The sequence below is a fragment of the Pseudodesulfovibrio pelocollis genome (assembly GCF_030282845.1).
GTDB lineage: Bacteria > Desulfobacterota > Desulfovibrionia > Desulfovibrionales > Desulfovibrionaceae > Pseudodesulfovibrio > Pseudodesulfovibrio pelocollis.
The window spans coordinates 1-112,179 of the sequence record NZ_JASTWE010000001.1; the positions used below are offsets into that span (position 1 = coordinate 1).

The following is a 112,179-nucleotide window of genomic DNA, read 5'->3' on the forward strand; positions in this document are numbered from 1 at the left end:
GGGGCTCCACAGAATGAAAAAAAGGACTTCGGGCTGTTGCCGGAAGTCCTTTTTCTTTCCTTGGCGGAGAGGGTGGGATTCAAGGATCGAACCCTGTACACACTGAAATCATTGGTATTATCTACTTGCTATTCTTACTCCAGTGTAGCAGTTGGCAAGCTCTATCCTTTGCGTCCCTCTTCGTAGGGGCCAAGGAAGCGTCCACCATTAAAGTGGATCATGTGATCAGGGTTGTCTGCTACCCAAACTTCTGTCTCCCAGCTTATTTGTTTCGAATATTGAGCAAATTTTGCCATGGTTAAAAAGGCAGTAACATATACACACCCAGCGGTGCTGCCACTAGTAAACCGTCTAAGGTTAAGATGGCGTAGTTTGTCGATAGGGCCAGAAGAGTGGACTGCTTCAATGAGATAAAGCCAATTTGTTTCTGAGTCATAAGCAATAATATCAGGCAAGGCATTACGTGAGATGCCTTCTAAACCCAGTTTGTTTAGTTCTTCCTCTTCGTGAAGAAGTATTTTTTTGGCTGTATCACCAACATAAAGCACATTCGGCTTCTTGGCATATCTAGTAAGAAATTCTTCAATGATCGCACATTGAAGTTTGTTATGTGGACCTGGGGACAATGAGAATTTGCGGCCATCTGGAAGCGTTACTGGAACTCTTTTAAACTCCCTTGCACTGCTTATACGATCATTAAATTTTCCGACACTGTCACGAAATGTAATCAAGGAATCTTCCCAAGATTCAGTCCCATAGGTCTTAACTAGGCTGTATGCATTCTCAGTGAGAGAATATCCTCTTGTCCCATCGTTGGTATCTGCTGAGGGGTTTGCTGCACTTTTCGCAACCAGCCCACCTTCAACAAGCCAAATCAAATCCTTACGTCTGACGTCATCATAAGAAGAATCCGCGATGTTCTCATCGTAATGCTTGTTCCAGAATCGAATGATTTCACGTGTAGTGATTGGTGGAGTTTTGTCAACAAACAGGCATCCAGCATCATTCCAAGATTGGTCAGCGGAGAGTCTCGCAACAGCCAAAAAAGCTTTTGCCACACGCTCTTGCCTTCGTTTTGTCATCTCTCTAGCCGGTATTCCAACACTTCGAATGATTGTTAACGCTTGATCAACTTTAATTTTTGCTGGCGTCGAATGATGAAGAGATGTCATTCTGAAGGTCTCCTTGTCTGGCTGTGAACTAGCTGGGTTTTCTAAATAAAATTTAACCTGTCCGGCTACAGCATAGGCAAGTAACGGAGGCACAGCATTGCCGATTTGTTCGAACTGTTCGTATTCGTTGCCTACGAATTTATACCAATCTGGAAAACTCTGTAACCTTGCACCCTCACTTACTGAGAGCATTCGACGTCTACCGTCAGGGAGCTTGATGCGAAGCATATCTGATGTTGCCCCGCCGAGGTTTCTACAAGTAACCGTTCGACTCGGTTGATCAAAATATAAATCACGGGGATTTTTACAGTGGCTTTTTCGTTCATATTCAGCAATGTAGCGGTCCATGTTGGGGGTTAAGAATTTTGATTCGTCATTCCCAGAAACCGCCGCAAGAGGGCCAAGGGCTATGCCGACAGAAATCGGAGTGCGTACTACAGGATTAGGCCAGCTCCACCCAACCGTTGACGCTACTATAACTACTCGTTCACGCTTTTGAGGAACACCAAAATCTACAGCCTTTAAAAGCCTTGCATCCACGTTGTAACCAAAATTCTCAAGTTCATTTGCTACAAGCCTAAGGTAGTCTTTGTTGCGGAATAGAAGACCCCTCACGTTTTCAATAATAGCAATCTTGGGGCGTATTCTACGTACTGCATCAAGAAGAATTGGGAAGCCATCTCGAGAATCTCTATTCCCTCGTTGGTAGCCTATTTGACTGAATGGCTGACAAGGCGGGCCACCGATGATGACATCAGCGATGCACGTTTCCGGCATTCCAATATCTAAAGTGGTTTTAATGCATTGCCCTGATAGATTGTTGTTATAGGTCTCAACGGCGGCAGGCTTCATTTCATATCCAACAGTATGAAATCCTTGAGCTTCAAATCCTAATGCAAGCCCTCCGCAACCTGCAAACAGGTCAAGTACGACCAGAGACCCTTTGGGGACGGGGCGGTTAGGAAGAGTGTCGTGAAGCCAGCGATGCCAGCTTTCATGATCTGAAAACCACATCTTATCGAGAAGATTCAACTGATGGGCCATGGATGAATTTGTAGTTGGCCTCACTGAAAGGTTCAAGCGTTTTCTATTAAATCTATCTTGGCTGTTAAAAATGACATATATACCCAAGAAAGAAACACGCAAAGACAAAGCCCGTCCAGCAAGGTAGGCAGGACGGTTCTGGATTCAACGAAAAAAGCCCTGAGCGCAAAACTCAGGGCTTTCATACTTCCAATGGCGGAGAGGGTGGGATTCGAACCCACGTACGGGCTGTTAACCCGTAACTCGATTTCGAGTCGAGCGCGTTACGGCCGGACTTCGCTACCTCTCCGTTTGGGACGGCGCGGGTGCGCCGACGTGGAAACGGGTTATAAACAGACTCGGCGCGACTGGCAAGAGGTTTTGCCAATCGCGCCGAACCGCTTGGGAATGCTGCCGCCGGGATCGAGGGGTATGGCGGCGTGGTCGTGGCCCGCCCCTATCAGGGGTGAGGCGGACACACTGGGGTTCAACACCCCTTGCATAGCATGATTGGAATAAATGTAAAGAAAATCAAGAATTTCAGAGCGTCGTGGTAGGAAATGCACGAAGCGGGTCACGCTGGCAGGGTCAAGGCTTTCTTCTTTCAAGGAAAAATCGTTTGAGCAGGGCGGAGCATTCCTCGGCCATGACCCCATGGACGGTCCACAGGCGATGGTTGGCAAAGGGCAGGGCGCGGCCATCGAGGTTGGAGAGTACGGCCCCGGCGCGCGGGTCCAGCGCACCCATGACCACGCCCGCCACCCGGGCGTGGAGGAGGGCACCGGTACACATCAGGCACGGCTCCAGGGTCACGGCCAGGATGCAGCCGGGCAGACGGTAATTGCCCAGCCGGGCCGCGGCCTGGCGCAGGCAGAGGATTTCCGCGTGGGCCGTGGGGTCGCTCAGGGCGATGGGCTGGTTGTGGGCCTTGGCCAGCAGTGCGCCGTCCGGGGCGAACAGGGCGGCCCCGACGGGTGATTCGCCCTCGCGGGTCGCCACGCACGCCTCGGCAAAGGCCACGTCCATGAGCGAGCGCCACGTGGTCCCGGCGGGCGGATCGGGCACGTTCAGGACCATGGCCTACCTGTCTTGAAGGTAGCGCACACCCGCTTCGAGCATGGCCAGCCCCAGCGGGATGGCGGGGTCGGTGCCACGCGTCCAGGAGGGGTGGTTGGTGGGGTGGTTGTATGCCTCGGGGTGGGGCATCAGGCCGAGGATGCGGCCCGACGGGTCTGTCAGCCCGGCCACGCCCAGGGGGGAGCCGTTGGGATTGGCGGGATACTCCTGGGTCGGCTCGCCGGTGGCCGGGTCAACGTACTGCACGGCCACGAGGTTGCTGTCGAGAATGGCCTGGAAGGTGGCATCGTCCATGGGGATGATCTTGCCCTCGCCGTGGCGCACGGGCATGTCGATGAGGTCGATGCCCTTGGTGAAGACGCAGGGCGAGGCCGGGTTGGCCTTGAGGCGCACCCAGCGGTCCTCGAAGCGGCCGGAATCGTTGTGGGAGAGGGAAATTTGGCGCTCGAAGTAGCGGCCGCCCACGGCTGGCAGCAGGCCGAGCTTGCACAGAAGCTGGAAACCGTTGCAGATGCCGAGGATGATGCCGCCGGAATTGAAGAAGGCCTTGAGCTGGTCGAGCACCGGCGAGCCATCGGCCGCGTTGGCCCAGCGCCAGCGCAAGGCGGCCGCCTGGGCCGCGCCCAGGTCGTCGCCGTCGAGAAACCCGCCGGGGCAGAGGAGATAGTTGTAGCTGTCCATGCGCACATGTCCGGCCACGAGATCGGAGAAATAGACGATGTCGGCGCTCTGCGCGCCAGCGGCTTTCAGTGCGTAAGCGGACTCGTTTTCGCAGTTTGTGCCGTATCCCGTGATAACGAGGGCGTTGACGCGAGCCATGAAAATCTCCTCTTGCTGTTGACTTTGTTGCGCTACCCTGCAAAATTTGCGAAGCAGTTTTTGCTGGGCAGGAACATACGTGTCCGGGACTTGTCAGTCAACATGGACGGCACATGGGGTTACCCATTCAATTTCCTTACAATTCAAGCATAATCAAGGGGCTTGCTGGCATATGAAAACCAAGTTCATATTTATCACTGGTGGTGTTCTCTCTTCCCTGGGCAAGGGGCTGGCCGCCGCCTCAATCGGTGCGTTGCTCCAGGCCAGGGGACTCAAGGCCACCATCCAGAAGCTCGACCCCTACATCAACGTGGACCCCGGGACCATGAATCCCTTCCAGCACGGCGAGGTCTACGTCACCGACGACGGCGCCGAGACCGACCTCGACCTCGGACACTACGAGCGCTATCTGGGCAAGGCGCTCACCCAGCAGAACAACTACACCTCCGGCTCCATCTATTACTCCGTGATCCAGAAGGAGCGGCGCGGCGACTACCTGGGCGGCACGGTCCAGGTCATCCCGCACATCACCGACGCCATCAAGGAGGCCGTGGTGGGCCTGCCCACCGACGAGGACGTGGCCCTCATCGAGATAGGCGGCACCGTGGGCGACATCGAGGGCCAGCCCTTTCTGGAGGCCATCCGCCAACTCAAGAACGACCTGGGCAAGGAGAATGTCCTCTACATCCACCTGACCCTGGTGCCCTACATCAAGGCCGCTGGCGAGCTGAAGACCAAGCCCACCCAGCACTCGGTCAAGGAACTGCGTAGCGTGGGCATCCAGCCGGACATCATCATCTGCCGCTCCGAGGTGGAGCTTGATGACGACCTGAAGCGCAAGATCGCCCTGTTCTGCGACGTGGACCGCGACGCGGTCTTCACCGGCGTGGACGTGTCGAGCATCTACGAGGTGCCGCTCAAATTCTACGAAGAGGGGGTGGACCAGAAGATCGCCATCCTGCTCAAGCTGCCCGCCAAGAACGCCGAGCTTGGCCCCTGGGAGCGGCTGGTGGACAAGCTCAAGAACCCCGGCGGCTCGGTACGCATCGGCGTCATCGGCAAGTACGTGGACCTGACCGAGGCCTACAAGAGCCTGCACGAGGCCCTCATCCACGGCGGCGTGGCCAACGACGTTCGGGTGGAGCTTGAATACGTCAACTCCGAGAAGGTGACGCCCAAGAACGTGGAGAAGAAGCTCAAGGGATTGGACGGCATCCTGGTGCCCGGCGGATTCGGCTCGCGCGGGGTGGAGGGCAAGATTCTGGCCATCCGCTACGCCCGCGAGAACAAGGTGCCGTTTTTCGGCATCTGTCTTGGCATGCAGTGCGCGTGCATCGAGTTCGCCCGCAACGTCATCGGCCTTGAGGGGGCCAACTCCGAGGAGTTCGACCCGCAGACCCCGCACAACGTCATCTATCTCATGAAGGAGTGGTTCGACTTCCGCACCAAGAAGACCGAGACCCGGTGCGAGGAATCGGACAAGGGCGGCACCATGCGCCTTGGCTCCTACCCCTGCAAGCTCAAGAAGGACACCGTGGCCCACGCCGCCTATCAGACGGTCAACATTGACGAGCGCCACCGCCACCGTTTCGAGTTCAACAACAAGTTCATAGACCAGTTCGTGGAGCACGGCATGGTCCTCTCGGGCACCGCGCCGGACGAATCCCTGGTGGAGATCGTGGAGCTGCCCGGCCATCCGTGGTTCCTGGGCTGCCAGTTCCACCCTGAGTTCAAGTCCAATCCCATGAATCCCCATCCCCTGTTCCGCGAGTTCATCAAGGCCTCCAAGAACGAAAAAGCCAAGAAGGGGAAGTAGTTGGAAATTAGTGAACTCTACAAGGCCAGCCGATCCGGTCCCTTTGTCCTCGCCGGGCCGTGCGTCATCGAGAGCCGGGATATCACCCTGAAGACAGCGGCCGCCCTGGCCGATGTGGCCGCGCGCTTGGGCCTGCCCCTGGTCTTCAAAAGCTCCTTTGACAAGGCCAACCGCACGGCTGTGACGAGTTTTCGCGGGCCGGGCATGGAAGAAGGGCTGGCCATCCTCGCGGAAGTCAAGCGCGAGACCGGCCTGCCCATCGTCACCGACATCCACAGCCCCGAGCAGGCGGCCCGGGTGGCCGAGGTGGCGGACGTGCTCCAGATTCCCGCCTTTCTGTGCCGTCAGACCGATCTGCTGGTGGCCGCAGCCAAGACAGGACGCATCGTCAACATTAAGAAGGGCCAGTTCCTCGCCCCGTGGGACATGAAAAATGTCGTGGACAAGGTCCGCGCCTCGGGCAATGACCAGGTCTGGCTGACCGAGCGCGGCTCCACCTATGGCTACAACAACCTGGTGGTGGACATGCGCGCCATCCCCGAGATGCGCAAATTCGACGTGCCCGTGGTCTTCGACGCCACTCATTCGGTGCAACTGCCCGGCGGATTGGGCGGGGCGTCTGGCGGGCAGCGCGAATATGTGCCCGTGCTGGCGGCCGCGGCCGTGGCCGCCGGTGCCAACGGCATTTTCCTCGAAACCCATCCCGACCCGGACACCGCCCTGTGCGACGGCCCCAACAGCCTGCCCCTTGATCGGGTGGAATCCCTGCTGCGTCGGCTCAAGGCCATCTGGGAGCTGACCGATGCGTGAGGACGTCATGGAACGTGCCAGCCGCATCCGGCTGCTGGTGCTCGACGTGGACGGCGTGCTGACCGACGGCGGCCTCTACTACGATGCCGATGGAATGGCCATGAAGCGGTTCAACGTCCAGGACGGGTTCGGCATCAAGCTGGCCCAGTCCGTGGGCCTTGAGGTGGGGGTCATCACCGGCCTGGACCAGCCGCCCGTGGCCAGCCGGATCAAGGAACTGGGCATTGTTCACTACTACCCCGGCAATCACGACAAGCTTCCCCATTTCCTTGAGATATGCGAGAAGGCCGGTGTCGAGGCGTCCGAGGCGGCCTTCATGGGCGACGACTGGATAGACCTCTCGGTCATGCGCGAGGCCGGGCTGGCCATGAGCGTGCCCAACGCCCTGCCCGAGGTGATCGAGGCGGCCCACTGGGTGTCCAGCCGCCCCGGCGGCCACGGCGCGGTGCGCGAGGCGGTGGCGCTGATCATGCGGGCCAGGGGGCTTGAGGACGGCGCGCTGAAACAGTGGGCCGGATAGATGAAAGGGCGTCCCGGGCTGCTGCTCGTTACGATTTTTCTGGTCGGTCTGCTGGCTGGCATAGTCATCAAGGCCGCCTTCTTCACCGAGGAGATCGTCGAGCCCACGGCCGTGCAGCCTGTGTCCGGAAAATCCCGTACCCAGTTGCTCGACGAGGCCGACATCACGGCCGAGGACATCGAGCTGGTCCAGGGCCGGCTGGGCGCCATGACCTGGAAGCTGCTGGCCACCGAGGCCAGGTACAACCAGGAACGCAAGCTGGTGGGCGTGACCCGGCCGCAGCTCTCGGCCTATTTCGGCGAGGAGCGGCAGGAGGTCTACGTCAAGGCCGATAGGGGAGAGGTGGACCAGCCCAACGACAACCTGACGCTGTACGACAACGTCACCGGTCGTTTCGGGGTCATGGCCCTTGATGCCGGGCACCTCGACTATGTCGGGGCCATCGACAAGGTGTATCTCAAGGGCGGTGTCACCGTGCGCCGCCCGGACATGACGCTCACGGCCGTGGCCGTGGAAATAGACTTGGTCAGTCTTGAACTCAAGGCGGCCGGGGGTGTTGAGGCGCTGTTCGCGCCCAAGGGATTTGACGCAAGCCCGTTCCAGGGCCAGGGCAGGGAGTAAGCTTTTGATGAACATGACACGATGGCTCACGGCGGCGATCTGCCTGCTCGTACTCGCATCCCCGGCGCTTGGCGCGGACTGGGGCGAGGTGCGCGAGGCCGCGAGCAACCTCAACGTGCGCGAGGCCCGTTCGCCGCGCAGCGAGCATGTGCTCACCCTGACCACGGGGCAGCGCGTCAGGGTCGATTTTCTCAAGGACGGCTGGTACGCGGTCTTTGATCTCACCGTGACCGAACGCAGCGAGAAGCGCGCCCTGGGCTATGCCAACGCCAGGTTCCTGGTTCCTGTGGCCGACACGGACACGGCTCCCTCTTCGGCGGCTGGCGAGCCCTCGCCCGGCATCGTCGAAGAACCGGCGCAGGCGACAGGTCCCGCCCGGGGCGAGGGCGGGGTCAAGGCCCCGGCCGCGCCGACGCCGCCCGAATCTGTCAGGGTGGGCGTCGATCCCAGCCAGGTGCCGGTCAAGATCACCTCGGACCGCATGACCTACGACGAGAACGGCAAGGTCGTCTCCTTCGTGGGCAATGTGGTGGCCGTGCATGGCGAGCTGACCCTGTGGGCCAACCGGCTTTCGGCCTTTCTCTCGTCGAGCACCGGCAGACAGTTCGCGGTGGACGGCATCGAGCGCATCGTGGCCGAGGGGGCCGTGCGCGCCAAAAAGGGCAACACCGAGGGGACCTGCGGCAAGCTGACCTATTTCGTGGAGGAGCAATTGCTGCGCATGGAGGATGACCCCATGCTTCAGGACGGCCCCAACAGCCTGACCGGCGAGGTGATCAACTTCCATGTGCGCGAGAACCGCAGCGAGGTGGTGGGCGGCAAGGGCAAGCGTGTCCAGGCCATCTTCCTGACTCCTGAAAAGATCAAGGTGCAATAGATGCCGGGCGGACTCGTCGCAGCCAATCTCTCCAAGCGCTACGGCCAAAAAGAGGTGGTGCACGGCATCAACCTTGAGGTGCACCGCCGCGAGGTGGTGGGCCTGCTCGGTCCCAACGGCGCGGGCAAGACCACCACGTTCTACATGCTGGTGGGCATCGTCAAGCCCAACACCGGCCATGTGTCGCTGGACGGCGCACCCCTGACCGACAAGCCCCTGCACGAACGCGCCCGCATGGGCGTGAGCTACCTGCCCCAGGAAAGCTCCATCTTCAAGAAACTCTCCGTGCGCGAGAATCTCCAGATCATCCTGGAGCAGACGGACCTGACCCCGGCCGCCCAGCACAAGCGGGCCGACGAACTGCTGGAGATGTTCACCATCACCAAGTTGGCGGATCAGGCGGCCATGTTTCTCTCCGGCGGCGAGCGGCGCAGGCTCGAAATAGCCCGCGCCCTGATCATGGACCCCAAGTTCATCCTCCTTGACGAGCCCTTCGCGGGCATCGACCCCATCGCGGTCATCGATATCCAGGAGATCATCTCGGTGCTCAAGAGCATGGATATAGGCATCCTCATCTCCGATCACAACGTCAGGGAAACGCTGAATATCTGCGACCGAGCCTACCTCGTGTACGAGGGCACGGTGATCCTCGAAGGCAGTCCCGAGGAGATCGTGCAGGACAGCCGCGCCCGCCAGATATATCTGGGCGAGGACTTCCGCCTCTGACCCTCTTTTTCCCATGCATCCACTCTTGGCGATTTACAGCGGGGTGAATCGTTGGTACACTTTTTTCATGCGAATGGTTTTCGTCGAATAGTCGAAGTGTGTCAGATGGTTATCTGCACGGTGTTGCTTCCTGGCGCAATGTGTGGCAGGGTTGGATGCAGGAATTGAACGAACCGTTGAAAAAAACTGTTGCGAACCCCCGGGGCGGACCGCTGTGGAGCCCGACCCGAGAGGTCTAGAATATGGGATTGGAACTCAGGCAGCAACTCAAGCTCTCCCAGCAGCTGGTCATGACACCGCAGCTGCAGCAGGCCATCAAGCTCCTGCAGCTCTCTCGCCTGGAACTGCTCGAAACCGTGCAGCAGGAACTCATGGAGAACCCGTTTCTCGATGAGGCCGAGGTGGAGACCGAGATTCGCGAGCCCGAGAAGCTGACCGAATCCCAGGCCGAGGAGGAGCTTGTCCGCACTGCGGACTGGGAAAATTACCTCGGCGAGTTTTCGAGCACATCCAAGCAGTCCACGGCCCGGGACTCGGAGATCCCGGAAGAGGGGCTCTCCCTTGAGGCCCGGCTGGCCTCCAAGCCGTCGCTGGACGGCCACATCGGCTGGCAGATGCGTCTCTCGAACTTCACCGAGCGCGAACTGGCCATCGCCGAAGTGATCGTGGGCAACCTCGACCACAATGGCTATCTCCAGGCATCTTCGGAAGAGATGGCGACCATGGTCAATGTCGCGCCCGAGGAGGTGGAATCGCTCATTCTGCGGATGCAGCGGCTCGATCCGGTGGGCATTGCTGCGCGGACCCCGCAGGAATGTCTGCTGGTGCAGATGGAGGTGCTCGGCTACGACGACCCCATCCTCGTCTCCCTGGTCCGCGACCATCTGGAAGACCTGGAGAAGAACCGGTTCAAGCCCCTGGCCCGCAAGTTCAAGATTTCCATGGACGACCTCAAGTCCTACATTGAGCTTCTCCAGACCCTCGACCCCATGCCCGGGTCCCATTTTTCAAGCATTGAGCCCCATTATGTGAGCCCGGACGTCTTCGTCTACAAGTACGGGGACGATTTCGTCATCATTCTCAACGAGGACGGGCTGCCCAGGCTGCAAATGAACTCCTACTACATGGAGACCATGCAGGGGGCCAAGAACAAGGAAAAGGACTACTTTCAGGAAAAGATGCGCGCGGCCGCCTGGCTCATGAAAAGCCTGTACCAGCGGCAGAGAACATTGTACAAGGTAGTTGAGAGTATTGTCCGCTTTCAGCGTGAATTCTTTGAGGAAGGCGTGACAAAGCTCAAACCCCTGATCCTCAAGGAGGTGGCCGAAGACATCGAGATGCACGAGTCCACCGTCAGCCGCATCACCACCAGCAAGTACGTGTCCACGCCGCACGGCATCTTCGAGTTGAAGTTCTTCTTCAACAGCGCGCTGGATCTCAACGACGGCTCCCAGGTAGGCTCCGAGAGCGTCAAGGCGCTCATCAAGCAGATGATTGCCGGAGAGGACCAGAAGAAGCCCTTGAGCGACGAGCGCATCGGCGAGATTCTCCAGGAAAAGCTGGAGGTGAACATCGCCAGGCGCACGGTTGCCAAATACCGCTCCGCCATGGGCATCGCCTCGTCCTCCAAGAGAAAGCAGTATTTCTAAGGCAGGCTTTCAGCACATTCAACCAGGAGGAATGTATGAACATAAGCTTCACTTTCAAGAACTTTGAGCCGTCCGATCATCTCAAGGGCTATGCGCAGAAGCGCTTTGAAAAGGTGGGCAAGTATGTTTCCGACGCGGAGGCCGACCTCCAGGTCAACCTGCTGGTGGACAAGTTTCGCCACAAGGCGGATATCATCCTGAACGCCGACGGCATCCATATCTCCGCCTATGAGGATTCCGAGGACATGTACTCGACCATCGACATGGTCCTCGACAAGCTGGAGGCCCAGCTGCGCCGCATGCGCGAGAAGATCAAGGACCGCAGCAAGCAGGCACGCGGCAACAAGGTCCAGATGAACTTCATTTCCTATGAGAGCAAGGGCGGTGAGCCCGGCCCGACCATCGTGGGGACCGACACCTACGAACCCAAGCCCATGTCCGTTGACGAGGCGGCCCTGCAACTGGATTCCCTCGACAACGAGTTCCTCGTGTTTCGCAACGCGGAGACCGAGGGCGTGAACGTAATCTACAAGCGCAAGAACGGCGACTTCGGTCTGATCGATCCTGGAAACTAAGCATGAAACTCGGTGATTACCTGGACAAGGATCTTGTCCTGTACGACCTCGCCTCCGGCTCCAAGCCGGAGGTGCTTGCAGAACTCCTCGTCCCGGTGGGCGTGAAGTATCCCGAAATGGACACGGACCACGCGGTCCGTGTCCTTCTTGATCGTGAAAACCTCGGCACCACGGGTATTGGCGATGGCATCGCCATCCCCCACGGCAAGCTCGAAGACCTGGAGCAGGTCATCGTGGTGGTGGGCCGAAGCGTTTCCGGGGTCGAGTTCGCGGCCCTGGACCACAAGCCGTGCACCATCTTCTTCCTCGTGCTTGCACCGGAGAAGGTGGCCGGAATGCATCTGCGCATCCTGGCCCAGGTCTCGCGCGTGCTCAAGGACGAGGCGTTTCGGCGCGAATTCATGGAAACCGAGAGCTTCGAGGCGCTGTGGAAGCTCCTCGAAGAGGTCTAGGCCAGCCGGAGCCATGCCGTGACGCCTGCCAACACCTTCCCCGTGGTCGTGGTGACCGGCATCTCGGGCTCGGGCAAGAGCACCGCCCTCAAGGTGTTCGAGGATCTCGGCTTCTTCTGCATCGACGGCCTGCCGTCGGGCATGTCGGCCAAGATCGCTGGGCTGATCCTCAAGCAGGACACCAAGTATCGCGGTCTGGCCCTGGGCATGGACATGCGCCAGCCGGAATTCCTCGAAGGCTGGGACACCGCCTTTGAGGAAATGGCTGGCATGGGCATCGTCCCCCAGGTGCTCTTTCTCGAAGCGAGGCTGGGCGAGCTGATGCGGCGCTACGCCACCACCCGCAGGCCGCACCCCCTGGAGAGTCAGTCCCTGGGCCTGGAGCAGGCGCTGGAGCAGGAAAAGGCGCTGCTCGAATCCATTCGCGCCAGCGCCGACCTCGTGCTCGACACTTCGGACTACTCAGTCCACGACCTGCGCCGCGTCATCCAGACCAAGTGGTCGGCCATCGAGGAACTGGGCCGGGGCATGCGGGTGCACATCATCACCTTCGGGTTCAAATACGGGGTGCCCAGCGAGGCGGACTTCGTCTTTGACCTGCGCTTCTTGCCAAATCCCTATTTCAACGAGGCCCTCAGGCCCCTCTCCGGCCTGGACCCGACCATCTCCGACTTCGTACTGGGCAGCCCGGTGGGGGCGGAGTTCAACGACAAGTTTCTGGATTTTCTGATGTATATCCTGCCGCTCTATGCGGACGAGGGCCGCTATCGGATTACCCTGGCCCTGGGCTGCACCGGCGGACGGCACCGCTCGGTGGCCGTGGCCGAATCGGTACTGGCGACGCTGAAGAAAAAAGGATATGCAGTCACCATCGAACACAGACACATGGAACTGGGATAGACATGGTGGGATAGACATGGCCGCGAAGAATGAGAACACCGCCATGGTGGGCGTGGTGCTGGTCACGCACGGCTCCTTTGGCGAGACCCTGCTTGAGGCTGCCGAGATGGTGCTGGGGCCGCAGCAGCACTGCTTGGCCGTGGGCGTGGACGTGGGCCGGGGCGTGGATGAATCCATGGAGGCCATCCGCAAGGCCATCAAGTCGGTGGAGAAGGGCAGGGGGGTCGTGGCCCTGACCGACCTCTTCGGCGGATCGCCCACCACCATGAGCCTCTCGCTGATGAAATCCGAGCGGCTGGAGGTCATTACCGGCGTCAATCTGCCCATGCTGGTGGCCACGCTCCAGTCCCGGCTCATGGACCTGGACGCCCTGGCTGACAAGGCCATGGACGCCGGGATGCAGGGCATCAAGGTGGCCGGAGCCATGCTGCGCAAGCGGGCCGCGGCCAAGGACAAGGCGTCATGACCCTGGTGCGCATCGACAACCGCCTCATCCACGGCCAGATCATCGAGACATGGCTGCCCTATACGGGCGCGACCATGGTCGTCGTGGCCAACGACCATCTGGCCGACGACATCCTCCAGCAGGAGATCATGTCCCTGGCCATTCCCCAGACCATCACCAGCACCTTCGTCGAGGTGGAGGCGGTGGTGGAGACCCTGGCGGACCTTGGTGCGAGCCGCGACAGGGTGTCCATCTTGGTCCTCTTCTCAAACTGCGCAGACGCCAGACGCGCCTATGACTGCGGCTTCGCCTTCGAGGTGCTGAACATCGGCAACGTCCACTACAGTCCGGGCAAGCGGCAGATATCGCCGAGCGTGGCCCTGTCCATTGATGACGAGGGATGCCTCAGGCACCTGTCGCGCAAGGGCGTGACGCTGGATTTCCGCTGCGTGCCCAATGATCCCGTGCAGGTGAGGTTCTAGTCATGGCCCTGTCCAATCCCTTCCTCTGGTTCGCCGTGGTCGCTTTTTTTTTGCCCTGTTTTCCCTGTTCCGATTCTCGCTGACCATCGGGTTGCTTGAGCGTCCTCTGGTCATCGGCCTGTTCTGGGGGCTGGCCACGGGCGATGTGGAGACGAGCCTGTGTATCGCCATCTTCTTCGAGCTGTTCTGGCTCGACCTCATCCCGGTGGGCACCTACATTCCCCCACACCTGACCGTGGCCACCTTCGCGGCCCTGTCGCTGACGACCTTCTTCGGTCTCGATCACCCCGGGCGCATCCTTTTCGTCCTCTTCGCCTCCATGCCCCTGGCGTGGCTGGGCACCAGGCTTGAGGCCCTGCTGCGGGAGCGGGATCAGGTCAACTACAACAAGCTGCTCACCTGGGTGCGTAACCCGGATTCGCCGCGCCTGCCATCCCTCATCGTCATGCGCTCGGTGGGCCGGACCTTTGTCTATTCGGGCCTCGCCTTCTACGCTGCCATGCTTGTGCTCGTGTACTTTTTCGAGATATTTTTCTCCCTCAATCCCTCTCTCTTCACCAAATTGGGCGTGACCTGGCCCTATCTTTGGGTGGCGGCCACCCTTGGCGGGCTCATGGCGCTTCGTGTCAGGCGCGCCTATGCCCTTCTCGCTGCCGGAATAATCCTTTTCATGTTTTTCACCCTGTGGTCTCGCTTTTAGCTTGGCAGCCGGAGTTGATTGTGATATTCCTCACATTCTATTTTGAGTGCGTACCATCCTGAGTTCAGGACAAAACAGATTAGGAGGACTTGATATGGCAATTTTGGTTGTAGGACACAAGAACCCCGATACCGACACCGTCGCTTCCGCGATCGCTGTCGCCGACCTGTTCACCAAGCGCGGCATGGAGTCCAAGGCGATCACCCAGGGCGCCATCGCTCCCGAGAGCGAGTTCGTGCTGAAGAAGTTCGGCCTCTCCGCTCCTGCCATCGTGACCGACGCCACCGATCAGAAGATCATCCTCGTCGACCACACCGACATCTCCCAGACCATCGACAACCTGGACAAGGGCGAGCTGGTCGCCGTTGTCGATCACCACAAGCTGGGCGACGTCACCACCCCCAACCCGCTTGAGATGTGGGTCTGGCCCGTGGGCTGTACCGCCACCGTCATCAAGAGCATGTACGACTTCTACAATGTCGAGGTTCCGGCCAATATCGCCGGTATCATGCTGTGCGCCATCCTGAGCGACACCGTCATGTTCAAGTCCGTGACCACCACCGACGCCGACAAGGTCGCCGTGGACGCCCTGGCCAAGATCGCCGGTGTCAAGGATGTCATGGCTCTGGGCATGGAAATGTTCAAGGTCAAGTCCGCCGTTGACGGTGCTTCTCCCGAGTCCCTGGTCTTCCGCGACTACAAGGACTTCGACATGTCCGGCAAGAAGGTCGGCATCGGCCAGCTGGAAGTGGTTGACCTGTCCATGCTCGACGCCCACAAGGCCGCCCTGCAGGCCGAGATCGAGAAGGTCAAGGCCGATGGCCGCCACTCCGTCTTCCTGCTGCTGACCGACATCATGAAGGAAGGCACCGAGATGCTCATCGCGTCCGACGATCCTTCCGTGGTCGAGAAGTCCTTTGGCGTCAAGGCCACGGGCAAGTCCGTGTGGCTCGACGGCGTCATGAGCCGCAAGAAGCAGGTCGTTCCCTGCTTCGAGAAGGGTTTCAAGGCCTAAGGGCCGACAAATCCTGTTGGGTATTGCGCAAAGTCAGGCCCGCCAGCGTTGTGCTGGCGGGCTTTTTCGTGCGCGTCCGGCCGGTTGTCGACAGGGGATTGTGATATTGGGCACAAGTCCGTGGCGTGCAGCGCAGGAGGGGGCATTTTCGACAATGGGCTAGGCAAAAAAACGGGCGGGGCCGGTGCGCACCGGCCCCGCCCGAAGCGGCGTCGTGTGGCTGGGAATCAGATCAGCCCGGCATCCTTGAGCACGGCTTCGAGCCTGGGCAGGTTCTCGTCGCGAAGGGGCACGATGGGCAGCCGGAACTCAGCCGTGGGGAAGATGCCCATGAGCTTGAGCGAGGTCTTGACCGGAATGGGGTTGGTCTCGACGAACATGGCGCGGTTGACCGGGGCCATCTTCAGGCTCAGGTTGAGGGCGCCGTCATGGTCCTTTTCCATGAACAGGCGGCACATGTCGCTCATGGTCTTGGGCATGATGTTGGAGACTACGGAGATGACGCCCTGGCCACCCACGGCGAGCAGGGGCAGCACGGTGAAGTCGTCGCCGGAAAGCAGCTGGAAGCTCTTGCCGCAGCATTCGATGACCTCGGCGGCCTGGCACATGTTGCCCGTGGCCTCCTTGACCGCGATGGCCTGGGGCACCGCGTCCACGATGCGCTTGAGGTCCGGCGGCAGCAGATTCAACCCGGTACGGCCTGGTACGTTGTAGATGACCATGGGGATGGACACCTCGGCGGCAATGGCCTTGAAGTGGGCGATCAGTCCTTCCGGGGTCGGCTTGTTGTAGTAGGGCGTGATTTGCAGGGTGGCGTCCGCGCCGGCTTCCTTGGCCAGCCGGGTCAGCTCGATGGCCTCCCGGGTGCTGTTGGAACCCGCACCGGCGATGACCGGCACGCGCCGCCGGACCTGATCGACGCAGATGCGGATGATGCGGCCCTGCTCCTCGTGGCTCAGGGTGGCGGCTTCGCCGGTGGTGCCGCAGGGGACCAGGCCGTCGATGCCCTGGTCGATCTGCCACTCGATGAAGTCCCGGTAGGTGGCCTCGTCAACGGCCCCGTCCCGGAACGGCGTAGAGAGAGCTGTGAACGCTCCTCTGAGTATCATAAAACATCTCCTCCTGGGTATCTGTCCCGGCTGGCGCGGCTACTGAAGCACTGCGCCCACTTCCGGATTGTCGAAATAATCATCGCCAAGCCCCACGGTCACGGGAACGATGCTGCCCGGCTCCGTCCACCGGAAATCGCCCGAGCGATCAGGCCATGCGAGGACGCGCACCTCGCTCACGGTCTGTCCCTTGTCATAGGGACGAACCCAGACGCAGCGCCCCTTTGCCTCGATGCGGCCGTTCACGCCCGATCCGCGCCCGCTCCCGAGCAGGATGTCCGGCACGAACCGCGGCCGTTGGGCCAGATATTCCCGCTCGCCAATCCAGCCCCAGTCGGACAGGGCCACCAGCAGGCGCACCGATTCGCGCTCGCGCTCGATTTTGCGGGATATGGCCTCTATCATGTCCTTGGACGGGATGTCCTTGCCCATGGGCAGGGAAGGGAGGCGAAGGAATCCGATCCTGTCTCCGGCCGTAGTCTCAAGCACGATGTAGGGTGCGGCCTCGGCTGTCTGCCTGAAGGGCTCGGACTCAAGGCCCATGCGGGCCAGATTTTCCGCCTCGAAGCGGCCGATCAGCCCGATGTCGTAGGGCATCATGCCAAAGGCCGTGATAAGCCGCTCGACAATGCGGGGATCGGGCATGGAGCCGTCGGGGTTCATGAATTCCCATCCGCCCGCGACCAGGAGCCTGGGCGATTCCGTTGATTGCAGGTCAAAAAAATATGTAGCCCGCCGGGCCACGCCTCCCAGGGTTCGCCCGCCTCAGGATGGACATGGCCGCACCGTGCCGTAGGTGTTGGCCGTGTAGAATATGGTCAAAACGGGTTGCGCCTGCGCGGCGGTGCCCTGAAGCAGCCCGGCCAACAGCAGCAGGCAGAGGAAAAATCGCCGCATCTAGTTGTTGATGTATTCCTTCAGCTCCTTGCCAGGACGGAAGAAGGGCAGTTTCTTGGAGCGGACCTGCACCACGCTGCCGGTCTTGGGATTGCGCCCGGTGTATCCTTCGTAGTCCTTGATCTTGAAGCTGCCAAAGCCCCTGATCTCGACCCGGTCGCCTCGCAAGAGCGCTTCCTTGATCGAATCGACGAAGGCGCCGACCACCTTGGTGGCGTCGTCCACATGCATTTTCTTCTGTTCGGAAAGAGCCTTGATCAATTCGCTCTTGTTCATGGTTTCCCCCTGAAACATTGGGTTTGCCTTGGGCCGACAATTCGGCCCGGACGGAATCAAAAACTCATTCTCCTGGATAATCCCAACTAACTATGCCAAAAAATGACTCTTTTCGTCAACCCCTTATTTCATTTGTCACAACGATGGAAAGTCCTTGAGGATGGGGCGGCCCGAGATGCGCTCACGATTGTCCTCGCGGTAGCGCATGATCTTCTTGGCAATAGCAGAAATATCTTTGCCTGCCGGGGAGTTCGGGGCGAATTTCATGAGCGGTGTCTGCCGCCGAACCGCCTCGACCAGGGTCCGGTCCTGATGGATGAAGCCGAGGTTGCGCAGTTCGATGCCGAGGAAATTCCGGCAGGCAGCAGCCAGTCTCTCGAAGGTCTGGGCAGCCTCGGCCGATGAGGTGGCTTGGTTGACGATGACCAGGAAATCCTTGATGCCGCGTTGAGTGGCCAGGACCTTGATCATGGCGTAGCTGTCGGTCAGCGACGTGGGCTCGGGCGTGACCACCACGATGCGCAGCTGGGGCAGGGTGGCGAAGGAGAGCACCGTATTGCTGATGCCCGCGCCCAGATCAAGCATGAGATAGTCGTATTCTCCGGCCAGATTGATCAGCTTGCGGAACAGGATGTCCTGGAGATCCTCGTCCATTTCCACCAATTCGGGAATGCCGCTGGTGGCGGGCAGCATGTCGAACCCCTCCTCGATGCAGACCAGCACGTCCTCGGTGTCCACGCCGCTTTGGAGCAGGTCGTGCAGGTTGCGCTCGGGCGAGATGCCGAGCAGCACGTCGAGGTTGGCCAGCCCCAGGTCGCAGTCCATGAGCATGACCTTCATGCGCTCCATGTTCAGGGCATAGCCGAGATTGAGGATGATGTTGGTCTTGCCGACACCACCCTTGCCGCTCATGACGGAAAGACTCAGCGTGTTGTTGCGGTTCATGTCCTGTCTCCGTTATTTCCCGCCGAACAGGAATTGCTTTTCGTTTGCGTGGACCAGCGTGTCGCTTGGGACGTTGTCGGCAAAGGGGAGTCTGGAGACCCTGACCTGATCCTTGCCCGCGTTTTTGGCCTCGTAGAGTGCCTCGTCCGCCAGACGCACCAGCTCCGCAGGCTCCATGTCCACGGCTCCCTTGAAGCAGGTCAGGCCCACGGAGCAGGTGACGTGGAAGGGGGGGCCTCCGGCGGGATCGCAAAAGGGCACGGCCCGGAACTCGGCCAGCAGCCGCTCCAGCAGCCGCTGGGCCTTGACCACGCCCGAACCGGCCATGACCAGGGCGAACTCCTCGCCCCCGAAGCGCGCGGCGAGGTCGTAGCGGCGCGTGGTCTGCTTGAGTCTGTCGGCAAAGGTGATCAGGACTTCGTCGCCAGCCTGATGGCCGTAAGTGTCGTTGATGCGCTTGAAGTCATCGAGGTCGAAAATGGCCAGGGAGAGAGGGGTGCGGGCGCGTTTGGTGCGCTCCATCTCGCTGTCCATTACCCGGTCGAAGGCACGGCGGTTGGCCAGCCCCGTGAGGGGGTCGTGCTCGGTCTGGTGGGCCAGTCGTTCCAGTGTCGCCTGGAACCACTTCAGGTGGGGAAAGGAGTCGCCGTCAAGGGGCAGGGTGAGCCATTGGCGCAGGTGGTGCTTGTCGGCCAGGGCCTGCCACTGGTCATGGGTCAGTCCCTCGATGAGGCGGAACACCCACACCGCGTCCGACGGGTTTCCATCGGGATTCTGGGCGCAGCGCAGTTCGGCCTGAAGTTCTGCCAGTTCGGCGATGATCGCCTCTTCGGGTATGTTAGTCATGCTTTCCCTGGGAGTGGACAAAGAGAAGGTGATTCCTGATCATGGCGTCGAGATCGCCGTCCAGAAAGGCGTCCACGTTGCCGGTCTCGCTGTTGGACCGGTGGTCCTTGACCAGCCGATAGGGCTGGAGGGTGTAGGTGCGGATCTGGCTGCCCCAGGCGATGGCACCCTTGGCCTGATAGTCCTGCCTGCGGCTCTCCTCGATTTTCTTGAGTTCCTGCTCGTAGAGCCGGGCCTTGACCAGCCGCAGGGCCGTGGCCTTGTTGCGGTGCTGGGATTTCTCGTTCTGGCACTGGGCCACGATGCCGGTGGGAATGTGGGTGATGCGTACGGCCGAACTGGTCTTGTTGACGCTCTGGCCACCCGGGCCGCTGGAGCGGAAGATATCGATGCGCAGGTCCTCGTCGCGCACCTCGATCTCGATGTCATCGTCCAGGTCCGGGTAGACATCCACCGAGGCGAACGAGGTGTGCCGCCTGCCCGAGGAGTCAAAGGGCGATATCCTGATGAGGCGGTGAACGCCGGTTTCGCCCTTGAGCAGGCCGTAGGCGTAGAGCCCTTCCACCTGAAGGGTCACGCTCTTGACGCCCGCTTCCTCGCCCGGCTGGTAATCGAGCTGGGTGACCTGGAACCCCTTGCGCTCGGCATAGCGATTGTACATCCGTAGCAGCATCTCGGCCCAGTCCTGGGACTCGACTCCGCCAGCACCGGGGTGGATTTCCAGGATGGCGTTGTTCTTGTCATGCTCGAAGGCGAACATGGTGGCCATCTCGATGGTCACCAGCCGCTCCTCGAACACGTCGATCTGGGCGTCGAGGCCGCTCAGGGCCTCTTCCTCGCGCGACTCATTGGCCAGTTCGATCCACTCTTCCATGTCGGCCCTGGCCTGGACGAGGCTGTCGTACAGGGCGAGCTTGTCGGCGAGCTGGGTTTTTTCGCGCAGCAGGGGGGTCAGGGTGCCGGGCTTGTCCCAGGCACCGGGCAGGGAGAGCTGCCTTTCTATGTCGTCGAGGCGGGATTTGGTCTGGGCATAGTCAAAGCCGCCCCCAAAGCGTCTCGAACTTGTCGATGAGCCCTGCGGAGACGGTCTTGAGTTCATGGTATTCAAGCATGAGTCGCGTTATCCTTTCCTTTGTTTTCTCGCACGCAGGCCGACCAGGACAAAGCCGAGCATGGTCAGCGCATGGATGCCCGGGCCGATCCAGGGGTATGCCTTGTGGAAGAGGGTGGTCCCCTTCATCGGCGCGATGGCGTGGCTCAGGGTCTCGGCCTCGAACTGGGCTCCCCTGGCCGCGATGCGCCCCACCGGGTCGATGAAGGCGGAGATGCCGGTGTTGGTGCAGCGGACCAGCCAGCGGCCCTGCTCCACGGCCCTGAGCACGGTCAGGTTCAGGTGCTGCCTGGGGGCCGATGTGTCGCCGAACCATGCGTCGTTGCTCAGGTTGAGGAGCGCCGTGGCTCCCCTCGCCACCTGTTTCTGGGCAAGCTCCGGGAAGATGCCTTCATAACAGATGAGCACCCCCAGGGCAACGGTGTCCACCATCAGGGGACGATTTCCTGTTCCCGGTACAAAGTCGCCCACGGCCTGGACCAGCTTCTCGAAGGGCACCCATTCCTCCAGGGGCATGTATTCCCCGAAGGGCACGAGGTGCTCCTTGTCGTAGGAGCTGAGTATGCGGCCCGCGTCGTCCACCAGCCAGGCCCGGTTGTAGAGCACATAGGTGCCGCGCTCCATGTCGGTGACGCGGTAGGCGGGCGAGCCGGTGATGATGGGGGTGCGCGTGTCGCGGGCCAGGGAGCGCACCGCGTCGCTCAGGGGGCCGGGCTCCTGGAGATAGAAGGGCGCGGCCGTCTCGGGCCAGACCACCAGCGTGGGCGCGTGGTCGCGGATGGCACGCAGGGTCAGGTCTGCGTATTTTTCGATGGTCTCCCGTTGCAGGTCGGGTTCCCACTTGTGGCTTTGGTCCACATTGCCCTGGACCATGGAGACTGTGAATTCGGCTGGCCCGGTTTCGTGGGTGGACACCCGGTGCAGGCCGAAGCCGGTCAGCCCGAGGGTCAGGGCCACGGCCAGGATCAGGGCGGAGCGATAGGTGGAGTACAACAGCCAGGCCACGGCCAGGGCGGCCAGCAGGCCGGAGAGGCCGTAGGCGCCGATGACGGCCGCCCCCTGCACGGCAAAGGGCCAGGGCGCGAAGGCTGCGGCGAGGTTCATCCAGGGAAACCCAGACAGGACCACGCCCGTGAGCATTTCCATAGATGCCCAGGAAAGCCCGGCCAGCAGGCACAGGGGAACGCCGGTCACGAACCGTCCAGCGTGGTGCATGGCCAGGGAGAAGAGCCCGTAATATATGGCGATGACCGCAGCCAGCAGCGCGGGACAGGGTAGGGCCACATACCAGGGCAGGCCACCGTAGAGCTGAACGGGGATGACCATCCAGTAGAAGCAGCCCGTGGCGGCCAGGGTTCCGGCCAGCCAGCCGGTGCGGAAGGCGCGGCGGCCCGAGGTGGCGCGCAGGCCTATCCAGGCGAGCCCCAGCGGAAAGGCCAGGGCCGCCAGGGGCAGGTGCAACAGGGGATTGGCAAAGCCGAGCCAGGCCCCCAGGGTGGCTAGCAGGACGAGGGTGGGCACGTCAGCCTTCCGCGGGCTCTATGCGGATGGACCAGATCTGCCTGTCGTCTGACCTGATGATGGTGAACTTCCTGCTGTCAAATGTGAATATCTCGCCCTCGTGCGGGATGCGTCCGGCCATGGCCGCGATGAATCCGCCGATGGAGTCCACCTCCATGCTTTCAAGGGGCAGGGCACATTTTTCGCTGACCTCGTCGAGCAGGGCGCGGCCTGAGACCACGAACACGCCGGGCTCGATCTCCAGCACCTCGTCGGGCCGCTCCTGGTCGTACTCGTCGGAGATTTCGCCCACGATCTCCTCCAGCACGTCCTCCATGGTGACCATGCCCGAGGTGCCGCCGTATTCGTCCTGGACGATGGCCATGTGCAGCTTCTCGTGCTTGAAGGTGGCCAGTACCTGATCCAGGCGCATTTCCTCGGGGATGAAGAAAGGCGCGCGCATCAGGCTGGTTACGGGCATGTCGCCGCGCCCCTTGAGCAGCGGCTTGAGCAGGTCCTTGGCATGCACGACGCCGAGGATGTGGTCCCGGGTGTCCTTGTAGATGGGTATCCGGGAGTGCGCGCCCTGATTGATGATGATGTCGGCGATGTCGCTGACAGTGCTGGTCGCGTCGGCACAGGCCATGTCTGTGCGCGGGACCATGATTTCAGAGACAGATTTCTCGTCGAAATCCAGAATGTTCAAGAGCATGGAGACTTCATCGCTCTCCAGCTCGCCTTCGGCTTTGGCATCGAGGATGTGCTCTTCGAGCTGTTGCCCGTTGGAGCCGAAAATTTTTTTGAAAAGGTTGGATATTCGACTGTCAGACCCTTCGTCCAAGACCAGACTCCTTAGAAATAAGTTTCGGTTACGGTCTCCCTGCGGCAGGATGAAGTCCTGCATGCGGGAATGATTGCACAATCAGAATTAGTCTGCCCGGTGCTCCCTGTCAATACTTGCGGGAGCAAGTCGCGTTACAGGAGGCCGCGTTTTTTCAGGGCGATTTCGAGACAGGCCAGGGCCGCCGGGGTGACGCCGGAGATGCGTCCAGCCTGTCCGAGGGTCAGTGGCCGGATGGCGGTCAGTTTTTCCACCACCTCGCGGGTCAGCCCGGCCACGGCGGCGTAGTCCATGTCAACGGGCAGGGCCACGTCCTCAAGCAGCCTGGAGCGGGCCACCAGTTCCTCCTGCCTGACCAGGTATCCCTCGTAGCGGATGCGCGTCTCGGCCTCGGTCAGGACATCGTCTTCCATGTTGGCCAGCTCCGGGTGAAAGGGGGTCAGGCTTCGGATGTCCACCTGGGGCTGGCGAAGCAGGGCGGCCAGTTCCACGGCCTTGCCCGGCACGGCCGCGCCGATGCGCTCCATGATCCCGCGATTGGTCGCGTCGGGCCGCACCCGGATGGTCCGCAGGGCGTCGAGCACGCTGCGCAGCCTGTCCCGCTTTGCGGTGAAAAGCCGCCAGTGATTGTCGTCCACCAGTCCGATCTCGCGGCCCGTCGGGGTGAGGCGCTCATCCGCGTTGCCCTCGCGCAGCAGCAGCCGATGCTCGGCCCGGGAGGTGAACATGCGATACGGCTCCAGGGTGCCCCGAGTCACCAGATCATCCACCAGCACGGCCATGTAGGCCTGATCGCGCCGCAGCAGGAACGGTGCGCGCCCTGTAGCCCGGCAGACCACGTTGAGGGCGGCCCACAGCCCTTGGGCGGCGGCTTCCTCGTAGCCCGAGGTGCCGTTGATCTGCCCGGCCAGATAGAGACCGGGCAGGAGCTTGGTCTCCAGGGTGGGGTCGAGCTGGGTGGGGGGCGCGTAGTCGTACTCGATGGCGTAGCCGGGGCGCACGATCTGCGCCTTTTCCAGCCCGGCTATGGCCGCGATCATCCGCTTCTGGATATCGAACGGCAGGCTGGTGGGGATGCCGCTGGGGTACACTTCGGGATGGTCCAGTCCCTCGGGCTCGATAAATATCTGGTGGCGATCCTTGTCCGGGAATCGGGCCACCTTGTCCTCGATGGATGGGCAGTAGCGTGCGCCCGTGCCCTCGATGACCCCGGTGAACATGGGCGAGCGGTCGAAGCCGGAACGGATGGCCTCGTGGGCCTCGGGGTTGGTATAGGTCAGGTGACACGGAATCTGAGGCAGCGGCACGCTGGTATTGCGGAAGCTGAAGGGCTGTGGAGGGTCATCGCCCGGCTGGATCTCCATGCGGTCGAAATCCACGGATGCCCGGAGCAGCCTCGGGGTGGTCCCTGTCTTCAGGCGGCCCAGCTCAAGGCCGATGGCGCGCAGGTTGTCCGAGAGCGGGCCGGACGCCGGGTCGCCCATGCGGCCGCCGCTGAAATGTTCGAGCCCAACGTGAATGAGGCCGCGCAGGAAGGTGCCGGTGGTCAGGAGCACGGCCCGGGAGCGGATGGTCTCGCCAAGGTGGGTGCGCACGCCGCAGGCCCGGCCGTTTTCCACCAGCACGGCATCGGCCGTGTCCTGGAAGACCCAGAGCCTGTCCTGGCCGAAGATTGAGCGTTGGACCACGCGCATGTACTCGGCGCGGTCGATCTGGGCCCGGGTGGAGCGCACGGCCGGGCCCTTGCGGGTATTGAGGATGCGGAACTGGATGCCTGCGGCGTCGGCCCACAAGCCCATCATGCCCCCCAGGGCGTCGATCTCCTTGACCATGTGCCCCTTGGCCAGTCCGCCGATGGCCGGATTGCAGGAGAGATGCCCGATACGGTCGAGGTTGATGGTCAAAAGCAGGGTGGACAGGCCAAGGCGCGAGGCAGCCATGGCCGCCTCGCATCCGGCGTGGCCCGCGCCCACGACCACCATGTCGAAATTGTCCGGAAACGGCTCTTTTCGCTGCATGCGCTCCGCGCTCACTCCCTGGCGAGGAGCATGTCCACGATGACTTTTGCATCGCCGATGGTGTTCTTGATGGAGGACCACTCGTTGGGCTGATGCGCGTTGTGGTTCAGGGTGGCCCAGACCACGGCGTTGAAGCCCCGGCGGCGCAGAAAGGCTGCCACGGTGCCGCCGCCCACGCCCACCAGGCGCGGCGTGGAGCCGTACACCTTGACCACGCTGGCCAGGGTCCGCTGGACGATCTCGCTGTCCACCGGAGTGGCCGGGGCGGCCTGTTCGTACATGGTCCGCTCGTAGGAGACGGTCACACCGTGAACATTTTCCACCTCGCGGCCGAACTCCTTGATGGTCTCGAGCACGTCGTCCAGGTCGTAGATCGGCAGCACCCGGGAATCCACATAAAAGACATCGCGACCTGGGATGGTATTGACGTTCTCCACGTTGGCCTCCTTCTTGGTGGGCTGGAAGGTGGAGCGGGGCGGATCGTAGATGGGGTCCTCGGCGTCGTAGATGCGCTCAAGCTCCCTGATGCGCAGGATGAAGTCTGCGGCGGCAACCAGGGTGTTGATGCCCTGGCCCGGGGTGGAGGCGTGGCACTGTCTGCCCTCGATGATGATCTTGAGCCAGAACATGGACTTCTCGGCCACCTCGATCATGCCCGAGTCCGGCTCGCCGAAGTCGGGCACCAGGAACAGGTCGTTGGGGGAGAAGATGTCGGTGTGCTCGCGCACCAGATAATCGAGCCCCTTGATGCTGCCTGTCTCCTCGTCGGCCACGAAGAGCATGCCGAAGTTGATCTCCGGCGTCACACCCTGATCAAGCAGCACCCGGGCCGCGATGAGGGAGGAGACGATGCCCTGCTGGTTGTCCTCCACGCCGCGCCCGATGAGGGTGTCGCCGTCGCGCTCGAGGATGTAGGGATCGGTCTTCCAGAGAGCGAGGTCACCCGGGGGCACGATGTCGGTGTGGGAAATGACCCAGAGGGTGCGGGACGTGTCTTTGCCGGGAATAACGGCGGCCACGCTCGGCCGGTAGCCGCAGGTCACGGAGTCGTCCGGGGCGCGGAACTCGCGGACATCGCCGATGCCCATGGATTTGACATACTCCATGAGGAATTCGGCCTTCTGCTTTTCGCCATCGCCGCCGTTCTTGGGTCCGAGGGCCGGGATGGCGGTCAGGCGGCGCTGGAGATCGTACACGGTCTCGGTCTGTCCATCGAGGGCTGCGAAGAGGGCGTCCATGATTCCTCCGTGATCGGCGCGCGGGGCGGCTGGCCCGGAATACCGGCAGGCGGTCTGGCCGGGAACCGGCACAAACAAAAAAGGGCGGGGACAAGCCCCGCCCTGACGAATACCTGTCTCGCCTAGCGGCCGCGGGCGGCGCGCTTGGAGGCCTTGAGCGGGTTGACCTTGGCCTTGCCGCCCTTGCCCGCCTCGTTGCGGGTGTGGGTGGCGAAGTTGCAGGCACCCTTGGCCCACTTGGCGGAGGGTTTGGCGTAGCTGGGGCAGTAGTTGCTGCTCTCAAAGGGAACGATGCGCTCACATCCTTCGCACTTTTCGATGACGGGCTCCATGATGACGCCTTTGTAGTTCAGACCGGCGTCGGTCATGACGGCACCTTCCAGGGAAATCGGGGTCTTCTTGGCCATGGTGTGGCTTCCTCCTAATAATGATGCGGCTTGGAATATGCCGGTGGCATAAAAATCTAGTGTTGGTGCAAGAGCAGCATTCGATATGCACCCGGGGCGGGTGTTGTCAAGTTTTTTGCCGTTCTTTTTCGTTTTCGCGCCCGGATGAGGGGCACGGAATCAGTCCATGGACGCGATGGTTTCCGTCAGGACCGAGGTGACCTTTTCCACATTGCCGCGGAACACCTCGATGATGTCATCCCAGGAGACCGGCGGTTCGTCGGTCTTCCAGCAGTCGTAGTCCGTGCTCATGGCCACCGCGGCGTAGGGGATGCCCGCCTCGTTGGCCAGGATGCATTCTGGCGCGACGCTCATGTTGATGACGTCCGCCCCCCACATGCGGAACATGTTGGACTCCGCCCGGGTGGAGAAGCGCGCACCCTCGATGGTCACCACCGTGCCGACTTTGTGATGGACCACGCCCAGCCCCTCGCAGGCCTTGATGAGCCGTGAGCGCAGCGCGGCGTCAAAAGGCTCGGCCATGCCCGTGTGCACCGGTTCGTGGGGGGGGAAGGTCTCGTGAAACGAGACATGGCGCAGCCGGGTGAAGTCGATGAACTGGTCGAGGATGATCAGATCCCCCCGGCCGATCTCCTGGCGCAGGGAGCCGCAGGCCGTGGTGGCGATGACGCACTCGCACCCGGCGTCCTTGAGGGCGCTGATGTTGGCCCGGTAGTTGACGTAGGTGGGGGGAATGGTGTGCTCCCGACCGTGGCGGGCCAGGAGTATCACATCGCGCCCGGCGATGGTTCCCCGGTGAAGCGGGGCCGAAGGTTTGCCAAAGGGGGTCGTCACCTCCACGTCGCGGGCATCGCGCAGGATGTCGGGGTTGTCCAGGCCGCTGCCGCCGATGATGCCTATCATGACGCGCTCCTAGTCCAGTTCCAGCAGGAAGCAGTGCTCCTGACCGGAATCCTTCATCTTGCGGGGTCCGTCCAGAAAGCCCAACTGGATGACAAAGCCGCAGCCCACGATGTCGCCGCCCGCCTCGCGGACCAGCTTGAGCATGCCCTCGGCCGTGCCGCCGGTGGCCAGCAGGTCGTCGATGACGAGGACCTTTTCGCCCGGGGCGATGGCGTCCTCGTGCATGCACAGGGTGTCGGTGCCGTATTCGAGGTCATAGGTGACGCAGCGGCTCTTGTAGGGCAGCTTGCCCGGCTTGCGTACCGGCACGAAACCGATGCCCATCGCATAGGCCAGCGGCGCGCCGAAGATGAAACCCCGCGCCTCGGCGGCCACTATCTTGGTGGCCCCACAGTCCTTGAATCTCTCGGCCAGACAGTCCACGGTGTGGCGAAAGGCGTGCGGATCGCTCAAGATCGGGGTGATATCGAAGAAGACGATGCCTTCCTTGGGGTAGTCGGGGATGTCCCGGACGAAATCGCGAAGATTCATGCTTTCCTCCATTGAATAAATACCGCCGATTCATACGTTCGATTCGCGGTCCGTGTCAATGCGAGTTGCCATGCGCGGCCGCTTGGGCTAGGTGTCTGTGACCCTTTGGAGGGGGACGCATGCGTGACGACACTTTCCGCCACAGGGCCAAGAAGAGCCTGGGCCAGAACTTCCTCATCGACGGCAATGTCAGCCGCCGCATCGTGGACGCCATTGCCCCCGGCCCCGGAGACACTATCATTGAAATAGGTCCGGGCCAGGGCGCGCTGACCGGGCTGCTGTCCGAGTCCGCCGCATCACGGCTCATGGCCATCGAGCTTGACGAAACCCTGGCCGACAGGCTGACGGACCTGTTCCCGCGCATCGAGGTGGTCCGGGCCGATGCCCTCGACTTCCCGTGGGAGTCCCTCGATGTGGCCGGGCCGTACAAGATAATTGGCAATCTGCCGTACAACGTCGCCTCCAAGCTCATCTGGGACATCGTATCAAAAACGCGAAACCTGGAGCGCGCCGTGTTCATGGTCCAACACGAGGTGGCCATGCGCCTGACCGCCGAGCCGGGCTGCAAGGCCTACGGAGGCCTGACCGCCTGGGTGCGCAACTTCGCCGACACCCGCTATCTCTTCAAGGTGCCGCCCACGGTGTTCCGCCCAAGGCCCAAGGTGGACTCGGCCGTGGTCGCCTTTACGCCGAGGCCCGCAGGGGAGCGGCCCGCCTCGCCCGAGGCGCTGGCCCGGCTCATCAAGATGCTCTTCCAGATGCGGCGCAAGCAACTCTCGACCATCCTCAAGCCATTGTGGACACTGGAGATCGACTCATGGTTCGATCAACAATCCATCTCTCCCTCGGCCCGGCCGGAGACGCTGACACCAGGGCAGTTTCGCGCACTCTCGGCCCTGATCAGGGAAAAATAGCGCCATCCCTTGGGGCACGGGGCTTTCCGCAGCAGGCGGGCAGGGGCGTTCATCCGACGCCTCGAGAAGCCGAAATCCCCCGGAAGCACCAACTGGCTTCGTTTTTTTCTGAATTTGAGGCCAACACACTGGACATGGCCGAAAAGTTCATTTAAAGCCCATTGAGTGAGTTGCTACGGATTCGAAGTGCGGGAGGCTCTCTGGGCCCGCCGCGCTCACACCCCATAGTCAGGTAATTTTAGTGAGGAGGAAGGACTGATGACAAAGGCTGAGTTGGTTGTCAAAATCGCTGAGAAGGCCAATCTGACCAAAGCGAATGCCGAACGTGCCCTGAACGCTTTCCTTGAGAGCGTTGAAGGCACCTTGGTGAGTGAAGGAAAGCTCACCCTGACCGGCTTCGGCACCTTCGTGGTTGAGGAGCGCAAGGCTCGCGTGGGTCGCAACCCCCGCACTGGCAAGGAAATCAAGATTCCCGCCACCAAAGTGGTCAAGTTCCGTCCCGGCAAGCTCCTCAAGGATGCCATTAAGTAACCTGGAGGAAATCTCTCATGATGATCCACGGTGAAACCGTTCACAGTCCGCTCCCCCAGGATCTCCCTTGGTGGATGCCCGATCATTTCGTCTTTTTCGGCGTCCTGTATATCGTCCTGGCCGTCATCGGCATCGGGCTGACCTACACGATCGTCAAGTCCTGGTGTGACGCCAAGAAGGCTCAGCACTAGACGGAACAGTCCTTGACGCAGCCTGCCGGAAACCAATCCGGCAGGCTGCTTGCTTTACCCCTGCGCGGGGATTGTGCTGCCTTGGCTTTTTAAGGTTGCAATCCCTCATGACAGGGTGTATGCATTTTTTCTTATTTTCGCCAGCCTGCCATGGAGCGGGCGGTTCACCGAGGAGGTGATTTTCATTGCCCGGAGTCTATTTGGACGATAGCGACAACTTCGATATCTCCCTGCGTCGTTTCAAGAAGCAGGTGGAGAAGGCCGGAATTCTTTCCGAACTGAAGAAGCGTCAGCATTACGAGAAGCCCAGCGTTCAGAAAAAGAAAAAGAAGGCCGCCGCCAAAAAGCGGCTTGCCAAGAAAATGCGCAAAGTGCGCGGCATGTAGTCATGAGTCTGCTCAAGAAGTTGGACCAGGACTACATTGAGGCCTACAAGGCCAAAGCGACGGTTAAAGTGGCCGTCTTGAGGCATCTCAAGACGGCCATACAAACGCGCATGGCCGAGGGCAAGGGTACCGAGGTCACGGACGACGACGTCCTCGACCTCATCGCCCGGCAGGTCAAGCAGCGCAAGGACTCCTTCGACCAGTACACCAAGGCGGGACGCGACGACCTGGCCAGGGTCGAGGCCGAGGAGCTTGTCGAACTGGAGCGCTATCTGCCTACCCCCCTTGGCGATGACGAACTTGCGGCCGCCATCGACAGGGCCGTGGCCGAGGTCGGTGCCGCCGGCATACAGGACATGGGCCGGGTCATGCAGGCCCTGCTTGGCACCCACAAGGGACAGGTTGACGGCAAGAAAGCCAGCGCCCTGGTCCGCTCCCGGCTTTCCGCCTAAATTTCCAACCACACAGACGGCTCACATGGAGTCCAGATCGTTTCAGGTATTGGAGTTCCCGAAAATCCTCGGGGCGTTGTCCGGTTTCGCCGTGTCCGGCGCCGGGGCTTCCGCGTGCCTGAATCTTCAACCATTCAAGGATATTGATCGGGTCAGGGAAGCCCTTGGCCTCCTGGATCAGGCCGCGGCCTGGAGCGTGGAATCGGCCTTTGTCATGCGTGCCTTTCCCGAGCTTGACGGGCTTATCGCCTACCTTGAGGGGCCGGGCGCGGCCCTGGACCAGGACGCCCTGTTCGCCCTCAAGCAGGTGCTCGACGTGGCCCGCGAGGCCCGCGAATTCCTGGAGCGGTTCACGGACCGGGGCTGGGACGCCCTGGGTCGGACCCTCTTCGACTACCCTTGGCCTGCGCGGACGGTTTCGGGCATCGGTCGCTGCCTGGATGCGGATGGCAACATCCGCGACACCAGTTCGCCGGAACTGCTGGCAGTGCGCCAGGAGATCCGGGCCATCCACCAGCGCTGCACCAAGCGGGTCAAGGACTTCGTGCTGGCCGAGAGCCTGGGGCAGGCGCTCCAGGACGAGTTCATGACCATCTCGTCCGACCGCTACGTGCTGCCGCTCAAGGCGAATTTCAAGAACAAGATCAAGGGTATCATCCACGACTACTCCCAGACCGGGGAGACCTGCTATTTCGAGCCCATGTTCCTGGTGGAGACCAACAACCGCCTCCAGGAACTCAAGCGGGAGGAGCGTGAGGAAGAGTACAAGATACTCAAATTCCTCACCGAGCTTGTCCGCCAGGAGCGCGACGGCGTGGGCGGTGCGTACGACGGACTGGTCGCCCTGGACGTGCTCATGGCCAAGGTGGCGCTGGGCAGCGCGTTGGGCGGCCGGGCCATCGAGGTTGCCCCGGAGGGAGAGCCGAAGCTGTTGCGGGCGCGGCATCCGCTGCTGGCCCTCAGCGAGGGCAGCGTCCAGCCTGTGGACATCGAACTGCTCGACGGCCAGAAGGCGCTGATCATCAGCGGCGGCAACGCGGGCGGCAAGACCGTCTGCCTCAAGACCCTCGGCCTCATCGCCCTGATGACCTTCGCCGGTCTGCCGGTGCCCGTGGCCGAGGGGAGCGTGCTTCCGTTGTGGACGGACATCTTCGTGATCATGGGCGACGAGCAGAGCCTGGAGGAGAACGTCTCCACCTTCACCGCGCAGATCAAGTATCTGCGCCGGGTCTGGGATCAGGTGGGCGGCAGCACGCTCTTCATCCTCGACGAATTCGGCGCGGGCACGGACCCCACCCAGGGCGCGGCCCTGGCCCAGGCTGTGGTGGACAGTCTGGTGGAGCGCGGGACCACCTCGATCATCGCCACGCATTTTCCGGCCCTCAAGGCATACGCCATGGCGGCCGATTCAGTCAGGGCGGCCAGCGTGCTCTTCGATCCAGGGACCAAGCGGCCCCTTTTCCGGCTGGCCTACGACCAGGTAGGCGCGTCCATCGCTCTGGACGTGGCCCGGGAGCACGGACTGCCCGCCATCATCCTGGAGCGCGCCGAGCGCTACCTGCTGCTGGACGGGTCTGACACCAGTTCTGTGCTTGACCGTCTCAACGAGATGGCTGTCAGGCGCGAGCAGGAACTGGACGCCGTGCGGGCCGAGCGGCGCAGGCTCGAAGACAAGCGCGACAAGCTCGAAGCGCGTTTCGAGAAGGAGCGCGGCAAGGCGCTCAAGGATGTTCAGGCCCAGGCCCAGGCCATTGTCAGGCAGTGGCAGGCGGACAAGCTGGGCCGCAAGGAAACGCGCCGGAAACTGGCCGAGGTGCGCGAAAAAATTGAGGAGTTGGGGTCGGAAGTATCCGCGTCCTCAGTGGCATCGGCGGTCGGGCAGAGTGGTGGAGTCCTGGCCTTTGCCGACATTGTGGCGGGCATGGCCGTGTCGTATCCGGCCTGGAACAAGTCCGGCACCGTGCTTGAAATGAACGCCAGGAAGAAGCAGGCCAAGGTGGATTTCGGCGGAGTGGCCATGTGGGTCGGGGCCGAGCATCTGGCCCGGGCCGACGCGCCCGGGACGGCATCGCCCAGAACAGGGATTTCCGCACCGGTCCCGCCGTCCGATCTGGTGGTCGAGGTGGACATCCGGGGCAACCGGGCGGACATGGCCTTGAGCATGCTTGAACGGGCCATGGACGACGCCCTGCGCAAGGGCGCGGGAAGGCTTGAGATAGTCCACGGGCGCGGGACCGGTGCCCTGCGCCGGGAGGTGCACGACTATCTGCGGCAGTATCCCGCCGTGGCCGACTTCTCCCTCGCCAACGAGGAGCGGGGCGGCGACGGCATGACCGAAGTAACTCTCAAGTAGCCGGTTTCGACCGGCGCGGAGGCGCACATGGACAGGAGTGCTGTGGAGGCCGTCAAGGCCCGCATCAGCATCGCGGACATCGTACGCCGCTATGTGGATCTGAAGCCCGTCTCGGGCCGCTGGATGGGCGCGTGCCCGTTTCATCAGGAAACCAAGCCGTCCATGTCGGTCAACGACGAGGAGGGTTTCTTCTATTGCTTTGGCTGTCAGGCGTCGGGCGATGTCTTTGATTTCTACGCGCGCATTAACGGCCTTGAGTTTCGCGAGGCGCTGGAGCAGCTGGCCGCCGAGGCCGGGGTGGATCTGGGCAATGTGCCCCACGACCCGCACGCGGCCGAGCGCAAGGCCCGGGCCAACCTGTTCCTCGACATGCACGACGAGGCCAACGCATGGTTCCAGCGCAACTTGACCATGGCTGCGGGCGAGACAGCCAGACGTTACCTGGAAAACCGGGGGATGACCCCGGACGTCATCGCCAAATTCGGCCTGGGTTACAGCCCGGACGATTGGCAAGGCCTCGGGAATTTTCTCAAGGGCAAGGGGCGGACCCCGGAACAAGGTGTTGATGCCGGGCTCTTGTCGAAAAACGAGAAAGGCAATATTTACGACAGGTTTCGCGGAAGGCTCATTTTTCCCATTCAAAATTTATCGGGTCGGGTCATTGCCTTTGGCGGCAGAATCATTACAGATGGGGAACCCAAGTATCTCAACAGCTCGGATACGCCGATATACAAGAAGGGCGACCACCTGTACGGATTGAATCTGGCGAGGTCCACCATGACCCGCTCCAAGCGGGCCTTGCTGACCGAAGGATACATGGACGTCATCTCGCTCCATCAGTTCGGCTACACCGACTCCTGCGGCGTTCTGGGCACGGCCCTGACGCCGGAACAGGTCAAGCGGTTGGCCGGATTCTGCTCGCGTGTCGATCTGGTCTTTGACGGCGACGGGGCGGGGCGCAAGGCTGCGCTCAAGAGCAGCCGGATGATCCTGTTGCAGGGCGTGGCCTGCCGGGTGGTGCTCATGCCCGATGGAGAGGACGTGGACAGCCTGCTCCAGACCAAGGGCACCGAGGGCTTCGAGGTGTGCCTAGCGCAGGCCCCGGACGGCCTTGATTTCTGCATGAGCACCCTGCGCAGCGATTATGCGCCGCGCGAGATCATGGCCTGGGCCAAGGGTTTTTTGACGGACTTGCAGGACCCGTCGCTGCGCGCCTTCTACCTGCCGCGCATTGCCGGGGGGCTCGGCCTGTCCGAGGCCGACTTTCGGCGCGACGCGGGCGTATCAGGCCCGCCCAGGTCGGGCGGGGCGCCCCGGGGACAGCAGGCCGGTCCGGCGCGGACTAGGCAGGGCGGCCAGTCTGGCCAGGGGCTTCCCGCAGTGGGCAAGGAAGACAAGGACGACAGGTATTTATTGAAATTTCCCATCCAGTACCCGGACTATGTCCCGGCGCTGGTCGAAAGGGGATTCCGACGCATCCTCGCCACACAGTGGGCAGGCACCCTCTGGGAGAAGCTCGTCAATGCGCAGCACGGCCACATCGTGAGCCAACTGGACGATCAGGAAAAGAGCTTCTATATCAGGTGCCGTGAGGAGGTGCGTGAATCCGCGCTCACGGGACGCGAACTGCTGGACGAATGGGAACATATCTGCAATAAGATCGCGTTTGGACAGCAGAAAGAGAACAGGCGGCAGCTCAAAGAGGCCCTGCATCAGGCGCAACTCAGCGGCGACAGGCAGCGGATAGACGAGTGTTTTCGGGCCTTGGAAGAATCTCTCAGGAGGGACGATGAGCAACATTAAGGAAATCCAGCAGATCAAGACCCTGATCGCCGAAGGCAAGCAGCGGGGATTCTTGACATACGAGGAGTTGAGCAAGGCCCTGCCTTCCGACTACAACACCCCGGAACAGCTGGAGGAAATTCACGCCATCTTCGATCAGATGGGCATCGCCCTCGTCGATTCCGACGAAGACGACAAGAAACTTGAGACCGACGACAAGGAACTTGAGCTGACCGACAAGGACGACGACTCCGCAGACTACGCCTCGCGCAGCACCGATCCGGTGCGCATGTACCTGCGCGAAATGGGCGCGGTGCCCCTGCTTGACCGCGAGGGCGAGGTGGTCATCGCCAAGAAGATCGAGAACGGCGAAATGGAAGTCCTGTACTCCCTGGTCGAAGTGCCCGTGGCCGTGGAGGAACTCATCTCGGTGGGCGAAGACCTCAAGGATGGCCGCGTCAAGCTCAAGGACGTGGTCAAGACCATCGAGGAGGACGACCCGAGCGAGGACGAGATGAACCAGCGCCAACGCGTCATCTTCCTCCTCGACGAGGTCAAGAAACTCTACAAGAAGAAGCGCAAGATATACGAAAAGCTCGATTACTGCGCCCAGACCGACAAGCGCGTCTACGGCGTGCAAAAGGACATCCTCTCCTACAAGGACGAGGTGGTCACCCGCCTGCGCGACATCAAGCTCGAAAAGACCCTCATCGACCGCATCATCGAGACGGTCAACGACTACGTCCGCCAGATGCACAACTGCCAGCGCGACCTCTCGGCCTATGTTCTGTCCGTGGGCCAGACCAAGGCGGAGATCGAGGTGCTCTTCAGGCAGGTGGACGACCGCACCATGAATCCGGTCAAGGCGGCCGACACCCTGGGCCTGACCGTGGAGGAGTTCTTCTCCTTCAAGGAAATGCTGGCGGGCAAGCTGGAGATCATGCACCGGCTGCAGGACAAGTGCTGTCACTCCGTGCACGACCTGGAGGAAGTGCTGTGGCGCATCAAGCGCGGCAACCTCTCGGCCATGCGCGCCAAGCAGGAGCTCATTCGCGCCAACCTGCGCCTTGTCGTCTCCATCGCCAAGAAATACACCAACCGCGGCCTTCAGTTCCTGGATCTCATCCAGGAGGGCAACATCGGCCTGATGAAGGCGGTGGACAAGTTCGAGTACCAGCGCGGCTACAAGTTCTCCACCTACGCCACCTGGTGGATTCGCCAGGCCATCACCCGGGCCATCGCGGATCAGGCCCGGACCATCCGCATCCCGGTGCACATGATCGAGACCATCAACAAGCTCATCCGCACCTCGCGCTATCTGGTGCAGGAGCTTGGCCGCGACCCCTCGCCCGAGGAGATCGCCGAGCGCATGGACTACCCGCTGGAGAAGGTCAAGAAGGTGCTCAAGATCGCCAAGGAGCCCATCTCCCTTGAGACCCCCATCGGAGACGAGGAGGATTCGAGCCTGGGCGATTTCATCGAGGACAAGAAGGCCACTGCGCCCGCCGAGGAGGTGGTCTCCACCAAGCTCGGCGAGCAGATCGCCTCGGTCCTTTCCGACCTCACCCCGCGCGAGGAACAGGTGCTGCGCAAGCGGTTCGGCATCGGCGAGAAATCGGACCACACCCTTGAGGAAGTGGGCAAGCTCTTCAACGTCACCCGCGAGCGCATCCGCCAGATCGAGGCCAAGGCTCTCAGAAAGCTGCGCCATCCCGTGCGCAGCGCCCTGCTTCGCTCCTACTTCGAAAACTAGCATGACAGGGGCCGGGAGAGTTCGCTCTCACGGCCCCTTTTTCCGCCGCTCCATGCGGCCTTGCGCCCCGCGCGAAACATCGAGCCCAACGGGACCAGGACCATGGAAATCCATTTCATCTTCATCGTTCCCGCAGCCGCCCTGATTCTCGACACCCTGTTCGGCGATCCCAAATGTCTGCCGCACCCGGTCCGGCTCATCGGCCGGGCGCTTGACCGCTACGAGGCGTCGGCCCGCCGGGTGGGCATCGATCTGCGCGCGGCGGGCTGGGGCGCTGTGATCCTGCTGCCCGCAGCCGCCTGGAGCGTGGCCGAATTCCTCATGGCCATCCCGTATCTGGGCCTGCTTATTGCCGTGTATCTGGCCTATGCCGGGCTTGCCCTGGGTTGTCTGGCGCGCGAGGCGTACCGCGTGGCCGCGCTGCTCGACACCGGCGACCTGCCCGGGGCGCGCGCCGCGCTCTCCATGCTCGTCAGCCGCGATACCTCAACCCTGACCCCGGACGAGGTGCGGCGCACCCTGGCCGAGACCGTGAGCGAGAACCTCAACGACGGGCTGGTGGCACCCCTGTTCTACCTCGTCCTGCTGGGGCCGGGCGGCATGTGGGCGTACAAGACGGTCAGCACCATGGATTCCATGTGGGGCTATCGCACGGAGCGATTCCGCGACCTCGGACGCGGCGCGGCCAAGGCGGACGACCTGCTGGCCTGGATTCCAGCCCGGATCACGGCCTGGGTGATGATCCTCGTGGGCTGGCGGCGTGGCCTGGATCACGCTGCGGCCCGGGCCAACCTCGCCCGCGACGCGGCCAGGGTGGAGAGCCCCAATGCGGGCTGGCCAATGGCCGCCGCCGCGTGGCTCCTGAATGGTCAGATGGGGGGCAAGGCGGTCTATTTCGGCGAGATCAAGGACAAGCCCGTGCTCGGCCCGGCCGGAGCGGTCTGGGACAGGCAGATGGTGCGTACCCTCATCCGCCTGTGCAAGTCCTCGGGCCATCTGGCCGGATGGCTCTTCATCGCGGTGCTGGGCTGCCTGCGCTGGGCCCTTTAGATCGGATTCTGAGCGGGAGAGGTAGCGCCTTATCGGCTGCGCCCGGGACGAAAGATCGTTACGGCAGCGGTGAAGGCCGCCACGCCAATGAGGCCGAACATCCACTGCTGCCCGCTGATGTAGAGCATGACGCGGATGCCGCTGCCCCAGAGGAAGATCAGGAACGCGGTCAGAATCAGCATGGTCCATGCGGACACCCGGTCATCCAGGGCAAAGAGGTCCAGGAGTCGGGGCAAGGCGTGGCGGAAGAAGAGCCACAGCGCCCAGGCAAGCAGTGCGGAGCCGAGGATGAAAACCCACCAGGGCGAGAGGCCGGTGGCGCGATTGAAGATGCCGATGTCCCCATGGTCGGCAAAGGCGCGCATCCAGACATAGGCGACCAGTTCCATGACATTGACCACCACAAGCCAGTAGACCGCGTGAAACGCCCATGGCCTCGTTGCAAGCTGGTGCCCGCGCATGAGGCCGATGCCAAGGCCGACGACCAGGGAGTGCATGATCAGCGGGCAGAACCCGATGATGGCCGCATGAAGGGTGTGTCCCTGGGCGAACATCCGCATGTACTCCACGCCTTCGTCCCACCCGGTCAGGGTCAGGGGATTGCCCCAGATGATGCCCAGCGGGCTTTGCTTCTCCCCGAGGAGCCAGGCCATGGTGCTGTGGGTGAATTCATGCGTCACCACCACCAGGGACTGGATGGCGAAAAAGGTGACAATGGCAATGACGAGGTAGGGCAGGGTGCCCATGGCGTGTTTAGCTTTGTCCATCTTTTTTCGATAGGCCGGGCTTGTCTGCGCCGTCAAGCCGGTCCTTTCGATGTGACCGTCTCCATGTCCTGCGGGCCATGAAAAAGGGCTCCTCGCGGAGCCCTTGTGTCGTTGTATCCAGGTGGGAGCCCTATTCGCCAAGCTCCACGCTGCGCAGGTAGGATTCGAAGGCCCCGTCGATGATGGAGCCGCGCACGCCCTGGCGGTCGAAGTGGGTGAGGGCGCGGACTGTGGTGCCGCCGGGCGAGGTGACCATCTCACGAAGCTGGGTGATGGACAGGTCGCTCTCTGCGGCCAGCCGGGCCGAGCCCGAGAAGAGTCCCTTGACCATCTGCGTGGCCTGGGGCCGCGACAGGCCAAGGGCCACGGCCGACTCCACCAGCGCCTCCATGAAGTAGAAGACATAGGCCGGGCCGGAGCCGATGACCCCGGTGAAGGCGTCGAACAGCTTCTCGGGCAGGATGTGGACCTGTCCGATGCCCTCGAACAGGGCGGGGATGGCCGAGTGCATCGTGTCGGAGAGGTCCTTGTCGTCCAGGCAGACGGCGAAGACGCCCTCGTTCACCAAGGCAGGGATGTTGGGCATGACCCGCACCACCGGGCACAGCCCCTCGGTCCAGTCCTTGAACATGGCCTGGGTGATGCCCGCGCAGATGGAGACAAGGCACTTGGAGCCGTCAAGCTCAGTGGCGATCTCCTTGACCACGGGTTCCGCGTGCTGGGGCTTGACGGCCACCACGATGATCTCGCACTCGCGCGCCAGGTCGTGGGCCGAATGGTGCGCGATCAGTCCGACCTCCTCGACCATGGCGTGGAGCCGGGCCTTGTCGTGATCCACGCCGTGCAGGACCACATCGCGGGAGGCCAGCCCCCGGATAATGGCCGAGCCCATGTTGCCAACACCGATGAACCCGATTTTCCTGGTCATTATCCCACCAATTCGTCCTTGTTGAAGAAGTAGGCCACCTCGTTCCTGGCGGTGTCTGGACCGTCGGAGCCGTGGCAGGCGTTGTTCTGGATGTTCTGGCCAAAGGCGGCGCGAATGGTGCCGGGCGCGGCGTCGGCCGGGTTGGTGGCACCCATCAGGGCGCGGTATTTTTCGATGGCGTTCTCGCCTTCGAGGCAGGAGACCACCACCGGGCCGGAGATCATGTAGTCCACCAGTTCGCCGAAGAAAGGGCGCTCCTTGTGCACGGCGTAAAAGCCCTCGGCCTTGGCGCGGTCCATGTGGATCATCTTCATTGCCTTGATGCGCAGGCCGGAGTCGGTGATCATCTTGAGGATGTCGCCGATGAGGTTGCGCTCGACGGCGTCGGGTTTGATGATGGAAAAGGTCTGTTCAATAGCCATGTGGGCCTCCCTTGGGTTTGCAATGTACATGTGTCGGACGGTTTTTGCCAGCGGCCCCAGCCCAGGCTGCGCGCAGCCTAGCAGAGCAGCATGCGGTCGGAAACGCCCTCGCCTCCGCGCAACTCGGAGAAGCGGCGGAGCAGATCCTCGACCTTGAGATTTCGTTTTTCCTCGCCGGCGATGTCGAGCACGATCTCGCCGCGGTGGAACATGACCAGCCGGTTGCCCAGGCTGATGGCCTGGGCCATGTTGTGGGTGACCATCAGGGCCGAGAGGTTCTGCGCCTGCACGATCTCGGCGGTCAGGTCGAGCACCATGGCCCCGGTCTTGGGGTCCAGGGCGGCGGTGTGCTCGTCGAGGAGCAGCAGGCGGGGACGCACCATGGTGGCCATGAGCATGGTCAGGGCTTGGCGCTGGCCGCCGGAAAGCAACCCGGTGGTGGTCTTGAGCCTGTCTTCGAGCCCCAGGCCCAGCACGGCCAGTTTCTCGCGGAACAGGGCGCGGTCGGCGGCCTTGACGCCGAGGCCAAGGCCGCGACGCTGGCCCCGCTTGAGCGCCATGGCCAGATTCTGTTCAATGGACGCGCCCGCGCAGGTGCCCAGCAGCGGGTCCTGGAAGACCCGGCCGATGAGAGAGGCGCGGCGATGCTCGGGCCAGCCCGTGACATCGTCATCACCCAGCACGATGCGCCCGGTGTCGAGGGGGAACGACCCGGCCAGGGCGTTGAGAAAGGTCGATTTCCCTGCGCCGTTGGAGCCGATGACGGTGATGAAGTCGCCCTCGGCCATGTCCAGGCTGACGTTGGTCAGTGCCGCGACTTCATTGACGTCGCCCTTGTGGAACGCCTTGGTCACGCCGGTGATGGTAATCATTTCGCCCTCCCGGCCACGGTGCGCTTCATCCTGGCCTTGAGTTGGGGCATGACCAGGGCGATGACCACCAGCAGCGCGGTGATCAGGTTCAGATCGCTCGGGGTGATGGCGAAGTCGCCCAGCCGCAGGCCCAGAGCCAGGGCGATGGCCACGCGGTAGAGGATGGAGCCGAGCAGGGCGGCGATGAGGGCGCGGGTGATGGTCCTGTGGCCGAACACGGTCTCGCCGATGATGACCGAGGCCAGCCCGGCGATGATGGTGCCAACGCCCATGTTGACGTCGGCCGCGCCCTGGTTCTGGGCCACCAGCGCGCCCGAGGCGGCCACCAGGGCGTTGGACAGGCCCACGCCGAAAATGATGATGGTGTCGGTGTTCACGCCCTGACTGGTGATCATCTGCTTGTTGTCGCCGGTGGCCAGAAAGGCGAGGCCAAGCTCGGTGTGCAGGAACCAGACGAGCACGGCCACGACGACCACGCAGACGAGGCCGAAGAGCACCGGCGTGGAGACATGGGGCATGAGGCCGCTTGCTGAGGCGAACCAATCCACCACCGTGTCCTGGCCGAGCAGGGTCATGTTGGGCCGCCCCATGATGCGCAGGTTGATGGAATAGAGGGCGATCATGGTCAGGATGGAGGCCAGCAGATGGAGAATGCGGAATTTGGTGTTGAGCACGCCGGTGACGGCTCCGGCCATGAATCCGGCCCCAGAGGCCATGAGGACGGCCAGGGCCGGGGAGTGCCCGGCCGTGATGGCCACGGCCGAGACCGAGGCGCCGAGCGGCAGGCTGCCGTCCACGGTCAGGTCCGGGAAATCGAGCACCCGGAAGGTCAGGTAAACGCCGACGACCATGAGGCCGTAGGCGAATCCCTGCTCGATGGCGCCGAGGAGTGCGTAGGTGGTCATATTCCATCCCGAAGTCTGCGGCCCGCAAGCGGACCATGTGAGCCCGACAACGAACAAGGCGCGTTGCGGACAACGCGCCTTGTATACTGTTGGCGTCAAATACGCAAATGCGGCTACTCGACGACCTTGGCCGCGCGGGCGATGGTGGCTTCGGGCAGGGTCACGCCCATGGCCGCGGCCGCCTTGATGTTGACGTGCAGGTTGAGGTCTTCAAGGAATTCCACGGGCATGTCGCCGGGAGCCACGCCTTCCACGAGAATCCTGTAGGCCATGTCGCCGGTTTGCAAACCCATCTTGTAGTAATCCACGGCCACGGCCGCGATGGCTCCGCGATCCACCGAATCCACATCCGCGACGATGAGCGGCAGGCGGCTCTGGGTACAGACCTTGACTGCGGACTCCAGGGCCGAGACAGCGGTGTTGTCAGTGGGGATGTAGATCACGTCGGCCCGGCCCACGAGGCTCCTGGCCGCCTGATACACGCCGCTGGAGTTGGCGATGGTCGCGCCCTCCACATTGATACCCGCCTTGGTCGCCTCTTCGGTCAGTTTTTCCACCAGGACCACGGAGTTGGGCTCGCCCGCGTTGTAGATGACGCCGATGGTCTTGACCGAGGGCACGATCTCGCGAATCAGGGCCACATGCTGGTCCATGGGGCTGAAGTCGGACATGCCGGTGACGTTGCCGCCGCCCGAGTTCTGCAAATCCTTGACCAGCCCGGCAGAGACGGGGTCGGTCACGCCGGTGAAGAGGATGGGGATGTCCTGAATCTTCTGGGCCGCGGCCTGGGCCCCGGGGGTGGCGATGGCCAGCACCAGGTCGGGCTTCTCGCCCCTGATCTGGTTGACGATCTGGACGTTGGTGCCCATGTTGCCCTGGGCGATGTGGACGTTGTAGGAGACATCCGCGCCGCGTTCCTTGAGCCGGTCGGCAACCCCCTGACGCATGGCGTCCAGGGCGGGATGCTCGACGATCTGGGTGACCGAGACGGTGTACGGTCCGGCCGCCAGGGCGTTGACGGCCAGCAGGCATAGCAAGGCGACGGTCAGAAGAAGTCGTTTCATGGGAGTGGTCCTCCGGAAGGGAATTTTGACGGATATTGGACCCGAAAACCGCGCCAAGTCAAGGTGTATCAACCAGCTGATGAAACAAAAAGGCCGCGTGAGCGGCCCCTTGATTGCGGTGTGTGCGCCATGGTCAGAAGCGGATTTCCTCTTCCTTGACCACCCGGAAGGATTTGTTGCCCTTGACCCGGCCCGGCAGTCCCTGGAACTTGCGCACACCCTCGATCTCGGCTTCGAGCAGTTCGTCCTCGTCGGTGTCGAGCAGAATGATGTCGCCTTCCTGGAGGTAGAGCAACTGGCGGCCGCTGATGGTCGTGCGGCCCATGCGCACCACCATTTCCACCGGGGTCTCCATGAGCCGCTCCTTGAAGCGGTTGATCCAGACATGGTCCACCTCCAGCCTCTCGGACTGGAAGGAGGCGTGCAGCTTGGAGCGGATGGGCTCCATGGTGGCGTAGGGCAGGCAGACGACCAGGGAGCCGATGGCGTTCTCAAGCTCCACCTCGAAGGTGATGACGATGACCACGTCCGATGGCGGCACGATGGCCGCGAACTGGGGGTTGACCTCGGTGCGGATCATCTCCACATGCACCTCGTGCACCGGCTTCCAGGATTCCTCCATGTTGGCCAGGGCGATCTTGACCACGCGCTCGACAATGGCCTGCTCAATGGGCGTGAAGTCGCGCCCCTCCACCTTGGGCTGGCTGCCGGCGCCGCCGAAGAAGTTCTCCACCAGGGCGAAGACGAGACGGGAATCCACCACCAGCAGGGCGTTGCCGCGCAGGGGGTCCATCTTGAAGATGGAGATGGAGGTGGGCACCGGCAGCGAGCGCATGAAATCGCCGAACTTGGACATATCGATGGAAATGGGGTTGATGTCCACCCGCTTGCGCATGGTGTTGGCAAGCGCGTTGGTGCACAGCCGAGCAAAGCGGTCGTTGACGATCTCAAGGACGGGCATGCGGCCGCGAATGATCCTGTCCTGGTTGGCCAGGTCAAAGGAAACCACCCCGGAGTCGTCCTCCGGTATCTCCGTCTCTGTCTCGACATCCCCCCCGGAAAGGCCCCGGAGCAGGGCATCCACTTCGTCTTGTTCGAGGATTTTGCTCATCTGGAAAAAGCCTCTTTCATAGGTCGCCTGGGCGGCCCGCTTGCCCCCGGCCGCGCCGGGATTTTGAACATCGTGAAACGATTAGCAAAAAGCGGGCCTGATTCGTCACTATTCCATCGGCCTGTCGCCAGTTTCGCTGTATGCCTCTGTAACATCCGCCCCGGCGGGAAGGCAAGAGCGGGCTGCGGGCAGCCGTCATTTGCCATGAAAAAGTCTATAGATTTTCCAGAGTCGAGCTGCTGAGGATGATGATTCAATGTGAAATCAAGCTTTTGCAGCCAGTTCTGGCTCTGCATGAAGCAGCCCGTGGGCGACCAGACGTCGAATGGGTCGGGCAGGGCGCAGGGCCTTGGGCCGGGTTACTCGGCTGCGAGTTCGGAAAGGGGAACCAGCCTGACCTGGGCATTTTTCCGGGACGACCACTCCCTGAGGGCGGCCAGGGTTTCCGGGTAGGGGTGGCCGATGGCGATGGCCGAGCCCTTCTTGAGGGCCACGTTTTCCGCCTTGCGCAGTTGCAGGGTGATGGCCGACACATCCTTGACGTTGTCCAGAAAGATATCGCGCTCGTAGAAGGGGATGCCGACGTTGCGGGCCGTGGCGCGGGCCACGCTCCGGGACGTGGTCAGGCTGTCGAGAAAGAAGAGGCCGCGTCGCCGCAGTTCGGTCAGGGCAACCTGCATGCCCGGGGCATGGGCGGTGAACCTGGACCCCATGTGGTTGTTGACGCCAATTGCCTCGGGAATGCGGTCGAGATTATCCGACACGCGCTGCCGGATGGCCTCGTCGTTCATGGTGGTGAAGAGGGCGTCCCCGCCCGGATCGTAGGCCGGGTAGCCCATGGGCTCCATGGGAAAATGGACGATGAGGTCGTGCCCAGAAGCGCTGATGAGCCGGACCGAATCGCGGGTCTGGCTGGCATTGGGCCACACGGCCAGGGTCACGGGGAAATCCAGCGCAAGGAGCCCCTTGAGCACGCGAATATCCTCGCCGATGTCGTCGATGACGATGGCCAGGCCCGGGCCGTTGGCCTTGGGCCGCGGCAGGGCCAGCGGAACACTCTCCAGCAGCAGGCGGTGCGAGGTCAGGCCGCTGATGGCGATGGTCGCCTCGGTCTCGCCGACCTCGGCCAGCACGGCTTCGGGCACACGCGTGTCCAGGCGCTCGCGCAGGGTGTCCAGAAAGGAGCGGCGCTCGCTGACCGGGGGAATCTGGAGCACCTGATAGTGATACGTGCGGCCGTCGAGCTTGCGCAGCTCAACATCGAGCAGGTCCAGGCCGGTCATGTCCATGCTGCTTGCACGCATGGCCTCGATGATGGCCAGATCGGCCTGGCGCACCCTGTCTTCCATGCCGCCCGTAGCGCCGCCCGCCGAGTCTTCCTCGTAGACCTTGGGCCGCGGTGAAGGCTGGATGGCACCGACCCGGGTGGACATGACGTCCGGCGGAGTGTCGTCGGTCAGGATGAAATAGCCCAGGGCGAGCAGACCGGCCACGCCGAGGACAAAGAACATCACAAGGGGACCGGGCCGGTACAGTCTCTTCAAGAGGCTGTCCGGACCGGTCCCTTCTTTTCCGGTTTCATCCCTGGTTTCGTCCCTGGATTGGTCGTCCATCGGGAACCGTATCGTCCTTTACTTGATTTCCTTGAGCTTGGGCAGGCTCTTGACCAACTCAAGGGCCATGCGCAACTGGTTGTCGCGCTCAAGCATTTCCTTGACTTCTTTTTCAGCCATGGCCGCACTGCCCTTGGTCTTTTCACCGTTCTCAAGGTGGCGGCTCAGGTCCTGCTCCCTGACGGTGAAGCGATCGCGCATGGCGCGTTCCTCGTCCTTGGGCGGGGCCAGGAAGGCGATCTTCAGGTCGGGCTCAATGCCCATGGCCTGGATGGAGCGGCCACCCGGAGTGTAGTAGAGGGCCGTGGTCAGCTTGATGCCCGAGCCATCGGCCATGGGGATGATGGTCTGGACCGACCCCTTGCCAAAGGAGCGCTCGCCCACGATCAGGGCGCGCTTGTGATCCTGAAGCGCACCGGCCACGATCTCCGAGGCCGAGGCGGAACCGGCGTTGATGAGCACCACCAGCGGCGCCTTGATCTCGTCCGAGGTCTTGGAGGCGAAGAAGTCCTTGCGGCTGGCCTCGTCCTTGCCCTGGATGTAGACGATGGAACCATCGTCGATGAAGGTGTCGGCCACAGAGACCGCTTGGCCGAGCAGGCCGCCGGGATTGTTGCGCAGGTCGAGCACGATGCCCTTGATGGCGTGCTGTTTCTGGTATTGGGCGATCTCGTCGCGCATGTTCTTTGTGGTGGACTCGTGGAACTTGGTCAGGCGCAGGTAGAGGAAGCCGTCTTCCAGCGAGTGGGTCTTGACGCTGGTGATGGGAATGGTGCCACGAACGATGGCCACTTCCTGGGGCTTGTTGGAGTCGCGGTGCAGGATGAGCAGGGTGACGGTGGTGCCCTTTTCGCCCCGGATGCGCTTGACCGCGTCGAGCAGGGTCATGTCCTGGGTTGATTCGCCGTCGATTTCGAGGATCAGGTCTCCGGCGAGGAGCCCGGCCTTGTAGGCAGGGGTGTCCTCAATGGGTGAGACCACGGTCAGCCGTCCCTGCTCAAGGCTGATCTCGATGCCGATACCGCTGAACTTTCCAGAGGTATCCATCTGCATTTCCTTGTAGTCTTCAGGAGACAGGAAGGCGGAATGGGGGTCCAGCTGTTCGATCATGCCCTTGATGGAATTGTCGATGAGTTCCTTGCGGGTGATGGGCTTGACATAATAGCTCTCGACCATGTCGAGAACCTGCGAGAAGCGCTTGAGCGCCTCGAAGTGGTCGTCCTTCCCGGCCATGGTCGGGCCGGGGGCCACCGTGAGGGTGAAGAGAAGAAGAAACGTGACAATCCAGAGCGATATGCGCATGAAGCCTCCCGCTTGACGCGCGACAAAAGCGCGCGTCTGGCATGATTCATTATGGCGACGTTAACCAAACTTTCGGGTTAATTGGTTTTTGGTGAAAACGCAATTCAAAATACAGCCCCGGGCCATCGGCCGCCGGGTAGTAGCCCACCACCCCCAGGGGCTCGTCTTTTTCGACCTCCTGGCCGGTGCTCACGTGCGTGTCTGACAAGTATGCGTACAAACTGTAATAATCGTGCCCGTGGTAGACGATGACCACATGCCCGAACCCGCGAAGGGTGTCGTTGTGCACCACCTTGCCCCAGAAGACGGAGCGCACGGTGTCCGCCTCCTGCGCCCCAAGGCCGAGGCCGCGCACCGGCGGGTTCGCGCCCGGGGCGTAGTCGGCCACGAGGCGACCGCGCACCGGCCAGGGCAGGGTCCGCTTGTAGAGGTCGAACCGCTTGGTCTTCTGGGACTGGAGCTGGTACTTCAGGCTCTCGATGGACGAGAGGATGGCCGTCAGCTCTGTCTCTGCATCCTCGCGCTGCCGGGTGACGGCGCGCAGGTTGCGGCGCAGGGAGTGTTGCCGATCAAGCAGCCGGTCCTTGGTCTCGTTGACCCGGGCAAGCTGCGCCTCGGCCTCCTGCTCAAGGGTCCGTTGACGCTCCAGGTTCCTGGCGATGCGTTCCGCATTGATCCTGGCCTCCTCGAACCGCGCCCGGGTGGCCTCGTAGATGTCGGCCAGCCAGTTTTTGCGGCGGTCGAACTCGGCCCAGCTATCCACCCCTGCAAAGCGCGAGCGCGCTGATTGCAGATGCACCGGCCACAGCGAGCGGATCAGACCGGCCAGCTCGCGCGAGATGCGCTGCTTCTCCTCCTCCAGGGCGTAATGATCCTCACGGGCCGCGCGCTCGGATTGGCGGATGGAGTTCAGTTCCGTTTCCTGGGTTGCGATCCGCTTGAGCAGGTCGGCCATTTCGCGCTCGATGCCCGAGATGCTCGTGGAGAGCTTTCCCGCCTGTTCCGTGAGCTTGCGCACCTCCTGCTCGCGCTGGTCGGCGCGACGATGCTCCTGTTGCAGGCTCTCGTGCAGCGATTGCCCGGCCTCCTCGGCCAGGACCGGTGTCCAGGCGAGGCAGAGGCAGAGCAGGGCATGCAGGAGGCGCGTCATAATGCTCATTGGCCGAGAAAGGGTTGTAACGGACAGGCTGCGCACAGCCCGGCCTGTTTCCGGCACCACTCCTTGCCCGTGCGGACGATGAGGGCGTGGAATTCGTTGTACAGTGCCACATCCTCGGGCAGGGCGTCCATGAAAAGGGCGCGCAGTTCGTGGTAGTCGATGCCTTCAAAGGCCAGCCCGTGGCGGCGCATCAGTCGATGGGTGTAGGCGTCAACAACAAATGTCGGCATTTCAAGAGCATAGAGCAGGATCGAGTCCGCCGTCTCCGGCCCGATGCCGCTGACCGCCAGGACCTTGTCGCGAAGTTCATCCAGTGGATGAGCTTTGAGGGATTCGATCTCGAACTCAGCCTCATCCTTGAGGAAATTGAGAAAGTTGCGCAGCCTGACCGTCTTGAGGTTGTAGTAGCCCGCCGGGCGGATCAACTCGGCCAGCTCTGCCGGGTCCAGGGCGAGCATGGTCCTGGCCGAGAGCAGGTCGCGTACCTTGAGGTTGGCCATGGCCTTTTCCACGTTCCCCCAGTTGGTGTTCTGGGTGAGGATGGCCCCGACCGCGATCTCGAAGGGCGTGTCGCCGGGCCACCATCGGCTGGGGCCCAGCGCGGCGAGCATGGCCTCGTACATGGCAAGTATGGTCGCGGCCCGGCTCATGCCCGCCTGTCGCCTCCCACCTGCTCCCAGACGAGGCAGGCCCATTCGCCCTCGATGGCGATGACCGGTGTGCCGATGCCCCGGCGCTCGTAAGCTTCGGCCACGGCGTCCTGTTGCTCCCCGGCAAGGATGCCCGAGAGGATCAGGCAGCCGCCCGGCCGGACATGGGCCAGGATGTCGCCCGCCATCTCGATGAGCGGCCCGGAGAGGATGTTGGCTACCACGATGTCGAAGGGCAGGCCGGGCTCCAGGCTGTCGATGCTGCCCACGGCCGTGCGCATGGCACCGGCCACGTCGTTGGCCTCGACATTTTCCCGGGCGCAGACGATGGCCTGGGGGTCGATGTCCAGGCCGATGCCGGTGAGTCCGAGCTTGGCCAGGCCAATGCCCAGGATGCCGGAGCCGGTGCCCAGGTCGAGGAAGGTGTCGCCCGGGGCGATGGCGCTCCTGCCGACAAGCTCGCCGATGGTGGTCAGGCAGAGGGAGGTGGTGGGGTGGTGGCCGGTGCCAAAGGCCATCTTGGGCTCGATGACGATGTGGGTGGTGCCGTTCTCCTTGCCGTCCTCCAGCCAGGGCGGCAGGATGGTAAAGGTCCCGCCGCAGTTGACAGGGTTGAAGAAATCCTTCCAGGCCATGGCCCAGTTCTCGGATTCCTGCTCGGACCAGCGCACGCCTGAGCCGGGAAAGCGCGCCTCAAAGGCCCGGACCATCTCCATGGCCAGGGGGTGGTCCTCCAGATAGAGGGTGAAGCGGCGCACGCCTTCGCCCGGGGTTTCCTCCCAACCGTGGGGCACCCGGGCGGCGATGAAGACCCCGGCCTCGTCGGCCGCGTCCTCGGCAATGGTGAATTCGATCTTGAGAAGAGTGGACATGGAAACGCCTCCGGCTGTGAAACATGACGCGGCCGGGAACGCGCGTTCCCGGCCGGATTGTCGTTGCGATGTTGCGGTCATCTAGAACACCTTGTCGATGAACGCGCCTTTTCCGGTGTACTGGAATTGCTGCACCGTGGTCTGCTGGTCCCGGCTCTCCGCCCTGGCTCTGGCCAGGGGGGCCAGGGTCTGCTCGTCGGGCATGGTGCTCTCCGGCTTGCGCAGGGCGGGCGAGAGCATGGCCTTTCGCTCCTCGGCGGCCAGGGGGGCGTATCCGCCCGTGGGGTCGATGGGATCAATGGTGCTCATGCCGTGCTCCTGCCTCAATCTCTACGCGCTCGTCCCGACAGGGTCAAGGCGGGCCGGGACGCGAGGAATCAGGCCGCCGGGTCCACGGTGCCCAGCACCTCGTCCAGGGCGGCCATGAACGCCTCGATGTCCGTCTTTTCGATGGTCAGGGGCGGCACCAGACGCAGGACCGTGCCCTGGGCCAGATTGCAGACCATGCCCCGCTCAAGCAGCCCCTTCCACACGGCCGGGCCGTCGCAGGACAGCTCGATGCCAAAGAGCAGGCCAAGGCCGCGCGTCCCCACGATCTTGCCCGGGTGTTTGACCATGAGCCCCTCGGCCCGGGCACGGGCAAAGGCGCCCATCTCAAGGGCGCGTTCGGCCATTTTTTCCTGGACCATGATGTCCACGACCCTGGCGGCCACGGCCGAGACGACCCCGCCGCCGCCAAAAGTGGTGGCGTGGGAGCCGGGCGTGAACCCTTTGGCCACCTCGTCGGAGCAGAGGACCGCGCCCATGGGCAGGCCGTTGGCCAAGGCCTTGGCCGAGGTGAAGATGTCCGGGACCAGGCCGTAATGCTGGTGCGCCCAGAAGCGGCCGGTGCGGCACATGCCGGTCTGGACCTCGTCCACGATGAGCAGCAGGCCGTTCTCCCGGCACAGGGCCGCGATGTCGGCCGCGTAGTCCGAAGGCAGGGGACGCACACCGCCCTCACCCTGGACCATCTCGATCATGATGGCCGCCGTGTTGGCACCGATGGCTCCCCGCAGGGCGTTGACATTGCCAAAGGGTACGGTGACAAACCCCTCGGGCAGCGGATCGTAGCCGTCCTTGATGGGACCGCTCTGCCCGGTGGCGGTCAGGGTGGATAACGTGCGGCCGTGAAAGGATTTTTCCAGGGTGATGATCTCGTGGCGGTCCTCGTTCCTGACCCGGTGCATGTAGCGGCGGGCGAGCTTGATGGCCCCCTCGTTGGCCTCGGCCCCGGAGTTGCAAAAGAATACCTTGCCCGCCGCGCAGGTGGCCAGCAGCTTTTCGGCCAGATCAAGCTGCGGTTCCTGGTAGAAGAGATTGCTGACATGGACCAGCGTGCGGGCCTGCTCGGCCATGACGTCGGCCAGATCCTCGCGGCTGTGGCCCAGGCTGCACACGGCGATGCCCGAGAGAAAGTCGAGGTATTCCCGGCCGTCCAGATCGTACAGCCTGCTCCCCTGGGCCTTGGACACGGCCAGCGGATACCGGCCGTAGGTGTTGCACAGAAGCGATTGTTCTCTTTTGACTATGGCGTCGAATTTATTGCTCATTGTATTGCTCTTTGGCGATTAGAGTTTCCCTGTGGACCCGAAGCCCCCGGCCCCGCGATCCGTTGCGCCCAGTTCGCCGACCGCATTGATGACGGCCTGGAACACGGGCATGAACACCAGCTGGGCGATGCGCTGTCCGCGCCTGATTCGTCGGACCTCGCCCGAGGTGTTGAGCAGGGAGACCTTGATCTCGCCACGATAATCTGGGTCGATGACGCCCACCCCCTGGCTGACGGTCAGCCCGTCCTTGGTGCCAAGACCGCTGCGAGAGAATACGTACGCGGCTACGCTCGGCTCGCGGATCTCGATGGCCAGCCCGGCGGGAATGGTCTTCTTCTCGCCGGGGCCGAAGACAAGCTCGTTCTCGTCGATGCAGGCCCTGAGGTCCAGCCCTGCGGAGAATTCCGTGGCGTAGGCAAGGTCGTGCTCTTTCCAGACGGAGTGCGAGAATGTGACGTTGACATCGATTTTCTTCATGGCTGTCGGTCCTTGCGCGGTCCTTGAGTTTTGATGCGTTGTTTATTGGGCCGAATCCGCCCGGCTGTCAATTGTGGAAACAAAAGGGAGCGCCGGGCTGTCATGCTCCGGCGCTCCTGTTGTGTCATCAATGGCAACAGATCAGCACAGGCCGTCCCAGCAGAGGTCGAGGTGTTTGCTCTCCATGCGTCGGGTGGCCAGGCTGACGCCCACGGCCAGGGCCATGGACACGGGCAGGGCGACCACATTGGGGTCCACCCACTGCATCAACCACAGCCACGAGCCCTGTTCGCCGCCAGCGGCCAGGGAAGACTGGCCGGTCAGGGCCTGGCACAGGCCGATGGCCGCCGACTCCTGAAGATGGACAAAGAGCAGCCAGAACATGGAGGCCGCGAACCCGCCGACCATGGAGACCTTGGCCGCAATCTTGGTCATGCCCTTCCAGTACAGGCCGAGCAGGTAGATGGGCAGGAACGAGGCCGCGCAAAGGCCGAAGAAGAAGGCCGTGGCCCGGGCGATGATGTTGCCCGGCAGCACCCAGGCCCAGACCAGGGTGGCAAAGACCGCGATGATCACGCCCAGTTGGTTCAGCTTCATCGACGAGCCCCCGTTGCCGATGCTCACGTGCTGCTCGAGGAAGTCGCGGGCCAGGGACGTGCCGCTCACATGGTACTGCGAACTCATGGTGGACATGGCCGCCGCGAACATGGCCACCAGGAACAGCCCCGAGAACCAGCCGGGCATGATCCTATCGATGTACATGGGAATGATCCGGTCGAAGTTGCCGCCCGCCGTGGTGATGGCGATCTCGCCGAACCTCTCGTAAAAGACCACGTTTGACAGGGCGCCGACCACAAAGGCCACGCCGGTCAGCAGCAGGATGAAGATGCCGCCGATGGCCACGGCCCGGTTCAGTTCGCGGTCCGAGGGCACGGTCATGTAGCGCACGGCCAGCTGGGGCTGGGCCAGCACGCCAAGGCCCACGCCGTAGACCAGTGTCGTGTAAATGGTCAGGCCGATGGGTGACTTGATGTCCGGCCCCTGGGTCCAGCCGTTCATGCCGCCCGCCGTGAGCTTTTCGGGCACCAGGGCGGCCATGTCGGTCAGGGCCTGATGGGCGTCGCCCACCCCGCCGAGCAGGGTGTAGGTGGTGACGATGAGGATGAGCATCATCACGGCCATGATGCTGCCCTGGAAGGCATCGGTGTACATGACCGCCCGCAGGCCGCCGGTGACGACGTACATGGCCACTAGCGCGGTGACCACGAGCAGCCACGCGCCATAGCTGACCATGGGGAAGGCCACTTCGAGCATGCGGCAGATGCCGATGAGCACGGCTGCGGCGTAGACGGGCATGAACAGGAAGATGAGCACGCCCGAGAACTGCTGGATGAATTTGGAGCGGTAGCGCCTGCCGAGCAGTTCGGGGAAGGTCTGGCAGTTGAGGGCCAGCCCCATGCGCCGGGTGCGCTTGCCGAACACCACCATGGCCAGGAAGACGCCCACGAAGATGGTCAGGAAGGTCAGCCAGAGCATGGACATGCCGAACATTCCCGACACGCCGCCAAACCCGATGATGGCCGAGGTGGAGACAAAGGTGGCCCCGTAGGACATGGCCAGCACAAAGGGGCTCATCTGGCGCCCGGCAAGCATGTAGTCGGTGGGTTTTCTGGTGACCTTCCACGCCTTGTAGCCAAGATAGAAGATGCCGACGAGGTAGACGAGGATGCCGAGGATCTTGCCTTCCACTTATGCATCCTCCTCAGGCACGGCCTTGCCCGGTTCCGCGCCCTTGTTGTTCCAGTTCACAATTCCGTAAACGACGCACAATACCGCCGATCCAATGCTCAGCCAGAAGGCCAGGGCTATCTCGACGCTGCCAAGTCCCATCATCATGCCCGATCGCTCCTCGTGTTGCGCGCCCCGGTCCGGTCGGCGGAACCATAAAGAAAAGGGCCGCCGGCTGTATGCCCGCGGCCCTCGTTGTGTCTGTAAATCCTTTTAGTGACTACTCGCACACCCCAAGACCGCTGGCGCTTCTAAAAAAGCGAAAGCCAAAAAAGAAAAAGAAGCCAAAGCGGTTGTGGTGGGAGTTCATGGGCTGGTCTCTACACAAAGCAGCCCTCCGTGTCAAGGGCGGATTTCAGTCCAGTGAGACAATATCATTGCCTTCTTCGTCATGAGGCCCATTACTGTATATAATATTGAGCAGAGGAGGGAGGAGGGCGATGAGGTGGTCCGAAAACGACAAATATGTAGCATGGGCCACCGAATCCTGACCCAATCGACCAGCGCGACAGAGATGAGGCCAGGCCTTAGCCCGCTGGCGCCAAGACGGAACGTCATCGAAACCCCCTCGCCAGGAGTGAAATTGACAAGATTATCTCTTTATATTTCAAGCAATTAAAACTTTTCTTGACAGCTTTGGTCCAGTTGTGCTTTTGTTGCTCCCCTTGCAATTCAGGTTTTTGCCCGAATTGTGAAAAGCCAGAAACGGTGCCGCCGTCATTCGGTGCAAACGATGACTTTTTTGGCAACCAAACGCAAAGAGGATACCCGCCTTGCTGTTTCAACCCGTCAACAAGAACTACCATGAGTTTTGCATTGATCGCGATCCGGACCTGTGCATCAGCTGCAAGGTCTGTGTGCGTCAATGTTCCTACCAGGCCCATTTCTTTGACGAGGCCCGGCAGAAGGTCGTGCACGACAACACCAAGTGCATCGGCTGCCACCGGTGCGAGGCGCTGTGTCCCACCGCCGCGTTGAACATACGCAACAAGCCCTCGGATTTCAGGACCAACAAGCTGTGGCGGCCGGTCTTTCTCCAGAACATCTACAAGCAGGCGGACACCGGCGGCGTGCTGCTGGCGGGCATGGGTTCGCCCGTGGACATTCCGGTCTACTGGGACCGCATGCTCCTCGACGCCAGCCAGGTGACCAACCCGTCCATCGACCCCCTACGCGAGCCCATGGAGCTCAAGACCTTCCTCGGGGCCAAGCCCAGGAAGATTTCTGTTGAAAATGACAAAAACGGTAAACCGTCCCTGAAGACGAAGCTGTCGCCACAGATCGAGCTTGAAGTGCCCATCATGTTCGCGGCCATGAGCTTCGGGGCCATCAATTTCAACTTGCATCAGGCCATGGCCCGGGCGGCCACGGAAACGGGCGTGGTCTACAACACCGGCGAGGGCGGGCTGCACAAGTCCCTGTACAAGTACGGCAGGAACACCATCGTCCAGGTGGCCTCGGGCCGCTTCGGCGTCCACCTTGACTACCTCAAGGCGGGTGTCGGCATCGAAATCAAGGTAGGGCAGGGGGCCAAGCCCGGCATTGGCGGCCATCTGCCCGGCGAAAAGATCAACGACAAGGTCTCGGAGACGCGCATGGTGCCCATCGGGTCCGACGCCATCTCCCCGGCCCCGCATCACGACATCTATTCCATCGAGGACCTGCTCCAGCTCATCTTCGCCCTCAAGGAGGCCTCGGAGTACAAGGTGCCTGTGGCGGTCAAGATCGCGGCGGTGCACAACGTGGCCGCCATCGCCTCGGGCATCGTCCGGGCGGGCGCGGACATCGTGACCATCGACGGCATGCGCGGCGGCACGGGCGCGGCCCCGGCCATGATCCGCGACAACGTGGGCATTCCCATCGAACTGGCCCTGGCCCAGGTGGATCAGCGCCTGCGCGACGAAGGCATCCGCAATCAGGCGTCCATCGTGGCCGCGGGCGGTATCCGCTGCTCGGCCGACGTGGTCAAGGCCATCGCCCTGGGCGCGGACGCCGTGTACATCGGCACCGCCACCCTCATCGCCGTGGGCTGCACCATCTGCGGCCGCTGCTACACGGGCAAGTGTCCCTGGGGCATCGCCACCAACGATCCCAAGCTCTCCAAGCGGCAAAATCCGGACATCGCGGCCAAGAAGCTCACCAACCTGATCCACGCCTGGGGCCACGAGATCGAGGAGATGCTCGGCGGCATGGGGCTCAATTCCATCGAGAGCCTGCGCGGCAACCGTGACAAGCTGCGCGGGGTGGGCCTGTCCGACACCGAACTCGACATCCTCGGCATCAAGCACGCCGGGCGCTAGACGGAGCAAGCCATGAAAAGAGTCTACCCGGACAAGGAATACTGTATCGGCTGCCACCTCTGCGAGCTGGCCTGCATCACCGCCCATTCCGCAAGCAAGGACCTGATCATCGCCTACCGCGACGAGCGCGCGGCCAGCGGGCTTTCGCCCTGCAAGCGCGTCTTCGAGAAGGGCGACACCTGCGTGGCCATCAGCTGCCGCCACTGCGACGAGCCTTCCTGCGTGGCGGCCTGCATCTCGGGCGGGCTGCACAAGGACCCGGAGACCGGGCGCACCGTGTACGACCGCGACAAGTGCGTGGGCTGCTGGTCCTGCCTCATGGCCTGTCCCTACGGGGCCATTCGCAGGCACCCCATCGAGAACAAGATCGTCAAGTGCGACCTGTGCGAGGGCAGGGCTGAAGGCCCGGCCTGCGTCCAGGCCTGCCCCAACGCGGCGCTCAAGTACGAAGAACGCTAGCCCGACGACAGCAACCCGCGAGGTCATCAATGAAATACGTCATCATAGGCAACGGCATCGCCTCCATCGGAGCCATCGAGGGCATCCGCAAGGTCGATGCGGCAAGCGAGATTCTGGTCATCGGAGCCGAGGATTCCCCGGCCTACGGGCGTCCCCTCATCTCCTACCTGCTGGCGGGCAAGATCGGCCCGGACAGGCTCGCGCTGCGGCCTGCGGAATTTTACGAGAAGAGCAACGTCACCCTCAAGCTCGGCACCACGGTCACGGCCATCGACACCGAGGCCAAAACCGTGACCACCGACGCGGGGGAAACCATCGGCTACGAGAACCTGCTCATCGCCACCGGCGGCATCCCGTTCACCCCGCCCATTCCCGGGGCCGATGGGCCGGACGTCTACAACTTCACCAATCTGGCCCATGCCCAGACCCTCATCTCCAAGGCCCGCGAGATCAAGCGGGCCGTGGTCATCGGCGGCGGGCTCATCGGCCTCAAGGCGGGCGAGTCGCTCTTTGACCGGGGCGTGGAGGTGACCATCCTCGAACTCTCGCCGCGCATCTTGAGCCTCGCCTTTGACGAAAACGCGGCATCCCTCGCGGGCGGCAGGCTGGCCGAGGTGGGCCTGGCCGTGCGTTGCGGGGTGTCGGCCAAGGAAATCCAGCGCGACAGCGCGGGCAACCTCAAGGGCGTGCACCTGACCGATGGCGACTTCCTCCAGACCGACGTGGTGGTCATCGCCATCGGCGTGGTGCCCAACTACGGGCTGGCCAAGGAATCCGGCCTCGAGGTGGACCGGGGCATCAAGGTGGACGACCACATGCGCGCCAGCGCGCCGGGCGTGTTCGCGGCGGGCGACGTGGCCCAGGCCAGGGACCTGCTCTACGGCGACGACCGGGTCATCCCCATCTGGACCAACGCCTACAACCAGGGGTTTTGCGCGGGCAAGAACATGGCCGGGGCGGATGTCCGCTTCCTGGGCAGCCTGGCCATGAACTCCATCAGCTTCTACGGGTTGCCGACCATCTCGGTGGGCATGGTCAACCCGCCCGAGGACGACGCCTCCTACGAGGTGACGGCCGTTCTGGACGAGAAGAAGAAAAGCTATCGCAAACTCGTGTTCCAGGACGATCACCTCGTGGGCTACGTCCTGGTGGGCGACATCGACATGGCGGGCATGTACACGGCCTTTGTCAAATTCCAGATGCCCATCCCCGAGGAGGCGCGCAGGCAACTGGTGGCGGGCGAGCCGGACGTGCTCATGTGGCCCGACGATTTCTTCCAAGAGACGTGGAACCCCGGGACTCCCGAGTAAGACCCCAGTGTCCCGCACGGGACGAATGGAGACAATAGAATGAAAGCGCCTGAACGATATTATGATTTTCAGAAGGATATTTCCGGCTGCGGAATATTCGGCGTCATCCACAAGAAGCGCGGCCTGATTCCCGGCGAGATGCCCATCGCGGCCATGACCTGCATGCACGACCGGGGCAACGGCTTGGGCGGCGGGTTCGCGGCCTACGGCATCTACCCGGACCACGCTGAAAAATACTGCTTCCACATGATGTGCGACGACGATTCCGCCATCGAGGGGTCCGAGAAGCTGCTGCGCGCCTATTTCGACCTGCACCACTTCGAGCCCATCCCCACGCGCCGGGTGCTCTCCATTCCCCGGCCGCCCAAGTTCAACCGCTATTTCGTGACCGTGCCCGAGAAGCCGGTCAACGAGTTCTCCGAACTGCCCGAGGAGGACTACGTGGTGGCCGTGGTCATGAAGATCAACACCTCGGTGCCCGGCGCCTTCGTGGTCTCAAGCGGCAAGAACATGGGCGCGTTCAAGGGCGTGGGCTATCCCGAGGACATCGCCGACTTCTTCCGCCTGGAGGAATACAGCGCCTATATCTGGACCGGCCACAACCGTTTTCCCACCAACACCCCGGGCTGGTGGGGCGGGGCGCACCCCTTCACCATCCTCAACTGGTCCATTGTCCACAACGGCGAGATATCGTCCTACGGCATCAACCGCCGCTACCTGTGCGAGAATGACTACCTGTGCACCATGATGACCGACACCGAGGTGGTGGCCTACGAGCTGGACATGCTCATCCGCAAGCACGGCCTCTCCTGGGAGATGGCCGCCAAGTGCTTTGCCCCGCCTTTCTGGGACGAGATTGCGCGCATGGACGAGGGCGACAGAGAGCTGTACACCGCGCTGCGCGCCACCTACGGCCCGGCCATGCTCAACGGGCCCTTCGCCATCCTGGTGGCCGACAACACCCGGCTCATGGGGCTCAACGACCGCATCAAGCTGCGCCCCCTGCTGGTGGCCGAAAAGGACGACATGGTCTTCATGTGCAGCGAGGAATCGGCCGTGCGCGACGTCTGCCCCGAGCTGGACAGGGTCTGGATGCCCAAGGCGGGCGAACCGGTTATCGTGGATCTGGAGGGCTAGCATGACCAAGAGAGAGCAGAGGACCCTGGCGGCGGGCCGCACCTACTACAGGCAGTTCAACGAGGAGATCCGCGCCCTGGTCCGCGAGGGGGTCACGGATTTCGTCATCAGGGAGTGCAACGGCCAGCGCTATCTGGCCACGGCCCTTGAGGGCGACCTGACCTTCGACATACACGGCGTGCCCGGCCAGGACCTGGCCGCCTTCATGCGCGGGCCGAAAATCCGCGTGCGCAATAACGCCCAGGACGGCGTGGGCAACACCATGGACGGCGGGCGCATCATCATCGAGGGCCTTGCGGGCGACGTCATCGGCTACGCCATGCGCGGGGGCGAGATATTCATCAAGGGCGACGTCGGCTACCGGGTCGGAATCCACATGAAGGCGTACCTCGACCACCAGCCCAAGATAGTGGTCGGCGGCAAGGCCGGGGACTTCCTCGGAGAATATATGGCTGGCGGAATTATTTTGCTCTTGGGGATGTTTTCTGATAAGCCTGATGCGCCTGTTGCCGGACGGAGTCTGGGCACGGGCATGCATGGCGGCGTGATATATGTCCGCGGCGAGGTGCCCGAACACCAGCTCGGACCCGGCCTGCACGCGCAGCCCGTGGACTCCGAGGACCTGAAAGTCATCGGTGCCCTGGTCGAGGATTACGCCAAGGAATTGAAGCTGGACAGCAAGGAAATTATGAGCGAGAACTTCGTCAAAATTCGACCGTTCTCGCATCGGCCCTACGGGAACCTTTACGTTCCCTGCTAGTCGCTTCGAGACAGTGAAACCCCTTATCCCTTCCCGGGAGGAACCATGTTCTTCGATTCCATAGCCTACGCAATGGCCCCGCCCTCTGGCGGCGGAGAGTCCGGCGGCCTCGGCGGCATCCTCGGCGGCCCGCTGCCGATGCTGGTGCTCATGTTCGCCATTTTCTACTTCCTGCTCATCAGGCCGCAGCAGAAGAAACAAAAAATGCACCGGGCCATGCTCGATTCCCTCAGAAAGGGCGACAAGGTGTGGACCAACGGCGGCATTCTCGGCTCCATCGTCGATATCGACGGCGACAACCTCACCATCGAGATCGCCCCCGGTGTCAATGTCGTGATCAAGCGCGGTTTCGTCGCCGACAAGGACGGCGTTTCCGCAGCAGACAACAAGAAGTAGGCTTGACAGCCGGCAATCCGGACTTCCGTGCGGACCGGACCACGACCGACGTGGCCCGGTCCGCGCTTGTGTTTGTCCACGCCCCTCGCTCCGGCTGCAACGTGTTCGCATCATAGGGAGTTTTCATGCAGAGTCTGCGCCTAAGAATCTTCACAACCCTGGTCGTTCTGGCCCTTGGACTGGCCTACATGCTGCCGTCCATCCCCGGCGTCAAGGAATCGCCGCTGGGCGCGCTGCTGCCGGGCGACTCGGTCAGCCTCGGCCTCGACCTCAAGGGTGGCATCCACCTGACGCTGGGCGTCGATATGGACACCGCCATGCACAACAACCTCTCGCGTCTGGGCGACGACCTCAGGGCCGCGGCCCGGGACGAGGAGATATTCGTTCTGCGCCCGACCGTGCTCTCGTCATCCAGGCTGGAGATGGTGTTGATCAAGGGCGATCAAAAGAGCGGCTTTGACTCGGTGATCGACAAATACAGCCCCTTCACCATCGAAGAGACGCAGAACATGGGCGACGGCAAGGTCAGATACCTTCTCTCCGTCTCCCCCCAGTACCGGGACGAGTTGACCAAGCTGACCATGGATCAGGCCATCAAGACCATACGCAACCGCATCGACCAGTTCGGTGTGGCCGAGCCGGACATCCGCCGCCAGCAGGACAACCGCATCCAGGTGCAGTTGCCCGGACTCCAGGACCCGGAACGGGCCATCAACATCGTCGGCCAGACCGCCCACCTCGAATTCAAGATGGTGGACGACGCGGCAGACATCGAGAAGGCCCTTGGCGGCGTACTCGCCCCTGGTCGCGAGCTTTCGACCCTGATCACCACCCACCCGGGCGGCGGCCAGAGCGAATCGCCCATTGTCCTCAGGCGCGAGGCCGTGCTCACTGGTGAATACATCACCGATGCCCGCGTGCAACTCGACCAGTGGAACAAGCCCTACGTCGCCATTTCCTTCAACGCCCGCGGCGGCACCATCTTCGCCAACCTGACCGGTGAGAACGTCAACAAGCGCATGGCCATCGTCCTCGACGGCAAGGTCCACTCGGCCCCGGTCATCCAGGAGCGCATCACTGGCGGCAAGGCGTCCATCACCGGCAACTTCAGCAACGAAGAGGCGCGCGATCTGGCCGTGGTCCTGCGGGCGGGCTCGCTGCCTGCGCCGGTGGTCATCCTGGAGCAGCGCACGGTCGGCCCCTCCCTTGGCCAGGAGTCCATCGACAAGGGCGTCACCGCGGCCCTGGTGGGCATGTGCCTCGTACTCGTCTTCATGGTCGTCTATTACGGCTTTGCCGGATTTGTGGCCGACATCGTGCTGTGCCTGAACATCATGCTGATCATGAGCGGCCTGGCCCTGTTCGGCGCGACCCTGACCCTGCCCGGCATCGCGGGCATCATCCTGACCATAGGCATGGCCGTGGACGCCAACGTCATCATCTTCGAGCGCATCCGCGAGGAGATGCGACGCGGGCTGACGGTCCGGGCCGCCATCGCGGAAGGATACGAGCGCGCCACCCTGACCATTCTCGACGCCAACGTGACCACAGTCATCGCGGCGATCATCCTCTACCAGTTCGGAACCGGCCCGGTTCGCGGCTTTGCCGTCACCCTGACGCTGGGCATCCTCTCGTCGATGTTCACGGCCATCTTCGTGTCGCGCATCTTCTTCGACCTGTACACCAAAAGCCGCTCCGAAACCGCCAAGCTGAGCATTTAAGGGGACGATATGGGACTTCAGATAATCAAACCCGGTACGCGCATCGACTTCATCGGCTTAAGGAAGATCGCCTTCGTCCTGTCGGCCGTGCTCGTGCTGGCCGGTCTGGGCTCGCTGCTCGCCAAGGGCGGCCCTCAATACGGCATCGACTTTGCGGGCGGCATGATCGTCCAGATCAAGGTGCACAAGGACGTGGAACTGGCCAAGCTCAAGGGAGCGCTGGAAGAGACCCGGCTGCCCGGGCTGATTGTCCAGACCCTGGGCATGGCCGATGACCACGAATACCTCCTGCGCACTTCAAGCTCGGACATCTCCTCGCAGCAGGTGCGGACCATGGTGGCCGACGCCCTGGCCGGGCCTCTGGGCGAGGGCGGATACGAAATCCAACGCCTGGAAATGGTCGGCCCCAAGGTGGGCGCGGACCTGCGCGCCCACGCCCTGGAAGCGCTGTTCTACGCCGTGCTGATCATCGCGGTGTACATCTCCGGGCGCTTCGAGCAGCGCTGGACCGTGGCCGCCATCATGGCCGCCGCCCTGGGCGGGAGCATCTACGGCATCGGCCTGCTCGGGCTCGACATGGGCTGGCTCATCGTCATGGCCATGCTCATCACCGTGGGGCTGTGCTGGTACCTCAAGCTCAATTACGCCCTAGGGGCGGTGGTCGCGCTCATCCATGACGTGGCCATCACCGTGGGCGTGTTCTCGATCCTGGGCAAGGAGTTCGACCTGACCATCATCGCCGCGCTCCTGACCATCATCGGCTACTCCCTCAACGACACCATCATCGTCTTCGACCGCATCCGCGAGAACACGCGGGCGCAGCAGGACCCCCGGCGGTTCCGCTCCATCATCAACGAGAGCATCAACCAGACCCTGTCGCGCACCCTCATGACCTCGCTGACCACCCTCATGGTGGTGGCCTGCCTGTTCGTGCTGGGCGGCAGCGTCATCCACGACTTCGCCCTGGCCCTGCTCATCGGCATCGGGGTCGGCACCTACTCCTCCATCTTCGTGGCCAGCCCCATCCTCATGGGCTTTGGCCCCTCGATGGTGGCGGAGGGCGAAGGCCAGGCCTAGGCCAACATCGCACACACCCCAAGGGGGAAGGGCCGCTTGGTCCTTCCCCTTTTTTTTCTTTTGGTCTTGACCTGTTGCGAAGAACCCCGAGACTCCCTGCCCGGCAGGGGGCGCAGCCCAGACGACGTGAAAAAGCCCCTCCGGCATGTCGCCGAAGGGGCCGATACAGTCTGTGTCTGATCGAACTAGACGAGCTTGCTCATCAGGTATTCCTTGATGGCGGTGATGGAATCCTCGCCGTCAAGCTCGATGTACTTGAAGCCGCCGTCCTTCATGTTCTTGTAGAAGTTGCAGGCGGCCATGGTGCCGGTCTTGTCGTCGTAGTAGATGTCGTGGCGCTGGTCGATGGCTGCCGCGTCCTGGTCGTCCTGGCGGGCGGAGAGGGCGCCACCACAGACACGGCACTTGTCGCCGTCAGGGGCGATGGCCGGGATGCCGACGTTGTTGGGGTGATTGGGATTGTTTTCACACAGGCGGCGACCCATGATCCGGGCCTTAGCGATCTCGCGGGGCAGCTTGATCTCGATGACGTAGTCGAGCTTCTCGCCGCTTTTCTGCAGGGATTCCCAGAGTTTTTCGCCCTGGACCAGGGAGCGGGGGAAGCCGTCGAGCAGCCAGCCGTTCTTGTCGGAGCTTGCCAGGACATCGAGGACCATGGGGATGGTGATGTCATCGGGAACCAGCTCGCCCTTGTTGATGTATTCCTTGGCCTTCATGCCCAGCTCGGTGCCGCCGCCGATATGCTTGCGGAAGATGGCACCGGACTCGATGTGATCCAGGCCGTACTTGTCCCTGGCCAGGGTGCCTTGGGTGCCTTTACCGGAGCCGTTGGGGCCGAAAATCAGAATATTCATGGAAACTCCTCCTGGTGATGAATCGCTATGCCGCACTGGCGGCAAGTACATTGTGCAAAAGATCACATGCTTTTATACCGCGCAACCGTGGAAGTCAATGCTTGGCGGAGAAAACCACTCCAGAACCAGTGACAACGGCCGTCTTTTCGCCGGGAAACTGGAAGAGCGCGCCCGTGCGCCGATCCTGCCACGCCCGGTCAAGGGCAAAGAGGGTGTCGGCCAGCGCCTGCCCCGGGCCGAGACGGTCCAGCGCCGCCTTGTACAGGCGCAGCCGCAGGGCGCGATGAGCAACGGCCAGGGTCGCATCCGGGATATGCTCGCCCACTGCGGCGGTCTGGCCCGACCAGTAGTCGCGATCGGCCTCGGCCACCCGCCACAGCCGGGCCATGGAGTCGAGAAAGTTGGGGTTTTCGCGCAGAAGCAGGGGCATGAGGGAGGCGCGCATGCGGTTTCGCGACCAGCGCTGGTCCGCATTGGTGGCGTCCTCGCGCCAGGGGACGCCGAGGTCTGTCAGGAAACCGACCAGTTCGGCCTTGGGGGTCAGGAGCAGGGGGCGCAGCAGGCGACGGGTGTCGTCACGTCCGGGCATGCCCGCCAGTCCGGGCCAGGCAGTGCCCCGGGCCAGCCGCATGAGCACGTCCTCGGCCAGGTCGTCCAGATGATGCCCAAGGACCACGAAATCCACCCCGTGGTCGGTCAGGACATCGGCATACAGGGCGTAGCGGGCTTCGCGCCCGGCCTCTTCGATCCCGATTCCAGAACCGGCCGCCAGACTCGCCACATCGACAACACGGGTCACACAGGGCACATCAAGGGCCGCGCACAGGTCGGCGACCCAGCGGGCGTCATCGTCGGCCTCGGGCCGCAAGCGGTGATTGAGATGGGCGGCCATGACGCGCCCGCCGCTGCGGGCGGCCAGACAGCGCAGGCACAGGAGCAGGGCGGTGGAATCAACCCCGCCGGAGAATCCGACGGCCAGCCTCTTCCCTGCCAGCTTAACCCCCAGGTCGTCGGCGACGAAGCGCTCGATTCCCAGACAAAAATGCGCCCACCGGGGTGGCAGATCCTGAAGGGATCGCGGCAGGGGTCGGGGCGCGTTTGGCATGTCAGACCGTGATCTCAAGCTCCTCGATGAACTGGTCGAGGTATTCGATCATGTGTTTGCGCTGGGGCGCGGTGGCGTAGCAGACGCAGGAACAGCGGATCTTTTTCCTGCCCCGGACCAGCAACTCGAGGCGGAGCTGGTTGCCCGCCGGATTGCGCACGGCCTCAAGGGCCATGAAATAGGGGCCGCACTCGGCCAGATGGTCGCGCTGCTCGGGCTGAAGCAGATCCTCGGGCAGGGGCAGATAATACATGCCTTCGATCTGACTTTTCAGTTCCAATTCATCGAAGGCCTTGAGAATCGTTTCGTAGTCGGCGTCGTAGAGGTCTTCTATGATGTAGGTGCGCATCATTGTTCCTTGTTCTTGGAGGCGTCAATGAGCCTGTCGACGTCTTCGGGTGCGCAGGAAGAGGATTTGCGGTTCATGTGGGCGTCGGGTGGCACCAGCTCATCGTCGAGGTTGAACATGCGCCGGGCCAGATCGATGAACTGGTCGGCAGACCCCTCTTCCTGGGTGCGGCGCTTGAGAAAACAGATGGGTTCGTGCAATGCCTTGCGACCCACGGAGAGGACCAGGGTCTCCAGGGAGCGTCTGGTGGCCTCGTCCACGGGGCCGATCTTCTTGAGGGTCTTGGCCAGTTCGCGCTGGGCGATTTCCTCGCCCCGGTCCACCAGATCGACGATGGTGGGCTGGAGCGCCAGGGAGCGCAGCCAGTTGCCAAAGGTCTCGGTCTCGGCCTCGACCACGGCCCGGGCCTTGACCGCCTCGCCCTGGCGCTGGGCCATGTTTTCCTCGACCACTTCCTTGAGGTCGTCGATGTCGTAGAGGTAGACGTTGTCCAGGCTGTTCACGTCCGGGTCGATGTCGCGCGGCACGGCGATGTCGATGAAGAACATCGGCTTGTTCTTGCGCTTCTTGAGGATTTCCTTGACATCCCTGGCCCTGATCACGGCCACGGGAGAGCCGGTGGAACTGATGACGATGTCCACCTCGTGCAGGTGGTCGGACAGCTGTTCGATCTGGATGGGTGTGCCGCCCATGGTCGAGGCCAGCTCCTTGGCCCTGGACAGGGTACGGTTGGCGATGACGATGTCGCGCACGCCGTTCTGGAGCAGATGGGTGGCGGCCAGCTCGGCCATCTCGCCCGCGCCCACCAGCATGGCCCGGGTGCCGTCCAGAGCGCCGAAAATCTTCTTGGCAAGCTCCACTGCCGCATAGCTGATGGACACCGCGCTGGAGGCGATGGCCGTCTCGGTGCGCACCCGCTTGGCCACGGAAAAGGATTTGTGCAGCAAACGGTTGATGATGGTCCGGGCCGTGCCCTTTTCCACGGCCTTGCGGTAGGCGTCCTTGAGCTGGCCCAGGATCTGCGGCTCGCCCATGACCATGGAATCGAGGCTGCTGGCCACGGTGAAGAGATGCTCGACCGCCTCCAGGTCCGTGTATTGGTAGGTATTTTCAACCAGCAATTCGGGCGAGCCCTGGCAGACCCCGGCCCAGTACCCGATGACCGCGTCGATGGCCTGGCGCTCGCCGGCCCGCTTGACCACGGCCACGATCTCCACCCGGTTGCAGGTGGAGAGGGCCATACACTCCGAGAGGGGACAGTGGGCCATGAGCCCGGCTTCGAAGTTTTCCACGTCGGTCAGGGCGAAGCGTTCGCGCACGTCCACTCCGGCGGTGCGGTGGTTGAGTCCTACAAGGATGATCTTTCCGTTCATGGCACGGCCCTGAAGGTGATGGTGTGATGGATGAGGGAGACGCACATGCCCGCAAAGACCCATATGGCGAGGATGGCGGGCTTGCGCCCGCGCCAGCCGAGCACCACGCGCTGGTGGAAGAGAAAGGCGAACAGGAACCAGACCGCAAAGGAGCCGATCTTCATGATGTCCCAGGCAAAGGGGCGCTTGGCGTCAATGAGATACCAGAAATAGGTGGAGAACAGCCCCAGGGTGAAGAGGGGAAAGCCGATGGTCACGGCCAGCCTGTTGACCGCATCGAACTTGTCCAGCGAGGGTATGCCCTGGCCCATGCTCGACAATCCGGCCTTGGTCTTGAGCTTGCGGTTGTAATAGATGAATGCCACGGCCGCGCCAAAGGCCATGATCATCACCCCAAGTGTCAGGATCAGGGTGCCGATGTGCAGGCCGAAGAAGAGCACGGTCAACTCGGGCGGCATGACCACGGTGATGCCGCCAAGGGCCAGTGAGGAGACGTAGAGGAGCAGGGCCAGCGGCAGGGCGGTGATGGCCAGGAATTCGAGCCGCAGCCGCCACCAGAGGAAGAAATACACGGCCAGCACGCACCAGGCCAGGATGTTGAAGTAGAAGGTGCCCGAACTCAAGGCCGAGGCGTCGCCGGTCAGGGCCAGGACCAGATCAACGGTGTTGAGGGCGAACCCGGCCACGGCCAGCCAGACGGCCAGCTTCTTGAGCCTGTCGTTGCCAGAGCACACGCCGGTGAGAAACAGCAGCGTGCCCAGGGCGTACAGGCCGATTATGAGGATGCTCAGCAGTTCAAACAAGCCCATCTAGCAGCTCCGGGATGTTGACGTGCAACTGTCGGGGCAATGATTCTTTAAGGATTTCCGCCACAGCGTCAAGCTCTGCGACCCGGATTCGGACCAGAAGATCGGAGTTGACCAGCGAGCGCAGCACTGCGGTGTTCTCGGCCGTGGTCATGCCAAGGCCGAGGAGCAGCGGCCGCACGCGGCCCATGAGGGTCAGCAGGCTGGCGTATTCCTCGCCGAAACTCTCCTGCAATTCCTTGCGGATGCGTTTTGCCATGGCCGGGCTGCGCCCTGCGGTGGAGATGGCCACCGTCAGGTCCCCGCGCTTGACCGTGGCCGGAACGATGAAGCTGCACTTCTCGGGCTGGTCCACGATGTTGCAAAGCACTCCTCGATCGGCGCAGAGGTTGCTGATGCGCCAGTTGACCTCCTCGCTCGATGTGCAGGCAATAACCAGGAACTTGCCGTCCAAGTCAGTATCGCGGAATTCGCGGCACTCGAAGGTGACGTTGTCCAGAGACAAAACGGACGCCATCTCCGGGTCTGCGGGGCGGGTGTCGATGATGGTCACGGTGCCCGCGCCCGAGTCGATGAGCGACTGGATCTTGCGCTTGCCGACCTCGCCCGCGCCCACCACCAGGCAGCCCTTGTTTTCCAGGTTCACGAAGATGGGGTAGTATCGCATGGGCACTTGATAGCAAGTGCCGGGCCGCATGTAAAATGCAATTGCCCGGTTCTTGCAATATCCGCCCGGCATGCGCTAGATAAATGACACCTCCGGGGAGCAATGAAGCATTATCTCGTCATACAACTGGCCCGATTCGGGGATCTCGTCCAGACCAAGCGGCTGGTGGCGACCCTGGCCGCCCGGCCGGACAGCCGCGTCCACCTCTGCCTTGACCGCTCCCTGGAGCCGTTGGCCCGGCTGGTGTACCCGGATGCGATCCTGCATCCCGTGACCGCCCACGGCACCGGCCTTGACGGCCCCGAGGCCGTGCGCGCCATGCTGGTGGACAACCGCCGCGCCTTTGCCGATATGCGGGCTGTCGGCTTTGAGCGGGTCTACAACCTCAATTTCTCGGGCCTCAACTTCCGCCTGGCCGCGCTCTTCGACCCGGACACGGTGGAAGGGTACGCCTGGAAGGACGGGCAGGAGCTGATCTCCCCGTGGGCGGCCATGGCCATGCGCTGGTCGGATCACAGACGCCTTTCCATCAATCTCGTCGATTTCTGGGCTGCCTACTGCCCGGACGCCATCGCGCCGCAGCGGGTCAATCCGCCCGCGTCAGGCCGGGACGATGGCCGGGGCGATGGCCGGGGCGGCGGGCTGGGCGGCGGGCTGGGCGTGGTCCTGGCCGGTCGCGAGTCGCGCCGCTCGCTGCCGGTGGAGGTGCTGGCCCGCGTCGTGGGCACCGTGGCCAGGGCGCGCGGGGTCGGGCGGGTCGTCCTGCTGGGCGGCCCGGGCGAACGCGCGGCCGGACAGGCCATGCTCAAGGAACTGCCGCCCGCTGTCCAGGCCATGACGCGCAATGTGGCCGGGCAGACCGGCTGGGCCGATCTGGTGGAGATCGTCGGCTCCCTGGACCTGCTTCTGACGCCCGACACCGGCACCATGCATCTGGCCGCCCACCTGGGCACGCCGGTGCTCGCCTTTTTCCTGTCCTCGGCATGGTGTTTCGAGACCGGGCCGTACGGCGAAGGGCATGTGGTCCATCAGGCCACGGCCCCCTGTCTGCCATGCCTGGAGACCCGCCCCTGCGACCACGGCCTGCAATGTCTTGGTCCCTTTGCCGATCCCGGCTATCCCCGGTTTCTGGCCACGGGCAACCCCGATCACGCGCCCGGCGGCCTGCTTGCCTGTCAGTCCCGGTTCGACGCCCTGGGCCAGACCTATGCTCCCATGATCGGAAGCGACCCGGATGCAGAGCAGCGGGCCGGATTCCGCCAGTTCATCCTTAGCCACCTGACCGGGGACCACGACTCCATACGAAAGGGACTTTCGGACATGGACACGCTCATGGCCCAGCGCGTACACCGCGAGCGGGACTGGATCACCACCGCCCCAATGCGAACAATCACGGAATGAAAGCATGAAAACCCTGCGCATCCTCGTTGTCCTGCCCCTGTATGGCGGCTCCCTGCCCATCGGCCGGTATGTGGCCACGGCCCTCAAGGACATGGGCCACCTCGTGGAAATCTTCGAGGCCCCGGAGTTCAACTCGGCCTACGACTGCCTGCGAAAACTCCGGGTGACTACCGACCGCCTCGACTACCTCCAGAATTCGTTTCTCAACGTGGTCAGCCAGTCGGTGCTGGCCAAGGTGGAGACCTTCGAGCCCGACCTTGTGCTGGCCATGGCCCAGGCTCCGCTGAATCATCAGGCCCTCAAGCGGCTGCGCCGCGACGGCGTGACCACGGCCATGTGGTTCGTGGAGGATCACCGCCTCTTCACCTACTGGAAGTCCTTTGCCCCGTTCTACGACATCTTCGCCGTCATCCAGAAGGAACCGTTCTTGAGCGATCTTGAGGCCATAGGCCAGCCAAACGCGCTCTATCTCCCCCTGGCCGCGCTGCCGGATTTCCACCGCCCCATCGACCTCGACCCCGTGGAGCGACGCAGGTTCGGCTCGGACGTCTCCTTCATGGGCGCGGGCTATCCCAACCGCAGGGCCGCATTCCGCCAGTTGGTCCACCTCGACCTCAAGCTCTGGGGCACCGAGTGGGAGGGCGACCATGTTCTCGAACCCCTGGTCCAGATGCGGGGGGCGCGCGTCTCATCCGAGGAGTGCGTGAAGATATTCAACGCCACGCGCATCAACCTGAACCTTCATTCCAGCATCCAGGCCGACCAACTGGTGACCGGGGACGACTTCGTCAACCCGCGCACCTTCGAGCTGGCCGCCTGCGGCGCGTTCCAGCTTGTGGACACCCGCTCCCTGCTGGGCGAGGCCTTTGCCGACGACGAGTTGGCGACCTTTACCTCGATGGATGAACTCATTGCAAAAATAGACCATTTTCTCGCCAATCCCGAGGAGTGCCATGCCATTACCGAGCGGGGCAGGGCGCGGGTGCTCAAGGACCACACCTACCACGCGCGCATGCAGGCGTTGCTCGACTTCACCGCAAGCCGCATCCAAGACTGGCCGCGCGACCGCGACACGGCCACGCCCGACCCGGACTTTCCGCCCGAACTGCGCGACGAGATACGCCAATTGCTGGCCCGGCTCGGTCTGCCCGAGGATGTGTCCTTTGCGGATCTTGTCTGGAGCCTACGCCAGCAGCAGGGCACGTTGTCCGAGTTGGACACAGCCATCCTCTTCCTCGACGAATGGCGCAAGCTCTACGCCAAACGCTGCTGAAAACCTTCAAGTGTCACATGAAAAACAGGCTCGTCCCCTACAGGGAGACGAGCCTGAATTGCTTGTGCATTCGAATGGTTGTCAGATTTTTCTGAACTGTTTGAGCCAGGCCAGGAGTTTCGGTTCCTCGCCCTGGTCCTTGGGATGGTAGAAGCGGCGGCCGCCCAGTTCGTTGGGCAGGTAGTCCTGGTCGGCCCAGGCCTTGGGGAAGTTGTGCGGATAGAGGTAGCCGCGTCCGTACCCCCATTCGCGCTGGAGCGAACTGGTGGCGTTGCGCAGGTGCAGGGGCACGGGCTTGGGGCCGTTATCGCGCACCTCTTTCTGGGCGGTGCGATAGGCGGCGTAGGTGGCGTTGCTCTTGGGGGCCAGGGCCAGATAAACGGCGGTCTCGGCCATGGGGATGAACCCCTCGGGCATGCCGATGGCCTCCACGGCCTGATGGCAGGACACGGCCAGGGGCAAGGCGCGAGGATCGCCCAGCCCCACGTCCTCGGAGGCGGAAATGATCAGGCGGCGGGTGACAAAGCGCGGGTCCTCGCCGCTTTCGAGCAGGCAGGCCAGATAGTAGAGGGCGGCGTCAGGATCGCTGCCGCGGATGGACTTGATCAGGGCCGAGGCCAGCTCGTAGTGCGAATCGCCGTCGCGGTCGCCCCGGACCACGACCTCGGGCAGGGACTCGCGCAGGGCCTCGGGGCTGCGCTTGGCAGCGGGCAGCTGGGCCGTGTATTCCATGAGATTGAGCAGGGTACGGGCATCGCCCCCGGACATGGCCGCAAGCAGGGAATAGCTCTCTTCCTCGAGTTCGAGGTCAAGGGTCTGGGCACCGCGCCGGGCCACGTCGAGCAGCTCCTCACGGCTCAAGGGGCGCAGGCGGAGCACATGGAGCCGTGACAGAAGCTGCCGGGTGACGCTGAAGGACGGGTTCTCGGTGGTGGTGGCCAGCAAGATAATCTCGCCGGACTCCAGGATGGGCAGGAAGAAATCCTGCTGCGCCTTGGAGAACCGGTGCAACTCGTCGAGGATGAGGATGTCGTTGCCCGGCAACTGCTTGCGCAGGGCGGTCAGCCCGGCCTCGGGCGCGCTGACGCGCAGGCTCTTCTTGCCGGTCAGCCGGGCCAGGAGCAGGGCCAGGGTGGACTTGCCGCAGCCGGGCGGGCCGAAGAGCAGCAGGCTCGGCAGCCGCTTGGATGTGGCAAAGGCCTCGATGCGGTTGCGGATATGGCTCTGCCCCACGAACTCGTCGAGGGTGGTCGGCCTGATACGGTCGGCCAGAGGTTGGGTGTCTTCGATGACCAGCTTCATTGCATGCCCTGTCGTGCGAACCAGCCGAGGCTGAGGCAGTAGGTTGCGGCGGTTTCCCAGCGCAGGATGCTGCGGCCCAGTGTCACCGGTACCAGCCCGGCCGCCAGGAGCGCCCGCGCCTCGGCATCGTCGAACCCGCCTTCCGGGCCGATGATAACGAGGCTGCGGCCCTGGGCCAGATGGGCAGGGGCCAGCGGGGTGTCAATGTCCTCCGACTCCCAGGCAACATAGCAGGTGTCAAAGCCACGCGCAAAGTCGATCAACCCGTCCAGCCCGCCGGGCAGGACGGAAAGGGCCGGGAGCAGCGGGTTGCCGCACTGCTTGGCGGCCTGGACGCATTTGTCGGTCCAGGTCTCCTTGACCGCGCCCGGCATCTGCCCTTGGCTGCGGGCCGCGGCCCAGAAGGCGACGCCAAGCCCCCCAAGCTCAACCAGTTTCTCGAAAAGATACTCGCGCCGCTTGGACTTGCCCCAGCCGATGGCCAGGGTCAGGCCCGTGTCCGGAACCGGGTGGTGCGCAAGGCGCTCGGCCCTGAGCAGGGCGGTGTTGCGGTCCGTGTCCAATACCGTGAACAGGCCGACCCGGCCCAGGCCGTCGAAAAGCCGGACCGTATGGTGCGGCGCGGTGCGCAGCACGGTCAGCATGTGCCGTGCCTCGGCTCCGGCCAGCCGGACGGATTCGCCCACGGCCTCGGGCCAGTCGCCGGGCGGGAGATGAAAGGAGTTGAGGCGCGCCATGGTCTGCTTCCCAAATGAAAAGGCCGGGGCGAACCCCGGCCGGTTGGCTAGAGTTCCTTGTTCACGAGGTCTTCGTAGGTTTCGCGTTTGCGGGCCACGGTGACCGTGTCGCCGTCCACCAGCAGTTCGCAGGCCCTGGGCCGCGAGTTGTAGTTGGAGGCCATGGTGAAGCCGTAGGCTCCGGCCGAGAAGACCGCCAGCAGCTCACCCTGTTCCACGGCGGGCAGGACGCGCTCGCGGGCCAGGAAGTCGCCGGATTCGCAGATGGGGCCGACAACGTCAAAGGTCTGGGAGTCCCGACCCCGGGGCGTGACCTCGTCGATGCGGTGGAAGGAGCCGTAGAGGCTGGGGCGCACCAGATCGTTCATGGCCGCGTCCACGATCAGGAAATTCCGGGACGGGTTGGACTTGGTGTAGACCACCTCGGCCACCAGGATGCCCGCGTTGCCCGCGATGACGCGGCCCGGTTCGAGGATGACCTTGAGGGGCACACCGGCCAGCCGCTCCTTGAGGGCCTGGCCGAACTCGGTGGGGTGGGGCGGCTCCTCCTCGTCATAGGTGATGCCGAGCCCGCCGCCCAGGTCGAGATACTGGATGTCGATACCCATGGCCTTGAGCCTGCCGTGGAAGTCGAGCAGCTTGTCCAGGGCCTCCATGAAGGGCGCGATGCTGGTCAGCTGCGAGCCGATGTGGCAGTCCATGCCCACGGGCTCTATATTGGCCAGTTCCGCGCACATGGCGTAGGCCTCAAGGGAGTTCTCGATATCCAGTCCGAATTTGTTCTTCTTCATGCCTGTCGAGATGTAGGGGTGGGTCTTGGGGTCCACATCGGGATTGATGCGGAAACTGACGCGGGCCACCTTGCCCATGCTGCCCGCCACCTCGTCGATCTTGCGCAGCTCGGCCACGGACTCGACGTTGAACATGAGAATCCCGGCCTCAAGGGCCTCGCGGATCTCCGAGGCGCGCTTGCCCACGCCGGAATAAACGATTTTTTCGGGCGGCACGCCCGCCTTGAGGGCGCGATACAGCTCGCCGCCGGAGACGATGTCCATGCCCGCGCCCAGCCCGGCCAGGAGCTTGAGCACGGCGAGGTTGGAATTGGCCTTGACCGAATAGCAGGTCAGGTGGTCCAGCCCGTCAAAGGCGGAGTCAAAGGCCTGAAAGTGCCGGGTCAGGGTGGCCGCCGAATAGACATAGAGCGGCGTGCCGTACTGGCGGGCAAGGTCCGGGACGGAGACATTCTCGGCGTGGAGAACACCGTCGCGGTACTCGAAATGATGCATGCTGTCTTTCTCCTTGAAACAACTGAATATTACTGCGTGGTGACAAAGACTTCAGTATAGACGATGGGCAGGGCGGGCAGATCGTTCTTCCCGGCCACCCGGAAGCGGTAGCGCGTCTGCGGGTCCAGGCCGCACAGGCTCAGCTTCAGGGTGGAGCCATGGAGGTCAAAGGCGCTCTGCTCGCGGGTGAAATGCTCGGCCTTCCGGGGCACAAAGGGGCATCCCTCGCAGCCCTGGCCGTCGCTGTCGCCCACGGCCTCGTACTGGATGCTGGCCCGGTAGAGTCGCTCGGCCGAGCCGCCCACGGACAGGGTCAGCAGCAGGCAGGTGTCCGTCCGTTTGGCGGCCACGACCTCCAGGCTGAAGGCATCCTCCGCCTTGACGGGCTGCGGCCATTCCTTGATGCCCAGCACGCACCCGGTCAGGGCTGGCAGGGCCAGGACAAGCAGGGCGACAAGGCATCGCGCGATGGCTCCACGGCGGATCATTCCTTGACCATCTCCTTCCAGCGGTTGAGGAGCATCAGGGCCTGGATGGGCGTCATGCCGTCCACGTCCAGCGCCGCCAACTGGCTGACCACCGGATGCTCCGGCGCGGGAGCAACGTCTTGGGCACCAGGGACAGTCCTGTCCTCGGGCGTGACCACAAGCCCGGGAAGCAGGGTCTGCGAGGCGCGCTCCACGGCCCCTTTCCAGGGGCTATCCTGCGACTTTTCTTCGAGGTTCGCAAGGATTTCCCTGGCCCGGTCCACCACCGGCCTGGGCACTCCGGCCAGCCGGGCCACCTCGATGCCGTAGCTGCGATCGGCCGGGCCGGGCACGAGCCTGCGCAGGAAAACGATGTCACCCTTCCATTCCTTGACCGCAATGTTGAGATTGCGCAAGCCCTCGACGCGGCCCTCAAGGGCGGTCAATTCGTGGTAGTGGGTGGCGAACAGGGTGCGGATGCCGCCCCGGGCGCGGGTGGACAGCTCCTCGACCACGGCCCAGGCCAGAGAGAGGCCGTCATAGGTGCTGGTGCCCCGGCCGATCTCGTCGAGGATGACCAGACTGCGCTGGGTGGCCTGCCTCAGGATACGGGCGGTCTCGGTCATCTCGACCATGAAGGTGGAGTGCCCCTGAGCCAGATTGTCCGATGCGCCCACCCGGGAAAACACGCGATCCGCCAGCCCGAGCCGCGCCCGGCGCGCGGGCACGAAGGAGCCGATCTGGGCCATGATCACCAGAATGGCCACCTGCCTGAGAACCGTGGACTTGCCCGCCATGTTCGGACCGGTGATCAGCAGGATACGCTTGTCGCGGTCCATGCGCAGATCGCTTGGGATGTAGTTTGAGTGGCCCATGGCATCCTCCACCACGGGATGCCGCCCGGCCTCGATCTCGATATCCAGGTCGTCGTGCAGTTCGGGGCGGCACCAGTCGTTGACCCGGGCGGCCTCGGCCAGCCCCTGCCAGTAGTCCAGGTTGGCCACGATGTCGGCCATGAACAGGAAACGGGTCCTGGATCGGGCCACGCGCTCGCGCAAATCCTGGAACAAACGGTATTCCAGCCCCTTGCGCTCCTCCGAGGCAGAGATGATGCGGTCCTCCAGCTCCTTGAGGTCCGGGGTGATATAGCGCTCGCTGCTGACCAGGGTCTGACGGCGGACAAAATGGTCTGGCACCTGCCCCTTGTAGGCCTTGGAGACCTCGAAATAGTAGCCGAAGACCTTGTTGTAGCCGAGCTTGAGCTTGGGAATTCCGCTGGCCTCAAGCTCCCGGCGATGCAGCGCCTCAAGCCTGTCCTCGCCGTGCTCGTGCAGCTCGATGAGTTCGTCGAGCACCAGATCGAATCCCTTGCGGAACAGGCCACCGTCGGTGATGACCGGGGGCGGGGAATCCACGAAGGAGGTCTCGAGCAGTTCGGCCAGGTCGGCCAGGTCGTCCCATTTTGTAAGGAGCCGTTTCAGATCGGACGGGGTCTCCGGGCCGCCTTGCTCCAGCAGGGCTCGGATTTTCGGCAGCATGGGCAGGCTGCGGCGCAGGGCCACAAAGTCCTTGGGCGTGGCCCGGCCGAGCACGGCCCGGGTGGAAAGCCGCTCCAGGTCGTACACGGAATCGAGAGCCCGGCGTAGGTCGGCCCGCAACTGGTCGCTGACAAAGAGGAAATCCACGCAGTCCAGGGTGCGGCCGATGGGCCCAAGCTCGCGCCAGGGCTGACGCAACCGGTTTTCGAGCAGGCGGCCGCCCATGGGGGTCATGGTCCTGTCCAGGACGCGCCACAGGGTCCCCTTGCCCGCCCGGCCGTCGAGCCGCCGGAAGATTTCGAGATTGCGCTCGGTGACCTCGTCCAGAAGCAGATGCTTGCCGAGGTTCAGCGGTCTGAATTCGCCAAGATGGGTAAGCGGGCATTTCTGGGTGTGTTCAAGGTAGGTCAGCAGCGCCCCGCAGGCGCGCACCAGCTCGGGCTTGTCGCCCAGGTCGAGGCTGTCGAGTCCGGCCGCGCCCTGGACCTCCAGGATGCGCCGGGCCGACACGGCCGGGTCGAAATAGGCCGCCGGGGCCACGCCCGTCACCTGGGACTCCAGCTCGGCGAACTGGGGGGGCACCTTGCGCCCCTGGGGCAGGAGCAGTTCGCGCGGGTTGATCTTGACCACCCATTGCCACAGCTCGGGTTCACGGCGGCCATGCAGGCCGGACCACTGGCCGGTGGAGAAATCGATCCAGGCGAAGCCGCCCGCGTTCTTGGCCGAATCCCAGAACAGGGCGCCGAGGAAGTTGTTGCCCTTGGCCCTGAGGTTTGAGTCCTCGACCACGGTCCCGGGAGTGAGCACCCGCGTGACGGCGCGTTTGACCAGCCCCTTGGCCTCCCGGGGGTCCTCGATCTGGTCGCAGATGGCGATACGGTATCCCTTGTCCAGCAACTGGGTCAGGTAGGGCTCCACCGAGTGGTGGGGCATGCCGCACATGGGGATGGGGTTGGGGTCCTTGGGATTGCGGCTGGTCAGGGTGATCTGCACGGCCCGGGCCACGGTCTCGGCATCCTCGAAGAACAGCTCGAAGAAATCGCCCATGCGAAAGAACAGCAGGCAGCCCGGATTCTCCTCCTTGAAGCGGAGATACTGTTCGAGCATGGGGGTCAGTTTCTGCGTTTCCACGAAATGATATAATTGGTTTTATTGAGAAAAATCTTTTCGAAAGCCGATGGAGTGCCAGCTGCGGCAGCGGGGGCAGTTGAAGAAGAGGTGGTCGCGCTTCAGCCCGCAACGGCGGCAGAAGAACCGGCGCACCTGATACGCCCGGTCGATGAAAAAGCTCAACTGTTCCCTGAAGAAGGGCGTCAGGGTCTGGTCCGGCCTGGACAGCTCGAAGAGTTCGAGCCGGGCCAGCCAGAAGTCGGACTGCATGACCAGCGTCTTCTCGAACCAGCTTCTGGCGTTCTCGGTGTCGCCGACGCGCATCAGGAACACGCCCCCGTAGTAGAGCAGGAGCACATCCGGCTCCTGGGACTCGATCACCGGGATCACGGCCGTGACCAGCGCCCTGTCCTGGCAGGCCCCGGCCCACTGGGAATTCTCGACAAGGGGTTTATCCCTGGCCTTGGCCGCCTTGTCCAGCGCCTGGAGCAGTCCTTCGAGCAGGACAAAGCGCAGGTCCGGGGCCACGTTGTCCAGTCCGTCGCGCAGGGTGTCGGCCACCCGGCGCTCGCTGCCCGACCTGTAGGCCTGCACCATCTGCTCGAGCCACGCCTCCACCGCGCCGGGATAGGCGCGGATGGCGTGACGAAGGGACCGCTGCGCCTGGGATTCCCTGCCTTCCTTGAAATGGTCCGAGGCAAGGCGCACCAGATAGTGGGCCTGAGGCAGGGGCAACCCCAAATTGCCAAAGGTCTCGGCCGCCCGCTCAAAGGCCCCGCGCTCGGCCGCCAGCCGGGCCATCTCGTGCTGGATGGACATCGCGTCATGCCCCAGGGAGCGCGCCTCCTCAAAGGTCTTCTCGGCGCGATCAAGGAATCCGCCGCGCCGGAAATCGCGCCCCAGCTCAAACAGGGCGCGGGCCTTGAACTCGCGGGCCAGCCCCGGCCTGACGATGAGGCTGTTCCTGATCTGGATGGCGCGCTCGATCTCGCCCTGAGAGCGGTACAGGCTGCCCAGCGCGAGGTAGATCTCCACCGCTTCCGGGTCGTTCTTGACGACCTGGCTCAGTTCCTCGATGGCCGCGCGGGTATCCTGGACGAGGAACGCCTCGCCGCCGGAAACCTCACGGGCTGCCGTGATCTTCTTGTGGAAATCCGAGGACTTCTTGCGATTGAACCAGTGCCAGGCCATGATGATACCGTCCGGTTAGTTGACCCCTTCGACCTTTTCTTCGGCAGAGTAGGGGCGCGCCTCATTGATGGGCATGTTGCGCAGGGAGTTGAGCTCCTGCTCAAGGCTGGCCATGCGCGTCTTGCACTCGCGCAGTTTGGACCCGGCCCGGAACTTGTCGATGGCAAAGTAGACCATGGTCAGCAGAGCCCCGGCCACGAAGGCGGCCAGAATGAGCACGCCAAAGGGCAGGGGGATGGAGTGCAGGGTCATGGCGTAGGGGATTTCCAGCTTCAGGGTCAGCCCCTGAAGCAACACATCATTGTTTTGGCTGAAGAAAAGAATGGAAAAGACGAAAAGTGCCAGCAGGAACAAAACTTTGATGAAACGCATACGACAACTCCTTACGATGTGATGGCGTCAAACAGGGGCCGAAGCCGTGCATAAGTTGATGAAAGATGCTCGGGAATGACCGTGGTCTCCCCGAACACGGCCATGAACGAGGCATCACCGTTCCAGCGCGGAACGATCTGGAAATGCAGGTGCTGGGCAATACCGGCACCGGCCGCCTCGCCCAGGTTGAGTCCCATGTTTATCCCATGGGGACTGAAGGCCCGCCCAAGCACCGAGGTGCAGTGGCGCAGCCAGAGCATGCAGTCGTTGGATTCATCCAGGCTCAGGTCGAGCAGGCTACTCACATGGCGGTAGGGGGTGACCATGAGGTGCCCGTTGTTGTAGGGGAACTTGTTCATGATCACGAAACAGTGCTCGCCACGGGCCAGGACGCATCGCTCCTCGTCCTCGGCCGTATCCTTCGGAATGCAGAACACGCATTCTTCCGGCTTGGGACCGAGTATGTAATCAAGCCTCCATGGTGCCCACAATACGTCCATATTCTTATCACTTTCCTTCAATCACAGCGTTGACGAGCAACAGCGTTCTCCGGGTCGCTGGCCCGGTATACGCCCTTCATGACCCCGGCCGCAATGGCCCGAACCAACAACGGATACCTGCCTCTTGCTCATGCGGGAACTCCTCGGAAGATCATCAACGGCTTGATTTTTCTACACGCCTTGCGGCCTTTGGGCAAGCCTGAAACCGGTCCCGGCGCAAAGTCACGGGCCGCTCCCGCCCCGGGGTTTGATCACGAACCGCTGCACTGCGGCCCGCCGCGTCGCGCAATGCCGCGCCACAATCTCTCGGCCAGACGCAGCTGCTCGTCGCGCGAGGCGGCCCGGCCATCAATCTTGGCGTCCAGCACCCGGGACAGGATCGTGGTATAAGCCGGGCCGGGATTGATGCCGAGTTCCTTGAGGTCCGCGCCGGAGATGTCACTGGTCACGTCGCGCAGGCGGGTCAGGTATTGCGATATGTTGCGGCGGATTTGCTCCTTTCTGCTGCGGGCCATGAGGAAGAGCACGCCCTCAAGGGGGATGGGCCTGAGAATGGCGCACAACCGGCTCAGCCTGGAACGGTCCTCGCGCCAGTTCATGAGTTTCATGAGCGCATCCCCAATCTGGTCGCGCAACTGGAGAAAATCGCGCTCCTCCCTGGCGGTGAAGCGCAACCGCGCCGTGACCAAACCGATCTGGTCGCGCTTGATGCCCATGGTCAGGCCCAGGAGATGGAGTTTCCAGGGCGTGGCCTCTGGCTCCAGGTAGAGGAGTTTGTACCAGTTGTGAACCTTGGACAGCTCCATGAGCACCTGCACCCGCTCGCCGGTGAGCTTGAGCAGCGGGTGGATGGCTTCGAGGATGCCCAGCTCCTGCATGCGGCTCAGACAGGCTAGGGGATTTTCCTCGGCCATGACCAGTTGCAGTTCGTGCAGGATGCGCGTGCCCGAGAGCTTGCTGAAGAGATCAAGGCTCAGGGCGTTCTTGATCAGGCGCAGGGTCTGGCCGCCGATCTGGAAGTCGAACCGCCGCTCGAAGCGGATGGCGCGCAGGATGCGGGTAGGGTCTTCCACAAAGCTCAGGGAGTGGAGCACGCGGATGGCCCTGCTCTTCATGTCCTGTTCCGCGCCGAAGAAGTCCACCAGCTGGCCGAAGCGGCCAGGGTTGATGCGCAAGGCCAGGGCGTTGATGGTGAAGTCGCGCCGGTACAGGTCCATCTTGATGGACGAAAGTTCCACCGTGGGCATGGCCGCCGGGTATTCGTAATATTCGAGCCGGGCCGTGGCCACGTCCACCCGCTGGCCGTCGGTCAGGATGACCACGGCGGTCTTGAATTTGACGTGGGCCTTGACCCGACCGCCGAGCAGGTCGGCCAGCCGCTTGGCGTAGGCGATGGCGTCGCCCTCCACCACGAGGTCGAGGTCGAGGTTGGGACGGCCAAGGAGGATGTCGCGCACGAAGCCGCCCACGGCATAGACCTCCCAGCCCATGTCGCGGCCCAGCTCGCCCGCCGTCTTGAGCAGGTCGAGCATCTTTTTGGGCAGCCGGTTGCCGACCATGGGGCCGATGTTGCGCTCCCTGCGCCGCTCGGGCAGCAACGAGTCCGGAATCCGGGCCGGTTCGTCGATGAGCATGTTCATGAGGTCGGTGCGGGTGATGACCCCGACCAGGGCCTCGCCCTCCAGTACGGGCAACATGCGCTGGCGTCTGCCAAGGATGATCTCCATGACCCGGTACAGGTCGGTGCCCGCCTGCACGGTCTCGAACTTGCGGCTCATGTATTCGCTCAGGCCGAGGTCGCCCAGGCCGTGGGAGAGCGCCTTGTCCGCCGTCTGGTGGCCCACGATGCCCACGCAGCGCATGGCCGGGTCCACCACGGGTACGTCCTTCAGGCCGTAGCGGGTCATCAGTTCCACGGCGTCGCTGATGGTCTTGTGGTCTTCGATGACCACAGGCGGGCGCGACATGAGGCTCTCCACCACGATCTGCGGATTGATCTGGGAGTAGAGCAGGGCGAAGAGGTCGTCGCGCACCTCGGCCAGGGTCCTGTCCTTGACCGTGGCCGAGGCGGCCGCGGCGTGGCCGCCGCCGCCAAAGGAGGTGCAGATCTGGCCCACGCTCACGTCCGGGTGCCTGGAGCGCGCCACCACATGGATTCGGTCGCCCATGCGGCCCAGCGCAAAGACCACCTTGAGGTTCTCCATGTCCATGAGCTTGTGCACCAGCAGGGCGAAATCGGGCACGAAACGGTCCGTGGACAACTCGGTGATGACCACGTCCACGCCGTGAATGTCGTGGGTGACGGCGTTCTGGAGCAGCTCGCCCAGGTGCGTCACCTGCTCGGCCGACAACTCGTGCGAGAGCAGGTCCGAGATGACCTCGATGTCCATGCCCTGGCCCTTGAGCCAGCCTGCGGCCTCGAAATCGTGCGGGGTGGTGGTGTTGAAGCCGAAGGAGCCGGTGTCTTCGTAGATGCCAAGGCCGAGCAGGGTGGCCTCTTCCACAGTCAGAACCACCTCGCGCCTGCGCATCTCGTCCACGATGATGGCCGTGGTGGAGCCCCAGTCCCGGACCACGCTCAATTCGGCCTCAAGATCGTCGTCCGTGTCCGGGTGGTGGTCGTACAGATGGATGCGCAGCCCCGGCTTGCCGAGCAGGGGGCGCACCTGGGGAATGCGCGAGCGCTGGCGCGTGTCCACCACCACCAGCAGCTCCACCGCATCGGGGTCGATGTCCTTGAACGCCTTGAAATTGAAGAGATAGGTGGTGCTCTGGATGAAGAAATTGCGCAGGCTCTTCTCCTGGCTGCCCGGGAAGATGAGCACCGCGCCGGGATAGAGCTTGCCAGCCGCGACCATGGCGGCCAGGGCGTCGAAGTCCGCGTTGGCATGGGCGGTGATCACGGTCTTGGCGCGTATTTTGTCGTTTGCATTCATGCTGTTGCCCATCGTTTCGATCACATGGACGATCGCGGGTGGAATTGCTGGTGGATGGACCTGAGGCGCCCGGCCTGGATATGGGTATAGATTTCCGTGGCCGTGATGTCCGAGTGGCCGAGGAGCAGCTGCACGGTGCGCAGGTCGGCTCCGCCTTCGAGCAGATGGGTGGCAAAGGAGTGGCGGAAGGTATGGGGCGAGATGCTCCGCTTGATGTCCGCCTTGGCTGCGTAGGCCTTGATCATCTTCCACACCCCCTGGCGGGTCAGCCCCTTGCCCGAGCGGTTGAGGAACATGAAGTCCGTTGACGGGCGCAACAAGGGGCGGGTGGCGTCCAGATACCGGCCCAGCACCTCCTGGGCTGTGTAGTGGATGGGCACCAGCCGTTCCTTGGACCCCTTGCCGAAAACCCGGAGCAGTCCGGTCTGGGCGTCGTAGTCGAGCACCCTCATGCCGGTCAGTTCCGAGACACGCAGGCCCGCGGCATAGAGCAATTCCAGCATGGCCCGGTCGCGCATGCCGAGCGGGGTGGCCGTGTCGGGCAGGGCGAGGATGCGCGATATCTCCTCCCGGGTCAGGAATTCAGGCAGCTTTCTGGGCAGCTTGGGGTTTTCGAGGAGTTGTCCCGGGTCCTCCTTGTACCATCGCTGGTCCAGGGCAAAGGCGAAGAAACCGCGCAACGACGAGAGGTGCCGGGCCAGGGACCGGCTCTGAAGCCCCCGGGCGCGCAGATGGGTCAGGTAGAGGAACAGGGTGCGCTCGGTCAGATCCTCAAGCCGGAAGGATTTGTCTTTGAGAAAGGCGAGCAGGGAGGCGAGGTCGGTCGAGTAGCCGGACAGGCTGTTCTCGGACAGTCCCTTTTCGATGAGGACGTGTTCGAGATACCTGTCCACCCACGAATGCGTGGTGAGGGTGTTCCCCCCGGATTTGTCTTCCCTGGTCATGATCACGCCACAATCATTGCAAGTTGATGAAATAGAATTCTTATCCTCAAAAAACCAATGCCCGGCGATCACGTTGCGGCACCCGGGCCGACCATGCCTTCATCCGATAGCTATCAAGGGGCCGCGCAAAGAGCAATGGTTCACATTGACAGTGGGACACCGCCCAATTATGAAAGACACTTCTTAGATCAGACCCAAGGAGAGTTCACCACATGTCAGATTTCACCCTCGCCGATCGCCTTTCGACCCTGCCCCCGTATCTTTTCGCGGCCATTGACAAGGCCAAGGCCCAGGTGGCCGCCAAGGGCATGGACATCATCAGCCTCGGCATCGGCGATCCCGATCTGCCCACCCCGGACTTCATCATCGAGGCCCTGTGCCAGAGTGCCAGAAATCCCAGGAATCACCAATATCCTTCCTATGTCGGCATGAAGACCTACCGTCAGGCCGTGGCCGACTGGTACAAGCAGCGCTTTGATGTCGATCTGGACGCCGACACCGAGGTGGTCAGCCTCATCGGCTCCAAGGAGGGCATCGCCCACTTTCCGCTGGCCTTCATCAATCCCGGCGATCTGGCCCTGGTGGCCACGCCCAACTATCCGGTCTACGGCATCGCCACCAACTTCGCGGGCGGCGAGGTGAAGTATCTGCCCCTGCTTGAGGAAAACGACTTCCTCGTCGATCTCGACGCCGTGAGCGACGAGACCTGGGCCAGGGCCAAGATGATCTTCGTCTGCTACCCCAACAACCCGACCGCGGCCACAGCCACCCGGGAATTCTACGAGCGCCTCATCCAGAAGGCCAAGGAATTCGAGGTGATCGTCATCTCCGACGCGGCCTACACCGAAATATACTACAATCCCGACGACAAGCCCATGTCCATCCTTGAATGCAAGGACGCCAAGGACGTGTGCATCGAGTTCCACTCCCTGTCCAAGACCTACAACATGACCGGCTGGCGCATCGGCATGGCTGTCGGCAACGCCAGCCTCGTGGCAGGCCTTGGAAAGATCAAGGAAAACTGCGACTCCGGCATCTTCCAGGCTGTGCAGGAGGCGGGCATCGCCGCCCTCAGGGATGGCGAGCCGTATGCCGAGCAGTTCCGCGCCATCTACAAGGAACGGCGCGACGTGGTCAGCGCGGCCCTGACCAAGGCGGGCATCAGGCACCGCGTGCCCGACGCCTCCTTCTACATGTGGTGCAACACGCCAGACGGCTTCAAGTCATCTGAATTCGTTACCAATGTTCTCATGCAGACCGGCGTGGTCCTGACCCCGGGCAACGGCTTCGGCACCCCGGGCGAGGGCTACTTCCGCATCTCCCTGACCGTCAACAACGAAAAACTCGAGGAGGCGGTATCCAGAATATCGAAACTGTAATCTGCTACGTCAGTCTCGGCTCCAACGAGGGCAACCCCGAGGAGAACCTGAACGAGGCCCTGGCGAGGCTGGAGACCTACGGCGACGAAATCTCGCTCAAGGCCATGTCCGGCATCTATCTGACCGAGCCCCAGGGACCGGTCACGGATCAACCCTGGTTCGCCAATCAGCTGATCAAGCTTGAGATCGACGCGGAGATATGGGCTGCGGCCGGTTTCCTGTCCACCTGCACGGCCATCGAGGCGCAGCTGGGCCGGACCCGGCAGGTTCCCGGCGGCCCCAGGCCGCTGGACATGGACATCATCGCCTGGGGCAACACGATCATGGAAACCGATTTCCTGACCCTGCCGCATCCGAGGGCCAGGAAAAGGGCGTTCGTGCTCGTCCCCCTCAAGGAGATCGCGCCCGATTTCGTCTTCCCGGACGGAACCACCGTGGACGAGGCCCTTGCCGCCATCAGCTATCGGCAGGAAGGTTTCAAGATTTGGCAGGATCCCGAGTAACCCACGGAGCGCCAGCATGTGGAAATTCATCATCATAGGCGTGGCCCTGTTTCTCATCTACAAGCTCTTCACCGGCGACAAGAAGAAGCAGGAGATGGAAAACAAGGAAACCATCAAGCAGAAGGTCGCGGCAGGGAAGATGGTCAAAGACCCTGTCTGCGGCACCTATGTGGACAAGGACGGTGACATCCGGGTCAGGGAAGGGGAGAAGATACGGGTCTTCTGCTCCTACGAATGCCGCGACCTCTACCTGAAGCAGATCGACGCCATCACCATTGAGCCAGAAACGCCCAAGGATAAGGATTGATCGGACGTTGATCGCCGGCAATCCGCCACGCAGACCGCTTGCCCGCACCTGGCCGGGCTGCGGCCACATTTGATCAGCCTCCAATTCCGGGGCCGACGCTCACAGTGTCGGCCCCGTTTTCGTTGCTCCGCGCAGGGCCGATCACCTCTGGACATGCGAACGCGCCATAACTCCGAGCAAGCGAGTGCGACAAGAGCCATTTGCACACCAGAGCAGAGACTGGTGCATCGACACGGCCGGGCTGCTTCCGACTGCGAACACCGAGCGGATCGATCAACCTGACTCCATTGAATTCGCCCGCAAATGCCCGGAGAAGGACCGGAGGCTTCCAAGCGAGACCATGGATCAGGAAGCTGGAGAAAAATCCCGCAGATCGAATTCTCGGCAACAGCCACCTGGATCGCACGGGCGGAGGAACGGACTTGGCTCACGTGCCAAGAGTTAAAGCGACGGTAAACCCTGTCATACCAACGCTATATACAAGTGTCTCATAATGTAAATTATGTAAACTTTTAACAAATGGAGGGGAAAACAGGGGTCGGAGAAAAGCCTCTCTTGGCCCTGCCGAAGACGCGCCCTGCCCGACGCGTACGATTCCTGTTGCGGAACCGGTGGACTTTCCTTCAAGCTGAACCTGAAGGTGACGTCAGTTGATCGGTCGCCCAACAACGGGTCGGCATGGTCATGATCCGGGTCCCTCTCGACAGGACCTCTCGACGGCAAACGTCCATATGGTCTTATTGAGAGTTTTTTCGGACCCTGTTAAGGGATTGCATTCAAAAACACCCAAAATGCCGCCCTGCGGCGCGTGAGAGCCATGAAACGAATTGCGATCATTGTTGCGGTCTGCGTCTTCCTCCTTGAAGGGCTGGCATCCCACTGTCCCGCCCAGTCTGCCGCTCCCGGCTCCTTCGAGGGCTGGCTTGAGCGCTACGGCGCATGGGATCGGCTTGAGCATGAATACGCCGCCGAGTCTTCCGACGACTCCCCGGAGGTCATTCTCAAGCGGGCCGAGGTCTACCTGAACCTCAACACCCCGTCCAAGACCCTTGAAATCATAGAGATGACCCCCGCCTTTGCCGACAATGCCACCGAGGCGGACCGGCTCTGGCTGGGCGGCCGGTCGCATCGCGCCATGGGCGACCTGACCAAGGCTGTCCTCTGGTTCAGCCAGTCCGCCGCCCTCGCACCCGACAAGGGCGCGTCCATCAGGCGGTTTAAGGCAGAACCGGGCCTGGAGAGCGTCTGGATGGACGTATGGCTCAAGCGTTTCTGGACCTACCGGGCCAATGTCACCCTCTCGCGTGCCGCCCAGCGCGACACCCTGCGCCGTATCCAGGAACTGGGCGGCGAGGTCTGGGGCGGCAGCTACTGGACATCGGCAGCTACGGCCCTGGCCGTCAGCGACCAGACCGGGATGCCCGCACCGTCTACCGCCACGGACGCAGCCGCTGGCCAATCCCTGGTCACCTCGGCGGACACCGACGCCATTGTCACGGCCCTCGCCCTGGCATCATTGGAAAAATTCGATGGTGCCCGGAGCGCTGTTTCGACCGTATCGCGAGACGAGGTCCGCGCCTTCTGGCGCATGCTCATCGACTTTCTCGAATCGGGCAACCTCCCGGCAGATATCGCCATCTTTGATGCGAGCGACTCTCTCAAGCCCCGCGCCTTTTGGGAAGGCAACCTGCTCGCTCCTTACTCCGTGTCCCGCGCAGGCTGGCTGCTGGGCAACCCGGAATCCGGGCCGTGGACCTCGTTTCGCAACAACATTCTGTCCATGTCCGTGCCCGAGGCCAATCAGGCCATCAACAACGAGCTTGGCTCTCTGCTCATCTCCGAGCAGACAGCCACCCTGCTCAACAGCTTCAAGTTCGCCCTGGCCCTGGCCAACGGCGATTTCATTTCGTCTGCAACCACATGGAATAATGCAAACAAGCAGAATCTCCCCCTGGCTTTGCAACTGGCCGGGGCTCTGCGCTTCAAGGAGAACTTGAACAATCTGCTGCCCGAAAACCAGATCGAGGCCCTCAACCTGCACCCTATCCTCACGGCCCTGTGCAGCGCTGGCGGCTATGAAGCCGTCACCGACGAGGCCCCCTTCTGGGTTTCCGCGCCCAAGGACAGGATCAAGACCCTGTCGCAGCGCTGGCCCATGGACAAGCTGCTGCTGCTGGCAAGCTGGCAGCAGGAGTTCACCAGTTCGCCTTCCGCCGAGCTGGCCAGACGTTCGGCCTACCTCTTCGACGACACGGCGTTCGGCATTGAGAGCACCCTGTATCTGGCCGATCAGTCGGTGCGGGCCAACCAGCTCCAGCTTGGAGCCTTCTACCTGAACACCCTGAAACCGGCTGCCCTGCCCCCTGCCCAGCGGATGCAGTGGTATGATGTGCGGCTCCGGCTGGAACTCGAATCCGGGCGCGAGGACGCGGCCCTGGAGACTTTCCGGCAGATGGCCACCTCGGGCGGCCAGGTGCCGGTCATGACCCGGCTGCGCATGGCCCTGCTCTACCAGCAAAAACGCGACTTCGATACCGCCCGCGAGCATCTGCTGACGCTCTGGAACACCCCCGGGCTGACCACCACCCTCCAGGCCGAGACCCTGTTCTGGCTCGGCGAGGGCGAACAGGCCGTGCGCAATACCGAAAAGGCGCTGGACTATTATCTGCGCCTCGCCTGGCAGTATCCCCAGGAAAACATATGGGCGCTGACAGCCATGTACCGGGCCTCGCTCATCTACGAGCGCCAGGGCAACTACGACACGGCCAAGCGGCTGCTGACCACCGTGGTCAGCCGGGCCGATCGCAAGGAACAGCGCGAGGCGGCCAAGGCCCGCATCGACGCCATCGATAAGAAAATGGGCCAGAGCAAGGCTGCGGACACGCTGGTCTACCCCTTCTAGCCCCTTCCCTTCACGCATGACGCAAGAAGGCCCGCACTGCAAATACGCCGTGCGGGCCTTGGTCATTGCGGTATGTCGCCAGGAATGGTCCACGCCCTGCTACTCGGCCATGGCGTTCATGGCACGGCCCGGATCGCGCTCCACGGCGTCCAGCAACTCCATCACCCTGGACTCGGGCAGCCAATCGACTCGGCCAGTGCCAACATCGTATATCGTGCCGACGACCTTGACCTTGCCGGATCGGACCTTCATGCGCGTGGCAGGACTCTGCATGAACAGATCCGTAATGCTCTGCCAGACATTCTCCTCAATGGCAAAAGGCACCACGGCTCGGCCCAAAGCCTCGGGATGGGCGGCCATGGCCCGCTTCGCCGCCGGAAAAATGGGGGCGACCAGTGGCGGAATATTACGCTCAAACACATGCTTGTGCCCCTGCACCACATCGGCCACTGCGGCAACCGCTCCGCATTGGGTATGGCCCATGACCACCAGCACCGGCGTATGCACATGGGCCAGCCCATACTCAATGGACCCGGCTTCGTGGGTTCTCACCACGTTTCCCGCCACCCGGACCACGAACAGGTCAATGAACCCGGCATCGAAAATCCGCTCCACCGGCACCCGGGAGTCCGAGCAGGAAAGCACGGTGGCAAAGGCATGATCGCCCTGATTCTCGCTGCCGGCCTGCGCCAGCCGCTCCGCATCGGTGTTTTCATGCAGCGCTTGGCCGGTGACGAATCGCTCGTTGCCCTCCTTGAGCATGGCGATGACCTCTTCGGGCGAGGCTTTGCCCACGACCAGTTCGGCCTGTACCCATGCCGTCATGGCAACGACAAGCACAGCGCTCGCACAAATAAATGCTAAACAATGCAATCCACGTTTCATTTTTCCCCTCCCGGCTTGTGTGGGTGAAGAGCATGATGACAAGGCATCAATCTATGATGTTGGCACTTAATTATCATTCACACAACAGGACTCTCCAAGAATTTGAGTCAACCGTTGGAAGAAAGTCCAATGCACTGCGGAACGCAAAACCGCGTCGAATGGGATTTGCAAGAAAACTCTCTGTGGCCGCAAAAAGAGGAAGGGTTGCAGCTTGTTAACTGCAACCCTTTTTCATTCGTGGTGCCGAGGGGGGGATTCGAACCCCCACAGAATTTCTTCCACTGCCCCCTCAAGACAGCGTGTCTACCAATTCCACCACCTCGGCTTTATGCTTTGAGCTATTCGCTCTTGGCTTCGTCGCCGGTGTCCATGAATTTCACGGACGGTTTTTGCTGATCAGCCGGTACGATGGGCTGAACCACGCCCTCACCCCGAAGCATGATGGAGTCGCGATCGGACACCTTGTTGCCGGTGAGAACATTATAGGTCATGGAAGTGATGAGGAAAACCGTCGCCAAACCTGCCGTGACCTTGACGAGAACACCCCCTGCGCCGCTGCTGCCGAACATCGTGCTGCTGCCGCCACCGAAGATGACGCCCATCCCCTCGTGACCGGTTTGAAGCATTACTGCGCCGATCAGAAAGATGCAAGCCAAAACATGTATGACAATGACTAAAGTTTCCACAATCTTACCTTTGTATCACTCGTTGCGAGGCATGCGCCTCATCAGGCCAGGACGATCTGCGAAAAGCTTTCACCCTGCAAGCTCGCGCCTCCTACCAAGACACCATCGACATTGTCAAGTGCAATAATCTCGGCGCAATTGGAAGGCTTGACGCTGCCGCCATACAACACCCTCATTTCATTGGCATTGTCTCCAAAAATGGCGACCAGTGTTTTTCGGACAAAGGCGTGGGCCTCAAGTATCTCTCCGGGGCCGGCCACCTCGCCGGTGCCAATGGCCCAGACAGGCTCATAGGCCACGCACAGCCGCTTGGGCTCGATGTCGCGCGGCACGCCCGCAAGGCCGATGCGTAGCTGGCGCTCAAGGACCTCTTCCACCCGCCCGGCGCGCCGCTCCTCGATGAGTTCGCCGACGCACAGGATGACGCTCAAACCCGCGGCGAGGCCGAAGGCGGTCTTCTCGCCGACCAGCTGGTCGCTCTCGCCGATGACGTGGCGGCGCTCGGAGTGGCCGGTCAGGCCGAAGCTCGCGCCAAGGTCAAGGAGCATGCCCGGCGCGATCTCGCCGGTGAAGGCACCCTCTTCGCGACAATAGAAATCCTGGCCGCCGGTGAAGAACCGGGGAACACCCGCAAAGACCTCGGCCACCGCCCCAAGGCTCGTGAACGGCGGGCAGACGAGCACCTCGCGATCCGCAGGGAGCGAGGCGGCGGCAAGGTCCACCAGTTCGAGGGCCGTGGCCTGTGCCTCGTCCCAGGTCTTGAACATCTTCCAGTTGGCAGCCATCAGTTTTTTCATTTCTTCATGCATTCCTTCAAGGCTTGAATCGCAGGCAGATCCTTGCCCTCCAGAAACTGAAGGAAGGAGCCGCCGCCAGTGGATATGAAGCTGAACTTGCCGGGAATCCCCAACATGTGGACCACGGCGTCTGTGTCGCCTCCGCCCACGATGGTCAGGGCGTCATCAAGGTCGGCGATGGCCCGACAGACGGCCATGGAGCCTTCGGCAAAGGCCTGCGTCTCGAACAGGCCCATGGGGCCGTTCCAGACCACGGTCCGCGCCTTGGCGAGGACCTTCTCGAAGTTATTGATCGTTTCCGGCCCAATGTCCAGCACCAGGGCGTGATCAGGGATGGCCGTGGCCGGACAGACGCCCTCGGCCTCTGTGGCGGTGTGCGAGGGCGCGTACAGAAAATCCACCGGCAGATGCAGCGTGGTTCCGAGCTTGACCGCCCGCTCCATGATCGCCAGGGCGTCGGAGACAAGGTCTTCCTCCACCAGGGACTTGCCCACGCCATACCCCTTGGCCAGCAGGAAGGTGTTGGCCATGGCGCCGCCGATGACGATGTCGTCCACCTTGCCCAGCAGGTTGTTGAGTATGCCGAGCTTGGTGGATATCTTGGCCCCGCCGGACACGCAGACATAGGGGCGCTTCGGGTTGATCAGCACCTTGTCGAGATATTCAAGCTCGCGCCTGAGCAAAAAGCCCGCGCAACAGACGGGCGCGTACCTGGGCGCGTCCACCACCGAGGCGTTGGCGCGGTGGGCCACGCCAAAGGCGTCGTTGACATAGATGTCGGCCATGGCCGCAAGCCGCTTGCCGAAATCGCCCCGCTCCTCCTCTGTCTTGCCGACCTCCTCGGGATAGAAGCGGAGGTTTTCGAGCATCATGACCTGGCCGGGCTTGAGTGCGGCGGCCATGGCCCGGGTGCGCTCGCCCACGCAATCGGGTGCCAGTTCAACCGGAACCCCCAGCAGTTCGGCCGTGCGCTGGGCCACCGGCGCAAGGGAAAGTCCGGGCACGACCTTGCCCTTTGGCTTGCCCAGGTGGGCGCACAGGATGATGGCCGCTCCCTGCTCCAGGGCATAGCGCAGTGTCGGCATCGCGGCGACCATGCGGATATCATCGGTGATGACCCCTTCATCAAGGGGAACGTTGAAATCAACTCGATACAACAGTTTCCTGCCAGTGATGTCAATCTGGTCAATAAACTTCATTTCATTGCCTTTACTGCTTTTTTTGGGTCGGATCCCGCCTGATGTCATGCCGGAACAGCAAGGCGTCGTCCCCGGTGTCGGGATAGTAGCGCTTCCTGATCCCTATCTGTTCATAGCCGAACTTCCGATACAAATCGATAGCCGCAACATTGGACGCCTTGACGTCCAGAAAACTCTTGGCGATCCCCATCGTGACGCAGACGTCCAGCGCCCGGCCCAGCAGGGCCGCTCCGATGCCGCATCGGCGATGGTCCGGATGCACGGCCAGGTTGAGGATCTCCATCTCGTCCTCCACCAGGGAGAAGGCGATGTATCCGGCCAGCCGTCCGCCCTGGCGTAGCCCGAGGACGCGGTACACGCCCCGCTCAAGACCCATGGCGAACTGCTCGCGTGTCCAGTGATAGGCGAAACACAGCCGCTCAAGGGCCATCAGCTCGTCCATGTCGCCCTCACCCAGGGCCACCACCCTATCGTCCATGCGCCCCCCTGCCCCATCGTCCCCCGGTCCGCCTCCCGCGCCTCTGGATAATCACGCCGGTTCCGTGTATACCTGACACATACCAGCCAATCAGAAGGCCCGGAGCAGGGACAATGATATTCACCAAAAAATCATCCGCGAAAATCGACCCGACCCGTTTCGTCGAGGTGGTGGACGAAAGCAACCGGCCCCTGGCCGTGCTGGCCGAGGACATGGCCCATCGCCAACTCCTGCGCCACCGCTCGGTGCAGGTGCTCGTCTTCAATGCGGACAAGAAAATCTACCTGCAAAAGCGCAATGCGGACAAGCGCTTCTTCCCGGGCCGCTGGGACGTTTCGGCCCGCACCCACCCCCATGTGGGCGAGGCTTCGGCCGATGCGGCCCTGCGGGCGCTCCGGGAAGAGCTGAACCTGGTGGTGGAGCATCCCCAGTTCGTCCGCGCCCTGCCCGCCTGTGCCGAAACCGGGTTCGAGCACGTCTCCATCTTCGCCCTGACCCGCAACACCCAGGCCATCGCCCCCAACAGCGACGAGGTTTCCGAGGGCTATCACTTCTCGCGCGAGGAACTGACCTGCCTGATCAAGGAGTTCCGCGAACTGCTGACGCCGAACCTCGTCACCCTCTGGGAAGCCGGACTGCTTGTAAGCGTTTAGTCGCCGCAAATCAACCGGGACATCTCGTCGTGGACGGCCCCGTTGGTGGCCAGGATGGTCCCGGCTCCCAGGGCGTAGTCCTTGCGCGTGTCATATTCCGTGACCCGGCCGCCCGCCTCGCGCACCAGCAGCCATCCGGCCGCAGTATCCCAGGGTTTGAGCGCGCTCTCATAGAATCCTTCGTACCGGCCGCAGGCCACATAGGCCAGATCGAGCGCGGCGGCACCCACCCGGCGCACTCCCTGAACGCGCGGCAGCACGGCCCGGAGCCGGTCCAGGATGGGGTCCAGGTGCTCATCGATGGCATAGGGAAACCCGGTGGCGATCAGGGATTGCTCCATGGCCCCCTCGGCCGACACGGACACGGGCTTGCCGTTGAGCCGTGCGCCGCCCCCTGCGCGGGCGGCGAACAGCTCGCCCAGCAGCGGCAGGTTGATCACGCCGAGCACTACCCTGTTCCGCTGCCACAGGGCGATGGAGGTGGCCACGAAAGGCAGCCCGTTGGCGAAATTGGTGGTGCCGTCCACCGGGTCGATGATCCAGGTCAGCTCGCCGGGCTCTGTGGCGCTGGCCGTCTCCTCGGCCAGGAAGTCCGAGCCGGGAAGGAGCGCGGCCAGTTCCCGCTTGAGCATCTCCTCCACGGCGAAATCCGTCTCGGTGACCAGGTCGATCCTGCCCTTGTGCGTCACCTTCCTGGCCCGGCCAGCCCCTTCGGCCACGATGGCGCCGGACCGGGCCGCGATCAGCTCAAGGCCTGTCTGAAGCCGTATGATCTCGTCATCGCGCATGGCCGTTTCTCCATAAAAAAGGGCGGTGTCCGTACCGCCCGAATGCACATTGTCCACACCGCCCCATCAAGACCTGCGCTGGATGAAAAATTGCACGGTCCTGTTGTAGGTCTTCTCCTCCTCGGCGGTAAAGAAGCAGGCCGGAATCTCGCCGCGCTGCCTGTGGTAGTGCAGACATTCGCAACAGATGCCGTGCTTGTCGCAGGTATAGGTGCAGGTACAGTATTGTTCGTTGATCTTGGCCCGTGGGCACTGGTCCTTCTTCTTCATCATCCACCTCGTCTCGCGGCACCTGGTTGCTGGATTCCTCGTTCGGCCATGGGCACAGTAGCCAATCAGCGCCAGAGTGTCAATTATTCAAGCCTATTGATTGTCAGGCATTTTGTCTGGCATCCTCCGGTGGTACCCGCCAAACTCCCCCTGCCGACCGCACGGACAGGTGTCAAATACGTTGAATTGTGTCATAAACAGGTGTATGTATTGAAAGTCGGGCAAACAGGGCACGACACCTGTTGTTATTATCACCAGATCACGGACAGACAGCCATGTGGGAAAAAGCGTTCAGCCATGTGCCGGGCTACGGCGGGGGCGATGAGTCGCCCCGGGCGCGAACCCTTGAGGAAATCAAGGAATTTCTCGACTATGCCCACATCCGCCAGTGCCTGCTGCGGCCCTACTTCGAGGTTGACGACTATCCAGTGGTGGAAGCCAGGGAACTGCTCCCCTCCTTTGAAGTGGACATGCACGAATACAAGAACCTGCCGGGTTTCAGCATGGTGGTCTTTGACAGGCCCCTGAACTCGTTCCAGGAGGTCTTCCAGTACGACGCCCTGCATGCGCCCACGGACTGGGAGGGGCCGCAGGCCCAGGAATTCGCCTGCCAGCTTGAGGAATCGGTCATCGCCACCAATGTCCGCACCTTCCTCAGCCGACTGCCAAAACGCCATCACGCTAGATTCATTGAGCAATTCGGAAGCCGTGACATCTGCGGCATGGATCTGTACGACGAGCTGCTGCCCTTCCTGCTCGACCTTGAGCGGGCGCACGTGGTGGCCCACGATGCCACGGGCCGGTTCACGCTCCAGGGCATGTATGCGTCGCTGCCTTCGAACCTGGACAGCGAACTCAAGCAGTTCGGGCTGCGCATAGGCAAGTTCAAGCCGGGCAACAGCATCATGTACGAGTGCAACCGGCTCTTCGTGTACCAGTTCATGATGGAGCTTTACGGTTTTCCCATCGTCTCGGAGCGGCGCACCTCCTCGGCCATGTTCTCCATCCGGCTGCTGCGCCAGAACCAGCGCTTCATCGTCCGGGTGCTGGGCCAGAGCGACCGGACCATCACCACCCTCATGTCGCGCCAGCCCGACGCTCCGGCCAAGATTCGCCGCTATCCCCGTGTGGAAAAGATCGCCCTGGTCCGCGTCAATGAAAGCCAGAAGGAAACCATCGAACTCCTCGACGACCAGGGATTCTTCGTGGACAGGAAAAACCGCGTGGTCATCCTGCGCGTCACCTACCAGCAGCACGAATACAACCCCAGGAACGTGCGCGAGGACAGGGCGCTCTCGGTCCATCGCCAGGAGGTGATCCACCCCCTCACCGGCCGGGTCATCGACGCCCTGAACATCATCCAGAACGTCCAGAACATGATCCTGCGCCTCAACGACATCGTCCGGGGCGAATGCCGCATCCCCATCACCTACAAGCGCAGCGACATCATCCGCTCCACCGAAAATCACGAGGACCGGCTCAAGGTGCTCTCCATGTGGCTCTCCAAACACATGTACCGGATCGTGGACTATTCCGACGAGTATTTCGCCCAGGTGGTCAAGGTGCTCGACGGCTACCTGCTCGCCCCGGACAATTACGATGTCTTCAGCGAGCATCACGAACTGCATCAGGAGGTGTGGGGCCGCTTCAGCCACATCCAGCAGGCGCGCAAGGTGCGTGTGCTCGAGGAGTTGCGCTGGCGGCGCTATCGGGGTCAACCGGTCTCCTACAAGGAAATGCTTGAGACCATGACCGACATCCTCGGCGACCTGAAATTCGAGATCGTCAGCTATTTCGACAAGCTGGTGGCCAAGGTGCTGATCATCGGCGAGGACGTGGCGGCCGACCCGTACCTGCGACGCAAGTACGTGGATGTCAAGGAGGATTCCCTCTCGCCCTACGGCCTTGAAATCCGGCGGCTCTATCACCGTCTCGTGGCCCTGCTCGACGAGTTCCGTTCCATCAGAAAATCCCGTACACTGAGCGGCGCGGGCTGACCGGCCGCGCCATATGATCACCACCCCGGCCGTCGCAGACTTCCGGGCACGGCGCACGCGGGCGGTTCGTCCCCGCAGGCCCGTGGTCACACTCCCGACGACCAGACACATTCCGCAAGGAGGAAACCTTGGAATCCCTGGCAACCACCCCCCTCACCGACTGGCACCGGGAAAACGGCGCCAAGATGGCCCCCTTCGCCGGCTTTGACATGCCGGTGCAGTACAAGGGCATCATCATCGAACACAAGCACACCCGCGCGAAGGCGGGCATCTTCGACATCTGCCACATGGGCGAGTTCAAGCTGGTCGGCCCCGGGGCCATGGAGGCCCTGAACAGGGTCGTCAGCCACGACCTGACCACCCTTGACCCGGGCAAGTGCCGCTACGGCTTCTTGCTCAACCAGTCCGGCGGAATCATGGACGACCTGATCATCTACTGCCTCGGCAGGAATGAATACATGCTCGTGGTCAACGGCGCCTGCCGGGGCAAGGACTTCGACCAGATCAGGGCCAGCCTGTCAGCCGGGCCGGTGCTGACAGACATCAGCGACGAGACGGGCAAGATCGACGTGCAGGGACCGCAGAGCCTGGCCGTGCTCGAAACCTTGACCGGAATAAAGTGGAACGATCTGAAATACTTCAATTTCGAGGCAACGGACTGCCTCGGCTTCCCCATGCTCGTCAGCCGGACCGGATACACGGGCGAACTGGGCTATGAGCTGTATCTGCCTGCGGACAAGGCCCTGACGGTGTGGGAAAAGCTCGCCGCCGACGAGCGCGTGGAGCCCGTGGGCCTTGGCGCGCGCGACACCCTGCGCCTTGAAATCGGGTATCCGCTCTACGGCCAGGACCTGGACGAGGAGCACACGCCCGTGGAGGCCGGGGCCGGATTCTTCCTGAAAAAGGAGAGCGATTACATCGGCAAATCAGGCCTCGGCACGGTCCGCCAGATGCTGGTGCCCCTGGTCATTGAGGGCCGCCGCACGGCCCGGCACCACGACGAGGTCTGCCTGCCCTCGGGCGAGAAGACCGGCATAGTCACCAGCGGCTCCTTCGCGCCCAGCCTGGGGCATTGCGTGGCCCTGGCCTATGTGCGCGCCGAAGACGCCGGGACCGAGCGTTTCGTCATCAAGACCGCCCGGGTCGAGCTTGAGGCAAAGCGGACCGAACTGCCCTTCTACAAGGACGGCACGGCCCGGATGAAGGTCTAAAGTACCTTCGCCCTGGCAGGACAATGGAAAAGGGACGCCTCGGCGTCCCTTTTGCGTGTCAACGAGCCGATTCCGGCTCCTGCGGCCCCAGGGCGAGCATGCGTTGCTCAAGCCGCTCCAGTTCCCGGGCCAGCACCGTTTCGGTCAGCTTCTCGTCCGTCACCTCCATGGGCTTGCCAACATACACCGGGCAGCGCGAAAAGGGCATGGGCAGCACAAAATGGTCCCAGGATTTGGTGAAGACCTTGGCCCGCTCGGGATAGGCGCGCAGCGGAACGATGGCCGCCCCCGCCTTCTGGGCCAGATAGATGACGCCGCCCTTGGGCTTGTGCCTTGGCCCGCGCGGGCCGTCCACGGTGAAGACGCCCATGCGGTGCTGCTCGGCCATGATTCGCACCGCCTGCAACAGAGCCTTGACCCCACCGCGCGAGCTAGATCCCCGGACAGTGACATGACCAAGGCGCTCGATGATCCGGGCGATGACCTCGCCATCCCTGCTCTGGCTGACAAAGGTCACCAGATCAGAGGAAATGGTGTGGCCGAATCCGGTCACAGGAAAGATTTCGCCATGCCACAGGGCCAGGACCAGCGGCTTCCGGTCCTGGCGGCGCTTCAGAATCTCATCGAGACTGCCGTGCGTCTCGAAACGCAGCGTGGCCACCCACGCCCGATAGATTGCTGCGAGAACCGGCGCGAGTTTGCCGGGATCAATGGAGATTTTCATGCTCTGGTCCGTCCGTCCGTTTTTATACCCATAAATGGAGTTGGCCGCTGGTGCAAGGGGTTCCGGCTCCGGCCCAAGCATGGTGTCAATTCAAGCATAAATCATATCTATTTGACCAAGCGAGTCCGTCTATAATTGGTTGATCACCAAGGAGGATTCCATGTCCGAAACCACACTAGAATGCCTTGGCCTGCCCTGCCCCCAGCCCGTGTTGCGCTGCAAGGACGCCGTGGAGGGGCACAGCCCCGACCGAATAGTCGTGACCGTGGACAACGATGCGGCCAGGGAGAACGTCTCCCGCTTCCTCGGCACGCGCGGCTATGCCGTGGAAACGAGCCTATCCGGCGACACTCGCGTCATCATCGGCACCAGGGGCGGTACCCGGACCGACACTCCCGCGCCCGGCCCTGGCCAGGGCGGCGAGAACGCTCCGGCGGCGGGCCAGCGCATCCTCGTCTTCGTCAGCGCCGATACCATCGGCTCTGGCGATGACGGCCTGGGCGGGCGGCTGATGGGCAATTTCCTGTCCACCCTCAAGGAGATGGGCTGTGATCTGTGGCGCATCATCCTGGTCAACGGCGGGGTGCGCCTCTCGGTGCCCGGCAGCCCCTGCCTGGAGCAGCTCCAGGCCCTGGAGGCGGCGGGCGTCTCGGTGCTGGTCTGCGGCACCTGCCTTGAGCATTTCGGCCTGACCAATAATCGCCGGGTGGGCCAGACCACCAACATGCTCGACGTGGTCACAAGCTTCCAGCTTGCCACCAAGACGGTTCACGTCTAATACTCTGCCCTGCGCGGCGGGACGACCCCCGTCCCGCCGCCACCCCGCCATCCAACGCCAATCAAGTCCGGCCCTGCCGGATGGGGAACCGCCATGCCCGACGCCCAGACCATCCGCCTGAACAAATTTCTCGCCCAGTGCGGCGTGGCCTCGCGCCGTGGGGCGGACGATCTCGTCTTTTCGGGCAAGGTGACGGTCAACGGCGTGACGGCCGATTCGCCCGGCCTCCAGGTGGACCCGGCCCGCGACCATGTGGCCGTGGATGCCAAGCCCGTGCGCCTGCCCGGCGCGCAGACGGACATCACCATCATGCTCCACAAGCCTGTGGAAACCGTGACCACGGCCCGCGACCCCCAGGGGCGTACCACCGTGCTCGACCTGCTGCCGCCGGAAATGGTGGAGCGACGGCCTTTTCCCGTGGGACGGCTCGATTTCTATTCCGAGGGGTTGCTGCTGCTGACCACGGACGGTGAGCTGTGCCACCGGCTGACCCATCCCAAGTGGCACCTGCCCAAGGTCTACGAGGTGACCGTCCGCGACGCGGTGCCCGAGAAGGCCATCAGGACCATGCAGTCCGGGATGACTCTCAAGGAGGGCGACAGACTGGCCCCGGCCGAGGTGGTGCTTCACCCCCCGATGGCAGGAACCCAGCTGCTTGAAATCACCCTCATCCAGGGGCTCAATCGCCAGATCAGACGCATGTGCGAGGAACTGGGGCTGACCATCCTGCGCCTGCGCCGCGTCAAGCAGGGACCGCTGGAACTCGGCAATCTCAAGCGGGGCCAATGGCGCGAACTGACCGCGGCCGAGCTGGCCGCCCTGAAACAGGCCGTCAAGCTCGCCTGAGGCAGCGCCTCCCCCGCCACCCGCCGACAGCGCCAAAAAAAGGCGCGGCCTCCATCAGAAGGCCGCGCCTGTTTCGCTCGCAATGCCAGCCCGGCCCGCAAGGCGGACGGGAGCCCGCGTCCCTAGATTCCCCGGGTGTTGTCCTCCACATGGGTTCCTGCGGGCGGGGTGAAGGTGAACATGTCGGCTGACAGCGTCACGTCCAGCTCCATGTTCGAGAGCCGGACCTCGTTGCCGTTGCCATAGAAATCCACGATCATGATCTGGCGCAGCAGGCCTGACCCGGGCTCCACGCCCACATAGGCCAGGACCATGCCCGGCTCGGGCTCCTTGGGCACCAGCTGGAGCACGGTGAACCCCTTGCCCCAGCGCTCGCGCACCGTGTCCGCGCCCTGCCACTCGGTCTTGACCACAAAGTCCTCCTTGAGGTTGGCCCGGCCGGAGATGAAGCGCAGCACGGTCTTGGAGTCGAGCAGCGCTTCAACATTGTACTTGATGGCCACTTCGTCGGCCTCGATGTAATCCCAGGCAAAGTCCGGGCCGAGGATGAGCAGCTCCTTCTCCGGCTCCATGGTCTCCCAGCGCACCTGGGAAGGCTGGCGGAACCAGATGCGGCCGCGCCGCTGCTCCACATCGCCGCTGGCCGCATTGGTCAGCTCCTGGACAAAATCGCAGCGAAAGGTCTTGAGACTTTCATAGCGCTGCTGGATCAGGTCTGGCACATCTTCAGCCGCTACACCCTCGGGGGCCTGCCCAAATCCGGCAAAAACCAGACAGAAAGCAAGGGAAAGCGTCACCAGATATTTTCTAGACATTTTCTAATCTCCTCTTATTCCGGAGAGATGACTTTTCTTGGCTTGCTGCCGTCCTGGGGGCCGAGCAATCCGTCCATCTCCATCTGTTCTATGTATCTCGCAGCCCGATTGAAACCGATGCGGAAGCGGCGCTGGAGCAGCGAGATGGACGCCTTGCCCTGGCTCAGCACAAACTGTACCGCCTCGGCATAGACCGGATCGTCGGACTCGCTGACCAGCTCGGAGCCATCACCACCCGGAGTTTCCTTCTTCCAGTCCGAAAAGTCGAGCTCGAACTCCTGGGGCTGACTGTCGCGCCAGAAATCGACCACATGCGCAATTTCCGTCTCATCCACGAACGCGCCGTGCATCCGCATGAGCTTGCCACCGCTGGGCTTGAAAAGCATGTCGCCCTTGCCCAGCAGTCGTTCCGCGCCCACGCCGTCGAGGATGGTGCGCGAGTCGAACTTGGAGGTGACGAAAAATGAGATGCGCGTCGGGAAGTTGGCCTTGATCAGACCGGTGACCACGTCCACACTCGGCCGCTGGGTGGCCAGCACAAGGTGAATGCCTGCGGCCCGCGCCAGTTGGGCCAGCCGCACGATGCACTGCTCCACCTCCTTGGCCGCCGTCATCATCAGGTCGGCCAGTTCGTCGATGATGATGACCAGATAAGGCATTGGCTTCATGTGCTCGAATTCTTCGGGCACATTCTCGCCCATGTCGGCGATTTTCTTGTTGTATCCCTCGATGTTGCGCACGCCGAGCTTGGCCATTTTCTCGTAGCGGCAGTCCATCTCGAACACGGCCCATTCCAGGGCGCTCTTGGCCATGCTCATCTCGGTGACCACCGGATGCACCAGGTGCGGCAGGGCCGCATAGGGAGCCAGCTCGATACGCTTGGGGTCCACCAGCAGCAGCTTCACCTTGTCCGGCCCGGCCTTGTAGAGCAGGCTCAGGAGGAACCCGTTGATGCCCACCGACTTGCCCGCGCCCGTTGCACCGGCCACGAGCAGATGCGGCATCTTGGCCAGATCAGCCACCCGGGTGGTGCCGTGGATGTCCTTGCCCAGGGCCAGGGTCAGGGGCGATTCGCTGCCCGTGAACTCCTTGGACTCGATGACCTCGCGCAGGTAGACGGTCTGCCGGTCCACGTTGGGTATCTCGATGCCCACGCTATCCTTGCCGGGAATCGGGGCCTCGATGCGCACGGACTCGGCCTTGAGGGCCAGGGCGATGTCGTCGGTCAGGTTCTCGATTCTGCTGACCTTGATGCCCGGGGCGGGCTTGAACTCGAACATGGTCACCACCGGCCCGGGGACCACCCGCTGGATCTCGCCCTGCACATTGAAATCATTCAGGCATTCCTTGAGCCGGTCGGCCAGGGGCTGGAGCACCTCCTGGGTCTGGCTGGTGGCCTGCGGCGGGGGCGGCGAGAGCAGATCAAGGCCCGGCAGCCCCCCCTGCCCTGCGGCCTGAACGGCGGGCGCAGGCTTGGCGGGCTTGGCCGGTTTGGGTCTGCGGGGCGTGGGCGGATTCTTGGGCGCGTTGTTTTCGGCCTCTTCCAGATCTATGAAGCGGACCTCGAAATCCTCCTCACCGGCCAGAATGTCCACCCCGTCCTCGGCCTCGGCCCGCTTCCTGGCCGCCGCCCGGGCCTGCCTGCGCTCCCTGATCAGGGTCAGACGCCCGGTCAACGCCTCGCGCAGCACGTCCAGGCGCAGGAGCAGCCGGTTCCATGCGGCGGTCCAGCTGAATCCGGCCACGGCCTGGAAGGAGATGATGGTGATGAAGGTCCACAGCAGCAGCGTTCCGGCCGGACGCAAGTACGGCTGGGTCAGGCCGGTGACGATCTCGCGGCCGAAGAATCCGCCACCGATGAGCCCGTAGGCATCGGCGGGAATGTCCACCAGCCAGGGATGGGTGGACCACCCTTCAAAGGCCACGAACAGCCCCACGAGGCCGAGCCAGCGCAGCTTGGAAATACGGATGCGTCCGACAAAGCGCGACAACCCGAGATACAGGAAGTAGAACGGCCAGACCATGGCCCCCAGACCAAACATTTCGACAAGAAACCCGGCGCAATATGCTCCGGCGACGCCCACCACGTTGCGCACCCGCCACCCTTCGCTGACCGCCTGGTTGAAACTCGGGTCGGCCGGACTGAAGGAGAGCAGGCTCAGGAAGAGAAAGGCCGAAAGAAAGAGGAAGAACAGGCCGGAGAATTCCCTGCCGTGTCCTTTTCGCCTGGGTTGGGCCGCTGTGATCTGTCGTCTCGCCATTCGTCCCCGCTTTTGAAAAAAGGTCCTGGACAGCGAACTGTCCACGACCTTTTTTACGCAATTTTCACAACGTGTTGCAAGTCGGGCTTATTCGCGTCCGAGGTATTCGCCGCTGCGGGTGTCCACCTTGATGAGGTCCCCTTCGTTGATGAACAGCGGCACGTTCACCTGGATGCCTGTCTCCATGGTGGCGGGCTTGGTGGCGTTGCTGACGCGGTCGCCCTGCACGCCCGGGTCGGTCTGGGTCACTTTCAGGTTGACGTTGGCCGGGAGGTCCACGCCGATCAACTCGCCATTGTACAGCAGCACTTTGACGGTGTCGCCTTCCTTGACATAGCCGCCCGCCTCACCAACGGCGGCGCTTGGCACATTCATCTGCTCGTAGGTCTCAAGGTCCATGAACACGAAATCCGTGCCTTCCTTGTAGATGAACTGCATGGAGACCACGGCCATGTCGGGCTTTTGCACCTTCTCGCCGGAGCGAAAGGTCTTGTCCAGCACCTGGCCGGTCTTCATGTGGCGCAGCTTGGTCCGCATCATGGCGCCGCCCTTGCCGGGCTTGAAATGCTGAAACTCAATGATCTCGAACGGTTTTCCGTCGATCTCGATTTTCAGGCCTGTCCTGAAATCCTTGGTCGATATCATGATCGCTCCGAAATGCCGGACCCCGGACCCTGCCGAGGTGGTTATCTGTTAACTGAGTCTTAAAACAATCATTCTCTAACAGGCTGATCAAAAATGTTCGAATGCAAGGCGCGAAAAAAGGTCAAGGCCGAAGCGTACTTCCTGTACGCGAGGATTTGATTCGCCCCGTCCTGGGGCTCACCCCTTCGGGGCGTCGGCTGAGCCGACGTCCAAATCCGCTGTCCTGCGGATTTGTGATCTTTTTGAAGCAACGCAGCAATCGGGCATTTTTTAAAAAGCCTGTTAACCCGATTGTCCCACAAGGCGCTCATGGAGCGCCTGGACAGCAAGCCCATACCCCAGAATCCCGAAACCGGCAATAACGCCGATGCACTGCCCCCCCATCAGGCTCTGCTGACGCAGGGGCTGGTCGGTGCGCGCCCAGATGTTGCTGATGTGGACTTCCACGCAGGGGATGCCTATCCAGGCCAGAGAGTCGGCAATGGCGAGGCTGGTGTGGGTATAGGCTCCGGCGTTGAAGACCACACCCGCCGTACCATCGGCCCTGGCCAGCTCCAGCCGGTCGATGAGGGCGCCTTCGGAGTTGGACTGAAAATGGCTCAGGGCGATGTCGTCCGCGCGCCCGCCCATGACGCGGCGCAGGATGCCGGGCATGTCGTCCATGGTCTGCGAACCGTATATCTCCGGCTGCCGCTTGCCGATATGGCCCAGGTTCGGGCCGTTGAGTATCAATATGTCAAATTTGGCCATGCGCTCCCCCTTGGTCTTGACCGAGTCGTGTCGCTCCTTGACGCGGCCGCGCAAAAAGAGAACATTAGGCTCTCCAAAATGCACGGAAACACGGAAACGGTACCCCTTTATGAACCGAACCATTGAGTTAGTCAAAACAATATACGAAATCAAGCAGCTTGAGGAGTTTTCCGAGCCGCAGATCGCCCTTGCCGGACGCTCCAACGTGGGCAAGTCCTCGCTGGTCAACCGCCTGGCCGGACGCAAGACCCTGGCCAAGATCAGCTCCAAGCCGGGCAAGACGCGCAGCCTCAACTACTACCGGGTCAACCCCGACGGATTCTACCTCGTGGACCTGCCCGGCTACGGCTACGCCAAATGCTCCAAGACCGAGCGGGAGAAATGGGGCAAGCTCATTGAGGCCTACATGACCGCCAATCCAGGCCTCAAGGCCGTGGTGGTGCTGCTTGATTCGCGCCTGACGCCGCAGAAGCTCGACCTGGAGTTGACCTCCTATCTGCGCGGTCTGGGCATCCCGGTCATCCCGGTGCTGACCAAGGCGGACAAACCCAAGCAGCGCGATCGGGCCGCCCTCCAGAACCAGTGGAAGGACATCCTCCAGCAATCGCGCCTGCCCCTGGCCTTTTCCAGTAAGACGGGCATGGGCGAGGACAAGCTGTGGAACATCCTGGCAGAATACGCGGGTATGGCCGCTCCCGGTTCCGACCCCGATGAGCCGAAGGGCGACATCGAACCCTTTTCCTGAAAATTCAACTGCCTCGGCCAAACAGACGGAGTTGACTGCCCTGCCTTCCGGGCAGCCCTAGGTTCTGGCCAGCCGCAGCCCTGCGCCCCAGGCCCGCAGTGTGGCCTTGAATCCCGGCGCTGCCACCCAGACCAGCCGCGCCCCGGCCAGGGTGCCCATGATGATGTTACCCAGCCACGCCGCGATAATTGGCGGCAGCACCGCCTGCTCGCCCGCCGTGGCCCCCACCGTGTGGACCCCGTACTGGACAAAGATGAGCAGCAGCGACAGCCCGACATTGGCATAGACGTTTTCCGAGAAGGTGATCAGGGCCAGGGCCAGCAGCGCCATCACGGATATGGAGAAGGCATAGGACCATTTGCCATGCCAGACGGTCTTGAGAATCTCCACGTTCGACCCGGATTCCTCCAGCTTGTCTATGGCCCTGGAAAGTTCGAACAGGGGCAGGTCCGCCGTGTCGCCCTTGAGTTCCACGGCCGCATAGGCCTTGAGGTTCTGCCGCACCGAGAGGAATTGCGAGGACCTGGTGACCGAGGCGAAGGTGCGGGTGTCCAGTTCGTGGACATCGAGCAGTCCCCATCCGTTGTCGTCGATGAGCGCCCGCCTGGCCGTGAGGATGCGGATGAGGTCGAGATTGTCCGTGGCGAATTCGTAAACCGTGATGTCCGTGGCCCGGCTCATGCCGGGAAAGGCCTCCCGGGCCAGGACGATGAAGGGGCCGTCGCGGAACCACAGATCGCTGATGACCAGATCATCCGCCTGGCGCTTCCTGACGTCCTCCTTCCAGATGCGGTTGGCCTCGTATTCGCCGAACACGCCGAGAAACTGGGAAAAAACCATCTGCCCCATGCTCCAGACCACGGCATAGACCAGAAAAAACCTGACAAACCAGCCAAAGGAGACCCCCCCGGCCCGCAGGGCCAGCATCTCACGGGTCCGGGTCAGGATGCCCAGTTGCAGGACCAGGGCGAGCAGAAAGATGGCCGGAAGCAGCTGGGAGATGATCATGGGCGTCTTGACCAGGAAATAGAAAAGGATCGTCTCGGCACCCAATCCGGCCTTGAGGAAGTCGTCGAGCCGGTCGAAAATATCGGAAAGCAGGTAGATGCACGTACCCGCGAACAGGCAGACACCCATCAGATAGAGATTTTGCAGGATCAGATAGCGCCCGAGCACGCCTATGCCGAAAAACGACCTCATGCCTCGGCCCTCCGCCAGTTGCGCAGGTGCGCCAGCCACTGCACCAGCGGCAGGCTGCGCTCCTGGTTGGCGAGCCTGATGCCTACCGCAGCCACGAACACATAGAGCACATTGGGAGCCCACAGCCCGTACACGGGCGGAATGGTCCCCCCCTCGCCCATGCTGACCCCGATGGAGAACATGCTGTAATACAGGACGAATAGCCCCATGGACAAGAGCAGGCCATATTGCTGCTTCAGCCCCCGAAAGACATAGGCCACGGGAATGGCGAACATGCCGAGTATCAGACAGCCCAGCGGAAGCGTCAGCCGCTTGAAATACTCGGTGTCCACCTTTCGCAGGAACTGCGCGGTCTGATTGGGGCCAAGTGTCGGATCCTTCCTGATGCGGCTCAACTCGGCAAAGGTCATGTCCTTGGCCTTTTCCTCGCCAAAGCTGTAGCCGCCGAGCAGTTGGGCCAGATCGAGCCTGATGGAATAGCTGCCGAACCGCAGGACATTGAGTTCATCGTTGTTCTGCCGGAATATCTTGCCCCGGTTGAAGGTGATGCGCACCTCGGCCGACTCGGGACTGGACACGATGCGCGCCTCGGGTGCCACGACCACCACGGACGCGCCGTCTATGGACTGGTCGCGGACAAAGGCGAACTTCAGCTCGCCGGTCTCGTTGTTGACCTGATGCGCATAGAAGGTGATGCCCGGGAACTCCTTGTTGAACACCCCCGGCTGGAGCGCGAAACGCGACTGGGACCGCGCGAACTCGTAAAGACTCGTCTTGAACATGTCCATGCCCCAGGCCAGTCCCCACATGGAGATGAAAAAAGTGAAGAGCATGCTCAAGGTGCAGAAAATCACCGGAGCCGGGAGCATCCGGTAGAGGCTCACGCCATTGGCCTTCAGGGCGGTCAGCTCATTGTCCGTGCTCATGCGCAGGAAGGTCAGGAAGACGCTGAGCATGGTGGAAATGGGCGCGACCAGCAGAAGGAAGAACGGCGTAAGATAGAAAAAAAGCTCAAGAATATTGAGAAAACCGATGTTCTGCGAGAGAAAGAGCGAGCGCAGCTGAAGCATCCGGCCGATGAGGATGAGCCCCAGCAGGCAGGAGACCGTCAGGCCGAACAGCTTCAGCAGTTCCTTGAATATCTGGCGATGGAGCAGTTTCACCGGACAGGGCAGTCTTGGTTTTCTTTGAAGAATCTCTGGAGAAATTCCACATCGAGCGGGCTGAGGTTGAAACGCGCCGACGCCTCCTCGATGAGGGTGGACAGCGCATGGCCGCCTTCATCCTGCTTCTCACAAATCCAGGCAATGGCCTTGCGGGTCAACTCGCTGGCGGGCATTATGGTGGTCATGGTCGTCTCCCGGGCTGTGGTGGGGTCAGGTCTAGGAACTACACCAGCTTCCAAGGGGTTGCAAGACACTGTTTCTTGGGCTAGTCACCCAGGCAACCCCGGCTGTGCGGGGCGCGGCGCAACCCGCATCAACAGGCATCAACAGGCAACAAGGGGCGATCATGGCATCCTGGTACGTGGCGGTCATCCTCGGCGTGGTCGAAGGGCTGACGGAATTCCTCCCGGTCTCCAGCACCGGGCACCTCATTCTCGCCGGGCATCTCCTCGACTTCACCGGCCCCAAGGCGGAGACCTTCAACATCGTCATCCAGCTCGGGGCCATCCTGGCCGTGCTCACCCTCTACCTCGACCGGTTCACCGGTCTGCTCAAAACCAACCCGGACCGGCCCTTTTCCGGCACGCGCGGGCTGTGGCTCCTGTTCCTCACCTCCCTGCCCGCCTCGCTGCTTGGCCTGGCGGCCCACAAGTCCATCAAGGCGTATCTGTTCAACCCCGTGGCCGTGGCCTGCGCCCTTGGCGTTGGCGCCATCATGATCCTGGTGGTCGAGTCCATCAAAAAGCAGGAAAAAGCGGCGACCATCGACGAGATCACCTCGGCCCAGGCCCTGGGCATCGGCCTGTTCCAGTGCCTGGCCCTGTGGCCGGGTTTCTCCAGGTCTGCGGCCACCATCATGGGGGGCATGCTGCTCGGCTTGCGGCGCACCGTGGCCGCCGAATACTCGTTCATCGCGGCCGTGCCCATCATGTTCGCGGCCACCGGTTATGACTTTCTCAAGAACTACCAATTGTTCGAGCGTGAGGACATGATCTTTCTGGGCATCGGATTCGGCGTCTCCTTCATCGCCGCCTGGGCGGCCATCAAGGGATTCATCTACCTGCTCGGCCGCCTTACCCTGCGCCCCTTTGCCGTGTACAGGCTGGCCCTGGTGCCGCTGATATTCCTCTTTTGGTAAATGATTTCATTTAAGTGCGTTATTTGCACTTTTTCCCTTGCCAAGCGGAAAGAGACGGTCTATAGACAACTTCCGCTTCGGCTGACAGACGTGGCGAGGTAGCTCAGTTGGTTAGAGCATGCGGCTCATATCCGCAGAGTCGGAGGTTCAAGTCCTCTCCTCGCTACCAGCACTCAAAGGCCCGCAAGGTATCGACCTTGCGGGCTTTTTCATTGTCTCACTGCTAGACGGTGAACCTGGCCACCCAGAGATCGTGCAGGTTGCAGAAGCTGGTGGCGTAATACTCACCCTTCTGGGCAATGGTGTAGGTCGATACCGGGCTGCTTTCGGGGGTGAAGACCTGAAAACCGACCACAACGCCGTCCGCCCGCACCACGGTATGGCGGACGATGAAATGGTCCGGGCTCATGGGATGGTCGGTACGCAGGGTGACGGTCTCGCCTGCGGTACTGACCAGCGGCACGTGGATGGCGACCTTGGCCGCCCACATGCCGGGGTCTTCGGCCGTGTAGACCACGCCCGAGGGGAACGGCCCGGTATCGGCCGCGGCTGATCCGACGCCAAGAGACATCCCGGCCGCCAGGGCCAGTGCCGATTTCAGGAATATGCGCCTGTGGTTCATGCTCCCTCCGTCAAGGTCAGAGATGCTGTTTCACCTCAACCATAGCACTCCTGGCCCCTGGCGCAAGCCTCAGGATCAACGCTCCGGTCAAACACCGGCAAGAAATGGCTTGCCAAGCGTCTGGCGGGACTTATATAGATGTGAGTCCGTCAGGATATTTGACATGGGGGCGCACTGGTTTCGACGGGGATAGCAGAAGCCAGGGTTGCAGGCCGAGGTTGGTCGATGGCCTCGTAAAAAATCGACCTAGCACACAAGTGCCAACAATGACTACGACTACGCTATGGCTGCCTAGTTACTAGGTAACTGTAGTTCCAGGACATGATCCTGGCGGCTCCCTGGGCCTACGCCCGATAAACCAGGAGAGTCGACGACACCCCTCGGGCTAGCTCTGCGCGGCCACCTGTCCCGCATGGAGCGAAACTTCAGGCAGGCATGGCATGCGGCCGCCCGGTCAGGGGCAATCCGCCTGCCGAGACAAGAAACCTGACCTAAGCCTGTAGACGCCTTGAGCCGATCGTTCTCGGACGGGGGTTCGACTCCCCCCGCCTCCACCACCCCCATTCACGCCATGAAGCCCTGATCGACACCCTCGATCAGGGCTTTTTGCTTTGGGGCGGGAGTCTGGATGAAGGGCTACTGCTTTTTCTTGACCAGCAATCCCATGGATTCTTTCAATTCCTTCACGATCTCTGCCGCACCATCCTTGAAGATCGTTCTCCACGCATTGATCGTAGACGCTCCGCCAGCGTCGATGGTGTTTCTCGTCTCTATGTTCCCGACAACATCTTCAGAATCCCCGACCCTGCTCGTGGCCTGAAGCACCGTGGAACCGACACCGGGCAACAGCCAGCGGCCAAAGGCGTTGCCGGGCTCGTATTCGAGTATTCTCACATCAATGGAATACGAAGCGCCCTCCTCCTTGTACATCCCTTCTTCCCGAAGGGCCGCCACCAGGGAAAATTCCATTGATTGCGCAATATCAGTCCTGTTCTCGTCCTCGGGAAAAACAAAGCCGGATTGATCCAGGACAGTGCCGACAGAGTAGGTCGCGTCGGACGGCAGCGCAGTATGCCCAGCCTCAAAAACCATTTCATGACGACGAGTCCCGCATCCGGCCAGGAGAACAAGCAGCAACACGCACAGCAGCAACCTCTTCATCTCAAACCCGACCTGTTGATTAATATGATTGTCCGTCAACGCCTCTCCACTCCACGGATTCATGAGACAAACCGTGCTTGCATATTTGTTTTTCAATCCGTTGACAAACCAGCCAGCGCCCCGAAGCACGCTGGAGACCGTGACCCTGCTTGGCATGGGCATCATCATGTTCGCCCCGCGCGGCGGATAGCGACGCAAACCCCTGACACCCCGGCCAACCGCCCGTTCCGACACGCTTTTGACGTATCAATATTGTGCCGGGTTATAATTGCCCATCTTCCCGAATTGCATTAGTTTCAGATGATGCAAAGACTCTCGTGCCCGGCGACATCGGTCTTCCATGGGGACAGGATTCTGAGGATGGCCGCGCAACCGGCCCGCGCCATTTCTTTCGCCATTGCCTGCGCCCCGTTGTTCCTGCTGCTAGCCCTGGCCGCGTGCAGCGACGGCAAGCCCATACCCGTCGGATTTTCAGGCCAGCTCACGGGCAAGATGGCGGACCTTGGCGTGTATGGCCGCAACGGGGCCATGCTCGCGGTGGAGCACATCAACGAGGCCGGGGGCATCGACGGCCGCCCCCTCAAGCTCATCGTCCGCGACGACGGCAACACCCCCGAAGGAGCCCTGGCGGCCGACAGGGCGCTGATGGACCAGGGCGTGGTGGCCATCATCGGGCACATGACCAGCTCGCAGACCCTGGCCGCCCTGCCCCAGGCCGCGAAAGAAGGCATCGTCCTCATCTCGCCCACCACCTCCACCCCGCAGCTCACCGGAATCAAGGACAATTTCGTCCGCGTGCTGGTGGACAACCAGTCCCACGGTCGAGAACTGGCCGCCTACGCCAGAAATGTCCTGGACATCCGGCGGGTGGTCAGCATCGTGGAGACCGACAACGCGAGCTATTCCCTGACCTTCGAGAAGAGTTTCACGTCCGCCTTCGAAGAATTGGGCGGAAACCTGCTGCAGAGCGTCCCCTATTCGGCGGCCACCTCCACCGACTGGGCATCGGTCATGGCCGATCTGGCCGGGCTGGACCCCGATGCCATCCTGCTGACCTGTCCGGCCCAGGATTTCGTGACCCTGGCCCAGAACATCCGCTCGGCCGGAATCACGGCCCGGCTGCTCTCCGGGGCCTGGGCCTATACCGAAAACCTCCTGCACTGGGGCGGCAGCGAACTCATGGGAAGCATCTTTGTCATCGACTTCGCGGCAGACAACCCGAGCCCCGAGTATGTCGCCTTTGCGGATGCCTACCAGCGCCGCTTCGGCAACAGGCCCAACTTCGCCTCGGCCTTTGCCTACGAAAGCGTCCTGGCCCTGGCCGCCGGACTGCGCAAGACAGGCGGCTCGGCCAAGGGACTGCTCGAATCCTTGGCCCCGAGCGAAACCATCCCCGGGGTCACAGGCCCCTTCGCCATCAATGAATACGGCGACGTCAACCGCGACACGTTCATCGTGACCGTGCGCGACGGGCAGTTCAGCACCATCGGGCTGCGTCAGGGGCATCCCCGGCCATGAAGAGAAAATTCGGAAAACGTCCGCCGCAGCCTTCCTTGAGCGGCCTGCTCCGGCAGAACCTGACGCGCTGGGTGCTCATCCCGAGCATCTGTTTCATTCTCCTGCTCGGCGGATACATCGCCTACGAGAAGACAAGGGATTTCGAGCGAAGAAACACCATCATCGCCCAGGCCCTGAGCAAGCAGATAACCGCCCATGTGGCGAACGCCGGGAACGCCCTGGGCTCCCTGGTCCAGACCATGGCCCGCTATGACGAATTCTGGTTTCAGACGATGCTCAACAGCTTCCTCCAGTCGGCCCACCACATGGAGCGGCTCCTGTATCTCGACGCCGACGGCAGGATACTGGCCTCGGCCCCGGCCCACAGCGAGTTGCTCTCCATCCGCCAGTTCATCGACCGGGTGACGCAGCGCCCGACCGTCATATCCACCCCCATCGCCTCGCCGACCACCCACGACATCGTGGTCTACATGGGCGTGCGCGGGCCTGACGGCAGGGTGCTGGCCGGGGAACTGAGCATGACCACCTTCCAGCACCACCTCGAAGACCTCCTGCCCACGGCCGAGGGGACGGTCGCCCTGAGCGACACCTTCGGCAACCTCATCTCCCATCCCGATTACAAACGGGTGGCCACCCAGGACAACATCGGGCATCTCGACATCCTGCGGCGCATGCACGACAGGCAGAGCCTGACCGCCTTCTACCGGGAAAATGGAGCGGACTTCATCGGCACAGCCTTCAAGATCGAACCCTTTGACTGGATCATCCTCATATCCAGACCCGTGGAAGAGGTGTTTCTTCCCATCCTCGGGCCGATCATCGGTCTGCTGAGCATGATCCTGCTGATCTTCGCCCTGTTCGTGACCATGCTCAAGATCAAGCTGGACCGGGCCATCGTCACTCCATTCGCCCAATTCACCGGGTTCATCGAGCAGGCTGCCAAAGGCCGGTACCAGACGACAGGAGTACACGACCAAAGTTTCGCCGAACTGGCGATCATCGAGCAGAAGTTCGACGACATGGTCGCGCAGATGGCCCAGCGCGAAAGCGAGATCAAGGAGAGCGAGGCCCGGTTCAGACAGCTGGTGGAAACCATCCGCGAGGTCTACTGGATCAGCGATCTGGCGGACGAGGGGGTGATCTACGTCA

The 112,179-nt window shown here is 62.5% G+C and carries 114 protein-coding genes, 3 tRNA genes and 1 other RNA gene (1 of these 118 only partly in view); 49 read left to right on the top strand and 69 right to left on the bottom strand.

Going from position 1 to position 112,179, the window contains the following annotated elements; genetic code table 11:
* A partial coding sequence (locus tag QQS14_RS00005) for a hypothetical protein (RefSeq protein ID WP_285904830.1) occupies positions 1 to 186 on the top strand: 186 nt, incomplete at its 5' end.
* Here QQS14_RS00005 and QQS14_RS00010 read toward each other — a convergent pair.
* The 4 genes from QQS14_RS00010 to QQS14_RS00025 form a co-directional block, all read right to left on the bottom strand.
* Positions 162 to 2,303, bottom strand: coding sequence for a BsuBI/PstI family type II restriction endonuclease (locus QQS14_RS00010; protein WP_285904831.1), 2,142 nt, complete (start codon positions 2,301 to 2,303; stop codon positions 162 to 164). The genes QQS14_RS00005 and QQS14_RS00010 overlap by 25 nt on opposite strands.
* A gap of 106 nt (positions 2,304 to 2,409) precedes the next feature.
* Positions 2,410 to 2,505: transfer RNA gene (locus QQS14_RS00015), tRNA-Ser, on the bottom strand.
* A 278-nt stretch (positions 2,506 to 2,783) separates the two neighbouring features.
* Positions 2,784 to 3,272, bottom strand: coding sequence for a nucleoside deaminase (locus tag QQS14_RS00020; protein WP_285904832.1), 489 nt, complete (start codon positions 3,270 to 3,272; stop codon positions 2,784 to 2,786).
* 3 nt (positions 3,273 to 3,275) lie between these two features.
* Positions 3,276 to 4,091, bottom strand: coding sequence for a phosphoribosylformylglycinamidine synthase subunit PurQ (locus QQS14_RS00025; protein ID WP_285904833.1), 816 nt, complete (start codon positions 4,089 to 4,091; stop codon positions 3,276 to 3,278).
* A 172-nt stretch (positions 4,092 to 4,263) separates the two neighbouring features.
* Here QQS14_RS00025 and pyrG point away from each other — a divergent pair, with 172 nt between their 5' ends.
* The 14 genes from pyrG to QQS14_RS00095 all read left to right on the top strand — a co-directional run bounded on the left by pyrG (position 4,264) and on the right by QQS14_RS00095 (position 15,679).
* A complete protein-coding gene (pyrG, locus tag QQS14_RS00030) occupies positions 4,264 to 5,907 on the top strand; it encodes a CTP synthase (protein ID WP_285904834.1) in 1,644 nt (547 codons plus the stop codon).
* A complete protein-coding gene (gene kdsA / locus QQS14_RS00035; RefSeq protein ID WP_285904835.1) occupies positions 5,908 to 6,717 on the top strand; it encodes a 3-deoxy-8-phosphooctulonate synthase in 810 nt (269 codons plus the stop codon).
* 7 nt (positions 6,718 to 6,724) lie between these two features.
* Positions 6,725 to 7,237 carry a KdsC family phosphatase gene (locus QQS14_RS00040; RefSeq protein WP_285904836.1) on the top strand — a complete coding sequence of 171 codons (513 nt, stop codon included), beginning with the start codon at positions 6,725 to 6,727 and terminating at the stop codon, positions 7,235 to 7,237.
* The gene (gene lptC, locus QQS14_RS00045; RefSeq protein ID WP_285904837.1) at positions 7,238 to 7,858 is read left to right on the top strand and encodes an LPS export ABC transporter periplasmic protein LptC; all 621 of its coding nucleotides are present in this window, start codon (positions 7,238 to 7,240) and stop codon (positions 7,856 to 7,858) included. It abuts the gene before it with no gap.
* Between the two features lie 7 nt (positions 7,859 to 7,865).
* Positions 7,866 to 8,735: an LptA/OstA family protein gene (locus tag QQS14_RS00050; RefSeq protein ID WP_285904838.1), complete on the top strand. Its 870-nt coding sequence runs from the start codon at positions 7,866 to 7,868 to the stop codon at positions 8,733 to 8,735.
* A complete protein-coding gene (gene lptB / locus QQS14_RS00055; RefSeq protein WP_285904839.1) occupies positions 8,736 to 9,461 on the top strand; it encodes an LPS export ABC transporter ATP-binding protein in 726 nt (241 codons plus the stop codon). It begins immediately after the preceding gene.
* 242 nt (positions 9,462 to 9,703) lie between these two features.
* A complete protein-coding gene (rpoN, locus tag QQS14_RS00060) occupies positions 9,704 to 11,110 on the top strand; it encodes an RNA polymerase factor sigma-54 (RefSeq protein ID WP_285904840.1) in 1,407 nt (468 codons plus the stop codon).
* Between the two features lie 35 nt (positions 11,111 to 11,145).
* Positions 11,146 to 11,685 (top strand): ribosome hibernation-promoting factor, HPF/YfiA family, encoded by a 540-nt coding sequence (hpf, locus tag QQS14_RS00065; RefSeq protein ID WP_285904841.1) that lies wholly within the window; start codon positions 11,146 to 11,148, stop codon positions 11,683 to 11,685.
* Positions 11,686 to 11,687: 2 nt separating this feature from the next.
* Complete coding sequence (locus tag QQS14_RS00070; RefSeq protein ID WP_285904842.1) at positions 11,688 to 12,137, top strand: PTS sugar transporter subunit IIA; 450 nt, start codon at positions 11,688 to 11,690, stop codon at positions 12,135 to 12,137.
* 18 nt (positions 12,138 to 12,155) lie between these two features.
* Positions 12,156 to 13,037, top strand: a complete 882-nt coding sequence (gene rapZ / locus QQS14_RS00075; RefSeq protein WP_285904843.1) for an RNase adapter RapZ — start codon at positions 12,156 to 12,158, stop codon at positions 13,035 to 13,037.
* A gap of 16 nt (positions 13,038 to 13,053) precedes the next feature.
* On the top strand, positions 13,054 to 13,503 hold the full coding sequence (locus tag QQS14_RS00080) for a PTS sugar transporter subunit IIA (protein ID WP_285904844.1): 450 nt from the start codon (positions 13,054 to 13,056) through the stop codon (positions 13,501 to 13,503).
* Complete coding sequence (locus QQS14_RS00085; RefSeq protein ID WP_285904845.1) at positions 13,500 to 13,964, top strand: PTS sugar transporter subunit IIB; 465 nt, start codon at positions 13,500 to 13,502, stop codon at positions 13,962 to 13,964. Before QQS14_RS00080 ends, QQS14_RS00085 begins: the two co-directional genes overlap by 4 nt.
* 55 nt (positions 13,965 to 14,019) lie before the next feature.
* Positions 14,020 to 14,664, top strand: a complete 645-nt coding sequence (locus tag QQS14_RS00090; protein ID WP_345782780.1) for a PTS sugar transporter subunit IIC — start codon at positions 14,020 to 14,022, stop codon at positions 14,662 to 14,664.
* A gap of 94 nt (positions 14,665 to 14,758) precedes the next feature.
* A complete protein-coding gene (locus QQS14_RS00095) occupies positions 14,759 to 15,679 on the top strand; it encodes a manganese-dependent inorganic pyrophosphatase (protein WP_285904846.1) in 921 nt (306 codons plus the stop codon).
* A gap of 227 nt (positions 15,680 to 15,906) precedes the next feature.
* Here the strand turns inward: QQS14_RS00095 and dapA are convergent, their stop codons facing one another.
* The 13 genes from dapA to QQS14_RS00165 form a co-directional block, all read right to left on the bottom strand.
* Positions 15,907 to 16,788, bottom strand: a complete 882-nt coding sequence (gene dapA / locus QQS14_RS00100; protein ID WP_285904847.1) for a 4-hydroxy-tetrahydrodipicolinate synthase — start codon at positions 16,786 to 16,788, stop codon at positions 15,907 to 15,909.
* A 39-nt stretch (positions 16,789 to 16,827) separates the two neighbouring features.
* Entirely contained in the window at positions 16,828 to 17,685 is an 858-nt protein-coding gene (locus QQS14_RS00105) for a UshA-like (seleno)protein family 2 (RefSeq protein ID WP_420705208.1), read from the bottom strand.
* Positions 17,686 to 17,979 carry an HU family DNA-binding protein gene (locus QQS14_RS00115; protein WP_269203836.1) on the bottom strand — a complete coding sequence of 98 codons (294 nt, stop codon included), beginning with the start codon at positions 17,977 to 17,979 and terminating at the stop codon, positions 17,686 to 17,688.
* A gap of 117 nt (positions 17,980 to 18,096) precedes the next feature.
* The gene (locus tag QQS14_RS00120) at positions 18,097 to 18,906 is read right to left on the bottom strand and encodes a MinD/ParA family protein (protein WP_285904850.1); all 810 of its coding nucleotides are present in this window, start codon (positions 18,904 to 18,906) and stop codon (positions 18,097 to 18,099) included.
* A 12-nt stretch (positions 18,907 to 18,918) separates the two neighbouring features.
* Entirely contained in the window at positions 18,919 to 19,752 is an 834-nt protein-coding gene (locus tag QQS14_RS00125) for a GGDEF domain-containing protein (protein ID WP_285904851.1), read from the bottom strand.
* Positions 19,745 to 20,864, bottom strand: a protein-coding gene (gene prfB / locus QQS14_RS00130) for a peptide chain release factor 2 (protein WP_285904852.1) whose coding sequence is annotated in 2 segments (ribosomal slippage) — positions 19,745 to 20,788 and positions 20,790 to 20,864 — 1,119 coding nt in all. Because the reading frame shifts where the segments join, the coding sequence is not laid out codon by codon here. The genes QQS14_RS00125 and prfB overlap by 8 nt, the downstream gene beginning before the upstream one ends.
* 8 nt (positions 20,865 to 20,872) lie before the next feature.
* Positions 20,873 to 22,384, bottom strand: a complete 1,512-nt coding sequence (gene lnt, locus QQS14_RS00135) for an apolipoprotein N-acyltransferase (protein WP_285904853.1) — start codon at positions 22,382 to 22,384, stop codon at positions 20,873 to 20,875.
* Position 22,385: 1 nt separating this feature from the next.
* On the bottom strand, positions 22,386 to 23,204 hold the full coding sequence (locus QQS14_RS00140) for a hemolysin family protein (protein ID WP_285904854.1): 819 nt from the start codon (positions 23,202 to 23,204) through the stop codon (positions 22,386 to 22,388).
* A gap of 134 nt (positions 23,205 to 23,338) precedes the next feature.
* Positions 23,339 to 25,222 (bottom strand): tRNA uridine-5-carboxymethylaminomethyl(34) synthesis enzyme MnmG, encoded by a 1,884-nt coding sequence (gene mnmG, locus QQS14_RS00145; RefSeq protein ID WP_285904855.1) that lies wholly within the window; start codon positions 25,220 to 25,222, stop codon positions 23,339 to 23,341.
* 11 nt (positions 25,223 to 25,233) lie between these two features.
* A complete protein-coding gene (locus QQS14_RS00150) occupies positions 25,234 to 26,460 on the bottom strand; it encodes a M20 family metallo-hydrolase (protein ID WP_285904856.1) in 1,227 nt (408 codons plus the stop codon).
* A gap of 122 nt (positions 26,461 to 26,582) precedes the next feature.
* Positions 26,583 to 26,867 (bottom strand): PxxKW family cysteine-rich protein, encoded by a 285-nt coding sequence (locus tag QQS14_RS00155; RefSeq protein ID WP_285904857.1) that lies wholly within the window; start codon positions 26,865 to 26,867, stop codon positions 26,583 to 26,585.
* Between the two features lie 159 nt (positions 26,868 to 27,026).
* On the bottom strand, positions 27,027 to 27,770 hold the full coding sequence (mtnP, locus tag QQS14_RS00160; RefSeq protein WP_285904858.1) for an S-methyl-5'-thioadenosine phosphorylase: 744 nt from the start codon (positions 27,768 to 27,770) through the stop codon (positions 27,027 to 27,029).
* 9 nt (positions 27,771 to 27,779) lie between these two features.
* Positions 27,780 to 28,301 (bottom strand): adenine phosphoribosyltransferase, encoded by a 522-nt coding sequence (locus tag QQS14_RS00165; RefSeq protein ID WP_285904859.1) that lies wholly within the window; start codon positions 28,299 to 28,301, stop codon positions 27,780 to 27,782.
* 119 nt (positions 28,302 to 28,420) lie between these two features.
* On the opposite strand from QQS14_RS00165, the gene rsmA reads away from it, so the two are divergent.
* The 9 genes from rsmA to cbiB all read left to right on the top strand — a co-directional run bounded on the left by rsmA (position 28,421) and on the right by cbiB (position 37,713).
* Positions 28,421 to 29,215 (top strand): 16S rRNA (adenine(1518)-N(6)/adenine(1519)-N(6))-dimethyltransferase RsmA, encoded by a 795-nt coding sequence (gene rsmA / locus QQS14_RS00170; RefSeq protein ID WP_285904860.1) that lies wholly within the window; start codon positions 28,421 to 28,423, stop codon positions 29,213 to 29,215.
* Positions 29,216 to 29,473: 258 nt separating this feature from the next.
* Positions 29,474 to 29,746: an HU family DNA-binding protein gene (locus tag QQS14_RS00175; protein WP_155934833.1), complete on the top strand. Its 273-nt coding sequence runs from the start codon at positions 29,474 to 29,476 to the stop codon at positions 29,744 to 29,746.
* 17 nt (positions 29,747 to 29,763) lie between these two features.
* Positions 29,764 to 29,937, top strand: a complete 174-nt coding sequence (locus QQS14_RS00180; protein ID WP_285905022.1) for a hypothetical protein — start codon at positions 29,764 to 29,766, stop codon at positions 29,935 to 29,937.
* A gap of 185 nt (positions 29,938 to 30,122) precedes the next feature.
* Positions 30,123 to 30,323 carry a 30S ribosomal protein S21 gene (gene rpsU / locus QQS14_RS00185; protein ID WP_013514441.1) on the top strand — a complete coding sequence of 67 codons (201 nt, stop codon included), beginning with the start codon at positions 30,123 to 30,125 and terminating at the stop codon, positions 30,321 to 30,323.
* Positions 30,324 to 30,325: 2 nt separating this feature from the next.
* Entirely contained in the window at positions 30,326 to 30,775 is a 450-nt protein-coding gene (locus QQS14_RS00190) for a GatB/YqeY domain-containing protein (RefSeq protein ID WP_285904861.1), read from the top strand.
* Positions 30,776 to 30,800: 25 nt separating this feature from the next.
* Complete coding sequence (locus QQS14_RS00195) at positions 30,801 to 33,128, top strand: endonuclease MutS2 (RefSeq protein ID WP_285904862.1); 2,328 nt, start codon at positions 30,801 to 30,803, stop codon at positions 33,126 to 33,128.
* 27 nt (positions 33,129 to 33,155) lie between these two features.
* Positions 33,156 to 34,931, top strand: coding sequence for a DNA primase (gene dnaG, locus QQS14_RS00200; protein WP_285904863.1), 1,776 nt, complete (start codon positions 33,156 to 33,158; stop codon positions 34,929 to 34,931).
* Positions 34,918 to 36,663 (top strand): RNA polymerase sigma factor RpoD, encoded by a 1,746-nt coding sequence (rpoD, locus tag QQS14_RS00205; RefSeq protein ID WP_285904864.1) that lies wholly within the window; start codon positions 34,918 to 34,920, stop codon positions 36,661 to 36,663. Before dnaG ends, rpoD begins: the two co-directional genes overlap by 14 nt.
* A 102-nt stretch (positions 36,664 to 36,765) precedes the next feature.
* The gene (gene cbiB, locus QQS14_RS00210; protein ID WP_285904865.1) at positions 36,766 to 37,713 is read left to right on the top strand and encodes an adenosylcobinamide-phosphate synthase CbiB; all 948 of its coding nucleotides are present in this window, start codon (positions 36,766 to 36,768) and stop codon (positions 37,711 to 37,713) included.
* A 29-nt stretch (positions 37,714 to 37,742) separates the two neighbouring features.
* On the opposite strand, the gene QQS14_RS00215 is transcribed toward cbiB, so the two are convergent.
* From QQS14_RS00215 to QQS14_RS00300, 18 genes are all read right to left on the bottom strand, one after another.
* Positions 37,743 to 38,480, bottom strand: a complete 738-nt coding sequence (locus QQS14_RS00215; protein ID WP_285904866.1) for a hypothetical protein — start codon at positions 38,478 to 38,480, stop codon at positions 37,743 to 37,745.
* A 130-nt stretch (positions 38,481 to 38,610) separates the two neighbouring features.
* The gene (gene proC, locus QQS14_RS00220) at positions 38,611 to 39,408 is read right to left on the bottom strand and encodes a pyrroline-5-carboxylate reductase (protein ID WP_285904867.1); all 798 of its coding nucleotides are present in this window, start codon (positions 39,406 to 39,408) and stop codon (positions 38,611 to 38,613) included.
* A complete protein-coding gene (ndk, locus tag QQS14_RS00225; RefSeq protein WP_285904868.1) occupies positions 39,408 to 39,830 on the bottom strand; it encodes a nucleoside-diphosphate kinase in 423 nt (140 codons plus the stop codon). The genes proC and ndk overlap by 1 nt, the downstream gene beginning before the upstream one ends.
* A 77-nt stretch (positions 39,831 to 39,907) precedes the next feature.
* Entirely contained in the window at positions 39,908 to 40,702 is a 795-nt protein-coding gene (locus QQS14_RS00230; RefSeq protein ID WP_285904869.1) for an ABC transporter ATP-binding protein, read from the bottom strand.
* Positions 40,699 to 41,607, bottom strand: a complete 909-nt coding sequence (locus QQS14_RS00235; protein ID WP_285904870.1) for an ABC transporter permease — start codon at positions 41,605 to 41,607, stop codon at positions 40,699 to 40,701. Before QQS14_RS00235 ends, QQS14_RS00230 begins: the two co-directional genes overlap by 4 nt.
* 113 nt (positions 41,608 to 41,720) lie before the next feature.
* Positions 41,721 to 42,671, bottom strand: a complete 951-nt coding sequence (locus tag QQS14_RS00240; RefSeq protein WP_285904871.1) for an ABC transporter substrate-binding protein — start codon at positions 42,669 to 42,671, stop codon at positions 41,721 to 41,723.
* A gap of 133 nt (positions 42,672 to 42,804) precedes the next feature.
* Positions 42,805 to 43,782: a flagellar motor switch protein FliM gene (gene fliM / locus QQS14_RS00245; protein ID WP_155934845.1), complete on the bottom strand. Its 978-nt coding sequence runs from the start codon at positions 43,780 to 43,782 to the stop codon at positions 42,805 to 42,807.
* Positions 43,779 to 44,078: a hypothetical protein gene (locus QQS14_RS00250; protein WP_285904872.1), complete on the bottom strand. Its 300-nt coding sequence runs from the start codon at positions 44,076 to 44,078 to the stop codon at positions 43,779 to 43,781. The genes fliM and QQS14_RS00250 overlap by 4 nt, the downstream gene beginning before the upstream one ends.
* A 63-nt stretch (positions 44,079 to 44,141) precedes the next feature.
* Positions 44,142 to 45,326 (bottom strand): divergent polysaccharide deacetylase family protein, encoded by a 1,185-nt coding sequence (locus QQS14_RS00255; RefSeq protein ID WP_285904873.1) that lies wholly within the window; start codon positions 45,324 to 45,326, stop codon positions 44,142 to 44,144.
* An 87-nt stretch (positions 45,327 to 45,413) separates the two neighbouring features.
* Positions 45,414 to 46,697 (bottom strand): S41 family peptidase, encoded by a 1,284-nt coding sequence (locus tag QQS14_RS00260; protein WP_285904874.1) that lies wholly within the window; start codon positions 46,695 to 46,697, stop codon positions 45,414 to 45,416.
* A gap of 49 nt (positions 46,698 to 46,746) precedes the next feature.
* Positions 46,747 to 47,847: a murein hydrolase activator EnvC family protein gene (locus QQS14_RS00265; RefSeq protein WP_285904875.1), complete on the bottom strand. Its 1,101-nt coding sequence runs from the start codon at positions 47,845 to 47,847 to the stop codon at positions 46,747 to 46,749.
* Positions 47,848 to 47,852: 5 nt separating this feature from the next.
* Positions 47,853 to 48,506 carry an endonuclease III domain-containing protein gene (locus QQS14_RS00270; protein WP_285904876.1) on the bottom strand — a complete coding sequence of 218 codons (654 nt, stop codon included), beginning with the start codon at positions 48,504 to 48,506 and terminating at the stop codon, positions 47,853 to 47,855.
* Complete coding sequence (locus QQS14_RS00275) at positions 48,503 to 49,378, bottom strand: 50S ribosomal protein L11 methyltransferase (RefSeq protein WP_285904877.1); 876 nt, start codon at positions 49,376 to 49,378, stop codon at positions 48,503 to 48,505. Before QQS14_RS00275 ends, QQS14_RS00270 begins: the two co-directional genes overlap by 4 nt.
* An 81-nt stretch (positions 49,379 to 49,459) precedes the next feature.
* Positions 49,460 to 49,687: a hypothetical protein gene (locus tag QQS14_RS00280; protein ID WP_285904878.1), complete on the bottom strand. Its 228-nt coding sequence runs from the start codon at positions 49,685 to 49,687 to the stop codon at positions 49,460 to 49,462.
* 68 nt (positions 49,688 to 49,755) lie between these two features.
* Positions 49,756 to 50,970, bottom strand: coding sequence for an aspartate aminotransferase family protein (locus tag QQS14_RS00285; protein ID WP_285904879.1), 1,215 nt, complete (start codon positions 50,968 to 50,970; stop codon positions 49,756 to 49,758).
* Positions 50,971 to 50,988: 18 nt separating this feature from the next.
* The gene (gene dut / locus QQS14_RS00290) at positions 50,989 to 51,447 is read right to left on the bottom strand and encodes a dUTP diphosphatase (protein WP_285904880.1); all 459 of its coding nucleotides are present in this window, start codon (positions 51,445 to 51,447) and stop codon (positions 50,989 to 50,991) included.
* A gap of 141 nt (positions 51,448 to 51,588) precedes the next feature.
* Positions 51,589 to 53,196 (bottom strand): sodium:solute symporter family protein, encoded by a 1,608-nt coding sequence (locus QQS14_RS00295; protein ID WP_285904881.1) that lies wholly within the window; start codon positions 53,194 to 53,196, stop codon positions 51,589 to 51,591.
* Entirely contained in the window at positions 53,197 to 53,343 is a 147-nt protein-coding gene (locus tag QQS14_RS00300; RefSeq protein ID WP_285904882.1) for a symporter small accessory protein, read from the bottom strand.
* Between the two features lie 668 nt (positions 53,344 to 54,011).
* Here QQS14_RS00300 and QQS14_RS00305 point away from each other — a divergent pair.
* The 8 genes from QQS14_RS00305 to secF all read left to right on the top strand — a co-directional run bounded on the left by QQS14_RS00305 (position 54,012) and on the right by secF (position 62,395).
* Positions 54,012 to 55,535 (top strand): glutamate synthase-related protein, encoded by a 1,524-nt coding sequence (locus QQS14_RS00305; RefSeq protein WP_425607901.1) that lies wholly within the window; start codon positions 54,012 to 54,014, stop codon positions 55,533 to 55,535.
* A 12-nt stretch (positions 55,536 to 55,547) separates the two neighbouring features.
* The gene (locus QQS14_RS00310) at positions 55,548 to 55,994 is read left to right on the top strand and encodes a 4Fe-4S dicluster domain-containing protein (protein WP_285904884.1); all 447 of its coding nucleotides are present in this window, start codon (positions 55,548 to 55,550) and stop codon (positions 55,992 to 55,994) included.
* 29 nt (positions 55,995 to 56,023) lie between these two features.
* Positions 56,024 to 57,304: an NAD(P)/FAD-dependent oxidoreductase gene (locus tag QQS14_RS00315; protein WP_285904885.1), complete on the top strand. Its 1,281-nt coding sequence runs from the start codon at positions 56,024 to 56,026 to the stop codon at positions 57,302 to 57,304.
* 39 nt (positions 57,305 to 57,343) lie between these two features.
* On the top strand, positions 57,344 to 58,441 hold the full coding sequence (locus QQS14_RS00320) for a class II glutamine amidotransferase (RefSeq protein ID WP_285904886.1): 1,098 nt from the start codon (positions 57,344 to 57,346) through the stop codon (positions 58,439 to 58,441).
* A 1-nt stretch (position 58,442) separates the two neighbouring features.
* Positions 58,443 to 59,201 carry a GltB/FmdC/FwdC-like GXGXG domain-containing protein gene (locus tag QQS14_RS00325; protein WP_285904887.1) on the top strand — a complete coding sequence of 253 codons (759 nt, stop codon included), beginning with the start codon at positions 58,443 to 58,445 and terminating at the stop codon, positions 59,199 to 59,201.
* Positions 59,202 to 59,246: 45 nt separating this feature from the next.
* Entirely contained in the window at positions 59,247 to 59,597 is a 351-nt protein-coding gene (gene yajC / locus QQS14_RS00330) for a preprotein translocase subunit YajC (protein WP_285904888.1), read from the top strand.
* Positions 59,598 to 59,722: 125 nt separating this feature from the next.
* Positions 59,723 to 61,318: a protein translocase subunit SecD gene (secD, locus tag QQS14_RS00335; RefSeq protein WP_285904889.1), complete on the top strand. Its 1,596-nt coding sequence runs from the start codon at positions 59,723 to 59,725 to the stop codon at positions 61,316 to 61,318.
* A 9-nt stretch (positions 61,319 to 61,327) separates the two neighbouring features.
* Complete coding sequence (gene secF, locus QQS14_RS00340; protein ID WP_285904890.1) at positions 61,328 to 62,395, top strand: protein translocase subunit SecF; 1,068 nt, start codon at positions 61,328 to 61,330, stop codon at positions 62,393 to 62,395.
* Positions 62,396 to 62,580: 185 nt separating this feature from the next.
* On the opposite strand, the gene QQS14_RS00345 is transcribed toward secF, so the two are convergent.
* The 6 genes from QQS14_RS00345 to QQS14_RS00370 form a co-directional block, all read right to left on the bottom strand.
* Entirely contained in the window at positions 62,581 to 63,249 is a 669-nt protein-coding gene (locus tag QQS14_RS00345; protein WP_285904891.1) for an adenylate kinase, read from the bottom strand.
* Between the two features lie 94 nt (positions 63,250 to 63,343).
* Positions 63,344 to 64,354, bottom strand: a complete 1,011-nt coding sequence (gene tilS, locus QQS14_RS00350; RefSeq protein ID WP_285904892.1) for a tRNA lysidine(34) synthetase TilS — start codon at positions 64,352 to 64,354, stop codon at positions 63,344 to 63,346.
* Position 64,355: 1 nt separating this feature from the next.
* The gene (locus QQS14_RS00355; protein ID WP_285904893.1) at positions 64,356 to 64,703 is read right to left on the bottom strand and encodes a hypothetical protein; all 348 of its coding nucleotides are present in this window, start codon (positions 64,701 to 64,703) and stop codon (positions 64,356 to 64,358) included.
* Positions 64,703 to 66,076: a glutamyl-tRNA reductase gene (gene hemA, locus QQS14_RS00360; RefSeq protein WP_285904894.1), complete on the bottom strand. Its 1,374-nt coding sequence runs from the start codon at positions 66,074 to 66,076 to the stop codon at positions 64,703 to 64,705. The genes QQS14_RS00355 and hemA overlap by 1 nt, the downstream gene beginning before the upstream one ends.
* On the bottom strand, positions 66,073 to 66,885 hold the full coding sequence (gene ccsA, locus QQS14_RS00365; protein WP_285904895.1) for a cytochrome c biogenesis protein CcsA: 813 nt from the start codon (positions 66,883 to 66,885) through the stop codon (positions 66,073 to 66,075). The genes hemA and ccsA overlap by 4 nt, the downstream gene beginning before the upstream one ends.
* Positions 66,872 to 67,549, bottom strand: a complete 678-nt coding sequence (locus QQS14_RS00370) for a precorrin-2 dehydrogenase/sirohydrochlorin ferrochelatase family protein (protein WP_285904896.1) — start codon at positions 67,547 to 67,549, stop codon at positions 66,872 to 66,874. Before QQS14_RS00370 ends, ccsA begins: the two co-directional genes overlap by 14 nt.
* A gap of 102 nt (positions 67,550 to 67,651) precedes the next feature.
* On the opposite strand from QQS14_RS00370, the gene QQS14_RS00375 reads away from it, so the two are divergent.
* The gene (locus tag QQS14_RS00375; protein ID WP_285904897.1) at positions 67,652 to 68,950 is read left to right on the top strand and encodes a glycosyltransferase family 9 protein; all 1,299 of its coding nucleotides are present in this window, start codon (positions 67,652 to 67,654) and stop codon (positions 68,948 to 68,950) included.
* Between the two features lie 4 nt (positions 68,951 to 68,954).
* The gene (locus QQS14_RS00380; protein ID WP_285904898.1) at positions 68,955 to 70,223 is read left to right on the top strand and encodes a CgeB family protein; all 1,269 of its coding nucleotides are present in this window, start codon (positions 68,955 to 68,957) and stop codon (positions 70,221 to 70,223) included.
* An 81-nt stretch (positions 70,224 to 70,304) separates the two neighbouring features.
* Here the strand turns inward: QQS14_RS00380 and QQS14_RS00385 are convergent, their stop codons facing one another.
* The 10 genes from QQS14_RS00385 to xerD form a co-directional block, all read right to left on the bottom strand.
* Positions 70,305 to 71,525 (bottom strand): replication-associated recombination protein A, encoded by a 1,221-nt coding sequence (locus QQS14_RS00385; protein WP_285904899.1) that lies wholly within the window; start codon positions 71,523 to 71,525, stop codon positions 70,305 to 70,307.
* A complete protein-coding gene (locus tag QQS14_RS00390; RefSeq protein WP_285904900.1) occupies positions 71,522 to 72,262 on the bottom strand; it encodes an RsmE family RNA methyltransferase in 741 nt (246 codons plus the stop codon). The genes QQS14_RS00385 and QQS14_RS00390 overlap by 4 nt, the downstream gene beginning before the upstream one ends.
* A 47-nt stretch (positions 72,263 to 72,309) precedes the next feature.
* Positions 72,310 to 73,548 carry a diaminopimelate decarboxylase gene (gene lysA, locus QQS14_RS00395; RefSeq protein ID WP_285904901.1) on the bottom strand — a complete coding sequence of 413 codons (1,239 nt, stop codon included), beginning with the start codon at positions 73,546 to 73,548 and terminating at the stop codon, positions 72,310 to 72,312.
* A 29-nt stretch (positions 73,549 to 73,577) separates the two neighbouring features.
* A complete protein-coding gene (locus tag QQS14_RS00400; RefSeq protein ID WP_285904902.1) occupies positions 73,578 to 74,036 on the bottom strand; it encodes a hypothetical protein in 459 nt (152 codons plus the stop codon).
* Entirely contained in the window at positions 74,033 to 76,660 is a 2,628-nt protein-coding gene (gene mutS, locus QQS14_RS00405; RefSeq protein WP_285905018.1) for a DNA mismatch repair protein MutS, read from the bottom strand. The genes QQS14_RS00400 and mutS overlap by 4 nt, the downstream gene beginning before the upstream one ends.
* 42 nt (positions 76,661 to 76,702) lie before the next feature.
* Complete coding sequence (locus QQS14_RS00410) at positions 76,703 to 77,854, bottom strand: tetratricopeptide repeat protein (RefSeq protein WP_285904903.1); 1,152 nt, start codon at positions 77,852 to 77,854, stop codon at positions 76,703 to 76,705.
* A 15-nt stretch (positions 77,855 to 77,869) separates the two neighbouring features.
* Positions 77,870 to 78,226: a LapA family protein gene (locus QQS14_RS00415; protein WP_285904904.1), complete on the bottom strand. Its 357-nt coding sequence runs from the start codon at positions 78,224 to 78,226 to the stop codon at positions 77,870 to 77,872.
* Positions 78,227 to 78,237: 11 nt separating this feature from the next.
* Positions 78,238 to 78,726, bottom strand: a complete 489-nt coding sequence (locus tag QQS14_RS00420) for an HIT family protein (protein ID WP_285904905.1) — start codon at positions 78,724 to 78,726, stop codon at positions 78,238 to 78,240.
* Positions 78,727 to 78,977: 251 nt separating this feature from the next.
* Positions 78,978 to 81,662, bottom strand: coding sequence for a CBS domain-containing protein (locus QQS14_RS00425; RefSeq protein WP_285904906.1), 2,685 nt, complete (start codon positions 81,660 to 81,662; stop codon positions 78,978 to 78,980).
* 20 nt (positions 81,663 to 81,682) lie between these two features.
* Complete coding sequence (gene xerD, locus QQS14_RS00430) at positions 81,683 to 82,606, bottom strand: site-specific tyrosine recombinase XerD (protein ID WP_285904907.1); 924 nt, start codon at positions 82,604 to 82,606, stop codon at positions 81,683 to 81,685.
* 212 nt (positions 82,607 to 82,818) lie between these two features.
* Here xerD and QQS14_RS00435 point away from each other — a divergent pair, with 212 nt between their 5' ends.
* The 4 genes from QQS14_RS00435 to QQS14_RS00450 all read left to right on the top strand — a co-directional run bounded on the left by QQS14_RS00435 (position 82,819) and on the right by QQS14_RS00450 (position 87,697).
* Entirely contained in the window at positions 82,819 to 83,985 is a 1,167-nt protein-coding gene (locus tag QQS14_RS00435) for an LL-diaminopimelate aminotransferase (protein WP_285904908.1), read from the top strand.
* Complete coding sequence (folK, locus tag QQS14_RS00440; RefSeq protein ID WP_345782781.1) at positions 83,985 to 84,488, top strand: 2-amino-4-hydroxy-6-hydroxymethyldihydropteridine diphosphokinase; 504 nt, start codon at positions 83,985 to 83,987, stop codon at positions 84,486 to 84,488. Before QQS14_RS00435 ends, folK begins: the two co-directional genes overlap by 1 nt.
* A 16-nt stretch (positions 84,489 to 84,504) precedes the next feature.
* The gene (locus tag QQS14_RS00445) at positions 84,505 to 84,795 is read left to right on the top strand and encodes a transcriptional regulator (RefSeq protein WP_285904909.1); all 291 of its coding nucleotides are present in this window, start codon (positions 84,505 to 84,507) and stop codon (positions 84,793 to 84,795) included.
* Positions 84,796 to 85,612: 817 nt separating this feature from the next.
* Positions 85,613 to 87,697: a tetratricopeptide repeat protein gene (locus QQS14_RS00450; protein WP_285904910.1), complete on the top strand. Its 2,085-nt coding sequence runs from the start codon at positions 85,613 to 85,615 to the stop codon at positions 87,695 to 87,697.
* A 99-nt stretch (positions 87,698 to 87,796) separates the two neighbouring features.
* Here QQS14_RS00450 and QQS14_RS00455 read toward each other — a convergent pair whose 3' ends face one another.
* The 6 genes from QQS14_RS00455 to rimI all read right to left on the bottom strand — a co-directional run bounded on the left by QQS14_RS00455 (position 87,797) and on the right by rimI (position 91,742).
* Positions 87,797 to 88,522, bottom strand: coding sequence for a carbonic anhydrase (locus QQS14_RS00455; protein ID WP_285904911.1), 726 nt, complete (start codon positions 88,520 to 88,522; stop codon positions 87,797 to 87,799).
* 298 nt (positions 88,523 to 88,820) lie between these two features.
* Positions 88,821 to 88,907, bottom strand: a tRNA-Leu gene (locus tag QQS14_RS00460).
* Between the two features lie 13 nt (positions 88,908 to 88,920).
* Positions 88,921 to 89,268, bottom strand: coding sequence for a preprotein translocase subunit SecG (secG, locus tag QQS14_RS00465; RefSeq protein WP_285904912.1), 348 nt, complete (start codon positions 89,266 to 89,268; stop codon positions 88,921 to 88,923).
* A gap of 41 nt (positions 89,269 to 89,309) precedes the next feature.
* The gene (gene tpiA, locus QQS14_RS00470; protein ID WP_285904913.1) at positions 89,310 to 90,065 is read right to left on the bottom strand and encodes a triose-phosphate isomerase; all 756 of its coding nucleotides are present in this window, start codon (positions 90,063 to 90,065) and stop codon (positions 89,310 to 89,312) included.
* Positions 90,062 to 91,264, bottom strand: a complete 1,203-nt coding sequence (locus QQS14_RS00475) for a phosphoglycerate kinase (RefSeq protein WP_285904914.1) — start codon at positions 91,262 to 91,264, stop codon at positions 90,062 to 90,064. Before QQS14_RS00475 ends, tpiA begins: the two co-directional genes overlap by 4 nt.
* Before the next feature lie 10 nt (positions 91,265 to 91,274).
* Complete coding sequence (rimI, locus tag QQS14_RS00480) at positions 91,275 to 91,742, bottom strand: ribosomal protein S18-alanine N-acetyltransferase (protein ID WP_285904915.1); 468 nt, start codon at positions 91,740 to 91,742, stop codon at positions 91,275 to 91,277.
* Positions 91,743 to 91,855: 113 nt separating this feature from the next.
* Between rimI and QQS14_RS00485 the strand changes: the two genes are divergently transcribed.
* Positions 91,856 to 92,395, top strand: a complete 540-nt coding sequence (locus tag QQS14_RS00485; protein ID WP_285904916.1) for an NUDIX hydrolase — start codon at positions 91,856 to 91,858, stop codon at positions 92,393 to 92,395.
* Here the strand turns inward: QQS14_RS00485 and QQS14_RS00490 are convergent.
* Both QQS14_RS00490 and QQS14_RS00495 read right to left on the bottom strand, forming a co-directional pair.
* A complete protein-coding gene (locus QQS14_RS00490) occupies positions 92,392 to 93,183 on the bottom strand; it encodes an inositol monophosphatase family protein (protein WP_285904917.1) in 792 nt (263 codons plus the stop codon). The genes QQS14_RS00485 and QQS14_RS00490 overlap by 4 nt on opposite strands.
* 66 nt (positions 93,184 to 93,249) lie before the next feature.
* Positions 93,250 to 93,453, bottom strand: coding sequence for a DUF6485 family protein (locus QQS14_RS00495; protein ID WP_285904918.1), 204 nt, complete (start codon positions 93,451 to 93,453; stop codon positions 93,250 to 93,252).
* 275 nt (positions 93,454 to 93,728) lie between these two features.
* On the opposite strand from QQS14_RS00495, the gene QQS14_RS00500 reads away from it, so the two are divergent.
* The gene (locus QQS14_RS00500; RefSeq protein ID WP_285904919.1) at positions 93,729 to 95,450 is read left to right on the top strand and encodes a hypothetical protein; all 1,722 of its coding nucleotides are present in this window, start codon (positions 93,729 to 93,731) and stop codon (positions 95,448 to 95,450) included.
* Between the two features lie 128 nt (positions 95,451 to 95,578).
* Positions 95,579 to 96,661 (top strand): glycine cleavage system aminomethyltransferase GcvT, encoded by a 1,083-nt coding sequence (gene gcvT, locus QQS14_RS00505; protein ID WP_285904920.1) that lies wholly within the window; start codon positions 95,579 to 95,581, stop codon positions 96,659 to 96,661.
* A gap of 58 nt (positions 96,662 to 96,719) precedes the next feature.
* On the opposite strand, the gene QQS14_RS00510 is transcribed toward gcvT, so the two are convergent.
* Entirely contained in the window at positions 96,720 to 97,385 is a 666-nt protein-coding gene (locus tag QQS14_RS00510) for a lysophospholipid acyltransferase family protein (RefSeq protein WP_285904921.1), read from the bottom strand.
* Positions 97,386 to 97,545: 160 nt separating this feature from the next.
* Here QQS14_RS00510 and yedF point away from each other — a divergent pair, with 160 nt between their 5' ends.
* The gene (gene yedF, locus QQS14_RS00515; RefSeq protein WP_285904922.1) at positions 97,546 to 98,163 is read left to right on the top strand and encodes a sulfurtransferase-like selenium metabolism protein YedF; all 618 of its coding nucleotides are present in this window, start codon (positions 97,546 to 97,548) and stop codon (positions 98,161 to 98,163) included.
* 93 nt (positions 98,164 to 98,256) lie between these two features.
* A complete protein-coding gene (locus QQS14_RS00520) occupies positions 98,257 to 99,009 on the top strand; it encodes a pseudouridine synthase (protein ID WP_285904923.1) in 753 nt (250 codons plus the stop codon).
* Positions 99,010 to 99,131: 122 nt separating this feature from the next.
* Here the strand turns inward: QQS14_RS00520 and lolA are convergent, their stop codons facing one another.
* The 4 genes from lolA to QQS14_RS00540 form a co-directional block, all read right to left on the bottom strand.
* Positions 99,132 to 99,824: an outer membrane lipoprotein periplasmic chaperone LolA gene (lolA, locus tag QQS14_RS00525; RefSeq protein WP_285904924.1), complete on the bottom strand. Its 693-nt coding sequence runs from the start codon at positions 99,822 to 99,824 to the stop codon at positions 99,132 to 99,134.
* Positions 99,825 to 99,838: 14 nt separating this feature from the next.
* Positions 99,839 to 102,085, bottom strand: a complete 2,247-nt coding sequence (locus tag QQS14_RS00530) for a DNA translocase FtsK (RefSeq protein WP_285904925.1) — start codon at positions 102,083 to 102,085, stop codon at positions 99,839 to 99,841.
* A gap of 87 nt (positions 102,086 to 102,172) precedes the next feature.
* A complete protein-coding gene (gene efp, locus QQS14_RS00535) occupies positions 102,173 to 102,730 on the bottom strand; it encodes an elongation factor P (protein WP_285904926.1) in 558 nt (185 codons plus the stop codon).
* 282 nt (positions 102,731 to 103,012) lie between these two features.
* Positions 103,013 to 103,480, bottom strand: coding sequence for a type II 3-dehydroquinate dehydratase (locus tag QQS14_RS00540; protein ID WP_285904927.1), 468 nt, complete (start codon positions 103,478 to 103,480; stop codon positions 103,013 to 103,015).
* A 109-nt stretch (positions 103,481 to 103,589) separates the two neighbouring features.
* Here QQS14_RS00540 and yihA point away from each other — a divergent pair, with 109 nt between their 5' ends.
* Positions 103,590 to 104,225, top strand: a complete 636-nt coding sequence (yihA, locus tag QQS14_RS00545) for a ribosome biogenesis GTP-binding protein YihA/YsxC (RefSeq protein WP_285904928.1) — start codon at positions 103,590 to 103,592, stop codon at positions 104,223 to 104,225.
* Between the two features lie 57 nt (positions 104,226 to 104,282).
* On the opposite strand, the gene QQS14_RS00550 is transcribed toward yihA, so the two are convergent.
* From QQS14_RS00550 to QQS14_RS00560, 3 genes are read right to left on the bottom strand one after another with little or no spacing between them, the layout of a single operon-like run.
* Positions 104,283 to 105,425, bottom strand: a complete 1,143-nt coding sequence (locus QQS14_RS00550) for an LptF/LptG family permease (protein WP_285904929.1) — start codon at positions 105,423 to 105,425, stop codon at positions 104,283 to 104,285.
* The gene (lptF, locus tag QQS14_RS00555) at positions 105,422 to 106,588 is read right to left on the bottom strand and encodes an LPS export ABC transporter permease LptF (protein ID WP_285904930.1); all 1,167 of its coding nucleotides are present in this window, start codon (positions 106,586 to 106,588) and stop codon (positions 105,422 to 105,424) included. Before lptF ends, QQS14_RS00550 begins: the two co-directional genes overlap by 4 nt.
* On the bottom strand, positions 106,585 to 106,776 hold the full coding sequence (locus tag QQS14_RS00560; RefSeq protein WP_285904931.1) for a hypothetical protein: 192 nt from the start codon (positions 106,774 to 106,776) through the stop codon (positions 106,585 to 106,587). Before QQS14_RS00560 ends, lptF begins: the two co-directional genes overlap by 4 nt.
* Positions 106,777 to 106,937: 161 nt before the next feature.
* Here QQS14_RS00560 and QQS14_RS00565 point away from each other — a divergent pair, with 161 nt between their 5' ends.
* Together QQS14_RS00565 and QQS14_RS00570 are read left to right on the top strand one after the other, a co-directional pair.
* A complete protein-coding gene (locus QQS14_RS00565; RefSeq protein ID WP_285904932.1) occupies positions 106,938 to 107,729 on the top strand; it encodes an undecaprenyl-diphosphate phosphatase in 792 nt (263 codons plus the stop codon).
* 92 nt (positions 107,730 to 107,821) lie between these two features.
* A tRNA-Met gene (locus QQS14_RS00570) sits at positions 107,822 to 107,898 on the top strand.
* 54 nt (positions 107,899 to 107,952) lie between these two features.
* On the opposite strand, the gene QQS14_RS00575 is transcribed toward QQS14_RS00570, so the two are convergent.
* The gene (locus tag QQS14_RS00575; protein WP_285904933.1) at positions 107,953 to 108,351 is read right to left on the bottom strand and encodes a desulfoferrodoxin family protein; all 399 of its coding nucleotides are present in this window, start codon (positions 108,349 to 108,351) and stop codon (positions 107,953 to 107,955) included.
* 165 nt (positions 108,352 to 108,516) lie between these two features.
* On the opposite strand from QQS14_RS00575, the gene ssrA reads away from it, so the two are divergent.
* Positions 108,517 to 108,908: a transfer-messenger RNA gene (gene ssrA / locus QQS14_RS00580) on the top strand.
* A gap of 79 nt (positions 108,909 to 108,987) precedes the next feature.
* On the opposite strand, the gene QQS14_RS00585 is transcribed toward ssrA, so the two are convergent.
* Positions 108,988 to 109,680 (bottom strand): DUF4410 domain-containing protein, encoded by a 693-nt coding sequence (locus tag QQS14_RS00585; protein WP_285904934.1) that lies wholly within the window; start codon positions 109,678 to 109,680, stop codon positions 108,988 to 108,990.
* A gap of 192 nt (positions 109,681 to 109,872) precedes the next feature.
* On the opposite strand from QQS14_RS00585, the gene QQS14_RS00590 reads away from it, so the two are divergent.
* Positions 109,873 to 111,030 carry an ABC transporter substrate-binding protein gene (locus tag QQS14_RS00590; protein WP_285904935.1) on the top strand — a complete coding sequence of 386 codons (1,158 nt, stop codon included), beginning with the start codon at positions 109,873 to 109,875 and terminating at the stop codon, positions 111,028 to 111,030.
* Positions 111,027 to 112,179: the 5' end (the start) of a response regulator gene (locus QQS14_RS00595; RefSeq protein ID WP_285904936.1), read on the top strand. The gene runs 1,457 nt beyond the window's last position; 1,153 of the gene's 2,610 nt are visible here — the first part of the coding sequence; the start codon lies at positions 111,027 to 111,029; its stop codon lies off the right edge, out of view. The genes QQS14_RS00590 and QQS14_RS00595 overlap by 4 nt, the downstream gene beginning before the upstream one ends.

Coding starts and splice junctions, on each gene's coding strand:
- QQS14_RS00390 (WP_285904900.1), bottom strand. CDS start 72,262: ATGGCGCGCCTCAACTCCTTTCATCTCCCGCCCGGCGACTGGCCCGAG.
- QQS14_RS00540 (WP_285904927.1), bottom strand. CDS start 103,480: ATGGCCAAATTTGACATATTGATACTCAACGGCCCGAACCTGGGCCAT.
- QQS14_RS00560 (WP_285904931.1), bottom strand. CDS start 106,776: ATGACCACCATAATGCCCGCCAGCGAGTTGACCCGCAAGGCCATTGCC.
- mnmG (WP_285904855.1), bottom strand. CDS start 25,222: ATGCAGCGAAAAGAGCCGTTTCCGGACAATTTCGACATGGTGGTCGTG.
- QQS14_RS00590 (WP_285904935.1), top strand. CDS start 109,873: ATGGCCGCGCAACCGGCCCGCGCCATTTCTTTCGCCATTGCCTGCGCC.
- QQS14_RS00315 (WP_285904885.1), top strand. CDS start 56,024: ATGAAATACGTCATCATAGGCAACGGCATCGCCTCCATCGGAGCCATC.
- QQS14_RS00495 (WP_285904918.1), bottom strand. CDS start 93,453: ATGAAGAAGAAGGACCAGTGCCCACGGGCCAAGATCAACGAACAATAC.
- QQS14_RS00120 (WP_285904850.1), bottom strand. CDS start 18,906: ATGAACCGCAACAACACGCTGAGTCTTTCCGTCATGAGCGGCAAGGGT.
- QQS14_RS00435 (WP_285904908.1), top strand. CDS start 82,819: ATGTCAGATTTCACCCTCGCCGATCGCCTTTCGACCCTGCCCCCGTAT.
- QQS14_RS00565 (WP_285904932.1), top strand. CDS start 106,938: ATGGCATCCTGGTACGTGGCGGTCATCCTCGGCGTGGTCGAAGGGCTG.
- QQS14_RS00400 (WP_285904902.1), bottom strand. CDS start 74,036: ATGATCCGCCGTGGAGCCATCGCGCGATGCCTTGTCGCCCTGCTTGTC.
- QQS14_RS00155 (WP_285904857.1), bottom strand. CDS start 26,867: ATGGCCAAGAAGACCCCGATTTCCCTGGAAGGTGCCGTCATGACCGAC.
- QQS14_RS00280 (WP_285904878.1), bottom strand. CDS start 49,687: ATGAGCACCATTGATCCCATCGACCCCACGGGCGGATACGCCCCCCTG.
- QQS14_RS00025 (WP_285904833.1), bottom strand. CDS start 4,091: ATGGCTCGCGTCAACGCCCTCGTTATCACGGGATACGGCACAAACTGC.
- QQS14_RS00115 (WP_269203836.1), bottom strand. CDS start 17,979: ATGTTTCAGGGGGAAACCATGAACAAGAGCGAATTGATCAAGGCTCTT.
- lptB (WP_285904839.1), top strand. CDS start 8,736: ATGCCGGGCGGACTCGTCGCAGCCAATCTCTCCAAGCGCTACGGCCAA.
- secD (WP_285904889.1), top strand. CDS start 59,723: ATGCAGAGTCTGCGCCTAAGAATCTTCACAACCCTGGTCGTTCTGGCC.
- QQS14_RS00420 (WP_285904905.1), bottom strand. CDS start 78,726: ATGGACGTATTGTGGGCACCATGGAGGCTTGATTACATACTCGGTCCC.
- QQS14_RS00370 (WP_285904896.1), bottom strand. CDS start 67,549: ATGCGATACTACCCCATCTTCGTGAACCTGGAAAACAAGGGCTGCCTG.
- QQS14_RS00050 (WP_285904838.1), top strand. CDS start 7,866: ATGAACATGACACGATGGCTCACGGCGGCGATCTGCCTGCTCGTACTC.
- lolA (WP_285904924.1), bottom strand. CDS start 99,824: ATGTCTAGAAAATATCTGGTGACGCTTTCCCTTGCTTTCTGTCTGGTT.
- QQS14_RS00215 (WP_285904866.1), bottom strand. CDS start 38,480: ATGGACAAAGCTAAACACGCCATGGGCACCCTGCCCTACCTCGTCATT.
- cbiB (WP_285904865.1), top strand. CDS start 36,766: ATGGAAATCCATTTCATCTTCATCGTTCCCGCAGCCGCCCTGATTCTC.
- QQS14_RS00300 (WP_285904882.1), bottom strand. CDS start 53,343: ATGATGATGGGACTTGGCAGCGTCGAGATAGCCCTGGCCTTCTGGCTG.
- QQS14_RS00150 (WP_285904856.1), bottom strand. CDS start 26,460: ATGGACGCCCTCTTCGCAGCCCTCGATGGACAGACCGAGACCGTGTAC.
- QQS14_RS00410 (WP_285904903.1), bottom strand. CDS start 77,854: ATGGCCTGGCACTGGTTCAATCGCAAGAAGTCCTCGGATTTCCACAAG.
- rimI (WP_285904915.1), bottom strand. CDS start 91,742: ATGGACGATAGGGTGGTGGCCCTGGGTGAGGGCGACATGGACGAGCTG.
- QQS14_RS00510 (WP_285904921.1), bottom strand. CDS start 97,385: ATGAAAATCTCCATTGATCCCGGCAAACTCGCGCCGGTTCTCGCAGCA.
- yihA (WP_285904928.1), top strand. CDS start 103,590: ATGAACCGAACCATTGAGTTAGTCAAAACAATATACGAAATCAAGCAG.
- QQS14_RS00415 (WP_285904904.1), bottom strand. CDS start 78,226: ATGCGTTTCATCAAAGTTTTGTTCCTGCTGGCACTTTTCGTCTTTTCC.
- QQS14_RS00425 (WP_285904906.1), bottom strand. CDS start 81,662: ATGAATGCAAACGACAAAATACGCGCCAAGACCGTGATCACCGCCCAT.
- QQS14_RS00550 (WP_285904929.1), bottom strand. CDS start 105,425: ATGAGGTCGTTTTTCGGCATAGGCGTGCTCGGGCGCTATCTGATCCTG.
- QQS14_RS00260 (WP_285904874.1), bottom strand. CDS start 46,697: ATGCGCATATCGCTCTGGATTGTCACGTTTCTTCTTCTCTTCACCCTC.
- QQS14_RS00325 (WP_285904887.1), top strand. CDS start 58,443: ATGACCAAGAGAGAGCAGAGGACCCTGGCGGCGGGCCGCACCTACTAC.
- QQS14_RS00230 (WP_285904869.1), bottom strand. CDS start 40,702: ATGATTACCATCACCGGCGTGACCAAGGCGTTCCACAAGGGCGACGTC.
- ndk (WP_285904868.1), bottom strand. CDS start 39,830: ATGGCTATTGAACAGACCTTTTCCATCATCAAACCCGACGCCGTCGAG.
- mutS (WP_285905018.1), bottom strand. CDS start 76,660: ATGCTCGAACAGTATCTCCGCTTCAAGGAGGAGAATCCGGGCTGCCTG.
- QQS14_RS00500 (WP_285904919.1), top strand. CDS start 93,729: ATGTGGGAAAAAGCGTTCAGCCATGTGCCGGGCTACGGCGGGGGCGAT.
- ccsA (WP_285904895.1), bottom strand. CDS start 66,885: ATGGGCTTGTTTGAACTGCTGAGCATCCTCATAATCGGCCTGTACGCC.
- QQS14_RS00070 (WP_285904842.1), top strand. CDS start 11,688: ATGAAACTCGGTGATTACCTGGACAAGGATCTTGTCCTGTACGACCTC.
- yedF (WP_285904922.1), top strand. CDS start 97,546: ATGTCCGAAACCACACTAGAATGCCTTGGCCTGCCCTGCCCCCAGCCC.
- pyrG (WP_285904834.1), top strand. CDS start 4,264: ATGAAAACCAAGTTCATATTTATCACTGGTGGTGTTCTCTCTTCCCTG.
- QQS14_RS00585 (WP_285904934.1), bottom strand. CDS start 109,680: ATGATGATGCCCATGCCAAGCAGGGTCACGGTCTCCAGCGTGCTTCGG.
- rpoN (WP_285904840.1), top strand. CDS start 9,704: ATGGGATTGGAACTCAGGCAGCAACTCAAGCTCTCCCAGCAGCTGGTC.
- QQS14_RS00490 (WP_285904917.1), bottom strand. CDS start 93,183: ATGCGCGATGACGAGATCATACGGCTTCAGACAGGCCTTGAGCTGATC.
- hemA (WP_285904894.1), bottom strand. CDS start 66,076: ATGAACGGAAAGATCATCCTTGTAGGACTCAACCACCGCACCGCCGGA.
- dut (WP_285904880.1), bottom strand. CDS start 51,447: ATGAAGAAAATCGATGTCAACGTCACATTCTCGCACTCCGTCTGGAAA.
- yajC (WP_285904888.1), top strand. CDS start 59,247: ATGTTCTTCGATTCCATAGCCTACGCAATGGCCCCGCCCTCTGGCGGC.
- dnaG (WP_285904863.1), top strand. CDS start 33,156: ATGGACAGGAGTGCTGTGGAGGCCGTCAAGGCCCGCATCAGCATCGCG.
- QQS14_RS00310 (WP_285904884.1), top strand. CDS start 55,548: ATGAAAAGAGTCTACCCGGACAAGGAATACTGTATCGGCTGCCACCTC.
- lysA (WP_285904901.1), bottom strand. CDS start 73,548: ATGCATCATTTCGAGTACCGCGACGGTGTTCTCCACGCCGAGAATGTC.
- QQS14_RS00175 (WP_155934833.1), top strand. CDS start 29,474: ATGACAAAGGCTGAGTTGGTTGTCAAAATCGCTGAGAAGGCCAATCTG.
- efp (WP_285904926.1), bottom strand. CDS start 102,730: ATGATATCGACCAAGGATTTCAGGACAGGCCTGAAAATCGAGATCGAC.
- lptC (WP_285904837.1), top strand. CDS start 7,238: ATGAAAGGGCGTCCCGGGCTGCTGCTCGTTACGATTTTTCTGGTCGGT.
- QQS14_RS00080 (WP_285904844.1), top strand. CDS start 13,054: ATGGCCGCGAAGAATGAGAACACCGCCATGGTGGGCGTGGTGCTGGTC.
- dapA (WP_285904847.1), bottom strand. CDS start 16,788: ATGATACTCAGAGGAGCGTTCACAGCTCTCTCTACGCCGTTCCGGGAC.
- QQS14_RS00385 (WP_285904899.1), bottom strand. CDS start 71,525: ATGAAGCTGGTCATCGAAGACACCCAACCTCTGGCCGACCGTATCAGG.
- QQS14_RS00575 (WP_285904933.1), bottom strand. CDS start 108,351: ATGAACCACAGGCGCATATTCCTGAAATCGGCACTGGCCCTGGCGGCC.
- QQS14_RS00530 (WP_285904925.1), bottom strand. CDS start 102,085: ATGGCGAGACGACAGATCACAGCGGCCCAACCCAGGCGAAAAGGACAC.
- QQS14_RS00085 (WP_285904845.1), top strand. CDS start 13,500: ATGACCCTGGTGCGCATCGACAACCGCCTCATCCACGGCCAGATCATC.
- xerD (WP_285904907.1), bottom strand. CDS start 82,606: ATGACCAGGGAAGACAAATCCGGGGGGAACACCCTCACCACGCATTCG.
- hpf (WP_285904841.1), top strand. CDS start 11,146: ATGAACATAAGCTTCACTTTCAAGAACTTTGAGCCGTCCGATCATCTC.
- QQS14_RS00020 (WP_285904832.1), bottom strand. CDS start 3,272: ATGGTCCTGAACGTGCCCGATCCGCCCGCCGGGACCACGTGGCGCTCG.
- QQS14_RS00455 (WP_285904911.1), bottom strand. CDS start 88,522: ATGACGGCATGGGTACAGGCCGAACTGGTCGTGGGCAAAGCCTCGCCC.
- QQS14_RS00240 (WP_285904871.1), bottom strand. CDS start 42,671: ATGAAACGACTTCTTCTGACCGTCGCCTTGCTATGCCTGCTGGCCGTC.
- QQS14_RS00380 (WP_285904898.1), top strand. CDS start 68,955: ATGAAAACCCTGCGCATCCTCGTTGTCCTGCCCCTGTATGGCGGCTCC.
- QQS14_RS00235 (WP_285904870.1), bottom strand. CDS start 41,607: ATGACCACCTACGCACTCCTCGGCGCCATCGAGCAGGGATTCGCCTAC.
- QQS14_RS00195 (WP_285904862.1), top strand. CDS start 30,801: ATGGAGTCCAGATCGTTTCAGGTATTGGAGTTCCCGAAAATCCTCGGG.
- proC (WP_285904867.1), bottom strand. CDS start 39,408: ATGACCAGGAAAATCGGGTTCATCGGTGTTGGCAACATGGGCTCGGCC.
- QQS14_RS00165 (WP_285904859.1), bottom strand. CDS start 28,301: ATGAATCTTCGCGATTTCGTCCGGGACATCCCCGACTACCCCAAGGAA.
- fliM (WP_155934845.1), bottom strand. CDS start 43,782: ATGAGCAAAATCCTCGAACAAGACGAAGTGGATGCCCTGCTCCGGGGC.
- QQS14_RS00320 (WP_285904886.1), top strand. CDS start 57,344: ATGAAAGCGCCTGAACGATATTATGATTTTCAGAAGGATATTTCCGGC.
- QQS14_RS00355 (WP_285904893.1), bottom strand. CDS start 64,703: ATGCGCACCTACATCATAGAAGACCTCTACGACGCCGACTACGAAACG.
- tpiA (WP_285904913.1), bottom strand. CDS start 90,065: ATGAAAAAACTGATGGCTGCCAACTGGAAGATGTTCAAGACCTGGGAC.
- mtnP (WP_285904858.1), bottom strand. CDS start 27,770: ATGATAGGCATCATCGGCGGCAGCGGCCTGGACAACCCCGACATCCTG.
- QQS14_RS00475 (WP_285904914.1), bottom strand. CDS start 91,264: ATGAAGTTTATTGACCAGATTGACATCACTGGCAGGAAACTGTTGTAT.
- QQS14_RS00520 (WP_285904923.1), top strand. CDS start 98,257: ATGCCCGACGCCCAGACCATCCGCCTGAACAAATTTCTCGCCCAGTGC.
- QQS14_RS00450 (WP_285904910.1), top strand. CDS start 85,613: ATGAAACGAATTGCGATCATTGTTGCGGTCTGCGTCTTCCTCCTTGAA.
- tilS (WP_285904892.1), bottom strand. CDS start 64,354: ATGCCAAACGCGCCCCGACCCCTGCCGCGATCCCTTCAGGATCTGCCA.
- QQS14_RS00485 (WP_285904916.1), top strand. CDS start 91,856: ATGATATTCACCAAAAAATCATCCGCGAAAATCGACCCGACCCGTTTC.
- QQS14_RS00285 (WP_285904879.1), bottom strand. CDS start 50,970: ATGAGCAATAAATTCGACGCCATAGTCAAAAGAGAACAATCGCTTCTG.
- QQS14_RS00095 (WP_285904846.1), top strand. CDS start 14,759: ATGGCAATTTTGGTTGTAGGACACAAGAACCCCGATACCGACACCGTC.
- QQS14_RS00270 (WP_285904876.1), bottom strand. CDS start 48,506: ATGAGCCGGGCCGCGACCATACTTGCCATGTACGAGGCCATGCTCGCC.
- QQS14_RS00190 (WP_285904861.1), top strand. CDS start 30,326: ATGAGTCTGCTCAAGAAGTTGGACCAGGACTACATTGAGGCCTACAAG.
- QQS14_RS00275 (WP_285904877.1), bottom strand. CDS start 49,378: ATGTCCACTCTTCTCAAGATCGAATTCACCATTGCCGAGGACGCGGCC.
- QQS14_RS00265 (WP_285904875.1), bottom strand. CDS start 47,847: ATGACGCGCCTCCTGCATGCCCTGCTCTGCCTCTGCCTCGCCTGGACA.
- QQS14_RS00180 (WP_285905022.1), top strand. CDS start 29,764: ATGATGATCCACGGTGAAACCGTTCACAGTCCGCTCCCCCAGGATCTC.
- QQS14_RS00040 (WP_285904836.1), top strand. CDS start 6,725: ATGGAACGTGCCAGCCGCATCCGGCTGCTGGTGCTCGACGTGGACGGC.
- rsmA (WP_285904860.1), top strand. CDS start 28,421: ATGCGTGACGACACTTTCCGCCACAGGGCCAAGAAGAGCCTGGGCCAG.
- QQS14_RS00125 (WP_285904851.1), bottom strand. CDS start 19,752: ATGACTAACATACCCGAAGAGGCGATCATCGCCGAACTGGCAGAACTT.
- QQS14_RS00445 (WP_285904909.1), top strand. CDS start 84,505: ATGTGGAAATTCATCATCATAGGCGTGGCCCTGTTTCTCATCTACAAG.
- QQS14_RS00250 (WP_285904872.1), bottom strand. CDS start 44,078: ATGCAGAGCCAGAACTGGCTGCAAAAGCTTGATTTCACATTGAATCAT.
- QQS14_RS00345 (WP_285904891.1), bottom strand. CDS start 63,249: ATGAATATTCTGATTTTCGGCCCCAACGGCTCCGGTAAAGGCACCCAA.
- rpoD (WP_285904864.1), top strand. CDS start 34,918: ATGAGCAACATTAAGGAAATCCAGCAGATCAAGACCCTGATCGCCGAA.
- QQS14_RS00375 (WP_285904897.1), top strand. CDS start 67,652: ATGAAGCATTATCTCGTCATACAACTGGCCCGATTCGGGGATCTCGTC.
- secF (WP_285904890.1), top strand. CDS start 61,328: ATGGGACTTCAGATAATCAAACCCGGTACGCGCATCGACTTCATCGGC.